Annotated in this window: 92 protein-coding genes and 1 tRNA gene (1 of these 93 only partly in view); 56 read left to right on the forward strand and 37 right to left on the reverse strand. The window is 36.6% G+C overall.

Annotated elements, in window-relative coordinates; translation table 11 throughout:
* The 9 genes from M0P98_00250 to hydE all read left to right on the forward strand — a co-directional run.
* On the forward strand, positions 1-187 hold the end of the coding sequence (locus tag M0P98_00250) for a hypothetical protein (GenBank protein MCK9265312.1). Its footprint begins 779 nt before the window's first position; only the last 187 of its 966 coding nucleotides appear in the window; its start codon lies beyond the left edge, outside the window; the stop codon is at positions 185-187.
* Between the two features lie 90 nt (positions 188-277).
* Complete coding sequence (locus M0P98_00255) at positions 278-1,450, forward strand: HEAT repeat domain-containing protein (GenBank protein ID MCK9265313.1); 1,173 nt, start codon at positions 278-280, stop codon at positions 1,448-1,450.
* 716 nt (positions 1,451-2,166) lie between these two features.
* The gene (locus M0P98_00260; protein MCK9265314.1) at positions 2,167-2,655 is read left to right on the forward strand and encodes an NAD(P)H-dependent oxidoreductase subunit E; all 489 of its coding nucleotides are present in this window, start codon (positions 2,167-2,169) and stop codon (positions 2,653-2,655) included.
* Positions 2,633-3,001, forward strand: coding sequence for a (2Fe-2S) ferredoxin domain-containing protein (locus M0P98_00265; protein ID MCK9265315.1), 369 nt, complete (start codon positions 2,633-2,635; stop codon positions 2,999-3,001). The genes M0P98_00260 and M0P98_00265 overlap by 23 nt, the downstream gene beginning before the upstream one ends.
* On the forward strand, positions 2,998-4,728 hold the full coding sequence (locus tag M0P98_00270) for a 4Fe-4S binding protein (GenBank protein MCK9265316.1): 1,731 nt from the start codon (positions 2,998-3,000) through the stop codon (positions 4,726-4,728). The genes M0P98_00265 and M0P98_00270 overlap by 4 nt, the downstream gene beginning before the upstream one ends.
* A gap of 1 nt (position 4,729) precedes the next feature.
* Positions 4,730-6,475 carry an NADH-dependent [FeFe] hydrogenase, group A6 gene (locus M0P98_00275; protein ID MCK9265317.1) on the forward strand — a complete coding sequence of 582 codons (1,746 nt, stop codon included), beginning with the start codon at positions 4,730-4,732 and terminating at the stop codon, positions 6,473-6,475.
* A gap of 26 nt (positions 6,476-6,501) precedes the next feature.
* The gene (gene hydF, locus M0P98_00280) at positions 6,502-7,776 is read left to right on the forward strand and encodes a [FeFe] hydrogenase H-cluster maturation GTPase HydF (protein MCK9265318.1); all 1,275 of its coding nucleotides are present in this window, start codon (positions 6,502-6,504) and stop codon (positions 7,774-7,776) included.
* Positions 7,776-9,257: a [FeFe] hydrogenase H-cluster radical SAM maturase HydG gene (hydG, locus tag M0P98_00285; protein ID MCK9265319.1), complete on the forward strand. Its 1,482-nt coding sequence runs from the start codon at positions 7,776-7,778 to the stop codon at positions 9,255-9,257. The genes hydF and hydG overlap by 1 nt, the downstream gene beginning before the upstream one ends.
* A 12-nt stretch (positions 9,258-9,269) precedes the next feature.
* Positions 9,270-10,253, forward strand: coding sequence for a [FeFe] hydrogenase H-cluster radical SAM maturase HydE (gene hydE, locus M0P98_00290; GenBank protein ID MCK9265320.1), 984 nt, complete (start codon positions 9,270-9,272; stop codon positions 10,251-10,253).
* A gap of 150 nt (positions 10,254-10,403) precedes the next feature.
* Here hydE and M0P98_00295 read toward each other — a convergent pair whose 3' ends face one another.
* Both M0P98_00295 and M0P98_00300 read right to left on the reverse strand, forming a co-directional pair.
* Positions 10,404-11,186, reverse strand: a complete 783-nt coding sequence (locus M0P98_00295; protein MCK9265321.1) for a hypothetical protein — start codon at positions 11,184-11,186, stop codon at positions 10,404-10,406.
* A complete protein-coding gene (locus M0P98_00300) occupies positions 11,183-11,953 on the reverse strand; it encodes an amidohydrolase family protein (protein ID MCK9265322.1) in 771 nt (256 codons plus the stop codon). The genes M0P98_00295 and M0P98_00300 overlap by 4 nt, the downstream gene beginning before the upstream one ends.
* A gap of 315 nt (positions 11,954-12,268) precedes the next feature.
* On the opposite strand from M0P98_00300, the gene M0P98_00305 reads away from it, so the two are divergent.
* From M0P98_00305 to hypF, 22 genes are all read left to right on the forward strand, one after another.
* Positions 12,269-13,393, forward strand: coding sequence for a 4Fe-4S dicluster domain-containing protein (locus M0P98_00305; GenBank protein MCK9265323.1), 1,125 nt, complete (start codon positions 12,269-12,271; stop codon positions 13,391-13,393).
* Positions 13,393-14,223 carry an FAD/NAD(P)-binding protein gene (locus tag M0P98_00310; protein ID MCK9265324.1) on the forward strand — a complete coding sequence of 277 codons (831 nt, stop codon included), beginning with the start codon at positions 13,393-13,395 and terminating at the stop codon, positions 14,221-14,223. Before M0P98_00305 ends, M0P98_00310 begins: the two co-directional genes overlap by 1 nt.
* Positions 14,224-14,228: 5 nt before the next feature.
* On the forward strand, positions 14,229-14,717 hold the full coding sequence (locus tag M0P98_00315) for a hypothetical protein (protein ID MCK9265325.1): 489 nt from the start codon (positions 14,229-14,231) through the stop codon (positions 14,715-14,717).
* On the forward strand, positions 14,714-15,643 hold the full coding sequence (locus M0P98_00320) for an NADH-quinone oxidoreductase subunit H (protein ID MCK9265326.1): 930 nt from the start codon (positions 14,714-14,716) through the stop codon (positions 15,641-15,643). The genes M0P98_00315 and M0P98_00320 overlap by 4 nt, the downstream gene beginning before the upstream one ends.
* Positions 15,643-16,059: an NADH-quinone oxidoreductase subunit NuoB gene (nuoB, locus tag M0P98_00325; protein MCK9265327.1), complete on the forward strand. Its 417-nt coding sequence runs from the start codon at positions 15,643-15,645 to the stop codon at positions 16,057-16,059. Before M0P98_00320 ends, nuoB begins: the two co-directional genes overlap by 1 nt.
* On the forward strand, positions 16,056-16,502 hold the full coding sequence (locus M0P98_00330) for an NADH-quinone oxidoreductase subunit C (GenBank protein ID MCK9265328.1): 447 nt from the start codon (positions 16,056-16,058) through the stop codon (positions 16,500-16,502). The genes nuoB and M0P98_00330 overlap by 4 nt, the downstream gene beginning before the upstream one ends.
* Before the next feature lie 3 nt (positions 16,503-16,505).
* Entirely contained in the window at positions 16,506-17,705 is a 1,200-nt protein-coding gene (locus tag M0P98_00335; protein MCK9265329.1) for a nickel-dependent hydrogenase large subunit, read from the forward strand.
* 7 nt (positions 17,706-17,712) lie between these two features.
* Positions 17,713-18,330, forward strand: coding sequence for a 4Fe-4S dicluster domain-containing protein (locus M0P98_00340; protein MCK9265330.1), 618 nt, complete (start codon positions 17,713-17,715; stop codon positions 18,328-18,330).
* A gap of 6 nt (positions 18,331-18,336) precedes the next feature.
* Positions 18,337-19,758, forward strand: a complete 1,422-nt coding sequence (locus M0P98_00345) for an NADH-quinone oxidoreductase subunit L (GenBank protein ID MCK9265331.1) — start codon at positions 18,337-18,339, stop codon at positions 19,756-19,758.
* 75 nt (positions 19,759-19,833) lie between these two features.
* A complete protein-coding gene (locus tag M0P98_00350) occupies positions 19,834-21,669 on the forward strand; it encodes a hypothetical protein (protein MCK9265332.1) in 1,836 nt (611 codons plus the stop codon).
* Positions 21,666-22,196 carry a DUF4040 domain-containing protein gene (locus M0P98_00355; GenBank protein ID MCK9265333.1) on the forward strand — a complete coding sequence of 177 codons (531 nt, stop codon included), beginning with the start codon at positions 21,666-21,668 and terminating at the stop codon, positions 22,194-22,196. The genes M0P98_00350 and M0P98_00355 overlap by 4 nt, the downstream gene beginning before the upstream one ends.
* A gap of 778 nt (positions 22,197-22,974) precedes the next feature.
* Complete coding sequence (locus M0P98_00360; protein MCK9265334.1) at positions 22,975-23,442, forward strand: sodium:proton antiporter; 468 nt, start codon at positions 22,975-22,977, stop codon at positions 23,440-23,442.
* On the forward strand, positions 23,442-23,792 hold the full coding sequence (locus tag M0P98_00365) for a sodium:proton antiporter (protein ID MCK9265335.1): 351 nt from the start codon (positions 23,442-23,444) through the stop codon (positions 23,790-23,792). Before M0P98_00360 ends, M0P98_00365 begins: the two co-directional genes overlap by 1 nt.
* A complete protein-coding gene (locus tag M0P98_00370) occupies positions 23,789-25,294 on the forward strand; it encodes an NADH/ubiquinone/plastoquinone (complex I) (protein MCK9265336.1) in 1,506 nt (501 codons plus the stop codon). Before M0P98_00365 ends, M0P98_00370 begins: the two co-directional genes overlap by 4 nt.
* 12 nt (positions 25,295-25,306) lie before the next feature.
* A complete protein-coding gene (locus M0P98_00375; GenBank protein ID MCK9265337.1) occupies positions 25,307-25,792 on the forward strand; it encodes a Na+/H+ antiporter subunit E in 486 nt (161 codons plus the stop codon).
* Positions 25,789-26,043, forward strand: a complete 255-nt coding sequence (locus tag M0P98_00380) for a monovalent cation/H+ antiporter complex subunit F (GenBank protein MCK9265338.1) — start codon at positions 25,789-25,791, stop codon at positions 26,041-26,043. Before M0P98_00375 ends, M0P98_00380 begins: the two co-directional genes overlap by 4 nt.
* Entirely contained in the window at positions 26,036-26,356 is a 321-nt protein-coding gene (gene mnhG / locus M0P98_00385) for a monovalent cation/H(+) antiporter subunit G (protein MCK9265339.1), read from the forward strand. The genes M0P98_00380 and mnhG overlap by 8 nt, the downstream gene beginning before the upstream one ends.
* 43 nt (positions 26,357-26,399) lie before the next feature.
* Entirely contained in the window at positions 26,400-26,669 is a 270-nt protein-coding gene (locus tag M0P98_00390) for a hypothetical protein (GenBank protein MCK9265340.1), read from the forward strand.
* Positions 26,659-27,777, forward strand: coding sequence for a hydrogenase nickel incorporation protein HypB (gene hypB / locus M0P98_00395; protein MCK9265341.1), 1,119 nt, complete (start codon positions 26,659-26,661; stop codon positions 27,775-27,777). Before M0P98_00390 ends, hypB begins: the two co-directional genes overlap by 11 nt.
* The gene (locus M0P98_00400) at positions 27,762-28,127 is read left to right on the forward strand and encodes a cyclophilin-like fold protein (protein ID MCK9265342.1); all 366 of its coding nucleotides are present in this window, start codon (positions 27,762-27,764) and stop codon (positions 28,125-28,127) included. Before hypB ends, M0P98_00400 begins: the two co-directional genes overlap by 16 nt.
* A gap of 258 nt (positions 28,128-28,385) precedes the next feature.
* On the forward strand, positions 28,386-29,642 hold the full coding sequence (locus tag M0P98_00405) for an ATP-binding protein (protein MCK9265343.1): 1,257 nt from the start codon (positions 28,386-28,388) through the stop codon (positions 29,640-29,642).
* A 398-nt stretch (positions 29,643-30,040) separates the two neighbouring features.
* Positions 30,041-32,119, forward strand: coding sequence for a carbamoyltransferase HypF (gene hypF / locus M0P98_00410; GenBank protein MCK9265344.1), 2,079 nt, complete (start codon positions 30,041-30,043; stop codon positions 32,117-32,119).
* Here hypF and M0P98_00415 read toward each other — a convergent pair.
* Positions 32,097-33,857 carry a V-type ATP synthase subunit A gene (locus tag M0P98_00415; protein MCK9265345.1) on the reverse strand — a complete coding sequence of 587 codons (1,761 nt, stop codon included), beginning with the start codon at positions 33,855-33,857 and terminating at the stop codon, positions 32,097-32,099. The two genes, hypF and M0P98_00415, sit on opposite strands and share 23 nt — an antisense overlap.
* Before the next feature lie 28 nt (positions 33,858-33,885).
* The gene (locus tag M0P98_00420; protein ID MCK9265346.1) at positions 33,886-34,188 is read right to left on the reverse strand and encodes a hypothetical protein; all 303 of its coding nucleotides are present in this window, start codon (positions 34,186-34,188) and stop codon (positions 33,886-33,888) included.
* Positions 34,189-34,292: 104 nt separating this feature from the next.
* On the opposite strand from M0P98_00420, the gene M0P98_00425 reads away from it, so the two are divergent.
* Positions 34,293-34,640 carry a 4'-phosphopantetheinyl transferase superfamily protein gene (locus tag M0P98_00425; GenBank protein ID MCK9265347.1) on the forward strand — a complete coding sequence of 116 codons (348 nt, stop codon included), beginning with the start codon at positions 34,293-34,295 and terminating at the stop codon, positions 34,638-34,640.
* Between the two features lie 249 nt (positions 34,641-34,889).
* Here the strand turns inward: M0P98_00425 and M0P98_00430 are convergent, their stop codons facing one another.
* From M0P98_00430 to M0P98_00485, 12 genes are all read right to left on the reverse strand, one after another.
* The gene (locus tag M0P98_00430) at positions 34,890-35,429 is read right to left on the reverse strand and encodes a hypothetical protein (protein ID MCK9265348.1); all 540 of its coding nucleotides are present in this window, start codon (positions 35,427-35,429) and stop codon (positions 34,890-34,892) included.
* Positions 35,430-35,504: 75 nt separating this feature from the next.
* The gene (locus tag M0P98_00435) at positions 35,505-38,711 is read right to left on the reverse strand and encodes a type I restriction endonuclease subunit R (protein ID MCK9265349.1); all 3,207 of its coding nucleotides are present in this window, start codon (positions 38,709-38,711) and stop codon (positions 35,505-35,507) included.
* Positions 38,712-38,742: 31 nt separating this feature from the next.
* Complete coding sequence (locus M0P98_00440; protein ID MCK9265350.1) at positions 38,743-39,042, reverse strand: hypothetical protein; 300 nt, start codon at positions 39,040-39,042, stop codon at positions 38,743-38,745.
* On the reverse strand, positions 39,043-40,344 hold the full coding sequence (locus M0P98_00445) for a restriction endonuclease subunit S (protein MCK9265351.1): 1,302 nt from the start codon (positions 40,342-40,344) through the stop codon (positions 39,043-39,045). It lies immediately after the preceding gene.
* On the reverse strand, positions 40,262-42,358 hold the full coding sequence (locus M0P98_00450) for a type I restriction-modification system subunit M (GenBank protein ID MCK9265352.1): 2,097 nt from the start codon (positions 42,356-42,358) through the stop codon (positions 40,262-40,264). The genes M0P98_00445 and M0P98_00450 overlap by 83 nt, the downstream gene beginning before the upstream one ends.
* Positions 42,359-42,607: 249 nt before the next feature.
* Positions 42,608-43,402 carry a glucosamine-6-phosphate deaminase gene (gene nagB / locus M0P98_00455; GenBank protein ID MCK9265353.1) on the reverse strand — a complete coding sequence of 265 codons (795 nt, stop codon included), beginning with the start codon at positions 43,400-43,402 and terminating at the stop codon, positions 42,608-42,610.
* Positions 43,386-44,783: a S1 RNA-binding domain-containing protein gene (locus M0P98_00460; protein MCK9265354.1), complete on the reverse strand. Its 1,398-nt coding sequence runs from the start codon at positions 44,781-44,783 to the stop codon at positions 43,386-43,388. Before M0P98_00460 ends, nagB begins: the two co-directional genes overlap by 17 nt.
* Positions 44,731-45,639: a 4-hydroxy-3-methylbut-2-enyl diphosphate reductase gene (gene ispH / locus M0P98_00465; protein ID MCK9265355.1), complete on the reverse strand. Its 909-nt coding sequence runs from the start codon at positions 45,637-45,639 to the stop codon at positions 44,731-44,733. Before ispH ends, M0P98_00460 begins: the two co-directional genes overlap by 53 nt.
* On the reverse strand, positions 45,636-46,232 hold the full coding sequence (locus M0P98_00470) for a 1-acyl-sn-glycerol-3-phosphate acyltransferase (protein MCK9265356.1): 597 nt from the start codon (positions 46,230-46,232) through the stop codon (positions 45,636-45,638). The genes ispH and M0P98_00470 overlap by 4 nt, the downstream gene beginning before the upstream one ends.
* Positions 46,232-46,504, reverse strand: a complete 273-nt coding sequence (locus M0P98_00475; protein MCK9265357.1) for a hypothetical protein — start codon at positions 46,502-46,504, stop codon at positions 46,232-46,234. Before M0P98_00475 ends, M0P98_00470 begins: the two co-directional genes overlap by 1 nt.
* A 7-nt stretch (positions 46,505-46,511) precedes the next feature.
* Positions 46,512-46,955 (reverse strand): D-aminoacyl-tRNA deacylase, encoded by a 444-nt coding sequence (dtd, locus tag M0P98_00480; GenBank protein ID MCK9265358.1) that lies wholly within the window; start codon positions 46,953-46,955, stop codon positions 46,512-46,514.
* Positions 46,956-47,011: 56 nt separating this feature from the next.
* The gene (locus M0P98_00485; GenBank protein MCK9265359.1) at positions 47,012-47,803 is read right to left on the reverse strand and encodes a creatininase family protein; all 792 of its coding nucleotides are present in this window, start codon (positions 47,801-47,803) and stop codon (positions 47,012-47,014) included.
* A 185-nt stretch (positions 47,804-47,988) separates the two neighbouring features.
* On the opposite strand from M0P98_00485, the gene M0P98_00490 reads away from it, so the two are divergent.
* The 9 genes from M0P98_00490 (at position 47,989) to M0P98_00530 (ending at position 54,936) form a co-directional block, all read left to right on the forward strand.
* Positions 47,989-49,089, forward strand: coding sequence for a succinylglutamate desuccinylase/aspartoacylase family protein (locus tag M0P98_00490; GenBank protein ID MCK9265360.1), 1,101 nt, complete (start codon positions 47,989-47,991; stop codon positions 49,087-49,089).
* Positions 49,082-50,113, forward strand: a complete 1,032-nt coding sequence (locus tag M0P98_00495; GenBank protein MCK9265361.1) for a succinylglutamate desuccinylase/aspartoacylase family protein — start codon at positions 49,082-49,084, stop codon at positions 50,111-50,113. The genes M0P98_00490 and M0P98_00495 overlap by 8 nt, the downstream gene beginning before the upstream one ends.
* Before the next feature lie 39 nt (positions 50,114-50,152).
* On the forward strand, positions 50,153-50,641 hold the full coding sequence (locus tag M0P98_00500; GenBank protein ID MCK9265362.1) for a hypothetical protein: 489 nt from the start codon (positions 50,153-50,155) through the stop codon (positions 50,639-50,641).
* 37 nt (positions 50,642-50,678) lie between these two features.
* Positions 50,679-50,752 (forward strand) — tRNA-Asp (locus tag M0P98_00505).
* Between the two features lie 87 nt (positions 50,753-50,839).
* The gene (gene thrS, locus M0P98_00510; protein MCK9265363.1) at positions 50,840-52,561 is read left to right on the forward strand and encodes a threonine--tRNA ligase; all 1,722 of its coding nucleotides are present in this window, start codon (positions 50,840-50,842) and stop codon (positions 52,559-52,561) included.
* A 129-nt stretch (positions 52,562-52,690) separates the two neighbouring features.
* The gene (infC, locus tag M0P98_00515; protein ID MCK9265364.1) at positions 52,691-53,161 is read left to right on the forward strand and encodes a translation initiation factor IF-3; all 471 of its coding nucleotides are present in this window, start codon (positions 52,691-52,693) and stop codon (positions 53,159-53,161) included.
* Positions 53,162-53,170: 9 nt separating this feature from the next.
* Positions 53,171-53,371, forward strand: coding sequence for a 50S ribosomal protein L35 (gene rpmI / locus M0P98_00520; protein ID MCK9265365.1), 201 nt, complete (start codon positions 53,171-53,173; stop codon positions 53,369-53,371).
* A 16-nt stretch (positions 53,372-53,387) separates the two neighbouring features.
* Positions 53,388-53,759 (forward strand): 50S ribosomal protein L20, encoded by a 372-nt coding sequence (gene rplT / locus M0P98_00525; GenBank protein ID MCK9265366.1) that lies wholly within the window; start codon positions 53,388-53,390, stop codon positions 53,757-53,759.
* Positions 53,746-54,936: a GGDEF domain-containing protein gene (locus M0P98_00530; protein ID MCK9265367.1), complete on the forward strand. Its 1,191-nt coding sequence runs from the start codon at positions 53,746-53,748 to the stop codon at positions 54,934-54,936. The genes rplT and M0P98_00530 overlap by 14 nt, the downstream gene beginning before the upstream one ends.
* On the opposite strand, the gene M0P98_00535 is transcribed toward M0P98_00530, so the two are convergent.
* A complete protein-coding gene (locus M0P98_00535) occupies positions 54,929-55,252 on the reverse strand; it encodes a hypothetical protein (GenBank protein ID MCK9265368.1) in 324 nt (107 codons plus the stop codon). The two genes, M0P98_00530 and M0P98_00535, sit on opposite strands and share 8 nt — an antisense overlap.
* A 240-nt stretch (positions 55,253-55,492) precedes the next feature.
* Positions 55,493-56,860, reverse strand: a complete 1,368-nt coding sequence (locus tag M0P98_00540) for a flavin oxidoreductase/NADH oxidase (protein MCK9265369.1) — start codon at positions 56,858-56,860, stop codon at positions 55,493-55,495.
* Positions 56,861-57,007: 147 nt separating this feature from the next.
* Here M0P98_00540 and M0P98_00545 point away from each other — a divergent pair, with 147 nt between their 5' ends.
* Together M0P98_00545 and M0P98_00550 are read left to right on the forward strand one after the other, a co-directional pair.
* Positions 57,008-57,613 carry an MBL fold metallo-hydrolase gene (locus M0P98_00545; protein MCK9265370.1) on the forward strand — a complete coding sequence of 202 codons (606 nt, stop codon included), beginning with the start codon at positions 57,008-57,010 and terminating at the stop codon, positions 57,611-57,613.
* 20 nt (positions 57,614-57,633) lie between these two features.
* On the forward strand, positions 57,634-58,404 hold the full coding sequence (locus tag M0P98_00550) for an MBL fold metallo-hydrolase (GenBank protein MCK9265371.1): 771 nt from the start codon (positions 57,634-57,636) through the stop codon (positions 58,402-58,404).
* 88 nt (positions 58,405-58,492) lie between these two features.
* On the opposite strand, the gene M0P98_00555 is transcribed toward M0P98_00550, so the two are convergent.
* The 6 genes from M0P98_00555 to lepA all read right to left on the reverse strand — a co-directional run bounded on the left by M0P98_00555 (position 58,493) and on the right by lepA (position 68,569).
* Positions 58,493-59,233, reverse strand: a complete 741-nt coding sequence (locus M0P98_00555) for a creatininase family protein (protein MCK9265372.1) — start codon at positions 59,231-59,233, stop codon at positions 58,493-58,495.
* Positions 59,233-60,402: a Xaa-Pro peptidase family protein gene (locus M0P98_00560; GenBank protein MCK9265373.1), complete on the reverse strand. Its 1,170-nt coding sequence runs from the start codon at positions 60,400-60,402 to the stop codon at positions 59,233-59,235. The genes M0P98_00555 and M0P98_00560 overlap by 1 nt, the downstream gene beginning before the upstream one ends.
* A gap of 72 nt (positions 60,403-60,474) precedes the next feature.
* Positions 60,475-62,436 (reverse strand): alpha-L-fucosidase, encoded by a 1,962-nt coding sequence (locus M0P98_00565; GenBank protein MCK9265374.1) that lies wholly within the window; start codon positions 62,434-62,436, stop codon positions 60,475-60,477.
* A gap of 156 nt (positions 62,437-62,592) precedes the next feature.
* Positions 62,593-65,658, reverse strand: coding sequence for a hypothetical protein (locus tag M0P98_00570; protein ID MCK9265375.1), 3,066 nt, complete (start codon positions 65,656-65,658; stop codon positions 62,593-62,595).
* Between the two features lie 24 nt (positions 65,659-65,682).
* On the reverse strand, positions 65,683-66,777 hold the full coding sequence (hemW, locus tag M0P98_00575; protein MCK9265376.1) for a radical SAM family heme chaperone HemW: 1,095 nt from the start codon (positions 66,775-66,777) through the stop codon (positions 65,683-65,685).
* Between the two features lie 10 nt (positions 66,778-66,787).
* Positions 66,788-68,569, reverse strand: a complete 1,782-nt coding sequence (lepA, locus tag M0P98_00580) for a translation elongation factor 4 (protein ID MCK9265377.1) — start codon at positions 68,567-68,569, stop codon at positions 66,788-66,790.
* Between the two features lie 414 nt (positions 68,570-68,983).
* Between lepA and proS the strand changes: the two genes are divergently transcribed.
* From proS to M0P98_00630, 10 genes are all read left to right on the forward strand, one after another.
* On the forward strand, positions 68,984-70,138 hold the full coding sequence (proS, locus tag M0P98_00585; protein MCK9265378.1) for a proline--tRNA ligase: 1,155 nt from the start codon (positions 68,984-68,986) through the stop codon (positions 70,136-70,138).
* Positions 70,131-70,835: a hypothetical protein gene (locus M0P98_00590; GenBank protein ID MCK9265379.1), complete on the forward strand. Its 705-nt coding sequence runs from the start codon at positions 70,131-70,133 to the stop codon at positions 70,833-70,835. The genes proS and M0P98_00590 overlap by 8 nt, the downstream gene beginning before the upstream one ends.
* A 66-nt stretch (positions 70,836-70,901) precedes the next feature.
* Entirely contained in the window at positions 70,902-71,480 is a 579-nt protein-coding gene (locus M0P98_00595; protein MCK9265380.1) for a 2-oxoacid:acceptor oxidoreductase family protein, read from the forward strand.
* Between the two features lies 1 nt (position 71,481).
* Positions 71,482-71,781, forward strand: coding sequence for a 4Fe-4S binding protein (locus tag M0P98_00600; protein MCK9265381.1), 300 nt, complete (start codon positions 71,482-71,484; stop codon positions 71,779-71,781).
* Positions 71,778-72,068, forward strand: a complete 291-nt coding sequence (locus tag M0P98_00605; protein MCK9265382.1) for a hypothetical protein — start codon at positions 71,778-71,780, stop codon at positions 72,066-72,068. The genes M0P98_00600 and M0P98_00605 overlap by 4 nt, the downstream gene beginning before the upstream one ends.
* Positions 72,043-73,227, forward strand: a complete 1,185-nt coding sequence (gene porA, locus M0P98_00610; protein MCK9265383.1) for a pyruvate ferredoxin oxidoreductase — start codon at positions 72,043-72,045, stop codon at positions 73,225-73,227. The genes M0P98_00605 and porA overlap by 26 nt, the downstream gene beginning before the upstream one ends.
* Positions 73,228-73,249: 22 nt before the next feature.
* Positions 73,250-74,137, forward strand: a complete 888-nt coding sequence (locus tag M0P98_00615) for a M55 family metallopeptidase (protein MCK9265384.1) — start codon at positions 73,250-73,252, stop codon at positions 74,135-74,137.
* Between the two features lie 90 nt (positions 74,138-74,227).
* Positions 74,228-75,145 (forward strand): thiamine pyrophosphate-dependent enzyme, encoded by a 918-nt coding sequence (locus tag M0P98_00620; protein MCK9265385.1) that lies wholly within the window; start codon positions 74,228-74,230, stop codon positions 75,143-75,145.
* A gap of 8 nt (positions 75,146-75,153) precedes the next feature.
* Positions 75,154-76,782: a carbon starvation protein A gene (locus tag M0P98_00625; protein MCK9265386.1), complete on the forward strand. Its 1,629-nt coding sequence runs from the start codon at positions 75,154-75,156 to the stop codon at positions 76,780-76,782.
* 91 nt (positions 76,783-76,873) lie between these two features.
* On the forward strand, positions 76,874-78,784 hold the full coding sequence (locus M0P98_00630) for a transketolase (GenBank protein ID MCK9265387.1): 1,911 nt from the start codon (positions 76,874-76,876) through the stop codon (positions 78,782-78,784).
* Between the two features lie 73 nt (positions 78,785-78,857).
* On the opposite strand, the gene M0P98_00635 is transcribed toward M0P98_00630, so the two are convergent.
* The 3 genes from M0P98_00635 to tdh form a co-directional block, all read right to left on the reverse strand.
* A complete protein-coding gene (locus M0P98_00635; protein MCK9265388.1) occupies positions 78,858-80,948 on the reverse strand; it encodes a phospholipase D family protein in 2,091 nt (696 codons plus the stop codon).
* Between the two features lie 657 nt (positions 80,949-81,605).
* Positions 81,606-82,790 (reverse strand): glycine C-acetyltransferase, encoded by a 1,185-nt coding sequence (gene kbl, locus M0P98_00640; protein ID MCK9265389.1) that lies wholly within the window; start codon positions 82,788-82,790, stop codon positions 81,606-81,608.
* 512 nt (positions 82,791-83,302) lie between these two features.
* Entirely contained in the window at positions 83,303-84,328 is a 1,026-nt protein-coding gene (gene tdh / locus M0P98_00645) for an L-threonine 3-dehydrogenase (protein MCK9265390.1), read from the reverse strand.
* A 466-nt stretch (positions 84,329-84,794) separates the two neighbouring features.
* On the opposite strand from tdh, the gene M0P98_00650 reads away from it, so the two are divergent.
* Positions 84,795-85,013: a DUF6485 family protein gene (locus M0P98_00650; protein ID MCK9265391.1), complete on the forward strand. Its 219-nt coding sequence runs from the start codon at positions 84,795-84,797 to the stop codon at positions 85,011-85,013.
* Positions 85,010-85,726, forward strand: a complete 717-nt coding sequence (pyrF, locus tag M0P98_00655) for an orotidine-5'-phosphate decarboxylase (GenBank protein MCK9265392.1) — start codon at positions 85,010-85,012, stop codon at positions 85,724-85,726. Before M0P98_00650 ends, pyrF begins: the two co-directional genes overlap by 4 nt.
* Here pyrF and M0P98_00660 read toward each other — a convergent pair.
* From M0P98_00660 to M0P98_00685, 6 genes are all read right to left on the reverse strand, one after another.
* On the reverse strand, positions 85,709-86,704 hold the full coding sequence (locus M0P98_00660) for a type II secretion system F family protein (protein ID MCK9265393.1): 996 nt from the start codon (positions 86,702-86,704) through the stop codon (positions 85,709-85,711). The two genes, pyrF and M0P98_00660, sit on opposite strands and share 18 nt — an antisense overlap.
* The gene (locus M0P98_00665) at positions 86,705-89,830 is read right to left on the reverse strand and encodes an efflux RND transporter permease subunit (protein MCK9265394.1); all 3,126 of its coding nucleotides are present in this window, start codon (positions 89,828-89,830) and stop codon (positions 86,705-86,707) included. It lies immediately after the preceding gene.
* Between the two features lie 29 nt (positions 89,831-89,859).
* Positions 89,860-90,984, reverse strand: coding sequence for an efflux RND transporter periplasmic adaptor subunit (locus tag M0P98_00670; GenBank protein MCK9265395.1), 1,125 nt, complete (start codon positions 90,982-90,984; stop codon positions 89,860-89,862).
* Positions 90,985-91,097: 113 nt separating this feature from the next.
* On the reverse strand, positions 91,098-92,402 hold the full coding sequence (locus M0P98_00675) for a TolC family protein (GenBank protein MCK9265396.1): 1,305 nt from the start codon (positions 92,400-92,402) through the stop codon (positions 91,098-91,100).
* Between the two features lie 65 nt (positions 92,403-92,467).
* Positions 92,468-93,067: a TetR/AcrR family transcriptional regulator gene (locus M0P98_00680; protein MCK9265397.1), complete on the reverse strand. Its 600-nt coding sequence runs from the start codon at positions 93,065-93,067 to the stop codon at positions 92,468-92,470.
* Between the two features lie 139 nt (positions 93,068-93,206).
* A complete protein-coding gene (locus M0P98_00685) occupies positions 93,207-95,552 on the reverse strand; it encodes a glucosamine-6-phosphate deaminase (GenBank protein MCK9265398.1) in 2,346 nt (781 codons plus the stop codon).
* Between the two features lie 569 nt (positions 95,553-96,121).
* On the opposite strand from M0P98_00685, the gene M0P98_00690 reads away from it, so the two are divergent.
* Positions 96,122-96,976 (forward strand): hypothetical protein, encoded by an 855-nt coding sequence (locus M0P98_00690; protein ID MCK9265399.1) that lies wholly within the window; start codon positions 96,122-96,124, stop codon positions 96,974-96,976.
* A gap of 50 nt (positions 96,977-97,026) precedes the next feature.
* Here the strand turns inward: M0P98_00690 and M0P98_00695 are convergent, their stop codons facing one another.
* The 4 genes from M0P98_00695 to M0P98_00710 all read right to left on the reverse strand — a co-directional run.
* Positions 97,027-98,160, reverse strand: a complete 1,134-nt coding sequence (locus M0P98_00695; protein ID MCK9265400.1) for a Fic family protein — start codon at positions 98,158-98,160, stop codon at positions 97,027-97,029.
* Between the two features lie 152 nt (positions 98,161-98,312).
* Positions 98,313-99,221, reverse strand: a complete 909-nt coding sequence (locus M0P98_00700) for a tyrosine recombinase XerC (protein ID MCK9265401.1) — start codon at positions 99,219-99,221, stop codon at positions 98,313-98,315.
* Between the two features lie 7 nt (positions 99,222-99,228).
* Positions 99,229-99,813 carry an imidazoleglycerol-phosphate dehydratase HisB gene (hisB, locus tag M0P98_00705; GenBank protein MCK9265402.1) on the reverse strand — a complete coding sequence of 195 codons (585 nt, stop codon included), beginning with the start codon at positions 99,811-99,813 and terminating at the stop codon, positions 99,229-99,231.
* A gap of 443 nt (positions 99,814-100,256) precedes the next feature.
* Positions 100,257-100,475 (reverse strand): hypothetical protein (locus M0P98_00710; protein MCK9265403.1); only part of this gene is annotated, 219 nt, incomplete at its 5' end.

Genomic DNA, 100,475 nt, shown 5'->3' on the forward strand with positions numbered 1-100,475 from the left:
TTTCCACCAGCATTATTTTGATATGGACTGGTATAAGAAATCACAAGAGTTTAATCCTGATACCAGATTGTGCTGGATAGTTCGTCTTTTGTATCTTAATAAAAAGACAAAAGCAAGTGCAGCATTTGAAGTATGGATAGATGCCTATGACGGTTCTTTCGTTGGTGGCTATCGTCCCTGGGATTGATGAATTATGAAAACAATGAAGCTTAAAATCTTGTTCTGTTTTTCATTAATTGTTTTTATTCCTTTGTTGCAAGAATCTTCTCCTGAAGTATTGGATATAAAAACTAATAATAAAGAGGAAATTTTACGATTAATAAACGAATTTCAGGATGAAGAAAAAGCAGGCCAATCCTTAGGTGAAATAAGAAAACTTGGGACACTTGTTCTGCCTCATTTAGTAGAAGGATTGAAAAATAAAAATAGTGCCGTTAGGAGAAATTCTATTATTGCAGTAAGTGTAATTTTTCAAAGGAGAAGCCCGATAGGATTTAGATTAGGGGAAATCAGCTTCAAGGATTTTGAGTTTCTAACATCAGAGGAGAAAAACCTTTTTGAAGAAGCATTTAAAGTTTTGCTTACTATGGCTGATGATTCAATAGTAGAAATAAGAAGGACTGTTGCATGCCATTTGGGATTATTTGGAGATGAAAGAGCAGTTTCTGTTTTAGAAAAATTGTTAAAGGACCCAGACGATTGGGTAAAATTTGAAGCCTATCTTTCCCTCGGGAAGATGAATAGAAACTACAACTATTTCACAGTTATGACAGGAAAAACTCCCGAAAGATTAGAGGACTTCTTAGAATTTTTAGGAGATACTACTTCCTTCGGAATATATACATTGGCTCAACGAGAAATTGTTAAAAAATTTGGGCAAGAAGCAGTTTCTGCCTTATTGAAAGTGGCTTCTTCTGATAAAGAACCTGACAGACAAAGAGCAATAAGATTATTGGGGGAATTGAAAGCAGAAGAAGCAGTTCCAGTTCTTAGAGAACATTTTAAGAAAGACCCGAATGATACTACAACGTTATATGCACTTGCGCATATAGGAACAACGGAAGCAATAGAAATATTGGTACAGTACGGTCTTAAACATAAAGATGCGAATATCAAGATTAGTACTGCAAAGGCATTACTCCCTGAACACAGAAATACAGCTATCCCGTTTTTAAAGGAGTTAGCTAAACACAAGGATGGGAAAGTAAGGTTAGAATCAGGCATGATATTGGTTGAGCAAAAAGAGAAAGCAGGAATTCCTATTTTGATAGAATTGCTGAGAAATCCCATACAAGCAGGCAATGCAAGAATAATGTTGGAAGGAGTTACCAAACAGAACTTTAGAAGATTGCCGCCTGTTGTTTCAAAAAAGATGGTTGATGATTATGTAAACAAGTGGAAGAACTGGTGGGAAGAAAACAAAGATACTTTTAAGTTTCCAAAGGAATGAAATACGAAGGTCCGACCTTCGGGAAAGCGACGCTTGTTGTTACGAGGAGGGCTTGTTCCGAGTACCCCCGAGAGAATTGCTACGTTCCAAATTAGGTTGCAAGTCCATCCAGTTTGCTTTGTGTACCATTCAATAATTAACCACTCTTAATCAGAAATTATTGATATCTCAATTTGAAGTATTGACAATAGCCAAAGAAATGGTATAATAATGGAAATCGTTCCATTTTTTTTATTCCGCTTTGTGAAATAAATCACAAACTATGATGCTCTCCTGCATCAAGCAACCTAAGTAACCTAAAGAGGTAAAAGATGAAACATAAGATATTGATTATAGATAATGACAGAGAGTTTATAGCAAAAGCGCAACTTTTGTTGGGTGAATATAACTATTCAATTTTTACAATTGAAACCTATAAAGAAGGTTTTGAAGCAGTAAAAAAGATAGCTCCTGATATCATTATTTTAGGTTTAGAGATGTTGAAAGGTAGAAAAAGAGGTGATACTCTTAAATCAATTTTACAGTATGCTGGTATTAACGGTATTCCAGCTATTATTATTTTTCCTGATGATGGGGTTGAGCAACTACCTGAAGGTATTGAAATGTTTATCGACAAAGTACCGCTTAAAACAATTGTTTTAAGAAAAGAGATTGACGAGGTGCTTGCATCTAATATAAAACATCTTGCCGAACAAGCAGGTGAAAAACATAGACAGATTATATCAGAGGTAGCTCTGTTTGTGGAAAAGTGGCAAGATAAACCTGGTAATCTAATTATGATACTTCACGAGATACAGAATGAGTTTGGTTATGTGCCAAGAAGTGTTGCTTTTATTTTATCCCAAAAATTGCAAATTTCTCTTGCCAGGATATATGAGGTTATAACATTTTACAATTTTTTCAGGCTTGAAGCGCCAGGTAAACATATTATTTCTGTGTGCCTGGGGACTGCCTGCTACTTGAAAGGGGCTGGCAAAATACTTGAAGAGATACAAAGTATACTAAATATTGAAGAAGGGCACACTACCCACGATGGATTGTTTTACCTTCAGGTAGTAAGGTGTCTTGGTTGCTGTGGTCTGGCTCCTGTAATAACCATAGATGATAAAGTTTATGGACATATGACAAGAGATAATGTTGTCAATATCCTTTCAAAATACGCTAAAAAAGGAGAACTCAATAATGTCAAAACTCACAAAAGATAAGTTGAGCGAGTACGAAAAAAAGGAAACAAAAGCAAGAAAAAAGAATGTAATTAAGGTAGGTATGAGCACTTGTGGTGTTGCTGCTGGCGCTCAAGAGGTTTTTGAAGTTCTAAAAAACACAGTTAGACAAAGAAATCTTGATATAGATGTTCAAAAATGTGGATGTGGCGGTAAGTGTTACGCTGAACCTATGGTAGAGGTTTCAATAGAGAATTTTCCTGTTGTGGTGTACGGGAATGTAGATAAGAATTTTGCTGTTTCTATAATAGATAGACATATAATTAATAAAGAACTTTTAAACGACCATATATACGATATATTTGAAGAGAACGGAGATAAAATATGAAAGTTATTTTGCTTAAAGATACGGATGGCAAAGGGCAGGAAACCCTTTTTCAGAACGCAATTGTCGAAGAACTACATAAAAGACAATTATCTGAAGAATGGAAGGTTGTAAGAATGGCTGATATGGGAATCTATTATAAGGGTGTTGCTGTTAAAATTTTACCTTATGATTTTGTTTATACCAACCTTTCAGTTGATGATATTGGGATGATTATTGATAAGAGTGTTAAAGCAGGTGAACCGATTGAAGACAAACTCTATTCAGTTAAAGATAAACAATTTAAGATTGTGTTAAGAAATTGCGGGATTATTAATCCCGAGGATATCGAGAGTTATTTTGAGCAGGGTGGATATCAAGGGTTAAAGAAAGTGCTTTTTGATTATACACCAGAAGAATCATTGGCAGAACTTAAACTGAGCGGTCTTAGAGGAAGAGGTGGAGGAGGGTTTCCTGTTTGGATGAAATGGAGTTTCACAAGGAAAGAAACCTCAGATGAAAAATATGTTATTTGTAACGGAGATGAAGGAGACCCAGGAGCTTATATGGATAGAAGCGTGCTTGAGGGTGACCCTCATTCTGTTTTGGAAGGTATGCTGATTGCTGGGTTTCTTGCTGGCGCTAACAAAGGTTTCTTTTATATAAGAGCAGAGTATCCGCTTGCAATACAGAGGGTGCAGAAAGCTATTGATGATGCTACGAAATACGGTCTTCTTGGAGAAGATATTTTAGGTAGCGGTTTTTCGTTTTCTGTTGAGATAAGGCTTGGCGCTGGAGCGTTTGTGTGTGGAGAAGAGACTGCTCTTATTGCTTCTGTTGAAGGCAAAAGAGGTTCCCCTTCGCCTCGTCCGCCATACCCTTCAGTTAAAGGGTTGTGGGGCAAACCAACTGTAATAAATAATGTGGAAACTCTTGCTAATATACCTGTTATCTTTTCTAAAGGCGGTAAATGGTTTTCGCAGATAGGGAGCGCAGAATCTAAAGGAACAAAAGTGTTTGCGTTGACTGGTAAAATTAAAAACTCAGGGTTGGTTGAAGTACCTATGGGTATAACACTTAGAGAAATTATTTACGATATAGGTGGTGGGGTACTTAATGATAATAACATCAAAGCTGTCCAGACAGGCGGTCCTTCTGGTGGAGTTATTTCTAAGGAATATCTTGATACCCCAGTAGATTATGAAAATTTACAAAAACTCGGTTCTATAATGGGTTCCGGTGGAATGATAGTTATAGATGAGAACGACTGTATGGTTGATTTGGCTAAATTTTATATGAACTTTTGTGTTGATGAATCTTGTGGTAGATGTGCTCCCTGTAGAATAGGGACAACACAGATGTTTGAATATCTTGATAGTATATCAAAAGGTATTGCAACTGAAGAAGATATTTCGAAATTGAAAAACATTGCTGTTGCAGTAAAAAAGACGTCTTTATGTGGTCTTGGGCAGACAGCGCCAAATCCTGTTCTTTCAACTTTGAGATACTTTGAAGAAGAGTATATGGAGCATATAAAAGATAAGAAGTGTCGGGCAGGTAAATGTAAAGACCTTCTTGAATACTCTATTATACAGAATAAATGTAGAAAATGCGGTCTATGTTTTAGAAATTGTCCAGTATCTGCTATATCAGGTAACAATAAAGATGGATATGTGATAAACCCAGAGCTATGCATAAAGTGTGGCAACTGTTTTGAAGTATGTAAATTTGACGCTATTTTTAGGGGGTAAAATGATAACTGCTAATATAAATGGTATTCCTGTCCATGTAAGAAAAGGAACAACGATTCTTGAAGCTGCAAAAAAAATCAATATAAATATTCCTGTTTTATGTAAACATCCTGACCTTGATTCAACGGCTTCTTGTGGGATATGTGTTGTTAAGAATGGAGGTAGTAGTAAATTTTTAAGAGCGTGTTGTACACCTATCGAAGAAGGGATGAATATAATTACTCACGATAACGAACTACAAGAGGTGCGTAAGACAGTCATAGAACTTATATTGTCTAATCACCCAAACGACTGTCTCCAATGTGCAAGAAACAATAATTGTGAACTACAAAAACTTGCAGCTGATTTTGGTATAAGAGAATATCCTTTCCACCAGTTACAGAAAGGTTTAAAACCAGACCTTTCCACAAAAATACTTAAGATTGTGCCTGATAAATGTATTCTGTGTGGTAGATGTATTAATGTATGCCAAAATATACAAAATGTTTGGGCTCTCTCGTTTTTGGAGAGGGGTATTAATACAAGAATTTCAGCCGCTGGAGATATTGACCTTGCAGATAGCCCGTGTATAAAATGTGGGCAGTGTGCAGCCCATTGTCCAACAGGCGCTATCGCTGAATATGATGAAACCGAAAAAACCTGGCAAGCTCTTTATGACCCAGATAAATATTGTGTTGTACAGATAGCTCCTGCTGTTAGGGTAGCTATTGGTGAAGCGTTTGGTTACCCTGAAGGAGAAAACCTGACAGGCAAACTGTATGCCGCTTTAAGAAAACTTGGTTTTAAAGCTGTCTTTGATACCTCGTTTGGTGCAGACTTGACTGTTATGGAGGAAGCTACTGAGTTTATTGAGAGGTTTGTAAACAAAAAAGGACCACTTCCTCTTATTACTTCTTGTTGTCCGTCTTGGGTGGATTTTATGGAGAAATTTTATTCTGATATGATAGAACATTTCTCTACCGCCAAATCTCCTCAATCTATGGTTGGAGTGTTATCTAAAACATATTATGCTGAAAAACATAATATCGACCCTTCAAAAATATTTATGGTTTCTATTATGCCGTGCACAGCTAAAAAATATGAGATAACACGGAGCGAAGAGATGTTTGCTTCTGGGTATCAGGATATAGATGTTTCTTTGACTACAAGAGAACTTGCCCGTATGATAAAACAGGCAGGCGTGAATTTTGCTGGTCTACCTGATGAAGAGCCAGACCATATTCTGGGAGATTATACAGGAGCAGGAGTTATTTTTGGTACTACAGGTGGTGTTATGGAAGCTGCTTTAAGAACAGCACATTTTTTGGTTACTGGAAAGAATGCTGGTATTATGGATTTTGAAAGTGTTAGAGGTTTGAAAGGTGTAAAAGAAACCACTGTGGATATTGCTGGTAACAAAATAAGAGTAGCTATTGCTCACGGGATAGGTAATGTTGAATATGTTTTAAATAAAATACAGAAAGCTATTGCAGAAAAGAAAGAACCACCTTACCATTTTGTGGAAGTTATGGCTTGCCCTGGCGGGTGTGTAGGTGGTGGTGGGCAGCCTTATGGTGTTACCGATAAACTGCGTATGTCTCGTGCTCAGGGGCTATATTTAGATGATGAAAATCAAGATTATCATTATGCTCATGAGAATCCGTACATAAAAAAACTATACGACGAATTTCTTGGAAAACCCCTTAGTGAAAAGAGTCATAAACTTCTCCACACTTTTTATAATCCAAGACCTCTTTACCGTAAATAGGGCGCCATTTATGATAGGAAAACATTATGATGAGGAGAACACCCAAATCATTGAGGTTGCAGATAGGTATATTTGGAAGAACAAATGTGGGGAAATCTACTTTTCTCAATTATGTTACGCACCAAAATGTTGCTGTTACATCTTCTCTACCCGGTACAACAACAGATATAGTTGAAAAAAGTATAGAGTTGTTACCTATAGGACCTGTAGTTTTTCTTGATACTGCAGGTGTAGACGATATATCTCCTCTTGCCAAATTGCGTGCTGAGAAAACTCGAAATATTTTTAAGAGAGCAGACGTGTTTGTACTTGTTGTTGAACCTGATATATGGGGGCAGTATGAAGAAGAACTGGTTTTGACAGCAAAGAAGAATAGAGCGGCTCTCATTGTGGTTGTTAATAAGATAGATATAAAATCTCCTGGAGCGGATTTTATTTCAAAAATCAAAAAAATCACTCCATACTATCTCTACTGTTCTTGTTTAGATAGTGCAAATAGAGATAAGACTATCTCAGAGTTTAAACAAGCACTTTCTAAAGCTTGCCCTGACGGCGTACTTGCTGAAACTTTCCTTGTAGGAGATTTGGTTCCTAACAGAGGGGTTTTAATGCTGATTGTGCCTATAGATATTCAAGCTCCCAAGGGACGTTTGATATTGCCGCAAGTGCAGGTGTTAAGAGATGCTCTCGATAATAACATAATAACTATTGTTGTTAAAGACGATAATATAAAAGAAACAATCAGTAAATTGAAAGAGTTACCTTCGTTAGCGATTTGTGATTCTCAGGTTGTTGGTAAAATGGTAAGCCAGCTTCCATCCACAGTTAATTGTACAACATTCTCTATTCTTTTTACCAGATACAAGGGAAACCTTGCTGAAGCGGTTAAAGGGGCTATGGTAATAGATTCTATAGAGAAAGGCGATAGAATACTTATAGCAGAAAGTTGTTCTCACCACCCTATTGCCGATGATATTGGTAGGGTAAAGATTCCTAGCTGGATACAAGAATATAAAGGGTTTAAGGTTCCTTTTGATGTTTTCTCGGGTAGAGATTACCCACAAGATATGGAGAAATATAAGCTTGTTATACATTGTGGGGGTTGTATGCTAACGCAGAGAGAGATGTTGAATCGTATATATCAAGCAAAAGAACAAAATGTTCCAATTACAAACTATGGTGTAGTGATATCTTTTCTTGAAGGTGTTTTGGATAGAGCTTTATCGCCTTTTCCAGAAGAACTAACAATATATAAAAGAGAACTTATTAAGCAAAAAAGTTCTAATAGAGAGAAAAACTAATGAATATACAAGAATGGACAAAACAACGTATAAGAATGCCTGAAGTAGAACGGTTTATGACCAATGAAACACCTTTTATAAATGCTCAAGATATAGAAAGGCTCTTAAAAATAGAAACCGTATGCACACCTGAAAGGTTTAAGGATATACTCCAAAAATCTTTGTCAATAGAAACCTTGACTTTAGAAGAGACTGCCTGCTTGTTAAATGTAACAGATAAGGATATGTTGGAAGAGATGAAAGAGACAGCTTTAAAGATTAAAAAGAAGGTTTATGATAATAGAATCGTTACCTTTGCGCCTCTTTATATGGGTAACTATTGTGTGAACAACTGTGCATATTGCGGATTTAGGTCTTCTAATAGAGAGGTTACTCGCACAGTTTTAACCCTGGAAGAGGTTAAGCGAGAGACAGAAATTCTTGCTGGTAAAATTGGACACAAACGGCTGATAACAGTTTATGGAGAGCATCCTAAAAACGATGTTGATTATATTACAGATACTATACAAGCAGTTTACGGGGTTAAAGTAAAAGCAAGGTATGGTTATGGTCAGATTAGAAGGACAAATGTTAATGCGCCACCTTTTGGTATTGAAGACCTAAAAAAACTTCATAATGCAGGGATAGGGACATACCAGGTTTTTCAAGAGACGTACCATCCTAAAACATATAGCCAAGTACACCCTCCAGCAACCATAAAAGGGAATTACTTATGGCGTCTTTATACAATGCACAGAGCAATGGAAGCAGGTATAGATGATGTTGGATTGGGGGTCTTGTTTGGTCTTTATGACTGGAAGTTTGAAGTTATGGGGCTTGTTGCTCACAACAGAGAACTTGAGAAATCTTTTGGAGTGGGAACCCATACCATCTCTTTTCCCAGGATAGACCCTGCGTTAGGTACTCCATATAGTGATAACCCTCCTTATAGAGTGTCTGATGAAGATTTTATAAAACTTATGACAGTTATACGGCTGGCAGTTCCTCATACAGGTATGATAATCACTGCAAGAGAAACTGCAGATATGAGAAGAACTTCTCTCTCTTTGGGTATTACCCAAACGGATGCTTCAACAAGGATAGGAGTAGGCGGATATAGCCATAAAAAAGATAGCGATACAGCAGATAAGCAACAGTTTATTCTTGGAGATACCCGCAGTCTTGAAGAAGTAATAAAAGAGTTTACCAGTTTAGGGTATATAACTTCTTTTTGTACAGCTGGGTATAGATGTAGCCGTACAGGTAAGTCGATTATGGAACTTTTAAAAACAGGGCAGGAAGGCAGATTTTGTAAACTTAACGCTGTTTTAACTTTTAGAGAGTGGTTAGACGATTTTGCTTCTGAAGAGACTCGCCAAGAGGCAGAAATTCTTATCCAGAAAGAAATTTCAGAAATAAAACAGATGATGCCTTCTGTTTATCCTATGTTTATAGAATATTATAATAGAACCAAAAAAGGCGATAGAGATATATACTTTTAATAAGAGGGTTTTATGACAGATATTCTTGTATGTAACAAAATAGATACACCAAACGTTGCCCAACTATTTCAACAGGCAGACTCTATACGCAAAAAACATTGCGGTGATGATGTTCATTTAAGAGGGATTATAGAGTTTTCTAACTATTGTGAAAAGAACTGTTTTTACTGCGGACTAAGGCGAGATAACAAAAAACTTACCCGTTACAGGATGTTACCTGATGAAATATTAGAGACTGCCAGACAGGTTGTAGCTAATGGAGTTAAAACCATTGTTCTTCAATCAGGTGAAGAAAGACGGGATATAAAAGAGATATGTAATATTGTTGAAAAAATAAAAAGAGAACTTGATTGTGCTGTTACTTTATCTCTTGGTGAAAAAACGGTTGATGAATATAGAGCTTTAAAAAATTCTGGTGCTGATAGATATTTACTTAAATTTGAAACATCAAACGAGAAGTTGTTCAAAAAACTTAAACCTGATTCTTCATATATGGCAAGATTAAAATGTCTTGATATTCTTGAACAATTAAGTTTTCAAACAGGTGCAGGCAATATTGTGGGTTTACCTGAACAGACAATAAAGATTCTTGAAGAAGATATTCTTTTATTAAAACAACTCAATCCTGCTATGATAAGTATTACACCTTTCTTACCTCATCCAGATACTCCGCTTGGCAAATGCCGTCCAGGAGATTTAAACCTTACCCTTAAAACACTTGCTCTCGCACGGATAACTGTTCCTACATCACATATGCCTGCAACAACAGCTATAAGAACTTTGCATAAACAAGGTGCAGAGAAAGCTCTTTTGTGTGGCGCAAATGTTATTATGCCAAATTTCACTCCACCTCAATATAAAAACCTTTATCTTATATATCCTGATAAGGTATGCCTAAAAGAGGATGCAGAACAATCTATTGAAGAGATTAAAGGGTTGCTTACAAAACTTGGAAGAAAGATTTCAACAGGGTACGGGCATAGTTTGAAACGGTAGCAACTTAACAGGTGAATGTTCAGTTAACCTCATTTTACCATCCTGAACTTGTTTTAGGATCTCTAATGCACTCCACATTTATAATAGGCACTACGTAAAAAACTAGATTCCGGATCAAGTCTGGAATGACATACAGAGGGGTGTCTTCTTTTATAAGTTTGCCAGATTTGATATATCGTTTATTTGCAAAAAAGATAAGATGTTTGCTGAACAGATTTTGTTCCTAACATTATTAGGTATTTCTTTATAGAGCGTCTTCATTTTTGCAGATTCAATATATAAGAAAGGTGAGTGAGAACCAAAGAGAATTCTATCTTCAGAAGTCTTCTCTATTAAATTTGGCAGGCAGTTCAAACCATCAATATAAGATATATCAACAAAAACATTTTTTGTTTCATTTAATATTGTTATTGCTTCAGAACTGTTTAAACATAAACATTCAATATTGTTTTCTGGGTAAGCAAGCGAAAATTCAATAATTTCGTTTAAACCAATTGCAGGTACCTGCATAGCTGGAAACTGTGTTCTATCATCTTCTATTCTAACCTGAACCATAAGAGACATATTAAGAGTTTTTAACTCCAACATTAATGGCTCCATATACTTTGAAGATAGAGAGTAACTATGGAAAGCGGGATAAATCTTTACAGCGTTAGTTTTAGTTAATTGAGTATATTCTATAAGATTTTCTTTCCAATTAGCCAACACTGGATTTATAACCATAACAGGTACTAAAGACGGGTATTCTTCTACCTGTTTTATCAATTGTTTGTTACAAAAATCTATATCTCTGTTCAAGATAGCATCTATTGAAGAGACGATAGCCAAAGAAATTCCTTCCTTTTTAAGGTGAGCGTTCAATTTGGACGGCGTACCTAACAATAAACTCTGGAACGGCCAACAACCCAATGAAACATTTGTATCTATTATCATTTTATATCAAGTAGTTTTTTAGCATTTTCTGCTAAAATCATTTTTTTTGATTTGTCACTTATATCAGCACCGTAAATACGACCAAGCTGAGATGGAAAACTTCTGCAAGGTGTATCTGAACCAAACAAAACTCTTTCAGGACCTATTGTTCTGACTGCAAACTCTAAAATACCAGTAGCAGGTTGGCTACCACCTGTTTCAACATAAACATTACTGAATTTTTCTATATCAAGAACCCCTCTCATCCCACAACCTCCAAGGTGTCCCATAATAATTTTAATATTAGGGTACCTTGAAGCAAGGTAAGCAATATCAGAAGGGCTCGATTCCCCTTGTCTATTTCCTATAGATTTATACCACGTATGTTGTAACACAGGGATACCGAACTTTGATGCTACTTCCATAATATTAGATAACTTTTTATCATTAGCTTTTACTGATACCCACAGTTTTATACCTCTAAACCCTGCTTGCGCAATACACCTTTCGGCCTCTTCAAAAATAAATGTTTTATCATGCTTGGGGTTGAGAAAACAGAAACCGATAAAATTGTCAGGATGTTTTTTTACTACTTGTATACTATTATCATTGATTATTTGTACTTCTTTTTCGGTTGGGTCTTCTCCAAAGGTAGAAACATTACCCATAACACAGAGTTTTTTCACATTAAACTGGAAAGCTGCTTTCAAACATTTATCAGCAGCGTCGTCTGCAAATTTTCCTAAAACAGGGTGTGCGTGTGTATCTATTATTGATATTTTATCCATACAACTTATATTATATTACTATAATATATAAGTCAAATTTTCCTTGTTGCTTTTTTTACTACCCCCCATTCCGTCTTTGCGAGCCGTTTTTTGGCGTGGCAATCTCGCCGAAGGCGGAAAAGGAATGCACCTCTCTTTGCCTTCTCCCCTTGAGGGAGAAGGATCAAGGATGAGGGGTGCAGTTAGCAACTTAACCAAAAACGAAAGACGTAATGATAAAAAATTAGACTCCCCCTTATATGTCATTCCGGATTTATTCGGAATCTCGTTTTTATTACTTCATAGATAACAAAATGAGGCGTTCAGGATGGAGTGGTGGGCAAGGATAAAGCCATCAAGGATGAAGGTGTAAGAAAAAAATATTTGACAAGAAAATCAAATAGTTATAACCTTAAGATTGTGAAACAAATCACAATGATAATGGAAACCTTATATATTACCAAGCAAGACTGGGAAGGTTTTATTAAGGGCAAAACTGTCGATAAAACAATCTTTGCTCCTTTTGATGATAGGGGGTCCTTATTTTACAAGAGAGTTTTTGCTACTAATTGTCAGGATATTGTTTATAATAGAGCAAGACCTATTGAGCCCTTAAAACTATTTTTGTTACCTTTCAAAGAAAGAGTTTTTCCTTCAATTGACGCCATATCCGAAATTATCGTTATGGGGGCTACCTCATGCGATATAAAGGGGTTACAAATTCTTGATAAAGTTTTTTTAGAAGAAGATTATAAAGACCCTAACTACTCATACCGCCGTGATAATACTCTAATAATAAGTTTTGATTGCCTATCTCCGTACTCGTCCTGTTTTTGTGAACTTGTAGGTGTACATCCCTACCCCGAGAATGGTTTTGATTTAAATCTTTCTCTTTGTCAGGATGGGTTTTTAATAGATGTAACTACAGATAAAGGGGCTGCGTTTATTGGGAATGACCAGAAGTTTTTTCAATCTTCAGGTGAACAGGTAGGAATGAGGAAAGAGCAGAGAAAAAGAGTAACAGAACAACTTAAAGAAAGCAATAGAAGGTTCGATTTTTCAAAATTAGATAACCTGAAAGGTGCATATCAGAGCGAAATCTGGCAAACTCCTAAAGATGTTGAGAATTGTGTTCAATGCGGTAGTTGTACCAACAATTGTCCAACCTGTGTATCTTTTTTGCTTGAAGATGTAGGTACCTCAGAAAATATAAAAAAAAATAAGGTTTGGGATAGTTGTCTTTTCCCCGGATACGCTAAAATGGCTGCAGGTGCTTCGCCTCGACCGTCTTTGTATGATAGGTATGCTAATAGATTGTTATGTAAATACTGGTATATGGTTGAAAATTTTGGGGTTAAGGGGTGCACTGGGTGTGGAAGATGTATATCAGGATGTATAGGGAAGATAGATAAAAGGTCGGTCATAACTGAGGTGTTAAGAAACGAAAAGGTAAATATTTGATGAAAAAAAATATTTATGCGCCAATAAAATGTAATGTTATTGAAGTAGTGACTGAATCTCCTAACATTGTGACAGTTAAACTAAAACCCTTAGAAGAGTTTTCTTTTCTTGCAGGACAGTTTGCCTCTTTAACTGTTTTTGGAATTGGTGAAGCACCTTTTACTCCATCATCTTCTCCTTATGATAAAGACAAAATAGAGTTTACTGTAATGAAAACAGGAAGAGTGACAGACGCAATACATAATCTGCAAGTAGGAGATATTGTCGGAGTGAGAGGTCCTTATGGTAAACCTTACCCATTAGATTTTTACCAAGGTAAAGAGATTCTTCTTGTTGGAGGCGGTGTTGGGTTGGCACCTTTAAGGGCTCTCTTTTTTGCGTTAATGGAGACGGTTGACAACTATAAGAAGATTATCTTTTGTTGTGGTGCGAAGACTCCAGAGGACTATATTTATAAAGATAAAATTCTGGACGAGTGGCACAATTTTTGTGATAGGTTTCCTTTAAGTTTCAGGATAACGGTTGATAGGAAATGCCCTGGTTGGAAGTATGGTGAAGGGGTGGTAACAGAAACTCTTGATGGGTTGGCTCTTGATATTTCTAACTCTGTTGCGGTTGTTTGTGGACCTCCTATAATGATGAAATTTACTACATTGAAACTTCTTGAGATAGGTTATACAGATGCTCAGATATATCTTTCTATGGAAAGGAAGATGTATTGTGGGGTAGGTCAATGTCGACATTGCCTTATTGGTGACCTTTTTGTGTGTAAAGATGGACCGGTGTTTACTTATGCTCAGTTGAAAGATAAACCTAATATATGGGTCTAAAAAGAATGAAAAAACTTTATATAGATTATGATATATTGTTGCAAACAGAAGAGGTTTTCCAATGTAGTTATAAGTTACACCCTTATAACGATGGAATAACTACTTTAAGAGAAGAGATTGCTTTTATGTTTGCGTGCCGTAGATGTGAAGATTATCCTTGTGTTAACTCTTGCCCTAACGGTGCCTTAAAAAGAGAGGCAGGACTAATTAAACGTTCAAATTTAGTATGTATAGCTTGTAAGACCTGTTCAATTGCTTGTCCTTTTGGGACTATATTGGTAGAATTACTCCCTTACCTTGTGGGTAGATGTGATGAGTGTATTGGGCGCCTTAAAAAAGACGAGGTGCCTTTATGTGTTGCCAGATGTGAAAGTGGAGCGATACAGTATCTAAAAGAAGATGATATTACCGACAAAACTAACCTTTATAAGATGGGAGAAAAGATTATTGTAAGAGTATTTAACTGGCTTAATTTTTATGGAATTAAAAAATGAGTATAGGTAACTATCTAATATTTATCATTAGAAGTTTCTTTCTTTTAAACGTATTAGGTCTGGTGGCTATGTGGATAGATAGAAAATTGACAGCGCGCCTACAATTTCGTGTGGGACCGCCGTGGTATCAGAATTTTGTAGATTTTTTTAAACTGGTAGGTAAGGAAGTACTAATTCCAGAGAAATCTAACGTTTTTATGTTTGTTTTTGCTCCACTGCTTGCTCTTCTCTCGGCATCAATGGCTGGAACGATAATGTTGTTTGCTATGAAGTTAGGCCTATCTTTTGCTGGGGATATAATTCTTATTGTATACCTGTTGACCATTCCTTCTTTCGCTATAATATTGGGCGGTAGCGCTTCTGGGAATGTTCTTGCAGCTGTTGGTATTAGTAGAGAAATAAAACTTCTTTTGGGGTATGAGTTACCTTTTGTTTGCGCTATTATTATCCCTGCCTTAAAGAGCGGCTCAACAACCTCTTTTTTTACAATTATCCAACACCAACAGACAAACGGTATGTTTATAGGTTCTATCTCTGGTATTATAGGGTTTGTTATAGGGTTACTTTCTTTACAAGGTAAACTTGGGCTTGTGCCGTTCGACCTTGCAGAAGCTGAAGGTGAACTTGCAGCTGGTGCTTTTATGGAATATTCTGGGATTCTGTACGGTTTTTTTAAATTAACAAAAGCAGTTCTGTTTATATCAGGACCATTGTTTCTTGTATCTCTATATTTTGGAGGGGTATCTACCTCCTCGGTGGGTGGCACAATAACTGGTATTTTAAAGTACCTTTTAGTATTAGTTTTAATAACCCTTATTAGAAACACTAACCCAAGGTTAAGGATAGACCAAGCTTTAAAATTGTTTTGGGGTTGGCTAACTCTTTTAGGGTTGGTAGGTATACTTTTAGCATTTATGGGGAGATAATGAACTTAAAGTTAAAAGCATTAAAAAAATCTTTGTGGGTCTACCATTTATCGGGAGGTTCTTGTAATAACTGTGATATAGAGATACTTGATTGTCTTACACCAAGGTTTGATATTGAACGTTTTGGTATGGTGCTTGTTGGTAGCCCAAGACACGCTGATGCTCTTTTATGTACAGGTATTGTAAATAAAAAATGTGTAGAAAGGATAAAAGAGGTATACCATCAGACAGCTAAACCGTGTGTTGTTGTAGCGATAGGCGCCTGTGCTTGTTCAGGCGGAATTTTTAGGGACGGGTACCAGATGGGAGGACCGTTAAATCAAATTATACCGGTAGATATTTATATACCTGGCTGTCCACCTAAACCTGAAGCAATGATTGCTGGTATAGTTAAACTTCTGGAGAAACTCAAATGAAGTTATTGAAAACCTTAAAAGCAACACTTAAAAATTATATAAAAGATGTAAAAGTTCATAATGAACGAAGAATATATATAACAATTGATAGTAAATTTCTTAAAGAGTGCGTTAATATTCTTTTTCGCCAACTTAATGGAAGGTATATTATTATTTCCGGAGTTGACAATTTTGATTCTTTTGAATTGATATACCATTTTGGGTTTGACTTGTTTGGTGCAATAGTATCGTTACGGGTTTTTCTTGAACGTAACAATCCTGAAGTTGTATCTCTTGTAGACACTATTCCGGGCGTTTTTTATATTGAAAGAGAGATTTGGGAACTTTTAGGGATAAATTTTGTAGGTCACCCTAACCTTAAACATTTCTTGTTAAGAGACGATTGGCCTAAAGAAGATTATCCTTTACGTAAAAACAGTAACAATATAACTGGTGACAAATAAATAATGAAAAACAAAAAGAAGAAAGTTGTTGTGCCAATAGGTCCTTACCACCCTCTACTTGAAGAACCAGAGTTTTTTGCTCTATATTGTGAAGGAGAAAAGGTTGTTGATGTGGAATGGCAAGCAGGTTACAACCATAGAGCAATAGAAAAGTTGTCTGAAGGTAAACATTGGGACCAGGTAACGTTTCTTGTGGAAAGGATATGTGGGATATGTTCTACCTCGCACCCTTTTGCGTATTGTAACGCTGTGGAAGACCTGTTGGGTATATCTATACCAGACAAAGCCAAATATATTAGGTGCGTAATTGGAGAGATGGAGAGAATACATAGCCACCTTTTATGGGTAGGGCTTGCTGGTCATTTTCTTGGGTATAACACAATTTTTATGTGGGCGTGGAAATATAGAGAATCTATTCTTGAGATGTTTGAGATAATAACAGGTAATAGAAACCATTATGCTATGTTTAAGATAGGTGGTGTTAGACGAAATATTGAAGATGAAGATATCCCTACTTTAAGAAAAGTGTTGACCAACCTTGCCGGGAAACTTAAGATGCTTACTAATGCGGTTCTTGATGACCCTGTTTTAGGTGTTCGTTTGAAAGGTGTGGGTGTTTTAACAGAAGAGCATATTAAAGATTTTGGTGCGATAGGTCCTGTTGCAAGGGCAAGCGGTGTTTCAGTAGATGTAAGAAAAGATGACCCGTACTCTGCATACCCTTTTTTAGATTGGAAGGTTATAAAGACACAAAACGGGGATGTTTTTGATAAAGCTGTAGTAAGATTGCTTGAATGTATGGAGTCGGTACAAATTATTGAGCAAGCATTAAATTTTATTGAAGGCAACGATGGAGAAATACTAAATGAGGTTAGAGAAATACCTCCAGGCGAGGGGATAGGTCACCACGAAGCTCCTCGTGGCGAGTGTTTCCATTATGTAAAAAGCGATGGAGCCAACAGCCCAGTTAGACATAAAATACGGGCTCCCAGTTCTAACAATATACCTACCTTTAAAGCAAGTTGTATAGGACAAATGATATCAGATGTTGCAATTATCCTTGCCGCTGTTGACCCGTGTTACTGTTGCACAGAAAGGGTTGCAGTATACGATATTGAAAAGAAGAATAAGAAGAGGTACGATTTTTCTGATTTGGTTGAACTCTCAAGAAAAAGAACTGAAGAATTGAGAAGAGAGGTATAAAAAAGGAATGAGAAAACCTAAACTAAGGGAACTTAAAGAAGCTATATCAAGTATTTTTTCAAAACCTTTTACAACAGAATTCCCTTTTAAAACTCATACTCCAGCAGAAAGGTTTAGAGGAAAACCTGAATATAATCAAGATACCTGTGTAGGTTGTGGGGCTTGTTTTCAAGTCTGTCCTTCTAACGCTATTGAGATGATAGATACAGTTGTTGAAGGTAAAGGCAAACGTGTACTTGTTCAACATCCTAAGGATTGCCTGTTTTGTGGAGAATGCGAAAGAAACTGTATCACTGAAACAGGTATACAGCTTACTAAAGTTTTTGATGTATCTTACTTTGACGAGAAAAAAGTTCAAAGTAGTATAGAGCATAACCTTGTTGTTTGTAAGCATTGTAAAGAGGTTATAGGGGCAGAAAAACATATCCTCTGGACCTTAAGGAAACTTGGTAACCTTGCATATTCTCAACCTGTGATGATATCTGGATTGATGTCAGATTTGGAGCTAAAGGTTGAGGTAGAAGAGACCGTGGTAGCCCCTATACAGAGAACAGATATCCTTAAGGTTGTATGCCCTAAATGTAGGCGTCTTGCTTTTATAACAGATGAGAAGAGGGAGAGGTAGTCATAAATGTATATTGACCAAAAAATGTTGATGTCAGTTTTGCTGTTGCCTTTTGCTGGCGCACTTATAGTACTGCTGTTACCAGCAAGGAGATCCATTATAACAGGTTTTTTCGTTCTTTTAACACAATTAGTTTGCTCTTTTCCTATTATTAACACTATGGTTGGGTGTGGTCCTGTACAAGTACAAGAGCGTTTTAGGGAAAACACAGTTGAGGTGAGTATTCTTAATGTCTTTTTTAGATGTACTTCATTAAGTTACATCTTTGCTTTGACTTCTATTTTTGTGGGAGTAGTTATATACCTCTTTTCTCTGGGTTATTTTAAGGAAGAGAAGGTTGAAGAACAAAAGAAATTTTCTTTCTGGGGGTTGCTCTTTATAGGGAGTATGATGGGGGTGATATTTTCTGATAACCTTATCTCTCTATACCTTTTTTGGGAACTGGCAGGGTTATGTTCTTGGAAACTTATAGGTTTTTACAGAAAAGACGAGCACCTCTTAAAAGCAGATAAGGCCTTTCTTATTACTAGCGCTGGTGCCGGGTTGATGATGTTAAGTTTTGCGTGTATATATGCGCAGACGGGAACCTTAAGTTTATCTCAGTTATCTTGTCAGCAAGTATCTCCTTTGGTGTTTACTCTTTTTTTTATAGGGGTATTAACAAAGTCAGCCAGTTTCCCTTTTCATACGTGGTTACCCGACGCATCTGTTGCCCCTACTCCCGTAACGGCCTTTCTTCATGCTGCTGTCCTTGTGAAGATAGGTGTCTATGGGCTTTTTAAGATTTTTGTTAGAACACTTTTGGTTTCAGGGTGGACATTATGGGCGGGGTGGCTGGCTCTCTTTAGTAGTATTGTTGCTGGTATTATTGCTTTAAGAGAAGAAGATATAAAGAAGATACTTGCTTTTTCTACTGTTAGCCAACTTGGTTTAATGATAGCCGGGCTGATGGTATTTAATATGACGGCAGCTGAGGGTGTGTTAATATTTTATTTTGCTCACGCTCTGGGTAAAGGAGGGCTTTTTCTTTGTGCCGGTGTTATTGAGAGGGTATTTGGTACAAAAAATATTAAAGAGATGGGTGGTTTAATAAAAGAGATGCCAGCACTAACTTTTGCTTTTTTTATAGGGATGCTCTCTGTAATAGGGATACCACCTTTACCGGGTTTTTTTGGTAAATTAGAGATTATAATAGGAATGGTTCAAAGTAAACAGATTATTTATGCTCTCTCTGCTATTCTTTCATCGGTTTTAACTCTTTTATATATGTTCAGGTTTTTCTTTTATGTGTTTATGGGGGAAAAAAGAGAGGTTTTGAGAGAAAATAGAGTTGGGTTTAAACCTATGCTTACTTCTGTCCTGTTACTTGCAATAGTTTCTCTTGTTTTGGTTATAATTATGACAGGGCACTATTTTAAATTTCTTTAGTTTTTATGTAATTATGTTATATCAAACGGATATGATTAGTTGTAGAGAATTATATATACCAATGGAGGGAAAAAGTTGAATCTTAATGTGTGGTTTCTACCTGTAATAATAAGTTTTGGAATATCTTTACTTCATCTTGTTTCTCCCAGGATGGGCAGAAAGTATAGAAGATGGGTCTCGCTATTTGGAGGGTTCGCTATTCTTGTGAGTTGCTTATACTCTCTTTATATTAACAATGATTATCTTTACTCTTGGCAAAACTTTGGTCTTCTTTTTGGTATACTTATCTCAGCTATCTCTCTTTCAAGTATCTCTTTTTCTCAGTGGTACAATCCTGACGACGGTTACGCCTATGACTCCCTGCTCTTTCTATTTATTGGTGCAATGAACGGGGTGGTCTTATCTCACTCTTTTATTGCCCTATTCGTATATTGGGAAATAATGACCATTGCAAGTTTCTTTCTTGTTCTTTTTAATGATACCATCGAAGCAAGGCAGGCATCAGTTAAATACATAATTATGACAGGAGCGGGGAGTATGATGCTTCTTTTTGGAATTATTGGTATCTTAGTTGGCACTACCATTATCGGTGACAATATTGTATGGGAACATATCTTTTTTGCTTCTATACTTATTGGCACAGGCATTAAAGCTGGCATTATTCCTTTACATACTTGGCTTCCTGATGCCCATCCTGCAGCTCCAACACCTGTCTCCTCTATGTTATCAGGGATAATGATTAAGACAGGTGTTTATGCTTTTATAAAACTATATTTTGGAATATTTAACCCTTCGTGGTCATTATCTTGGGATGTAATCCTAACTATAATAGGTGTTTTGACTCTTGTAGGCGGGGTGTTCCTTGCTCTTATCCAGAGTGATATAAAAAGACTTCTTGCTTACCATAGTATCAGCCAGATAGGGTATATCTTTCTTGGTATATCTTGCGGTACAAGTATAGGTCTTGTTGGTGCTATCTACCACACAATTAACCACGCCATATTCAAAAGTTTACTCTTTCTTGGCGCAGGAGTCTTGATAAAAACAACAGGTTCTCGATACCTACAAGATTACGGAGGGCTTGCTAAAAAATTACCCTTCACTTTTGCTGTTATGACTGTTGCTTCAATGTCTATATCAGGGATACCTCCGTTTAATGGTTTTATTTCAAAATGGATAATCTATCAAGCGCTCCTAACTAAAGGAAACAGTTTGTCTATTTTTGCTATGGTTGCTGCTCTATTGGGTAGCGTTTTAACACTTGCTTCTTTTATAAAAGTTTTGAACGATTCGTTTATGGGGGTAAGAGAGAAAGAACTAAAAGGAGAAAGATTGGAAAGTTCTCCCTTTATGAATATACCTATGTTTATTTTAGCACTGGGCTGTTTTATTTTTGGAGTTTTTCCAGGGTTGGTATTAGAGAGAATTGTTTTTCCCTCTATTGGAGAGTATGTGAACCTTAACATTTCGCATATAAAATTGGTTGGTATGTATGGGTGGTTGGTCATAGTTTTATTTATATTTGTACTTGTGTTTACCAAGTTTTTTAAAAAAGTAAGGATAGTGAAAAACTTTGTAGGTGGAGAACTTTTATCTTCTCAAGATACATCTTTTGATGGTACCCATTTTTATGGCACAATAAAAGATATTCCTTTAATTAAGATATTCTATTTGGCAGAAGAGAGGGGTGCCCTTGATATTTACCAGAGAGCTCTACAATCTCTTCCCAAAACAGGTAGATTCTTTAAAGTTATAGGGGTTAGAATGGTAGACAACGTGTACCATAGAGGAAACCATATCTTAAACAGGTGGGTATCTAAACTTAAAGTGATACAGAACGGGCTGCTTGCAAAGTATATTATATGGATTTTTGCAGGGATTATACTATTAATGGAGGTTATAAGAAGATGATACTAAATATACCTCTCTTATCTTCTCTGTTGGTTCTTATGGCTGTTGGTTCTGTTATTGCAATATCAGCAAAAAGTCTTACCTCTTCTGTTGTGGCAATGGGTACAGCAGGCCTTATTCTGAGTATCCTCTTTCTTATTCTTGGAGCGCCTGATATTGCTATAGTACAGGTCTTTGTGGAGATTGTAGCGTTAATCGTTCTATTATCAATTATTTCACGAGAATCTTCTGCGGATATGTCTTCGTCGGGTATGTACGCAGGGTTTGTGCTACTTATTTTTAGTATATTTCTTTTTACTTTTATGCTTAACTCTAAACTGTTTTTAAGACCTTTTGGGGAACCGCTTATGACTATGGGCTCGGGGTACCTAAAATCTTCGGTAGAAACATTAAAAGGAGCGGATGTTGTCAACTCTATAGTACTTGATTTAAGAGGTTATGATACACTTGGTGAAGCTACAATTATTTTTACTGCTATATTGGGGGTATTGGCGATGTTGCGGCTAAAAGGGAGGATTGATGGATAAAGGGACAAAAAAGTATGTGGTGTCTACTCACTCTGGAACTACGGTGCATACACCTTCTACACAACAATCGGGCACTCTGAGAACTTACCCTTCTGCATAAAAGGCATCTCCGAAGGGTTTAACAGGCTCAGTGTAGTAGAACAAAAGGCTTGAACCTTTTGTTAACAGCCCGATTCTTGCTTGAGTTGTAGTAGCACCTCGTAATTCGTTCATAGACACATACTTTTTTAACGAAAAGAAAAACAAAGGCAATGATAAAAGCATAAAAGAAAAGCGTATGGGGTGTTTACTCACTCTGGTACTACGGTGCATACACCTTTCCTTTTTTGCCTTCTACCCTTAGGGGATGTTTGGGGTAGTAAGTCCCCAAGAGTTTGCAAAGAGGTTAATGGGATGAGGTTTATCCGCCGAAGCTTGCATTTTAGCGCAGGTGGAGGGGTAGTTAGCAACTTAACCAAAAACGAAAGACGTAATGATAAAAGATGAGATTGCCCCCTGCATGTCATTCCGGACTTGATCCGGAATCTCGTTTTTACCGCTTCTGTTAAGTGGGTTAGGTTAGAGATCCTGAAACAAGTTCAGGATAACAAAATGTGGGAGTAGGGGAACAAAAGGCTTGAACCTTTTGTTAACAGCCCCCCATTCCGCCTTTTGTAGTTAGTCTTGCGAGTTTTACCCGCCGAAGCCTTGGCGTAGGAGGGGCTTCGTAACGTGGCAATCTCGCCGAAGGCGGAAAAGGAATGGGAAGGAATAATAGTATGGTTAAAAGGGAGGATTGATGGATAAAGGGATGAGCGAGATAGTTAAGGGTATTTCAAAAATAGTGTTCCCATTTATTATACTTTTTGGCATTGCTCTTGTTTTATATGGGCATATTAATCCAGGGGGCGGATTTTCAGGTGGGGCTGTTTTGGCTGGAGGGTTTGTACTGCTTCTGCTTGCTTTTGGGAAAGATTATGTGTTTAAAGTTTTCCCTCCAAAAATTGCTCGGCTGATTGATAGTTTAGGGGCTTTAGGGTTTTTGTGTATTGCTGTTTTAGGGTTTACAGGAGGCCACTTCTTTTATAATTTCCTCAATAAAGGCCGGCTCTTCCATTTATGGAGTGGTGGTACGATGGTATTTGCTAATATTGCTATAGGTATGAAAATTTGTTCAGCTCTTTTTGTTGGCATTTCTGTTCTGTCTATGGCTCGCCTTGAAAAGAAAGAGAATGGGCCTATATATAGGCAGAGCGGGGAGGAATAATGGTTATATATCTTCTGGTTGCTCTTATTTTCTTTATAGGGTTATATGGTATTGTTGCTAAAAAGAATATCATAAAAATTATTATAGGGGCTAACATTGTGGGTTATGCAGTTAATCTGTTGTTTATAGTGATGGGGTATCAATGGGGCGGGATGGCTCCGGTGTTAACTGAAAAGACCAAACCAGATGAATTCTATAAGTTAGCCGTTGACCCTTTACCTCAGGCACTTGTTTTAACATCAATAGTTATTGACCTTGCTTTCCTTGCTTTTTTGTCTGCACTTGCTATCCGTCTTTATGAAAAGTATGAAACCTTTGATATAGAAAAGATGCGGAGGTTAAAAGGATGAACCTTATTGTTATGCCGGTGGTTATTTATTTAGGTTCTGCTTTTGTTATACCGTTGTTATTTAGGAAGAACGAGGAGTTGGCAGGGAAATTTACCTGTATATGCACGTTTCTTGCGTTTGTTATATCTATCCTTATAGGAATCAATGTTTTTTCTCAAGGTAGATTTATATCTTTTGCAGGCGGTTGGGAAAATCCCGTAGGTATAGCTTTAATGGTTGACCCTTTATCTGCGTTATTTCTTATAGTATGCAATTTTATAACATTCTTCATACTACTATATTCAGATACCTATATGAAAAAATATACAGGTAGAATATATTTTAACTCTCTCTTTATGTTAATGCTTGCAGGTATGAACGGTGTACTTATAAGTATGGATATATGGAACATTTTTGTCTTTTTTGAAATAGCTTCAATATCGTCTTTTATACTTGTTGCTTTTGGTTTGAAGGCAGAAGAGTTGGAAGCATCATTAAAATATACTATTATGGGGTTCTTGGCATCAACTATGATACTTTTTGGCATGGCTATGATATACGGGCTTACTGGGACCTTAAACCTGCCTGATATTGCATTTGCTTTATCTAAATTACCTCCTTCTCATTTATGGTTCACTGTTGCTCTGCTTTTGTCTGGGTATATATTAAAGATGGCTCTTGTACCTTTCCATACTTGGCTACCAGACGCTCATTCTATGGCACCTGCACCAGTGTCGGCTATATTGTCGAGCCTTTTTATAAAAATTATAGGGTTTTACCTTGTGATACGTGTTTCTTTGAACCTTTTTGGGGATATATACCAGATAAAGACAGCGCTTATTGTGTTGGGAGTGGTGTCTATGATACTTGGCGGTATTATGGCTTATGGACAACAAAATATCAAACGGTTGTTTGCCTATTCTACTATCAGTCAGATAGGGTATTGTGCGATTGGAATAGGTATTGGAGGTTACTTGGGATACCTTGGGGCTATTATGCATTTTATTGGGCACGCTTTTTCTAAATCACTACTATTTTTAGATATAGGCGCAATTGAATATATGACAGGCACCACTGATTCTAATGATTTGGAAGGAATCAATGAGCAGATGCCTTTTACAACCTTATTTTCAAATATGGGAATGTTCGGAATATCAGGTATTCCTCCTTTAGGTAATTTTTGGAGTAAACTGATTATTATACTTGCAGCTGTAAAAGCAGGATACTTTGGGGTTGCTCTTTTATCAGTTTTTGTTGCTGTCTTAACTCTCGGGTATTTTCTTAAACTATTAAGGAACGTCTACTACAACAAACCTAAAACCAAAGAAGAAAAAAAAGAAGCTCCTTTGGGGTTGTTGGTGCCAATGGCAACCTTATCGTTTATGGTGCTATTTACAGGGGTTTTTCTGATACCTTCTATAAGAAAAACTGTTTTAGATAAAACCGTTGGAGTGATGGAAAACTTTTCGTATAAAAGTTTACATATTTCGGAAACCGATGAAAGTATATTGTTAGAAGAGTAAAAGGAAAAAGAAATGAGATACTTTTTTATGTTTATAGTTTTGTATATTATCTGGCTAATGGTAACTTGCAATATGGAGGTTGCCAATTTTTATGCTGGGGCAATCGTTGCTTTAATTGTTACAGCGTTATTTGGGAAAGAATTTCCTTACCACCCTAAACATACTTTTCAAATAAAGAGATACTTTGCATTTATTAAATTTTTAGGTGTCTTTTTTGTGCAGGTTGTACATGCTAACTTCATAATGGCTTATAGGGTTTTAAGTCCAAACTTACCAATTAAACCGGGGATAGTAGAGATACCTCTCTATCTTAAATCCCCTCTGGGTAGAGTAATTCTTGCTAACGCTATCACTCTTGCGCCGGGCACTTTTACTATGGACATCACAAGTGATACACTTATATTACACTGGATATACGTACAGACAGAAGACCCACATAAAGCAGAAGAAATTATATGCGGTAGGTTACAAAGAATTCTTAAGGAGGTATTTGAATGATTGCCTTATTAGTTTTTTTAACAGTGTGTGTTGCTTTGTGTGTCTACAGAATTTTTGTTGGACCTACTTCTGCAGACAGGATGGTAGGGATAGATATTCTTGGTATAATAGTTGTGATATTTTGTGTTCTATTGGCGTTATACACAGGTTTTGATTATTATATGAATATAGGTATCGCTTGGTCAATTATTGGTTTTGTTAGTACAATCACTTTTGCAAAGTTTCTTGAAGGGAGGCATTTAGATGAGTGAAGTTATTGGGCAAATATTTCTTGTTGTAGGGTTATGTTTTACATTTTTTGGATGTGTAGGGTTGGTAAGAATGCCTGACGTATACTGCAGGTTGCAGGCGGCAACAAAATGTGTTACTCTGGGAACAGGTAGTGTTTTGATAGGGGCTCTTATAATAACAGGGTTTACTGGTATAGGAATAAAATCTTTGGTATGTTTTATATTTCTTTTTTTAAACTCACCAACGGCTGCACACGCTCTTGCTAAATCAGCTAAAGCTGCTGGAGTGCCTGTCTGGAAAAAAACTGAACCTGATAAAAACAAAAATCTCTAACAACCTTTCTTAAAGGTCTTTAGCAACATTGTAAAAAAATAAAATGCATGAACTTGTATTGATTTCAAATCTTTTAAAAATTCTTAACAAAATAAAAGAAGACGATAGGAATATATATTCTTTTCTGGCAATACATATTACTGTAAACCCATATAGTTGTATAGATGAGGAAAATCTTAATTTTATGTTTCGCTCTGTAGTCGGAAAAGAAGAGATATATAAAGATGCTAAAATATGTGTAACAAGAGGGGCTAACCCTGCTGATAGAGAGTTTATACTTGATAATGTGGAGGTAGAGGTTTATGAAGAATAAGGTTAAAACAATTAAGGTAGGAGCAAGCATATTGAAAGAAAATGATAAAATATCTGAAGAGAATAGGTTATTATTTGAAAAAAACAATGTGTGCTGTATAAATGTTATGGGGTCTCCCGGTTCGGGTAAAACATCTCTACTTGAGAAGACAATACCTAAACTTAAATTAAAAAATATAAAACCTGGGGTTATAGAGGGAGATATAGAAGGAACGTTAGATGGTGAACGGCTTTTAAAATATGGTATACCTGTGGTGCAGATAAACACAGGGGGAGCGTGTCATCTGGATGCCAATATGGTAAAGAAAGGCCTTGAGAACCTCAATTTGAATGAGATAGATATCCTATTTATTGAAAATGTTGGCAATCTTGTATGCCCTGCTGCGTTTACTCTCGGCGAAAGTTACAACGTTATTATTTCAAGTTGCCCAGAAGGAGAGGAAAAACCTTTAAAATATCCTTTGATGTTTAATATTTCTAATATATGCCTCCTTAATAAAATGGACTTGTCTGAACATTTGGATTTTAATACCAAACAATTTAAAGAGTACCTATTTAAGGTTGCGCCAGATACTAAACTTATACCGCTATCTTCAAAAACAGGAGATGGTTTTGAAGAATGGTTAGATTTTCTTTACTTGTCTGCCCCTGAAAATAAAAAAGAACGTATAGTGGTGGTAGGTTTGGGGGATAGGATGAAAGGGGACGATGCAGCAGGATGCGAAATAGCTGAACAACTTCATAAAGAGGATATCTCAGAGAATGTAAAAATAATTAATGCTGAAAACGCTATAGAAAACTATATTGGCGTGATAAAAGGATTTAAGCCAGATAGAATATATTTTGTTGACGCTGTTGACTTTAGTGGAACTCCAGGAGAAGTAAGACTTATGGAGGCAGGTTCTCTGGTAAGCAACACCTCTTCAACACATACTTTAGCTTTGCCGTTGATAATAGAAAATATTAAAGCAGAAACTTCTGCAAAATGTACTATCGTTGGAGTTCAACCTAAAAAGATATTGTTTTCACAGAAGATTTCAAATGAGGTTAGGGAAGGTATTATGAATGCAGTTAAAATGTTGAGGGAAATATTATGGAAAAAGAGATAGTTATGAAGTATGCAAATAAAGAAATCAAAATTTTAATGAAAGATAGCCGTTTAGCAAAAGCAATATGTGAGAAATTACCGTTTAAGGTGAATGTAAATGTTTGGGGTAGAGAAATCTATTTTGAGATACCTGTAAAGTCCAGTATAACAGACTCTGTAATAGAACTTGAAGAAGGAGATGTGGCTTACTGGCCAGATGGAAGGTGTCTATGCTTTTTTTTCGGACCCACCCCAGCAAGCACAGGAACAAAACCAAAAGCTGCCGGTTATGTTGAGGTGGTTGGAAGGGTTACTTCTGATTTGAAAGAACTTGAAAAGGTGAAATCAGGAGAAGAGGTGGTAATTGAATGAAGACGTAAAAAACATAAAAGACCCCCTCACCTTGCATCCTCTCCCCCAAAAGGAGAGGCAAATAAGGAAAGATTGTCATTCTGGGGTTTATCCCGAGTACCCTCGAGGGGCTTAACAGGCTCATAGTAGTAGAACAAAAGGCTTAAACCTTTTGTTAACAGCCTCCCCATTCCGTCTTTTTTAGTTGACTTTCTACTTATTTGGTAGTATAATACAAAAAAGTTGATACTTTTATGCAATATAATGGAAGAATATAAAATGATTAGAGATATTTTGATTATTCAAAAGCGAGAACTGGAACAAAAACAGAAAGAAAGGTTTATTGAGAGGCAGGTTGATTATACAACACCTATGAAAAACGATTTAGTAAAGGTGATTATTGGTCCTCGCCGGGCGGGAAAATCTTCACTTGCTTTCAATATGCTTAAATCATTAAAAGAAAAATTTGGTTATGTCAATTTTGATGATGAAAGACTTGTTGGGATTAAAAATTATGATGATATCATTAATGCTATTGAGTCTGTTTACGACAACCCAAAATTTATTTTGTTTGATGAAATACAGAACCTTACCAAATGGGAACTGTTTGTAAACCGTTTACAAAGGCAAGGGTACAACCTTGTTATTACTGGTAGTAACTCAAATCTTTTAAGCAAAGAACTTGCTTCTCATCTTACCGGTAGACATATCTTGATAAATATTTTGCCTTTTTCGTTTGCGGAGTTTTTAACAGCAGGGGCAGAACATCTAATCCTAACAGAAAGCGAAAAGAGAGCAAAACTTTCAGACTATATTTACTGTGGTGGATACCCTGAACCTCTTTTTAAACAACTGGATGAAAAAGAATATCTTGCTACTCTTTATAACTCAATTATTTATAAAGATATCATTAGCCGATTTAAAATTCGTATTGTGCCAGCAATAGAAAACCTTGCGGGATATCTTTTATCTAATACAGGTAGAGAGTTTTCTTATAATACATTGTGTAAAATTTCTGGTTGTGGAAGTGTCCATACAGTAGACAAGTATCTACAATACCTTGAAGAGTCTTTTCTATTTTTTAAAATACATAGGTTCTCTCCTAACTTTGAAGGGCAACTAAGTTCTAATAAGAAAGTCTACTGTATTGATAATGGTTTTATTCAAAGCAGATCTTTTAAGACAGAAGACTATATTTCAACCCTATACGAAAATGTTGTAGCGGTTAAACTCAAGAAAGACGAGATGAACGGAGGGGCAAAGGTATTTTACTGGAAACACCCTCTTCAACAGGAGGTTGATTTTGTCCTTAAAGATGGTGTAGAAGTAAAGAAATTGATACAGGTATGTTGGAATATTGAAGATGTACAAAAAAGAGAGAAAAAAGAAAAATCTTTGATGAAAGCAGGTAATCAAGTAAAATGCGATAACTTGTTTGTTCTTAATGATAATTATGAAGGGGAAGAAGAATTTACATGGTTTGGGGTAACCAGAACAATTAAATATATTTCTTTATGGAAATGGTTACTTGAGTAAAAATGTACCTCTTTTGTGAAGGGATTCCCCCTTATATGTCATTCCGGATTTATCCCTCGGGGATACTTGGAACAAGCCGCCGAAAGCGGAAAAGGAATGTACCTTCTTTGCCCTCTAACCCTTGGGGGAGAGGGATCAAGGGTGAGGGGGTCTTTTGCTTTACGCTTTTGTTTTTATACGTTACTCCCCCCATTCCGTCTTTTGTAGTTAATCTTGCGAGTTTTACCCGCCGAAGGCGGAAAAGGAATGCACCTTCTCTTTGCCTTCTACCCTTGGAGTGTTTGGAGTAGTAGTCCCCAAAGGGTTGCAGAGAGTTTAATGGGATGAGGTTTATCCCTCGAGGTACTCGGTAGACAAGCCTTTACAATGACAAACAAGGCGCAAGGAATGAAACGTTAATGATGAGAAAAAAACTGAAAATATGTAAAAACGGTCTTCCTAACAATACACCAAGCAAGATTAAACTGCCTCCAGACATCTCTATATGCAATGAGTGCCTTGAAGAACTCTTTTCACCACACAACAGAAGGTATCTATACCCTTTTATAAATTGTTCTAACTGCGGACCTAAATTTTCTATCGTTAAAGATATCTCCTACAATAGAGATAAAACCTCTATGTATAAGTTTTCGATGTGTCCTGATTGTTATAACGAATATACCAACCCATCAGATAGACGGTTTCACACACAATCTGTATGTTGTCCTGTATGTGGTCCAAAATATCTATTGTTTGATAAAAAAGGTACACAGGTAGGAACCTCCTTAGATGCAATAAAAAAAGCGGTCTCTTTTGTAGAAGAAGGGCATATAGTTGCAATGAAAGGGATAGGCGGGTACCACCTTGTTTGTGATGCTACAAAAGTGGAGACGGTAAAAACTCTTAGAGTAAGAAAAAAAAGAGGAGATAAACCGTTTGCGCTTATGTCAAAGGATATAAATACAATAAAACAATATTGTATTGTAAATAAAGAAGAAAAAGAAACTCTTCTTTCAAAGAGAGCGCCTGTGGTTATTTTAAGGAGAAAAAAAAATTGTTGTTTGCCCAGCGATATTGCTCCTAACAATAAATATTTAGGTTTTTTTCTACCATACACTCCTGCCCATTATATCTTATTCTATTTTGGTAGGTTTGACACAATCATTGCAACCAGTGCAAATATATCTGATGAACCTACTTTTTATCAAGATGCAGATGTTTGTGATAATCTTTCTGTTGTTGCAGACTACATTCTTACCAATAACAGAAAAATAGAGATAGGTTGTGATGATTCTGTTGTAAAAATTGAGAAATTTAACAAAAAAACACATATACTGAGAAGGTCTCGAGGGTTTGTACCAGAACCTATAAGAACACCTTTTTCTGTTTCGCAACCAGTCTTTGCAACAGGTGCTGATATGAAAAATACCTTTTCTTTTGGGGTAGGGAACAATATTTTTACAAGCCAACATATTGGAAATCTTGAAAACCTAAAATCTTTTTTATTCTATAAAAACAGTTACCAACATTGGAAAAAGATTACTGGGTTTACACCAAAATTAGTGGCTTGCGACCTTCATCCTGATTATATGTCCAGTAGTTTTGCTAAAGAAGTGGCACAGAAAGAAGGTGTTCCTTATGTTGGAGTTCAGCATCACCACTCCCATATTGCTGCTTGTATGCTTGAAAATATGCTTCCAAATAAAGACGTTATAGGTATTGCTTTAGACGGAACAGGGTTTGGAGAAGCAGAGGATATTAGGGGGTGTGAGGTTATGATTGCCTCTTATAGCGGATATAAAAGGTATGCTTGGCTCGATTACATAGGGTTACCTGGGGGGGACATCTCTGTTAAAGAAGTATGGAGAACAGGGTTGTCATATCTTTATAACTCTTTTGGTAAAGATGTTTCTGGTATGAATATATCTTTATTTAAAGATGTTCCTTTTAAAAAGATGTATGGGGTTTATGAGATGCTAAAAAAAGATATTAACTGTACTCTTGCCTCCAGTATGGGGCGGTTGTTTGACGGTGTTGCTTCAATAATAGGGTTACAAAATGAGGTATCTTTTGATGCCCAAGCAGCCATTGCACTTGAAATGGTTGCAAATAAATCTTCTTCTACATTTTATTCGTTTGATATAAAACAAGCGAAAGACAAAGGTTCTTTTGTTATAGATTATACGCCTGTAATAAGAGATATTGTTAAAGATATCCTCAAAAATAAAGATGTTGGTCTTATCTCTTGCAAGTTTCACAAAGGAGTGGTTGAAATAATTACAGAAATATGTAAAGCCATAAAACAAGAAAAGAATATATCTGCAACAGTCCTTACTGGCGGGGTTTTCCAAAACTCGTTTCTTATGAAAATGATGAGCGAAAAACTTACCAACGAAGGTTTTCAAGTATACACCCATAGTCTGTTACCTTCCAATGATGGCGGTATATCTGCAGGGCAAGTTGCTGTTGCTTCTTTTAGTCAGTTGGCTGAATTTTAAACTCAAACGCCTTGTGAATATCCTGCTCCAGTGCATCAAATTCTGTTAGACGTGTAGGTGGTATATATCTTGCTTTTACAATTGCTTCTCTTATATCCATTTTCATAATTTCGTCTAAATCTGCACCTTCTGAGATTTTTTTACTTGCCAGACGATGAAAAAGTAGTATAGAGTTGAGCATTTTATACTGCTTTTGAAGTGTAGTATAAGAATCTCTTTCATCAAAAGCACTCTGGTGGAGAAAGTCTTCTCTAATAGAGCGGGCTGTTTCCAGCACAAGTCTATCTTGTGCAGATAAAGTTTCCATTCCTACAAGACGGACAATCTCATTTAAGTCTGCCTCTTTTTCCAGTATAACTATTGTATCATTCTTGTTTTTAATAAAATCTTCACCAACATCTTTAGTAAGAAAATCTTTGATATTGTCTTCATATAAAGAGTAACTTGTAAGCCAGTTTATGGCAGGGAAATGCCTCTGATAAGCAAGTTTATCGTCAAGACCCCAGAATACCTTGACAACTCTAAGAGTCATCTGTACAACAGGGTCTGTTAGGTCGCCACCGGGAGGGCTTACAGCGCCTATAACAGATAGAGAACCTGTCTTTTCTGCCTGTCCAAGGCAAGAGACTTTTCCTGCTCTTTCATAAAATGATGCTACACTTGTTCCCAAGTAAGCAGGGTATCCTTCTTCGCCGGGCATTTCTTCCATTCTACCTGACATTTCTCTTAAAGCCTCTGCCCATCTACTGGTTGAATCTGCCATTAATGCTACAGAATATCCCATATCTCTAAAATATTCTCCAAGAGTTATTCCAGTATAGATAGAAGCTTCCCTTGCAGCCACAGGCATATTAGATGTATTGGCTATAAGAATGGTACGCTCCATCAAAGGTCTGTCAGAAGCAGGGTCTTTAAGTTCAGGGAACTCTATCAGAACATCAGCCATCTCATTGCCTCTCTCGCCACAACCTATATAAACTATTATTTGTGCGTCTGCCCATTTTGCTACCTGGTGCATAACTACTGTTTTTCCGCTACCAAACGGACCTGGAATACAAGCAGTACCACCTTTCATAACAGGGAAAAGTGTATCTATAATTCGTTGCCCAGTAACAAGAGGTTGGTCGGGAGAGAGTTTGTTTTTTACAGGTCTTCTTTGGCGTACAGGCCATTTTTGCATAAGGTAGAAAGGTGTCTCACCTTTGTTTGTCTTGATTTTGCCTATAACATCTTCAACCGTAAAATCTCCTGCTTTTATTTCTATTAATTCACCTTCCAAATAAGGTGGTAACATTATTTTATGCATAAGTAACGGGGTTTCCTGCACTTCGCCAACAATATCTCCGCCTTTAAGGTGGTCTCCTTTACTTACAAAAGGAGTAAATTTCCACTTCTTTTCCCTGTCTAACGGAGGCATTTCTAACCCTCTGAGTATAAAATCTCCTCCTGCTTCAAGTTTAGACAAAGGTCTTTGTATCCCGTCAAATATATTTGTTAGAAGTCCAGGACCAAGTTCTACTTCAAGAGGTACACCTGTTTCATAGACAGGGTCGCCGACTTTAAGGCTTTCTGTCTCTTCATATACTTGAATAGAGGCGATATTATCTTCAATACGTATTACTTCTCCAACAAGCCGTACATCGCCAACCCTCACAACATCATACATTTTTGCTCCGCTCATTCCTTCTGCTTGAACAAGAGGTCCGCTTACCTTAATTATTCTACCTTGTTGAGCCATTATGTGCTTCTCCTTAACTATTATAAAATTATTCTTTCATACCTGTTGCCGTTCTTATCAGGTCTTCTACTATCTGGTATCCTTTACCTATATTAGATGTAAGACTTGGTAAAGGAAGTAGTTGTTTACGCATAACATATTTAGAAAGAAGGTCTCTGTCAAAGACTTCTTCAGTTATAAAAATTATAGAATAGTCTGAAAAACTAATATTTTTAATAATTTTGACAGCTTCTTCAACTGTTGTTGCAGGGAAAATTTCTGCACCAAAAATTTTAAAAAAACCTACCGATGTTTTATCGCCTATAAATCCTATTTTTTTATTTTCTTCCATTTTTTTCTAATTATAATGTAAATTGTTTATAAACTAAAATTTGATTGCAAAGATACGTTATTAAATATACAATAAAATCGAATAACTTACAAGGGGAAAAGCAGGTGGATATATATGTTGGTATAGATATTCTTGAATTTAATAGGTTTCAAAAGGTTCTTAAAAAACGTAGAGATAGGTTTTTAGATAGGGTTTATACAGATAAAGAGGTTGCCAATACACCTAAACTAAAAGAAGAGTTATTTTTATGTTTTACTTTCTCTTTTAAGGAATCTATATGGAAAGCCTTACCAGATTATTTACAGAAAGAGGTTGGCTTTAAGGATATAGAAATTATATGGAGAAGAAGAAAACCTCAAATATTTATTAAGGGCAAGCACTATTTCAAAACAGTATCCCACTTTTTTGAAATGGATGGAAATGTTGTCACTCTGGTTATAATAACAGTATAAGGCTTTTTTAAAATCAGTTACTTTTTGGAAGGTCTGTTTACAACCCGTTCATCAGAGGTTCTCGGGATAAACCTTGCCGTTAGATGGGCAAAGAATTGGACAATACGCAGTTCCTTTAGATGAGTGGGCTTGAGGCAAACTTCTCTATAAAATGAACGGTGTTTACTAATGATTTATTGTAGAGAATAGGACATTAAAAGGCGAAAGGGAATAATTTGTTATAAATATTTATGAGACGAAATACTTTCATTAAAGAATATTCTTTCCGTTGTTTACTTTTGTATGACTTTCAGAGAATATTTTATAATTACGACGGTTGTAACCAAAAAGTTCTTGGTCTTGTAACCCCTTACGTTCTAATAACTTAGCCATACAATCGGGTTCAATAACTATAATATTAACATTAAATATAAGCCATCTGAAGTAACTGAAATCTTTATCGAAGATTTGTTGTATCGTAGAACCTTTATACTTGCCAAATTGTATTATTGTTGATTCATAATATATCTTTGTTTTCTTGGATACTCGCACTTTCTTCTTCATCATTTTATCTTTGACATATGTTCCGTTAACCAGTTTAACATTCACATGTTTCCAGCGATATACCCCAGCATTGTGGATAATACGTTCGGAGTTCCACTCTGGATAGTAGGTGTATATATCAGAAGGTGTTCCGTTGATTGTAGGATAACCACGTGCAACTCCATATGGCCAACGTCTGATTTTTATCTCTTCAACAATAGTATATCTATTTTCATTCCAACTATCCAACCATGCAGCAAGTGGCAATAATTCTCCATTATATTTCCAAATTTGAAAGAGGTTTAGTTTGTTGTGTATACACATACGATTTTTCCAATGTAATTAATTCTCATAATAAGGAGATGGCACTGAAGGATAAGCTCGATATATATGATAGAAAACATCTTGTGCTTTTTTAACAACTTCAGTATGAGCATAACATTGCAGGGGTAATCCTGTTTTTTCATCCCATAAGAAATCTCTAATCAAGCTTCTTACTGCATCCCTTGTGGGTTCTCTGTTCTGCCAGTTATAGAGTCCTTGTAATTTTTCTTTTAGTTTTACCAGCAACGCTTCAGCAACTCTTTTTATTTTTTTAATCTCTGAAGGCGTTAATTGCGGTTTTGCAAGAAGGTCATATATTGCAAGCGTTTCTTCGTCCATACCCTCTTTCAATGCTCTTTTTTCTTCGTTATCCAAATCCTCATAAAATTTCAAAAGGGCTTCAAATGTAGCTTCAATACTTTTTCTGTCTTTTTCTTTGTTGTACTCATCAATGATTCTTTCATAATGTTCCTGGAAGTTTGTCCGAAGGGGATTCTTCATAATAAGCTGCTGCAATTTTTTCTCAATAACAGTTTTTAATTCTTGCACCACAGTATTTTTAGCTCTGGTTTTTTCAAATTCAGTTCGAAGTAGGTTAAAATCAATTTTACTTACATCATAAGGTGCGCTTTTGTCTTCTAAAGGTGTGCCTGTAACAACCGCTTCATCTACTATTTTATGCAACTTCTTGATAATATTGCTTATATCTGCAGATTCCCTGTCTTCCTGCAAGCTTTTATATATAATGTTGATAGCGCTGTAATAACCTCGGTATTCATTTACTTCCGGTATAGTGAGGCATGCCTTAAACTTAATAAAAACTTCTCTGCATATTACTTCAAATTTTTTTCTGGTTTCATCATTGACATTTACAGCTTCTTTGATCAGAACAATATTGCTGTTTCTCTCAAATCCACTCGAATTTATGATGTCGGTCAGCGACACTTTTTCATCTGACAGAAATTCTTTCACCATCTTAATGGTTTCTCTCAATTCTCCCAGAAGTTGTTCTTTGGTTCTTGTGGGGTCTACCTTTTCCAATCCAGGGCTACCTTGCCTGCCTTTATCGGTTGTTCCAGCAAATGTGGCAAGTGCCTTTCTTAAATTCTTGAGGATGCCACAATAATCTATAATAAGCCCATTGTTTTTATCCTTGTTAACACGATTAGCTCTTGCTATCGCTTGCATTAGAGTGTGAGCTTTAAGTGGTTTATCAAGGTAAAGGTTTGCAAGGCTTGGCACATCAAAACCTGTAAGCCACATAGCACAAACAATGGCTATGCGGAAAGGATGCTCCTCTTTTTTGAATGCGGAATCAACATCAATCCGTGTTCCGTCTGAAAGTTCAAACCCGTTTTTCATCAATCTGCGGTGAGGAGTGATATCAAACCCACATTTTCTAAACTTGTCTACTTCTCCCTGTTCTTCGCTGACAATTACTGCCATTTTTGTCTCTTGCATCCATTTAAGTTGATTTGATAGTTCTTCTCTGGTTTCATCTGAGGCAGACTTTAATAAGTTTGACAATTCTTCCTCTTTATTCTTCCAGTATAGATTTATGAGCTTGTGCATTTTGACACAAGTGAGTTTATCAATACATATAAACATCGCCTTGCCTGCTTCCCATGAAGTTGTGTAATGCTCGACAAAATCTTGGGCTATATCTTTAAGCCTTCTCTTTGCCGTGATTATGTGATAATCTCTTCTGAGTTCTTTTTCAAGGCGTGCCCTCAAATTGATATCTTCTGTATCTACCTGCTCCAGTTTTTCTGCAAGCCGTTCATTAATATCCGAAGTAGACACCCCGAGTGTATCGCCCCGGGAATCGTAATAAAGAGGAACCGTGGATTTGTCTTCCACTGCTCTTTGGAAATCGTATGTGGAAACATAGTTACCGAAAACTTGTGAAGTGATTTCCTCATCTTTAAACAAAGGTGTGCCTGTAAATCCTATAAAGTTGGCGTTTGGCAGGGCTTTACGCATATTGAGTGCAAGATTGCCGTATTGCGTACGGTGTGCCTCGTCTGTAATAACAATTATATCGTCTCTCTTGGTATAACCCTCATCGGTGTTAACGTCTTGATTGAATTTTTGAATTGTGGTAAATACATAAGCCTTGTGTTGCCTCATTAGTTTGGCAAGGTGCTTGCCGCTTTCGGGTCGACACGGATTTCTATCGTTATCCACTATGCCACACCCTGCAAAAGTCTGGTAAATCTGTTTATCGAGGTCGTCGCGGTCAGTACATATAAGAAACGTATAGTTACCTGCTATCTTTCTATGTACCTTGGTGGTAAAAAATACCATAGAGTAACTTTTACCTGCACCCTGGGTATGCCAAAATACTCCAAGTTTGCCTTTTGCTCTGGAAGGATTTTTTAGGGCTTTGATTACTTTGTTCACGCCAAGATACTGGTGGTTCTTTGCAAGTATCTTTATTCTTTTGCCTTTAGAATCGTCATAAAGAATAAAATTCTCAAAAATATCCAAGAAATTGTTTTTATCACAAACCCCTTTAAGAAGTGTTTCCATATCTATAATACCCGGGTCGGATTCAGATAATCGTTTCCAATCGTGGAAGTGTTCGTAACCTGCGGTTATGCTTCCTATTTTTGCTTTTTCGCCGTTGGCAAGCATAATGATAGCGTTATGATGGAAAAAATGGGGGATAGTATCTTTGTAATCGGCAAGGTTTTTTCTGTATGCGTTTTCAAGGTTTCTATGGATATTTTTGCACTCTACAAATAAAAGGGGTATGCCGTTGACAAACCCTGCGATATCAACTCTCCTGCGATAAAGACTGCCCTGTACCCACAGTTCACGTACAGCCATAAAGTGATTATTTGTAGCATCATCAAAATCAAAGACCTTGAGCCGTTCTTTTTTTATCTCCCCGTTGCTGCCCTGAAAAGAAACAAGCACGCCGTCTTTGAATAATTTGTATTTATCGAAATTGTTGGCAAGTAGTGATTGGCTCTGGGAATAGTCCATAACCTGCCTCACCGCCTCTTCATATACGGTTTCAGGCAGTTGGGGATTAAGTTTTTCAAGTGCTTGTCGTAGATAACGTTTAAGTACAACCTCCCTGTCGGAATCTCTTCCCAGAAGCCCGTCAACGTCAAAAGTTTCACGATTATAAGCATAAACAGATTCCCATCCGAGATTATCTTTGAGGTAATCTACGGTTGGTTTCTGTACCAGAGTATCTTCGTTAAAGTTAGTCATGGTTTTTTCTTTGCGGATTTAAGAATTTTTTTTATATGTCTGTCAAAAGGTTATAGAATTTTGTCTGATAAGTTTTTCCGTCATTTGCAGTATGTGCAAATTTTGCACATACTGAATTTTCTTTTAACTCTCCGCTCTTAAAGATGTTTTTAAGATGTTTGGTAATCACGCTTCTGTCAACCTTGAACAGTTCAGCAATTTTTGCCTGAGTCAACCATATTGTCTCGTTGCGTAAAAATATCTCCACCTTCACCTTGCCGCCAGGGGTAGTATAGAGCAGGAATTTCGTAAATTCGTTTTGCTGGATAATCTGCTTGTTTTTTTTAATCATTTATACCTCTATCTTACCGTTCATCAGACGAGGCAGAAGCAAATCTCTCGCCTGTGTGAGTTTCTGGTTTTGGTTTCTTAAATAAGAACATTGTTCCAAAAGTGAATTGACGATTTTTGAATATTGTTCAATTAAGTCTATTTTAGGTAAAAGCACTTTTATTTTTTTTAAGCTACTGTCGTTGAGAGATACCTGTGTTGCTCCAGTAGCATAATTATTCTTATATTGCACAAACTCATAGGAAGTTAAAAGCCCAAACAAGAAGCCTAAATACTTTTCCTCTGTTGTGAAACCAACCATTCCTGTTGAAAGTATTATTTTGGAAAGTAAAAAAGAATTCCCTTTATTAAAATACAACACCTTTTCTGTATCTTTCATTTTGGCAAAATATATAGTATTAATTTTGGGCAGGACATCTGCTCGGCTCGGTCTATTTTCATAATCTACTTCTTCTCCATATCCTGTTATATTTGTTCCGTCAATTTCTGAGGTCTGATAATATTGACGTATATCAGTAAAAACGGGCATTCCCAAAGGAGCCTTTTTAAATATTTTTATTTTTGTAATCGGTAAATAATCCCACTCGGCAGGCATCTTTTTGCCTTTACCATCAACTATTTTTATTTTTTCATATCCTGGGAAACGAAAATATACAAACCATTCTCTGAAGAGAAGGCGTGCCGATTCTTCCAACAATTCTATCCGCCTTTGATTAGTTTCAATAAGGTCGTCATAGGTAGAGAGTATATTTGCGATTTTTTTTTGATCTCCAATATGTGGAAGTAATAATGAAATATCTCCAAGCATGGCAAGATTAATGTTAGGTTGTGCTGCTTGGGCATTAATACTTTGCAAGTATTTAAATGTCAATGGGTTTTTAAACCAATAATAAATATATTGGCTATTGGCTAATTCTGGTTTGATTCGCACTATACCAACAGCTTGATTTGTATTTGCAGGCAAATGTTTTCGTTTTATAATTCCAACTTTGCCAATATTAATTCCTGCTATTGTAACTAAAATATCGTTTTCTTGAAGAATAGACCGCTTTAATTTATTTTGAGCAGATTCGTTTATATAAGCAAACCCTTGAGTATCGAGTTCGCTATCCCCATTTAAAGCTTCTGCTTTAATAAAATTTATGCCAGAATCAGTAAAATCAAAACCAACTGTTGTTGGAGTTGTTCCCTTTGTTATCCTGTCAGTGATACATTTTAACTTAACGATTTGCTTCATATCCCAACCTCTTAAAGTTTTCGCTGATTTTCTTTGCAAGTTCGCCTGCTGTTTTATTAAGTTCATCCAATTCCGTGTGTATTGCAAGCATTGTTCCGCTAAAGTCAAAATCAGGGTCTTCTTCTTCAGGTGTTACACCTACATATCTTCCAGGAGTTAAACTCCAGTCATTTTCTTCAATCTCTTTTTTGTCAACCAGTTTAACAAGCCCTTCTACATCTCTTAGTTTTTCTTCGGGAAACCGTTCGAGAAGCCATTCTGCCTGATGAAAAAAATATCTAACAAGTTTTAACTGCTTAACCAATATATCCCGCGTTTCTTCTGCCTGCTTTTTAAGGTTGGTTATCTCGCGGTTATTTTCTTTGCTGTTTCCATTGTTGTTCGTATTAATAAAATCCTCTGTCAGCCGGTTTGCAAGCCGATACATAAGTTCTGCTTCTTTTATAAGTTTATTATTTTCTTCTGCTAGAGGTTTAAGTTTCTCCAAAATCTTTAGCGAATTCAACTTCTCTTTGTTTTTCCGCAAATGCATTTCCTCAGGCATTTCTGCAAGAATCTTTGTGTAGTTTTTGCTAATGTTTTTATAAGTTCTCGTGCTTACCGTAAGTTTACCGGCAATTTCGTATTGTTTACTGTTAACAGGAAGCTGCTCAATAAACGATTTAAGCTTTTTGTACAACTCTTCAAAATCTTGCTCGTATTGGCATGTGAGCAATTGTATATGTGCAGATTCATCAAGGAACCTTAACATATAATTTAGCACCAGTTTATGGAATCGGTCTGTTTCTCCCCTGTATAGCCATACTATAGAGAGGATGTTTTGAAGTTGTTCTGGACTGAAATCATAAATTTTGCGGGTCACTTTTCTGTAGATGTTTCGCGCATCTATCATCAAGACCTTATCTTTCTGCGCTTTAGATTTACCTTTGTTGAAAAACCAGAGTTCACAGGGAACAGTGCGGGTATAGAAGAAATTTGAGCGGATGGCTATCATAACATCAACATCACCTGTTTCTACAATTTTCTGTCTAACCTTTGATTCGCTCTTTCCTGCGCTTGATGCCTGCGAAGACATTACAAAACCTGCTCTGCCTTTTTCTGTAAGATAACTGTAAAAATAGCTTATCCAGATATAGTTGCCATTGCTTACCTTTCCTTTTTTATTGACACCCGGCAAACCGAAAGGTAATCGAGGATCGTTTTTTATTTTATCTGCATCTATTTCATCCACATTAAAGGGAGGATTTGCCATAACAAAACCTGCCTTTTTATACAAGTCATGGGGGTCTTCATAGTAGGTAATCGCCTTTTTTATATCTCCTACCAGACCGTGCACAGCAAGGTTCATTTTAGCTAGATTGATGGTTGTTGCATTTTTTTCCAGACCATAAAAAGATAAGGCGTCCGTAGGATTTTTATGAAGATTTTCCACAAAACGAGCGCTCTGAACAAACATCCCTCCGCTTCCGCAGGCAGGGTCAAGTACTGTACCTCTTTTGGGTTCAAGGACATTGGCAATAAGAGAGACAAGTGATACGGGCGTGAAAAATTCTCCCCCATCGTGAGCTTTTAAGTCGGCAAACTGAGTAAGAAAATATTCGTAAATTCTGCCGAAGACGTCCCCGTCAACTTTTTTAAGTTCTTCCGGATTCAGTACTCGGAGCAGATGCCCGAGTATTTCATTGTCCAGTTCTCTGTATTCTCTTTTAGGTAGAACGCCACGCAAAGTTTCATAATCCGCTTCAATAGATTCCATAGCGTCAATAATAGCCTTTGCCCGGTCGTCGCTGTCTTTCAGTGTGACGAGATAGTCAAATTGGGCTTTCTGTTGCAAGAAAATAGCTGATTTTTTGCTGAAATCTTCTTTGGTTATAGGCCGTTTTATTCCGCCTCTCGTAGGAAGAGTCTCTTCAATCGTATCTTTTACCGCTAAATAACGGCTATAGGCATGCCGTAAAAAGACTAGCCCCATAACTGGCATAAAGTATTCGTTGCTGGCATAATTGGAATTGGCTCGTAGTGTGTCTGCCGCGCTCCAGAGCCTTTTTTCGATTGCTTCGATATTTGCAAGTTGTGCCATAATATACTCGTAGAGAAATATCTGTTTCAAAACTGCTTTCTATAAGGATTTTACAGTTATTGTTGCAGGGAAAATTTCTGCACCAAAAATTTTAAAAACTATCATGCTTCATCACCCTACGCCAAGGTTTATCTGCCAAGTTTGTAGTTTAATGTAGGTTGGATTGGAGGAAAGTCGTGGAGGATTGCCCATTTCCCTACAAACTGGACGGTGTTCACTGAAGATTTATCTTTTTTAAATAATATTTGGTTAAAAAAGTGGTGTGCCGATCTCCTGTTCAGCTTCTTGGATGAATTGATAATGAGAGTACCTCTTTAAACAAGAAGCCGCTTGGTGGTCTATAAGAATAGTAATTTTCGGGTGTAATTGCAGAATAGACGCTGGTACTATACTTGTTATTGGACCTTCAAGAGCCTTAGCAACAATTTCAGCTTTATTTTTACCTGTTGCAAGAAAGAGTATTTCTTTAGCTTCAAGAATCGTGCCTATACCCATTGAAATAGCAAACCTGGGAACCTCTTTTATATCAGTAAAAAACCTTGAATTATCTTGTATCGTCTGTTTATCGAGAGCAACAAGGCGTGTTCTTGATTTAAAAGAGGAACCCGGTTCATTAAAAGCAATATGTCCGTCGCCTCCTATACCGAGAATTTGTAAGTCTATACCACCTGCTTCAATGATTGTTTTCTCGTATAGTTGGCAGTATTGAGCCACTTCTTTGACGTTTAGGTCACCTTTTGGGATAAAGGTATTATTCTGGTTGATATCAATATGGTCAAAGAGGTTGGTCTTCATATAATATCTGTAACTTTGAGGATGAGATGAATTGATACCATAATATTCATCAAGATTAAAGGTTTTCACATTACAAAAAGATATTTCTTTATCTTTATTTAACCTAACCAACTCTTTATATAGTTCGAGTGGAGTACTTCCTGTTGCCAGTCCAAGAGTGGTGTCAGATTTTTTGTTGACAAGATTTTTTATGATTCTGCTTGCTTCTTGTGAAATTTCTTTATAATCTTTTTTAATTATCACTCTCATTGCTATCTTCTGTCTCTGTATCTGGTTCAGTCTCTACGTTTTCGGTCTCTTCGTCATCGTCTTCTGGTATAGGAATATCCCCAAGTTGTTTCAATCCAAGTGAAATCCGTTTGTTGTCTGGGTCTATTTCAAGTATCATTACCTCAAGTTTTTGTCCTTTGTGTAAGACATCTGACGGGTGTTTAATCTGTTCAGTAGAGATGTTGGAGATATGTAAAAGTCCATCAATATCTTTTTCTATCTCTACAAACGCTCCGAAATCAGTTATATTGTAAACCTTCCCCTTTACAATGCTTCCTACAGGAAATTTTTCTGCGATTTCTGGCCAAGGGTTAGATTCGAGTTCTCTTAGACTGAAAGATATTTTCTGTTCAGCTTTTTTGATATCAATAACCTTAACTGTGACAGGGTCGCCCATAGCTACTATTTCTGAAGGTCTTCTAACTCTACCTGTCCAGGAAAGTTCTGATATATGTAGCAGTCCTTCTACACCTTCTTCTATTTTGACAAACGCTCCGTAATCTGTGATGTTTACTATTTTACCTTCAATAGTAGAGCCAATGGGGTATTTTTCTTCAATGTTTTCCCATGGGTTAGGAGTTTTCTGTTTTAACCCAAAAGAAGCTATCTGTTTTTCAAGGTCAACATCAAGAATAACAACCTCAACTTTCTGTCCTAAACTTAGTAATTGAGACGGGTAACTTACCTTCCCCCAACTCATATCGTTAAGGTGGAGTAACCCAACAAGCCCGTATTCTATCTCTATGAACGCTCCATAATCAACAATGTTTCTAACGACTCCTGTAACAAGTTGATTTTTTTGGAGTTCTGAAAGATACTCTTTCTTCTGAACCGCCTGTTCTTCTTCAATAAATTTTCTTCTTGATACAACAACATTTTTTCTTAAAGCATCAAGTTTAATAATCTTAAAAGTTGCTTGCGAGTTGATAAGTTTTGCAGGGTTAGAAAGAGGCGCTATATCTGCCTGTGATGTAGGTAGAAAAGCAAGAACCCCTATATCTACTCTAAAACCTCCCTTGATTGATTTAAAAATCGTGCCTTCTATTGGTGTATCTGCTTCGTAAGCTTTTTCGATGTTTTCCCAATGTAATAATATGTCTGCTTTTTCTTTAGACAAAGGAATCAAACCAGTCTTGTCAGGGTCCAAAGATTCTACAATAACAGTAACTTCTGTTCCTTCAAGTTCTTCTCCAGAATCGTTTTTAAATTCTTCTCTTGGTGCTACCCCTTCAGACTTGTACTCGATGTCTATTATTACGTCATCGTTGAGTACCCGTAAAATCTTCCCTTTAATTAGTGAACCAGGTTTAAAGCTTGCAATTTTTTCTTCCAGAAGTCTGCTTACTTCTTCTCTTGCCATGTATACCTACCTCCTTATATCCTTTATTTTTTAATTTTTCTTTAACCGCCAGTATGAAGTTTTCAGGAGTAGATGTTCCTGACACTAAGCCGACGGAAGAAATTTCTTCTAATGATACTTCTTCTAACTCTTCAAGTTTTTCTACATAATGAACATTTGCGTTGAAACTTTTGCATGTCTGGTAAAGTTTGCCTGTATTGGAACTGGTTTTGCCGCCCAACACTATTACCATATCGCTCTTTTTACTTATAAGGACAGATTCTGCTTGACGTTCTTCTGTCACTTTACATATTGTATTATAAATTATAACTTTTTTAAAACGGAGATTTTCAAGTATATAATTTGCTGTAGAAAGATAATCTTTAAAAGATAAGGTTGTCTGCCCTATCACAGCAAGTTGTTCAAACTGTCTTCTATTTTTAAACTCGCTTTTTTCTTGAACAACAAGTGTGTTCTTCCCGTAATCTCTTAACGCTTCAACTTCAGGGTGTTTTCTATTCCCTATTATTATAACAAAATATTTTTTATTGTCTAATTTTTTTATTAACGAGTGAAGTTTTTTTACCGATGGACACGTTGCGTCGTATATATCAACTTTCTGTTTTTTTAGTCTTTCAAGTTTAGGAAGCCCTATTCCGTGAGACCTGACAATAAAAGGGCAATTATGTATTTCATTTAAATTCTCTGTTACTTTTAACCCTTCTGATTTAAGTTGAGCCATAACAACAGGGTTATGAACTATATCTCCAATACTATATAGGGTTTTATGTTCTCGTAGAAGGTTTTCAGCCATTTTAACAGTTCTGTTTACACCAAAACAGAAGCCGATGTTTTTTGCTACAATAAGTTTTTTCATAGTGCCTCAAGTTTTGCTATCTCATCCATAGCCAGTTGTGAAATGGCCGCATAATCTGTTTCTTCAGTCTTTATGGGAGGTCCATAAATTACTGTAATTGTTGTGCTAGGTCTTATAAATCTTGCGCCAACAGGCATTGCTTTGTTGGTACCTTTGATTAAAACGGGTATTAAAGGGGCTCCACTTTTTATATGCAGAAAACCTATACCTGGTTTTGGATCAAGCATCTTGCCTGTTTTGCTTCTTGTGCCCTCAGGGAAGACAACAAGTGCTCTCTTTTTTTTTAAAGCTTTTATTCCCGCTCTTAAAGATGTTGAAGAAGGTTTATCTCTTTCTAATGGGATAGCACCAAGGTACGCAAGTATGCGGGATATAATAAATATATGGAGAAGGTTATCTTTAGCGAAATAGTTGACAGGCATAGGTAATGAGTGGCCAACAACTATTGCGTCGAGAAAACTTATATGGTTTGCTACTATAATGCACGGACCTTCTTTAACTATATTTTCTCTGCCTTCCACCTTTATACGAAAAACAAATTTAAATGTTATAAAAGCAAGAAATTTTGCAGAAAAGTAAAGAAATGTTTCCATTATTTATCCAATATGTTTGACAGAAGAGTGATTCCAATAATTTTGTTTTTTAATATATCTACTTCTTTTCTATTGGGAGCGATACCATCTTGTTTGACTAAAATAGCGTATTCGTGTTTGCTAAGAGAAACTTCTGCGTGATCAAAAGCATCTACCTGTTTTAGGGTGATACATAAAGGGCTTTCTGTATCAAATGTTCCTATATATACCCACCTAGAATCTGTATCTATTATTACCTGTTTACCTCTATATTTTTCATTGAATGAACACATTTTTAGTCTATTTTTTACTGTTGAGAAGTATTGTTACAGGACCATCGTTATGTATCTCAACAAGCATATATTTACCGAATTCTCCTGAAACAACCTTTAAGCCAGAAAGGTTGAGCATTTCAAGAAAATTGTTGTATAAGAGAAGCGCTTTATTTGGGGGAGCAGCTTCTGTAAAGTCAGGGCGGTTACCTCTCTTGCAGTTACCACAGAGGGTAAACTGAGAGATTATCATCAGAGCTCCGTTTATATCAGAAACAGAGTTGTCCATTTTGCCGTGCAGGTTTTCAAATATTCTCATAGAAAGGATTTTTCCTACAAGGTATTCACAATCCTTTTCTGTATCGTCCTGTTCAACGGCAACAAGTACCACTAAACCAGTATCTATCTCGCCTCTTTTTTCGTTCTCTACATACAGAACACCTTTCTTAACTCGTTGAATAACTGTTTTCATAATTTAAGTTTACTCCTAAACATATTTCCTTGCAAATTTGGGTACCAATCTGGTTATTAAAACGGAAATGTTTCTGATTCAGGTGCTTTGGAGAGTTGTAAGAACAATTCTGACCACACCTTTACGCCTACCTGAAATATTTTATCTGCTTTGTCTGCTGAAGATTTACGAGCGTCGCCTCCAGCTGAAGTTGGAAGATGTAAATGCCATGGTTTAACAAAGTGGACATGACAATCTTCTAATATGCTCAGTTTTGGATCAACCATAGGGTTGACACCTATTTTATCTTTTTTTACAAGGTTAGGTTTTAGAAACAACATATTGGAAGTCTCCCATTCTCCTGCGTGCGGGCTGTAATGTTCTATTAAGTTTTCTACGTCAGCATAGTATTGAGGAAGTCCAGGACCGAGAGGTAGAAGTCCTACAAAAAGCCCTTTTATTCCAGCAACATCTCTTTGGACGGCTTTTAAAACATCAATGTTACCACCGTGCCCGTTGGTAATAATTATTCTGTTAATATTTTCTCCCTTCAAAAAGAGTATCAAGTCTTTTACCATAGCCATAAACACTGGTACACTCATACGGCAAGCAAACGGTAATGCATAAAAATTATTGTTAAGAGAAATTTTTTGTACAGGTAAACATATAACTCTTGCGCCATTCTTGTTTGCCTGTCTGGTTGCTTCATAAGTTTTTGCTCCTACTGCAAAACTATCTGTTCCGTATGGTAGAGCAGGTCCGTGAGGTTCTGTTGAACCTATAGGTATAACTCCAACATTAGGGTTAAGTTCTTTAACATCTTCAGTTGTCATCTCTTCAAGAATACCTGAAAGGTTTAATTTACTCATATTAAAAAACCTCCTTTTTGTGTTGATAATCCTTGTTTTTACTTAAATTAATTATACCATATATGGGGTATATCGGCTAATTTGACAATAAACATCTTGAAGGCCTTTTTGTTTGACATAAACGGCTATTGTAGATATAATGAAGGTTACCTGTTTTATTTTAAGGAACAACCCAGGGGGAGAAAATGGTTGAAGCTAAAGTGAAATATATTAATTTTAAAACAAAAACGCTTCCAGAATATAAGATGCCGTATTGGGATATAGATTCTGGGAAAGAAGGTCCGTGTTTTTTGGTAACAGCGGCGATTCACGGTAACGAAGTTCAAGGTAGCGAAGCTATCAGAAGGTTCTGCCCTATTGCAGAAAAGAGTCTTCTTAAAGGACGGATTGTTCTGGTTCCTTTTGTTAACCCTCTTGCTTTATGGAATCGACGACCTCATATTGTATCTACTTTAGGTGAACCTTTTGGAGTATATGCAGGTAAACTGGAAAAAGATAACCTTAACCGTGCGTGGCCTGGCGACCCTGACGGTAACGAGAGTGACCAGGTCGCTTATATTTTCTTTAATGATTTTTTCAAAAAAATTGCTCCAACCCATTATGTTGACCTACACTGTTATAACAGGTTTATCGCTGCCTGTTCTATAGCAGAGAAAGGTAACCCTAAAAGTATAGAGTTTGCAAAACAATCTACTTTCCCGATATTTAGACTTTTTACATTTGGTTCCTTACTAAATACAGAAGATGTTCCTGAGGAACTGAAAAAAAGAGAACGGTTTTCGCTTATGCAATGGGTTAGTAAAAACGGTGGGGCTGCTTTTGCAGTCGAATTTTCTGGTCAATACACCCTTATAGAGAAAGAGGTTGAAAGAGGTGTAAGAATGTTGAGTAATAGCGCAAAATATATAGGTGTTTTTGAAGGACAACTTGAAGGTATGGATGAACTTGTGATTCATAAGGAAGAAGAGAATGTGGAGATGGTTGCCGTAAGGGTGCCACACCAGGGGTTGTTTATAGAAAACGGGTTGTCTATTGGCGATTATGTAAAAAAAGGTGATGTTTTGGGACATCTTTTTAATGATGCTACATTAAAGACCATACCTATTGAAGCGCCTATCTCTGGTTACCTATATTATTACGGTAGTGCCAGGAGGCGGTGTGATGTGGATTTAGCTTCAATGCATCCTTTTGTAGATAAAGATGGAAATATAGCAACAATCATAAGAGAAAAACCAAGTTCTGAACAAGAAGAAGCAGAGCAAAGGGAGGGTAAAAACAATGGTTAAAGCTAAGGTAAGGCACCTACCTGTTAAGATTAAAGATAGACCAGAATTTAATTTGGCGTACTGGGAAATAGATTCAGGCAACGAAGGTCCTTGTCTTCTTGTAACAGCGGCTCTGCACGGTAACGAGGTCCAAGGAAGCGAAGTTATAAGAAGGTTCTGCCCTATTGCAGAAAAAGAGATTGTTAAAGGTAAGATGGTTCTTGTTCCTTTTGCTAACCCTCTTGCTGTGTGGAATAGACGACCTCACATTGTATCTACCCTTGCTGAACCTAAAGGAAGGATGGTCGAGAGAGTTATCGGCGAGAAAAAGATGGTTGTTCCTGATAGAAGAGATAATTTGAACTGTACTTGGCCCGGTAATCCAGAAGGAAATGAATCTGAACAGATGTCTTATATTTTATTTAATGGGCTTGTTCAGCAGGCAACCCATAATATAGATTTACATTGTTGGAACAAGTTTTGGGCAACATCTGCTCTACCAATAAAGACAGAAGAGAGTTTAGAATTTGCAAAAGCAGGGGCTTACCCTTTTGTTATACCATCAGCGCCTCTACCTAAAGATTTTCAGGGTCCGTATACTCTTACCGGATGGTTCAATTCTCATGGGAGAGTTGCTTTTGCGGTTGAGTTTTCTGGTCAATATATTCTGTTTGAAAAAGAGATTAATATAGGGGTTAGGTCATTGGTGAATTGTTCAAAATATTTGAAAATGTTTAAGGGAGACCTGCAAGGGTTGGATGAAACACTTGTTGTTAAAGATGATTCTACCAAAGTGTTTAAAGTAACGGCTCCTATTGAAGGGCTATTTATAGAGACAGATTTGAAGATTAGAGATTTTGTTAAACAAGGTACTCTGCTTGGGTATCTGTTTAGCGATAAAAACCTTGAAACAATAGAGATAAAAGCTCCTGCTGATGGGTATCTTTACTCTTACGGAAGCCATAGGGCTTTATGTGATGTTGACCTTGCAGGGATGCATCCTTACTCTGATAAAGGGGACACTCTTGCAATAATCAAGAGTTAAGAAGAAGTGTTTGACATATATAGATATAAGAGTTAAAATATGTTTGTTGTAAATCTAAACTATATTATGAACAGAATAAATGTTTTTCTGGTTTCTACTATATTGGTTTTATTTAGTGGATGTGCTTGGTATAATAAGAAGGGTGTTTCCTCTGAAGTTTCAAAGATAGAAGAACAAGAGGTTGTTGTGCAACAACAAGTAGAAGGCAAAGATGTTATACCTCCTCCTGTATCTGAAAAAACTAATATTGATACAGTTAAAACAGAAGAAACGCCTCAAACAACTGAAGATATTAAAGCAAAATTTTTGTCGGGAGAATCTTTAGCAGGTTTTAATAAAAAAGATGTTTTAAAGTTATTCGGAGAACCGTATACCGTCTATTTATCTGATACAGATACAATGGAAATATGGTTCTATAAAGACTTTTATGTAGGGTTTAATGTTAAAGATATTGCTGTAAAAGTTTCTTCAGATAAAAGAGAATATAGGCAAATACTTCAACAATATATTGACAAGCAAGAGACTTAACGGGTAGAATTACTACTTCAAGACCGAAAATAATTTAGGGGCGGTAGTTCAGTGGCCTAGAATGCCAGACTGTCGATCTGGATGTCGCGGGTTCAAATCCCGTCCGCCCCGCTTATTCTTGGTTAAGGTTAGGTTGTCTTGCAGATTCATCAATCTGGTAAATAACCCACCTATGAAAATCTATAAGAGAAAATAAAAATGGAACAAAAATTTGATAATAAAGAAGAATATTGGCATAGTTCTGCTCATATTCTTGCTCAGGCTGTTAAAAGACTTTTTCCTGAAGTAAAACTTGGAACTGGTCCGGCTATAGAGAATGGTTTTTATTATGATTTTTTTAGAGAAACACCGTTTACTCCTGAAGACCTTTCAATGGTTGAGGCTGAAATGAAAAAAATCATTAAAGAGAACCATAAAATTGAGAAGTTCTCTCTATCAAGGGAAGAGTCTCAAAAATTGTTGGCACAGGAACCTTTTAAACTTGAGATACTTCAAGAGTTAAAAGATGAAGAGATTACTTTTTATAAGAACGGAGAATTTTCAGATTTATGTGAAGGTCCCCACCTTCTTTGTACGGGTGATATTAAGCATTTTAAACTGTTAAGTATAGCGGCTTCTTATTGGAGAGGTGACGAAAAAAGAGAAAATATGCAAAGAATTTATGGTATATCTTTTCCCAGTAAAAAGGAACTTGCTGAATACTTAACATTTTTAGAGGAAGCCAAAGCAAGAGACCATAGAGTGCTTGGACCAAAACTTGACTTATTTAGCATACATCCTGAATTTGGTTCAGGTTTAATTTTTTGGCATCCAAAAGGTAGTTTGATAAGAAAAATTATAGAAGATTTTTGGAAAGAGACTCATCTGAAGAGTGGTTATGAACTTGTTAACACTCCTCATATTGCTGATATTTCTCTTTGGCATAAGTCTGGACATACAGAATATTATAAAGAGAATATGTTTCCGCCGATGTTTTTTGAGTCGAGAGAAAAAGAATATCAGTTGAAACCAATGAACTGTCCGTTTCATATCTTGATATACAACAATAGGTTAAGAAGTTATAGAGAACTACCTATAAGATGGGCTGAACTTGGTACTGTGTATAGGTATGAGAAACAGGGTGTTTTGCACGGGCTTTTACGAGTGAGAGGGTTTACACAGGACGATGCGCACATCTTTTGTACTGAAGACCAGGTTGAAGAAGAGGTTAAAAAAGTAATAGAACTTACAGCATTTTTTCTTGGAAGGTTTGGGTTTAAAGATTATAAGGTGTTCTTATCTACCCGTCCGGAAAAATATGTGGGGACTTCTGAGAATTGGGACAAGGCAACATCTGCTCTTAGTAATGCGTTAAAGAGCCAGAATATAGATTTCGAAACAGACCCAGGTGAAGGTGTTTTTTATGGACCTAAGATAGATATAAAGATTAGGGACAGTTTGAATAGAGAATGGCAATGTACCACAATACAGGTAGATTTTAATAATCCTGAAAAGTTTAATGTTAAGTATATTGATAGGGAAGGTGATTTTAAAGTGCCAATTCTTATTCACAGAGCTATTTTTGGGTCTCTCGAAAGGTTTTTTGGAATATTGATAGAGCAGTATAAAGGTAATTTTCCTTTTTGGCTTGCACCTGAACAGATGAGAATTTTACCTATAGGCGATAGACATATAGAGTTTGCCAGAGAGGTAAAAGAGAAAATAGATAAGAAGTTTAGGGTGAATATTGATGAAAGGAATGAAAAAATCAATAAGAAGATAAGGGACGCTGAGGATGAAAAAATCCCTTATATGGCCATAGTCGGTGATAAAGAAATATCTACTGGACAGGTGGCTCTAAGGCAACACCAGAAGGGTATGTTAGGTAATTTTGATATTAAAGATTTAGAGAACCTTTTTAATGAAGAGCTCTTTAAATAGTTGTATATAGACAAAGATAAAATAAAATGTTATAATCATTAATGAAAAAGGAGAGAAACTATCGACAATCGAAACAGAGGTTTTAAAGGTGGAAGAAGCGTAAGGAATAGAATCAATTTTCAGATAAGGGTGCCTAATGTAAGATTAATAGGTGATGACGGAACCCAGTATGGTGTAGTAAATAAAAATGAAGCTTTACAGATGGCAAAAGATAAGGATTTGGACCTTGTAGAAATAGTTGCCACTTCTACCCCCCCTGTTTGTCGCATAATGGATTACAAGAAGTTTCTTTACGAACAGAAGAAGAAAGAGAAAGAAAGGAAGAAAAAACAGAAGATTTCTCAGATAAAAGAGATTAGGTTTACTCCAGAAACGAGTGAACACGATTATAAATTCAAAAAACAACATATAGAAGATTTTTTGAAAGCAGGATATAGAGTTAAAGTAACAATTTTCTACAAAGGTAGAGAAATATTGCACAAGGAAAGAGGTTACCAGATGCTTGAAAAACTTACAAAAGAACTAGCAACTTATGGGAAGATAGAACTTCGACCTAAATTGGAAGGTCCTCGATTGACGGTAACGTTTATTCCTGTTTGAGAGGGAAAAATGCCTAAATTAAAGACAAATAAAGCTATTAAAAAAAGATTTAAAATTACGGGAACAGGTAAAGTACTCCGTTACGGTTCTGGCGGGGCTCATCTGCTTTCCAAAAAGAGCTCAAAACGAAAAAGACGCGCTAAGCAAGCTTCAAGTGTAACAACAAAGGGTGAAGTTAAGATGGTGAAGAACCTTTTACCCTATAAATAAATTCAGGAGATATATAATGCCAAAAACAAGAAATGCGCCGGCTTCCAGACAGAGAAGAAAAAAAGTTCTGGAGAGAGCTAAGGGGTACCGCCAAGGGCGTTCTAAACTTTACAGGAAAGCAAGAGAGTTTGTTGAGAAAGGGATGACCTACGCTTATAGAGATAGAAGAAGTAAGAAGAGAGTTTTTAGAAAACTGTGGATAACAAGGATTTCTGCAGCCTGTAAACTGAACGATATTTCTTATAGTGTTTTTATGAACGCTCTCAAAAAAAATAATATTAACATCAATAGAAAAATGCTTGCGGATATAGCTTTTAACGAGCCGGGTAAATTCTCCGAACTTGTGGATAAGGTAAAAGGGGAACAAGGCTTGAATGAGAAAATTTAGAAACACTTTTTTTCTTTTAGTTATCGCATATATAGCTGTTCTAACAATTACTTTTTCTCGTGGCATACAGTTTAGCGTTAATCTCTATTTTTTTACTCTAACAACAGTATTATCTTCTATAATAGTTATTGAGATAATATATACATTTTATGTAACGGAAGATATTAGGCAATTTCAGAGAGAAAAAGAGAAGATGATGCTCAATATTCTTGATAATGAGCAAGAAACGATGCTTCTCTCTACCTTGACCGATATTATTGAAACTTTTAATGAAGATATAACTCTTGATGAAATTCTTAATACAGTGAGTGAATCGCTCTATAATATTTTTAAAAAAGAGACTATCGTTTTACAACTTTTAGGTAATAACTTTAAAAAAACTCTTAAAGGTAAAAACATAGATTTCTCGGAAGATATTCTTAGACAGGTTTCAGATAAAGCTTTCCCTATTTTAGTTAATAACACAAGGTCATTCGCTCAATATAGCGATTTAGTTAAACAAGGCGTAACCTCGTTTATTATCTCTCCTTTTCACCAAAAAAGAAATGTAATAGGAATTATAGGTATATTCTCTTTTGATAAGAAACAGTTTAGTATCAAAGAACTGAATCTTATGCGTAAAGTTTCAGCCCCTACTTCTTTGTTGATAGAGAACGCAATGCTGTTTGATAAAACAAAAATACTTTCCATAACCGATAGCCTTACCCTGCTTTACAATAGACGACATTTTGAACAAAAACTTGAAGAAGTTATTGAAAATTCTGAAAGAAGAAAAACAGAGGTTTCATTATGTATCGCTGACGTTGATTTTTTTAAACATTATAATGATGTGAACGGACACCAAGCAGGCGATTTTGCTTTGAAAAAGATTGCAGAAATCTTTAAAAGCGGGGTGAAAGGGTCAGATATTGTGGGGAGGTACGGCGGTGAGGAGTTTATAATTATTTTCCCTGATACAGACAAAGAGTCTGTAGTAAAGATTTGTGAAACAATGAGAAAGAAGATCAAGTCTTATGAATTTCCAAATGAACAGGCTCAACCTAACAAAGATTTGACTGTCAGTTTTGGTGTGGCAACCTACCCTGAAGACGCACAAACACCAGAAGAACTTATTAAAAAGGCAGATTTTGCTTTATATAGAGCAAAAGAAATGGGTAAAGATATGGTGGTCACTTAAAAAATTCTTCTTGAAGTTCCTTCCAGATGGTTTCAATAGAAACATTTTTCTTATCTTCAGTTCTTTTCTTGAATTTTTTTAGTTGTTCTTCGAATTCTGTCTGTATATTTGAAATTAATTTTGCTGTATCAGTTGTTTTAGTTTTTGAGTATTCAGTTATAGATTTTTTTAAAAAATCTTCCTGAAGTGTAATAAATTCTTCTAATTTTTCATTTAATGAGTTTGTAATAACTGAAGCTTTATTTTTTCCTTCTTGGATAATTTTTTCTGCCTGCTCTTCTACTTCTTTAATTATTTTGATCTGTTCTTTAAGCATCTTCTTCTCCTTCTTTTCGTATACAGTATGTTGTAGTTAGTATTATGAACTTACCCCGAATGCTTTCCGAGGGTATTAGGGATAAATCCAGAATGACATAAAAGGGGCAACCTCATCCCATTAACCTCTCTCAAACCCGTAAAAGCAGATTACACGCCCTGGACGGTGTTCGCTGCGGGCTCACCAATAATAATGGTTTTATATATTGTACCAGCCGATTGAATGTTTTGAAACAGTTTTTTATTTTGACTGACCTTTTTTATAAATATCCCTATATACCTCTTTATCTCTAACAACACAGCCGGTTTTACCGCCATCTCTCATAATTTGTGAGCAACAAGAACAAGCAATACATAATTGGTTACGTGTAAGTTGTTTATCTTTTAAAAATTCATTTGGAAGGTTGGGGTAAGCAAAAGCTAGTCTACCCAAACCGAAAGCGCCAACTTTTGCATCTTTTTTCATTTTTGCACCAACAAGGACAGAATATTGACGTAACCAAGAGAAACCTGTGTTGATTATAAAAAGGGAGGGAAATTTCTCTGAGAGTTGGTATGTTAAATCAATGATTCTGGAGATAGATATCAAAGGGTGCTCAGCCGGAATGTAACCACCTTTGACAGGAACATCGTAAGGTCTGCTTATATGAGGATTATAATACGGGTTGCCAGCAGTAAGATTTAACATATTAACCCCTAAATTTTGCAATTGTTCTACTAAGGCGATGGGTTCTGTCATATCGGGTAACAAAGTGTTGTCTTGTTTCATTCCCCAACCGTAAGGGTAGGGTGTGCCATCATAAAAACTTAACCTTGTGGTTACGTCAATGGAACAGATATGTTTTTTTATTTCTTGAATCGTCTCTCTTAAAAACCTTGTTCTATTTTCAAAAGAACCTCCATACCTACTATTTTCTCTTGTATATGCTGATAAAAGTTCATATAAGAGGTATCCGTGACAAGATTTTATGTCTATTGCGTCAACCCCACATTCTTGTGCCATTTGAGATGCTACAACAAATTTCTCTTTCAATTTATCCAGTTGGTTATCGGTAATAATTCTTGTAACACTATTTTCTTGATGTTTTAAAACAGGCGAGCGGTAAGCTATAATTGGAGTAGAAACGCCTAACGGTTTACAATACCTTCCCGAATGAGTAAGTTGAAGGACTAAATAAGGTTTATGATTTTCTCCTTTATGGTTTAAGGCGTTCTCTTTAATAATCTCTATAAGGTTTTTAAATTTTGGTAGAGAATCTTCGTTTATCCAAAATTGGCGTGGGTTAGCTCTACCTTCAGAGGTTACGGCTGTTGCTTCTATCCAGATGATACCAGCACCTCCTGCTGCAAAACGTTTATACCGCCTTATTGAGAGTTCCCCTGGACTTCCATTTTTTTCTCCATCGCAACCTTCCATAGGCTGAATACAGAAAGAGTTTGGTACATCTCTTTTGTTAAAAAAAGATTTTTGAGCAAGTATTTTAGCGCTCTCCTCAAAAGTTTCTTCAATAGGAATATTGACTTTTAAGGAAGCAATTTCTCTTTTTAACTCTTTTAAATTAGGGTAATTAAAAGTTTTAAACGTTTTATCGGTATTTTTGCAAGGCATTAAGGTCTCCTGTGCCCATTTTATTGTAAAATTTGAGTTTGTTTTTTATAGTGGGTTATACCGCTTTATTGTAACCAATAACCAGTTTTTAATCAAATCCTGTGTAGGATGGTTGGATATACAGGTATATTATAGTATAATATATAGATGGATATAAAAATTGAAAAGGTTGTTGTTGGAGAAATAGAGGCTAACTGTTATATTGTTACCTGTAAAAAGACCGGCCAACTTCTTGTGATAGACCCTGGTGATGATTATGAACAAATATCAAGAGTTCTTGCTGGTAGAAAACCAGAGTTTGTGCTTAATACTCATGGACATATAGACCATATAAAAGAGGATGCACGGTTTGGGGTGGATGTATATATACATTCAAAAGATAAATCTTGTCTTATCGATCCAGAAAAAAATCTTTCATCTTTTTTAGGAACGCCTATAAGCATTGATGCCAATATAATAACTTTTGAAGATAACGAGGTAATTAAACTTGGAGAACTCGCTCTTAAGGTTGTCCATACACCTGGTCATACACCAGGTAGCGTATGTTTTAAAGTGGGCAACATTCTTTTTTCTGGAGATACATTGTTTTGTGGTGGCTATGGTAGAACCGACCTGCCTGGCGGCTCTGAAAGCCAACTGTTTGTTTCTATTAAAGATGTGTTGTTTGCCCTGCCTGTAAACACTATAGTTTACCCAGGACACGGCCCAGAAACAAGCATTGCAACCGAACAGGCATACTGGAGCAACCCTTAATTTTTTACAACAATATTAAAATGGAATATATAAAGTTTCTTGGTACTGCTGGAGCTCGGTTTGTAATGATACGCCAACTGAGAGCGTCAGGAGGAATGTGGTTTTCTGTCTGCAATACAAATTTTATTGTTGACCCTGGACCAGGGTGTCTTGTAAATATTGTTAAAAGTAGACCGAAACTTGACCCTGCAAAACTCGATTTTATATTTCTTTCTCATAAACATCTTGACCATTCGTGTGATATAAATCTTATGATTGAAGCAATGAGTAATGGTGGATATAATAAGAGAGGCGTTGTTTTGGCTCCAGAAGACGCTTTAACTGTTGACCCAGTTATTTTTAAATATATTTTGAATTACCTTGAAAGAATAGAAACAATTGTTGCAGGTAACACCTACAAAATAGATAATATTAGATTGGAAATCCCTATCAAACTACGTCATAGTGTAGAGACTTATGGATTTAAGATGAAATGTCAAGGGTTACCTGTTATCTCGTACCTACCTGATACAGGTTTTTTTGAAGAACTTATTGAAGCGTACGCTGGTAGCGATATTCTTATAATCAATACTGTAATGTATGAAAGAAGATGTGGGGTGTCCCATTTGTCTCTCCCTGAAACTGAAGAGATAATTAAAGGTGTTAAACCCAAGAAAGCAATTTTGACACATTTTGGTATGCAGATGTTGCAAAACAAGATATGGCAGAAGGGTGCTGAAATCTCTGAAAGAACAGGGACTGAAGTTATTATTGCAGATGATGGTATGAGTATTGACCTTAAAGATATATAAAATAAAATATTTTCAGGGTGTGCTTTTTTAAAGTTTCTCAACAAAACACACCCCGAAAAAGTGTTACCGTTTTAACCTGACAAAAGTGTTATCCTTTAAGAATTTTGCGAAGGTTCGCTAATATCATTTCTTTGGCATTATTCCCATACTCGAGCGAAGCGTTTTTTGCTTCTAAACTATACCAGTTTTTCTCAGAAAACTTGCTCATATCTACCCCTTCAGGGCAGAAAGCAAACATAAGAGAAGTCTCCTGAATACCTGCATGGTCTACAGGGAATTTTTTCTGGGTTTCTGAGTCCATAAAAGGATGCACTTTTATCCAGTTAAAAGGATCTGAACCAGCATCGTGCATCTTGTAATAATCTTTCATTTCTTCATTGCCCCACCATCCTTCGCCTTTTTCTTTCTCAAGGTGTTCAAAAATTACTTCTCTTGCGCCCAACCTAAAAGCTAAATCTGTTGGCATGCCAGCAAAAAAGTTTTCACTCTGATGATGAATAAAGATATGTATATTTCTGAACCCTACCCTGAGCATACTTTTAAAAATATCTTTTGCAAGGAAATATAATGTTTGGCTAGATACTTGTATGGTTCCTTTGTTTTCTGGTCCTTCTACAGCGTAACTTGCTGCACCATAATAGAAGGACGGGAAGAGAACCAAAGGTATTTCGTTTTCAAGTATTCTGAAAGCCTCTTCTACCACAATTGTATCTACGCCAAATACAGAATGTTCCGAATGATACTCAAGAACTCCTACTGGCAGTACAACAGGGTAATTGTTTTTAATTGCCTGTTGTAACTGGTCAGGGAACATCTTTTCATATCTCATTATACCTCCAGTTCTATTATCTCATTCATAGTGCTTGAGAGAGGGATGGTTTCTGTTTTGCCTATAAGTACACCGTTTTCCCATCTTAAACCGTAATCTTCGCAATATAGGAAAGTATCTACCTGGAAAGTCATATTTTCTTCAAGCAGATATTCAGAACGAGATTCCATCCAGGGTTTTTCTACTTCAAGCATACCAAGTCCGTGACAAGGTCCATACAGGATGTTTTTGGTTACTCCCAATTTTTCGCCGTACTCGTAGAATTTTCTTACAACTTCTTTAGCTTTTATTCCTGGTTTTATCCATTCTATAGTTTTTAAATGCATATCCAACCCTGCCTGTACAAGTTTTTTTGCATCAGGAGTCATTGGTCCAATAGATACTGGTCTACCAACGCTTGATGAGTACCCTGCAACTCTGGCTCCAACATTAAGTTGTATAAGGTTGTTCGTACCAAGTTTTGCATATCCAGGTCTACCTATAGCGTGGTTTGAGTTCTTTCCAGCAAGAACGTACTGAGGATGCCCTTCATATTCTGCTCCTTCTGCGTAAAGTTCTTTCTGAATAAGCCCGACAACCTGCAATTCTGTCATTTCAGGTCTCATTTGAGGAAGAGTCCTTTCAAAAGCCACCTCAGAGATTCTGAAAGCTTCTTTAAGTATTTCTATCTCTACCTCACTCTTTATCATTCTTAAGTTGACCAGAATGTCGCCACTATTGGTTATTGTAGCGTTGGGTGCTGCTGCTTTGATGCTCTCGTATACGGGTAAGGGGAAAATCTGATACCCTGCTAAACCTATCTTCTGAGGGATACCTCCACATACTTCCTGAAAAACCTGTGGGAAGGTATCAACTTCTATATCTGGATATTCTGGTTCTGCACTTTCTCTATACTCTATCATCTTGTATATCTTTTTAATTTTGCTCTTATCTTCTGCATAAGTTCCGCTTTCAGGACCAATTAGAAGAACTGGTGCTCCTGTTTTAGGAATAACTACCCCAGCACACTCAAATAAAGGCCAATAGTTAGAAAGGTATCTGACATGGGTAAAATCTGCTTCATTGGAATGTGCAATTAGTACATCCAGACCCGCTTTATTTACTCCTTCTTGTACAGCTTTCCACCGTTGTTCAAACTCTATATCAGGCACTTGAAACACTTTATTCATTACTACCTCCTTATTGTTGAGGAGAGGGTTTTAATATAAAACCTCTCCAAAATGAAAAGGTTAATCTTTCTTTCATTCAAAAATAGTTAAACTATACCCTTCTACTTCAGGTATCTTTATCCAAATATAGTCTTGGTCATCCTTAAAATCTATTGGCTTACGTGAAGGTGCTAAATATACTTGTTTTATATCTTTTCCGTCTTTACGCAAACCAAGTGTTAAGTTTTTTAAACATATAGGTTCTTCTATCATCTGAGTTGTTTCTCCACGTTTTTCTGGTAGATAAGACAATATATGTACTGCTTGGAATTTATCTTTTTTTGTTGCTGTAACTTGGGCGAATGAAGGGAGATTTTTTACTTTAATTAAAGGTTTAGGTAAGACCATCTTTATACAGTTGTCGAGCAGTTGTTTGTAAGCCACCACAGCGTGGTTGTTGTATGCAAAAAATATAGGAAAACTAAAATGGAATATATTGCCACATCTAACAAGAGCTGGTCTTTTGGTATCTTTTTCTGGGGGAGTGTATCTATGCCAGTGTTTCATATCCCAAGAATCAACATTAAAATAAGGTTGGAACAATTTACAGAGAACCTCTGCACCTTTTTCTGCTTTTATAGCAACCCCTTTATCATATATTGTAATCAACATATCAGGTAGCCCGTGAGAAATTTTCTTTTCGGCCTTAAAGAAAGAAGGGTTATGTTCTTCTTCACCAAGGTAAGAGAGTTTATATTCTTCGAGAGCAAATTTTTCTCTGTTTTCATCTAACCCTCCTGAACCTGCGCTAATAATATAACCTCCTTGAGATAAATACTCCTTCAATTTTTTCTTTAAACTTTTATTGATTAGCACATCTTCAGGTATAAAAATAATCTTATATTTTGAAGAGATTTTTGTCTCGTTATCAATAATATCAAACTGGTATTTTAATTCCATCAACATTCTTGTTGCTCCTGCAATTGATTTACGAGCATTAAAAGATAAGAATGCAGGGAATTGTTCTGCCTCAGGTAATAGGATTGCCATCTCAGAGGTAGGAGTAGCCCCGTATGTCCACGGTTCCAGTTCTTCTATTTTGGAATATACGTTACCTATAACCCGATATACTTCTGGGTCAAGTCTTCCTCTCGGGTGCATATGGTCGCCAATAGAACAGGTACCGCCGTTGGCTATAGCGTTATAACAGTCAAAAAGAAGAGACTCTTCTGGTCTTAACCCTCCAAAATCTCCCCAAGATTTATGGAACCTGCCTGTCATTTTAATAAAAGGTTTATTGAGGGTTCTGGCATACCTGCCTGCCCAAGGGAAATAGTCGTAACCCCAGGCAGGTGGCAGAACTTCTATCTCTGTGTGGGTGGGTTGACTGGAGTAAGGTAGCCCGTTAAAACAGAAGAATATGTCGCCCCTCTTTTTCTTTGCTAAAGATACAACTTCTTCTTGAAATTTCATAGTTTGCATAAAAGTATAGTCTGTTACTTGTGTTTCATCTGATATATCCATCCCCAGTTTTTCCATACTTTCAAGGCATTCTACACCATAACACGGAGCCTTTGAAAAACAGTCCAGAAACAGTCCGTCTACGGGGTATTTAGTTAAAACCTCTTCTATCATTGAAAGAAGGTGTTGCCTGTATCCGGAATTAAGGCACATTCTCCTGAAAAAAGAACCGCCCAACTTTATATCATAAACTAAACCATCTTTGCTTACCTGGCACCATTCTCTATGCAATAAAGCGTGCTGATGGTCAAGCCCGGCGTTTATATAGGCAGCAACCTTAATACCTTCTTTATGGCAAGCTTTCACCATACCACCTAACATATCTTTTGTCTGCATACCTGGGTGAATAATACCAACTTTTGTGGGGTAATAAGTAAAACCAAGATTACAACGAGCAAAAACAGTTATATAATCAATATGTGCATTTTTGAGGGTTGTAGCAAATTCTTTTGGGTCAAATTCTGCTCCTACATCATATATTTTAGGCATTGTGTGGAAATCAAGATGGATAGCTCTTTTAACAAAGTTTTTCATAATTCTCCCTATATTATAAGTGTAGAATTGTTTTATAACATTGTATTATATTGGTAGTTAAATTGCAAATAAAAAGGATAACGAGCCCTTACAAAAATAAGGTGTAACTAAAACAAGGTGTATATAACTACTTATTTATTTTAGGGTACTTATTTGTTACTGTATAAGGACTGTAAGTTCAGGAGAATCAGAAGACCGATTGTCCCAATTATCAACAGCAACAACTCTGTAGTAGTAGGTATTGCCTGCCTCAAGCACAGAATCTAAAAATTCTTGTGTGGAGGTACTTCCAACAAGAGTTGCTGAAGTAGTTTTTAAATTAGGTGTTTTAGAACGGTAAACATTGTAGTACCTTACACCTTGCGGTACCTTTACTTCATTCCATACAAGTTTAACATAAGGTGGTCTTACTCTATACCCTCCTTGTTGTAATGGTTCTCCCTGCACAAGAGTTGTTACTGCTTTCAATCCTGACGGTGCCCCGTTGAGAAGTGAAGGTGAGTTGCTCTTGCTGGTTGGCGTAAATCTTAGGTCATTGGTGACCATTATGTTATCCAGGGCAATGCTTGAGTCTGACGTTTCAAAACTCACCTCATATTCACCTTTTGCAAGATTAATGTTACCAGTATCAATACCTACCCACTTCCACCTAAATTCAGAAACATCTATTTTACCTACCTGTTTCCCGTTCACCTTAACTGTAAAACTTCCTTTGCCAATTTCCTCTTTTTCTGGCCAACCTGTAGTAGAACTTTCACATTCAAACCTGCTCATACCTCGCACCCGTGCCATCAGTTTTGTAGCCCCTTTGTAAGGAATTTGTATTTTTAGAGATACGCTACCTTTTAACAACCTTTCGCTTAATCGTTCTTTATACAGTAGGCTTGGGTCTGTTATAGCAACTCCATAAGAATTGCTTGCTTCTTTAGGTTCAAAAAAAGGTACCATAGGTTTTACTATTTTACCGGTTTCTGCTTCATAAAAATGTCTGTAACGATTATTCTTTCCAAGTTGAACCTCATTAGAAAACATTCTGCTCTCCAAACCAGAGTATTCCACAGATGTCATCACATAAAACCCCTTCTTTGATAGATTGTAGTTGTTCTCAGTAATTATCTGGTTGTTAACTTTCTTGTAGTTTTTACCACTTTCATTTGAACGGTAAAGGTTATATCCTTCTATTTCTGCGTGAAAACGAGGTTGTTCCCATAAGAGTTTGCCTTTGACGATTTTAAGATTTGATGGTGGCATAGGGTATCTTACAACAGCTATATACGTGTCTCCTATTTCGTATTCTGGTCGTTCAGCGGTAAGCATAGAAGATGCGTACCCTACTTTTGTGTAATCAGGGCTTGGGTTTGGCATAGACCATATTGTTTTTGCTTGCAACCTGCTATCACCAGTAGGGGTTCCTGATTTGCGTAGATTGGCTGCTCTTTTTGCTCGTTCTTCGCGGTCATAGTAGTTTGACATTGCTACTGCCCAGAAAGTTTCGTGTTCAAGATCTATCATAACAATTGGGACTGTTGGAACATTTTTTGACCATATAAGAGCAAATTCTATATCTCTCCTAAATTCGTGAGGCCAAGATATGTGGTCAAGGCCAGGGTAGTTGCCAAGAAATTTTACTTCACCGTTATAAGGGTTGTTTACAGTAATTGTGCCAAAAAAGTTGCTATGCATACCTAAAGCGTTCATATGTACCAGAGTGTTGTCTTCAAGCAGAAGAGGAGTATTATCTCCTGAACGGGGAAGACCCCCTGCAAGGTTCCACCAGGTATCGCCTTTCCATATAGGTTTATCTCCTGTCAAGGGTATATGTGTAATATTAGGTGTGGGAATTACTTGTATAAGTCCTCGTTTATCAGTAAGAGAAAGAGGTAGAGCCCATACTTGATAAGGGTTATCGTCTGTAAGAAATTTGTTACGGTTAATCTCAAAAAGAAAGTATCTTATACCGTTTTTATCAACCGCATTTGCCCAGTTATTCCCTGATTTACCCCAAACGGAATTCATTGCTAAATAATCACGGTTTTTTTCTCCTGCCGGATAAACAATGTCTTGTTCAGGGTTTTTGGAGATACTTTTGACTTTGAAAGAACGGAAATTATTACCTTCAATATCAGATAAAGCAAACTCTTTTCTATCTTCTGATTGCCATACAAGAATTTCGTGCGTAATATATTTTAGACGAGGTCCTCTACCTCCGTCTTCTGAAGGTCGTTTGATAATTTGCCAACCTTCTTTTTGGGGTAGATTTATAATATGGGTCTTGCCTGTCTCAAGGTTCAAAAATGTTTGAGTAGAAAAACTTCTTGATACATTTATCCATTCAGAAGGGTCGCTTCCTTCGGGAAGCCGTTTTTCTTCCCATGGAAATAGCCACGGAATCCTGTTTGCCCAACTTTTTGGTTTAGCAGACCTATGGCGGAAAGTGCCGTCGGTTCTTATGATATCGCCAGGGGTTCTTTTGCCTGCAAAAAAATATTTACCTTCATTACTGAAATCTTGAGAACCTGAGTATGAAAGATTGACTTCCCCACCTTGAGTCATAAGCCATAACTCTGTACCAATAAAAGAGTCTTTAAAAATAACCTTTCCAGGTCTATCTGGGTGGGATATTTTTTTTAGAGTATCAAGACCGTGGATTATGCTGGTTGATGTTTTTGAAGTCCAATCATCAGGTAACACAGTATTTCCGAGTCGTACTATTTCTATTTCTTTAACTTGAACTACAGCTCTATGTTTAGCAGGGTCTCCATAAGCCCGTGCAATACCTGTGTAATACTTTTTCTTCTCTGTTCCTTCTACATAAAAAGGAAGAATAATTTCTCGAAATTCCTCAGATATCCCTATCGGCATAACAAATATATCACCAGTAGCAACAGGTTGTTTGTCTACAAAAAGTTTTGCGGAATGAGAATTTGTTTTTGCTACTGCTCGCAAAATGTAATGGCCGGGAGTTAGTTCTACCTGTTTTGTGATGCCTTGCCAACTACAAAGTAAAGCAAAAGATGCTATACCTGTCTGGTCGTTATATGAAAAATCGGTATACACACCTCCTCTCGACCCTCCCCAACCGGTTTTGGATGTTATGTCAAACTTTATTCGAAATGCTTCATTCTTTCCGTTAGTTGAACTGTCAGCAGAAAGGTTCTGACATAAAACACAGAAGATTGTAAATAAGGTTAGCATATAAATAAACTTGTGAAAAAGTCTCATATTGTCCCCCTTTTTAGTAAAATATTAAATAAACTCGCTAAGAACTCTGTTTGCCAGTAAAATTCCTTGAGAAGTTAATCTATACCTTGTGCCTGTCTCTTCTAAAAGATGGTTTTGAATAAGTTTATTCACCTGTTTTTCATATCCTATAAAATTTTTTTTATCAACCCCTTTTGACATACGAAGCCCTAAAAATATGGTCTCTTCTTTAATTGAAAGGGTAGAACCTTCTGTATATTCAACAATAGATTTTGAAGGGGTTGCAAGATAATCTTTAAGAGAAGTGGTGTTTGCCCATCTTTTACCGTTAAAATGGGAATGGGCAGCAACCCCTACACCTATATAGTTGCCGTTTTCCCAATAGTTTACATTATGTTTACATTCCATTCCTATGGTTGCGAAATTAGAAATTTCGTATCTGTAAAACTTCTGTTTTAAGAGGAATTCAACTGCATAAATATACATATCAGCATCTTGGTCTTCTGAAGGTAGATTGAGGTTCCCTTTTTCTTTTTCTTCCCAGAATGGTGTTCCTTCTTCTATCTGTAAATTATAAATGGAATAATGCTGTAATTCCATAGATATGGCTTTCTGTAAATCTTGTTTCCATAACTCTATTGTTTGTCCTGGTAGAGCAAACATAAGGTCTATACTGATATTTTTAAAGTCGGCTTGCCTACATTCTTTATAAGTTTTCAAGGTATCTTCACTTGAATGAATTCTTCCAAGTTTAGTTAAAATATTATTATTAAAAGTTTGAACTCCCAATGATATACGGTTTATACCCAACTGTTTGAAGTCTTTCAATTTTGTGATATCTGCAGTTGCAGGGTTCACCTCTATACTTATTTCTATATTAGGTGAAAGTAGGGGGGATATTTTGTTTATAGATGAAAAAATTTTTTCAATATGTAAAGGAGAAAGTAGGCTTGGAGTGCCTCCACCGATGTATATGGTAGAAATACCTTTTGAAAGAATATCTTCTCTTATTTTTAGTTCTGTGCAGAGAGCCTCTGAGTATTGGTTAAAAACTTGGTTTTCATACCCCGTGTATGATACAAAATCGCAGTAGGCACACTTTTTTACACAAAAAGGTATGTGTATATAAAGGCCTGTCATAGTTTTTTTATTATCTATTTATTTTAAGAACGGCAAGAAACACCTCTTGAGGAATATCTACGCTACCAATTCTTTTCATTCTGCTTTTACCTTCTTTTTGTCTTTCGAGCAGTTTTCTTTTTCTTGAAATGTCTCCACCATAACATTTTTGTAGAACATCTTTACGGACAGGCGGTATGGTTTCTCTTGCTACAACTTTACTTCCTATAACTGCTTGAATAGGGATTTCAAACTGGTGGCGCGGGATTAAAGTGCGTAGTTTGGCAGCAAGGGCTCGCCCTACATACTGGGCTTGCTCTCTTGATACAATAGAACTTAAAGCATCCACTTGCTCATAATTTAAAAGTATATCCATCCTAACAGCGTTAGATACTCTGTAACCTATAATTTCGTAATCCATCGAAGCATAGCCTCTTGTGCAAGCTTTTAGCATATCGTGAAAATCAACAATAATTCGAGATAGAGCCATTTCAACAACAAGCATTACCCTTGTAGGGTCAAGATATTCTGTAGAAATAAAATCACCATTCTTCTCATTTACAAGTTGCATTATTGCTCCAGTATATTCGGATGGAGAAAGAATAGTTAAACGGCAGTAAGGTTCTTCAATGGTCTCTATTTCTGTTGTAGGAGGTAGCGATGATGGGTTATCAACCATTTTAATGCTCTTATTTTTTAATGTAACTCTGTATACCACACTTGGAGCTGTGGCAATAATGTTTAGATTAAACTCTGTTTCCATCCGTTCTTGAACAATTTCAAGGTGTAAAAGTCCAAGAAAACCGCAACGGAAACCAAAACCAAGAGCAGAAGATGTTTCCTGTTCGTAGTGGAAAGAAGCGTCATTTAATTGTAATTTACCCATAGCGTCTTTAAGCATATCAAAGTCTTGCCCATCTATAGGGTAGAACCCACAAAACACCATAGGTTTCATACGTTTATATCCAGGCAAAGCTTCTTTTGCAGGGTGCACATCATCAGTAATAGTATCTCCCACCCTACAATCTCTAACATCTTTAATCCCTGCAATGACATACCCTACCTCTCCAGAAGATATTGTTTGGGAGGGGATAGGTCCTAACCTTAGATACCCTGCTTCTTGAACCTCAAATTTTCTACCTGTGCTCATCATCCTTATAAACATACCTTTCTTTATTTCCCCATTAAAAACTCTTACTCGAGCAATAACGCCTCTAAAAGAATCATAATGAGAATCAAAGATGAGGGCTTGCAAACAAGAATCTTTTTCTATGGTAGGAGATGGAACCCGATCTATGATAGCACTAAGAATCTCCTCCACTCCTTCGCCTGTTTTAGCTGATACAAGCAGAACCTCTTCAGACGGTATCCCAAAAACCTTTTTGAACTCTTCTTTTATTCTATCTGGGTCGGCAGCTGGTAGGTCTATCTTGTTTATGACAGGAATAATAACAAGGTTGTTTTCTACTGCTAAATAAGCGTTAGCAAGCGTTTGAGCTTCGATACCTTGGGTTGCGTCCACAAGCAAAATTGCACCTTCACAGGCAGCAAGAGAACGAGAAACTTCGTAAGCAAAGTCAACATGACCAGGAGTATCTATAAGGTTTAGTATATAACCTTTATACTCCATCCTAACGGCTTGTGCCTTGATAGTGATACCTCTCTCTCTTTCAATATCCATTGTATCCAGAACCTGTTCTTTCATCTTCCTCTGCTCAACGGTTCCGGTGTAGGTTAGAAGCCTATCTGCAAGTGTTGATTTGCCGTGGTCTATATGGGCTATAATAGAAAAATTTTTAATTTGTTTACTCATAACTTACTATTATACCATAAAAAGTAAGTATTCGGTAAATATAGTTATATTTTTACTTAGAATTAGTGTAAAAAAGTATGTGATGTCTATTCTCTCTCTTTGCCCTCTACCCATAGGGGAGAGGGACCAAGGGTGAGGGGGGCTTTTACGTTTTGTCTTTATTGTTCCGTCTCCCGTTTTTTGTTAGGGTGCCCCTTTTTGTCATTCCGGACTTGAGCCGGAATCTCGTTTTTACTACCGCTGTATAGAGGATGACAAAATGGGGCGTAAAGCAAAAGAACAGGTGAAGCAATTCCCTCGGAGGTACTCGGGATAAACCTCCAATAAGAACAATAAATAATACACATAAATTTGAAATAAAAGGGGAATGATTGTATCATAATTGAAATATTTATAAAAAAAGAGGAGAGCAAAATGAGATGGACAGGGTACTTTATGCCAACATCAAAAGAAGCCCCAAAAGACGCTGAAACAATAAGCCATAAACTTATGTCGAGGGCAGGACTTATAGATAAAACATCGTCAGGGGTTTACTCGTATCTACCGGCAGGATATAAGGTGTTGAGGAATGTGGAAGGAATTGTAAGAAGAGAGATGAATAAAGCAGGAGCGGTGGAGTTGCTTATGCCAGCACTTCAACCAGCAACCCTTTGGAAAGAGAGCGGTAGGTTAGATTTGATGGGTGAAGAAATGATAAGGTTTACCGATAGGCATAACAGGGTTATGCTTTTTGGACCTACCCACGAAGAGGTGATAACAGATATTGTTAGAAAAAACATCAAGTCTTGGAAACAGTTACCTGTCACTTTATACCAAATACAAACAAAATTTCGTGATGAGATGCGACCTCGCTTTGGGATAGTTCGTTCAAGAGAGTTTTTGATGAAAGACGCTTATAGTTTTGATATAAATACTAATGGTTTAGATGAAACTTACTCTAAAATGAAAGTAGCTTACCAGAATATTTTTTCGGCATGCGGACTAAAGTTTACTATACAGCAAGCAGATTCAGGTGTTATAGGTGGTAAGTTTTCAGAGGAATTTTTTGCACAAGGGGAATGTCCTGAACTTGAGGTAGGTCATATATTTAAACTTGGTACTCAGTATAGTGAATCAATGAAAGCGTTTTTTGTTGATAAAGACGGGACCCAAAAACCTATGGTTATGGGATGTTATGGAATAGGGGTTAGTAGAATTGTTGCTGCAACAATTGAGGGGAATTTTGATGAGAAAGGTATTGTCTGGCCCTTAAATATAGCTCCTTTTAAGGTTCTGGTGCTTCCTGTGAATGTGGAAAACACTGATATAATGGAAATATCAGAGAATCTCTACTCTTCTTTAGTATCTGAAGGTATAGAGGTGCTTTTAGATGATAGAGCCGAGAGTACAGGTGCTAAATTTGCTGATGCCGACCTTACTGGAATACCTTTATGGGTGGTTGTAGGTAAAAAGATTTCAGAAGGTAAGGTAGAAATTAAAATAAGGAGAGAAAATAGGTTGATACCAATTGATGTCAACAATGTGTTACCCTGGGTTGTTGACTATATAAAACAGCAAGAAAATGGCTAATTGGTTAAGGTTGTTAAAAACAGGTTTTTTGGTTAGAAAAAATGAACTCCTGCTTGCGCTTATTGTTCTGCTTTATCTAATATTGTTTCGGTTTATCTTATCCATTCCACTTAGAGAAGAGCATATCTTTATTTTTCAGGTATTCTTTCTTTTTATGGAAAATTACATAACTATCTGCGCATATAATGGTTTGAAAGAATCTTTATTAAAGGGTACCTTAAATATTGGGCAGTTGTTTAAAAACAGTATACTTTTTTTTGGAAGGATGTTGCTCTACAAAATGTTTGTAGGTCTGGTTGCTATCATTATAATGAGTTTTGGATTTGGAATGATAGAGGTTGTAAAAAATGCGTCTCTTGTAAAATCTACTCTTGTTATGCTTATAACAATTGTATGGCTTTCATTTCCAGTATATCTTGTTCTATTAACTTTTCTTACCCCTTTCGTAATAGTTGTTGATGATGTTCCAGTCTTGTCTGCTATGAAAAAAAGTGTCAAAGTTTTAAGAAAAAATCTTACCACATCTATTATACTGATATTTTCGGTATTACCTTTATGGGTATTTGCTTTTTTTCTACTTAAATTGTATAATGAGAAGGGGTTGTTATTTCAGTTGTTCTTGTTATGCCTGATTGCTATATTGGAAATTATCACCATAAAAATCTGGATGCTTTTTTACCAGAAAACTTCTACCTAATCTTTATATAAACTACTAATTATTAGTTATTAACAAATATTAACATAACACAGATGGAGAGATAATATGAAAGAAATGTTTGAGGTTAGATGGCATGGCAGAGGAGGGCAAGGAGCCAAAACAGCTGCTCTGTTGTTTGGAGATGCGGCTTTGTCCACAGGTAAATATATACAGGCATTCCCTGAATATGGACCTGAAAGAATGGGTGCTCCTGTTCAGTCTTTTAATAGAATTAGCGAAAAACCGATAAGAATACATTCTGGGATTGAAGAACCAGATGTGGTTCTTGTCCTTGATGTAACTCTGGTTGGGCAGGTTGATGTAACAAAGGGGCTTGACAAAGAAAAGGGGATACTTATTATTAACACTCCTTTATCTCCTGAAGAGATGAAAAAGAAGCTCGGTTATGAAGGGAAAGTATATACAGTAAACGCTTCTGTTATATCAACAGAAACCATAGGTAGAAACATCCCTAACACACCTATGATAGGCGCTCTTACAAAGATAACAGGTATGTTAGAGATAGGTGCCCTACTTGAAGATACAAAAAAGAAATTGTCAGCAAAGTTTAGAAACAGACCAGAGATTGTAGATGGTAATCTTAAAGCAATAGAAAGAGCTTATAACGAGGTTAAAGGAGCTTAAAATGGAAGAAAAAAAAGCAACGTGGAAAGAACTTCCAGAAGGTGATGTACTTGAAGGAAGTTCATCATTAAAGTTTAAAACTGGTAATTGGAGAACCCTTAAACCTATTCATATACCTGAAAAATGTATACATTGTCTTTTCTGTTGGGTTTCTTGCCCTGATGGAGCGGTTGTTGTTGATAAAGAGACAAGCAAATTTGTAAGGTTTGATTATGATTACTGTAAAGGGTGCGGTATATGTGCTTATGAATGTCCTAAAGATGCAATAGATATGGTTGATGACCAGGGAGAAGATAAATGAAAAGTGCTGTTAAATGGATAGCTTTGGTTTTAATATTGTCAGGTTGGGTAGCGTTTATAGCTCGACACGCAACTGCTGGCAAAGAAAAAGCTCTACTAAACAGTAAAATCTCTCAACTTGAATCAGAGTTGGATTCTTACCAGTTTCTTGTTAAGGATGTGGAGACAAGCGCAAAAAAAATAGATGATATGATATCTATTCTTGAAAATCTTAAAACGAATTTAGATAAATTAAAATCAAAAATGGATAAGGGAGTGAAAAATGAAAGTAGCCAAAACGGGGAATGAAGCTTTTGCAGAGGCTATGCGTCAGATAAACCCTGATGTAGTAGCAGCATATCCTATTACTCCGGCAACAGAAATAGTACAGATTTTTTCACAATTTGTTGCCGATGGATTGGTTAAGACAGAATTTGTAGCAGTAGAAAGTGAACATAGCGCTATGAGCGCTTGTATTGGAGCCAGTACTGCTGGTATAAGAACAATGACAGGCACCTCTTCCCAGGGACTTGCTCTTATGTGGGAGATGTTATATATTGCTTCTGGATTACGGCTTCCAATAATTATGTCGGTTGTTAACAGGGCGTTATCTGCCCCTATCAATATACATTGTGACCATTCAGATGGTATGGGTGCAAGGGATAGCGGTTGGATACAACTTTTTTCTGAAAATGTACAGGAAGCTTATGACAACCTGATTCAAGCAGTAAGAATAGCAGAACATCCTGATGTTAAGTTACCAGTAATGGCAACCACCGATGGTTTTATATTAAGCCATTGTCTTGAAACTCTTGAGATGCTCTCTGATGAAGATGTTCAGAAATTTGTTAAAGAGCCACCAGAAAGAGAGAACCTTATAAAGAGTTTAAAAGAAAAAAAACCTATAACTATAGGGGCATTGGATTTGCAGGACTACTATTTTGAACATAAAAGACAGTCAGCTGAAGGGATGTTTAATGCTCTAAAAGTTATTCCAGAAATAGGAAAAGAATTTGGTCAAACTTTTGGTAGAGAGTACGGTTTTTTTGAAGAGTATAAACTTGATGATGCACAGGTCGCTATCCTGGTTCTTGGTTCAACGGCCGGAACAGCAAAAGAGGTTGTTGATAAACTTAGAGCTGAAGGGAAAAAAGTAGGACTATTAAAACTGAGAGTGTATAGACCTTTCCCAGCAGAACAGTTAGCTAAGGCTCTTTCAAAGGTGAAGGCTCTTGGAGTAATGGATAGGGCTGAAGGAATGAGCGGTGTTTCAGGTCCTTTATATCCAGAAGTGTGTGCAGCTCTTTATGATTCAGAAGAAAAACCTATAATAACAGACTATATTTATGGTCTTGGTGGAAGAGATATAACAATGGAAGATATTGAGTATATTTACACTGAACTTTTAAAAATAGCGGAAGCAGGTAAAAAAGAGTATACCCTTAAATATATTGGTTTAAGAGAATAGAAAAACTATATAGGAGAGAGAAATGAAGGTTTTCATAATGACTGATTTGGAAGGAGTCGCAGGAGTGTTGGATTCAAACAACTGGTGTTTGCCTGGGGGTGCTCATTACCTTAAGGCAAGAGAACTTCTTACTATGGAAATCAACTCCGCTATAGAAGGGTTTCTTGAAGGAGGCGCTACTGAGATACTTGTTTCTGATGGGCACGGTGGCGGCGGAACAATTGATAGAAGTTTGTTACATCCTAAAGCAGAATTTTCCTGTTTTTGGCCTGAAGGGCGTAGAGGTACTTTTAGTATGGACGATAAAAAGTTTGATTATATGGCTTTTATAGGTCAACACCCTATGGCTGGTACTATCGGAGGGCATCTGTGCCATACAGGTAATATGGGGGTTGTGGTGCAGACGTTTAATGGTATTCCTGTAGGTGAATATGGAGACCTTGTTTTTACTGCAAATGAACTTGGTATTAGGGTTATATTTGCATCAGGATGTAAAGCATTCTGTCTTGAAGCAGAAAACCTTGTGCCTGGTATAGAAACAGTAGCAGTTAAAAGAGGAACTCAGACTACCTCTGGTAATCATCTACCTGGTGATGTGTATAGGCAACATAATAAATCAGCAATACATTTACACCCACAAGAAGCCCGCAGAAGAATAAAAGAGGGAACTAAAAGAGCAATAGAGAGAGCTCAAAAAGAGGATTTTGGTTTTACAAAAGAAAAACTTACGCCTCCTTTTACCAGAATTAGGATACAGAGAGGAAATGGCGAGTTTCCTCCAAGAATATATAAGCAGACCCATCCGACAAGCTTGTTTGATATGCACTACGAGCAGTGGGAAGGCTATGAGTTAGAAATCAACCCAGCAGATTCTGAGTTACAGAAATTGTTAGGTAGACGGATTGTATAAAGAAACGGGAACAGGCAATATTTAATATTCCTGCCCTTAATATAAAGTTGAAAATTACTCCTTGTTGCTTAGGAGTAAAGGAGAAGAATAATGCCAAGTATAAAAGAACTTGCTCAAAGAGAAGAAAAATTTGTTTCAGGTCATAGGTTATGTGCTGGTTGTGGTGAAGGGATAGTGGCAAGGTTGGTTACTCTTGCTATAGATAAACCTTTTATAGCTTGTAATGCTACTGGATGTATGGAGGTAGCAAGTACAATTTTCCCTTACTCTTCATGGAATGTGCCTTGGGTACATTCAGCGTTTGAGAACGCTGCTGCTACAATTAGCGGAGTAGAGGCAGCTTACCAATCACTAAAAAAACAAGGCAAGATAGACGAAGATGTTGTTTTTCTTACTTTCGGTGGAGATGGCGGAACGTATGATATAGGGCTACAGGCACTTTCAGGCGCAGCAGAAAGAGGTCATAAAGTGTTATATGTGTGTTGTAACAACCAAGCTTATATGAACACTGGTATACAACGTTCTTCTGCTACCCCTAAAGCTGCAAGCACAACAACTACTCCTTCTGGGAAAGTTATTCCTGGAAAGATACAGTTTCAGAAAGACCTTCCATCTATAATGGTGGCTCACAATATCCCTTACGTAGCAACTTCAATTCCTGGTAGATGGAGGGATTTAACAAATAAGGTTGAAAAAGCAATAACTTTTGATGGGTTTACCTATATAGATGTTCTAACACCTTGTAGATTGGGCTGGCCTCATGACCCAGCGCTAACAATGGAAATATCAAGGTTGGCTGCTGAAACCTGTATATGGCCCCTATATGAAGTGGTAGAAGGAAAATATAAAATCAATTATAAACCAAGAGAAAAGAAACCCATTGCTGACTGGTTTAAACTCCAGAGAAGGTTTGACCATCTTTTGAAACCATCTAACGAACAACTTCTTGCAGAACTACAGGCTGAAGTAGATAAACGTTGGGAGATTTTGCTTAATAAAGAAGGATAATAACAACTATGAATTCCCTTTTTTTGGCGGGGTTTTCGCTTCTGTTTTTTCTGCTTTCGTACCGTTTTATGGGCAGAAAACTTGAACGGTTGTGGGATGTTTCACCTGAAAGAAAAACTCCCGCTATTGAATGCCCTGATGGAGTTGACTGTGTTCCTGTTAAACACTGGTCAATCCTTTTCGGACACCATTTTGCTTCGATAGCAGGTGCAGGTCCAATACTGGGTCCTGTGATTGCCTGTATGTTATGGGGTTGGCTACCGGCTGCTCTGTGGCTATTACTTGGTTCAGTTTTTTTAGGGGGAGTTCACGATTTTTCTTCTCTTATTTTAAGTTTGAGACATAAAGGTGGGTCTTTTGGAGAGATAACTGAATCGGTGATGGGCAGAAAAAGTAAGATTATATTTCTTATCTTTCTCTGGTTGACTCTGGTGTTGGTAGTTGCGGTTTTTGCTTCTGTTACAGCCAATACTCTTGTAGAAGAACCGTCCATTGTTATACCAACCTTTGGGCTTATACTGATAGCAGTCATCTTTGGAGTATTTGTATATAAATTCAAATATTCTTATATAAATGCAACAGTTTTGTCTGTACTGCTATTGTTAATTACCTTTGTGCTTGGGAGTAAATTCCCTGTATCTATTCCGTTTTACTCCCCTGTCAAAACCTGGATACTTATACTTCTCTTATACTCTTTTGTTGCAAGTATTATTCCTGTAAATCTCCTTCTTCAACCGCGTGACTATCTGTCTTCCTTTATCCTTCTTTTTGGGCTATTGTTTGGATATGCGGGGCTACTTCTTTCTCGTCCCAATATAACAGCGCCAGCATATATCTCTTTTTCTTCACCTAAAGACGGTTACCTATGGCCTATGATGTTTGTAATGATTGCTTGTGGCGCTATTAGCGGTTTCCACAGTCTTGTAGCAAGCGGAACTACATCAAAACAGATTACTAGCGAAACTGATGCAAAAAAAATAAGTTATGGAGGTATGCTAACGGAAGGATTTTTATCTATACTTGCTCTTTTGTGTGTATGTGCGGGGCTACATTGGAACAAGAGCGGTTCTTTACTTAATTACCCTGAACTGATGAAGTCTGGTAATTGGATAGGTACTTTTGCTACTGGGTATGGGCAGATAACTTCTAAAATATTGAACCCTGCTATTGGTAAAATTATAGCTGTTGTTATGATAAACGCTTTTGTGCTTACAACTCTTGATACAGCAACAAGGATAACCAGATATATCTCTCACGAACTTATGGGTGAAAGTTGGAATATTAAAATTTTTAAGAATAGGTACCTTGCTACTTTGGTTATTGTTATTGTAGCCGGTACTCTTGCTTTTGGTAACTGGCAGAAACTCTGGCCTGTTTTTGGAGCGGCAAACCAACTTGTTGCAGCAATAGCCCTATTTGTTGCTGGAATGTTTCTTTTAGGTAGAAAGAAATTTTCTCTAATAACCTTTGTGCCTGCAATATTTATGTTTATTACAACGGTAGTAGCACTACTTTACCAGATGCAGGGGTTTTACAGGCATAAGAGTTTTCTTCTTGCTAATGTCTCTCTTTTACTTGTTGTGCTTGCTGTTTTTGTAATAATAGAAAGTTTCCATAAACTTCTAAAACGTTGTTAACTCACCAAAATTGGTATTATAAAAGAAAATGGCTTATAATAATGGAAATATTGTTGTAAAAAATATAGTAATAAAATCAGGAGGGAGTTTAATGAAAAGATTTAAAAATGAAAGATTGACAGATGTTGAAATATCAAAACTTAACGAACTTAGCAGGTTATGTGCAGGGGATATCCTTACTATGACAACCCTTTCTAATTCAGGACACCCTGGTGGGTCTATGTCGTCGTTAGATATATTCCTTACCGTCTTTTCTTACGCAAACATTTCACCAGACAGGGTGGATGACCCTTGTAGAGATAAAATTGTTGTTAGCCACGGGCATACCTCCCCTGGCGTTTATTCTGCTCTCGGAAGGTTGGGTTTTTTTGATATAGATATGGCTGTGGCAACCTTTCGGCTTTCAGGAAGCATCTTTGAAGGTCACGTAGTAAGAAAGGTTCCCGGCGTAGAGTGGGGGACAGGTAATTTAGGGCAGGGATTATCTGCTATTTGTGGGTTTGCTCTGGGAGATAGAGTCCATAATAGAGATACCCATACCTTTGCTTTAATGAGCGATGGAGAACATACCAAAGGGCAGATATCTGAAGCTCGCAGGTTTGCTGTCAAGTATGGGCTAAACAATATTACAGTTATTGTTGACTATAACAATATACAGATAAGCGGGAAAACAGATGTTGTTATGCCTTGCCAGATAGCCGAGAATTACAAATCGGACGGCTGGGAAGTTCTTGAAGCAGACGGACACGATTTCCAGGATTTATATACATCAGTAAAAAAATCTTTAGATATACCTAAACCGGTCTGTATAATTGCCAATACTGTTTTAGGTAAAAACGTATCTTTTATGGAACATAAATACCAGTATCACGGTAAAACTTTGGATGAAGAAACCTATAAACAAGCTATGTCAGAATTGGGGTTAACTCCAACTTTAGATAAATATAAAGAATTAAGAAATAAAAAATGGGAATATCCCGAAATGAAATTTTCATATAACCCTGCATTAGAGGAAGGAACCCCTGTTGTATATAAGGCAGATGAAAAAAACGATAACCGTAGCGCTTACGGTAAAGCCCTTCTTGATGTAGCAAAAGCAAACGTAAATAACACAAATTACCCTATTACTGTTTTTGATTGCGACTTGGCAACGTCTGTAAAGACAGATTTATTTGAAAAAGAGTTCCCCGAAAGGTTCTTTCAGGTAGGTGTACAAGAACACCATACAGCAACAATGGCAGGCGCTATATCTGTTGATAATGTTATAAGTTTCTTCTCTGATTTTGGTGTTTTTGGAGTAGATGAAACATTTAACCAAGCACGTCTTAACGACCAGAACGGAACAAACCTAAAACTTGTATGTACTCATATAGGTCTTGATGTAGGGGAAGATGGTAAGACTCACCAATGTATCAATTATGTTGGGCTTTTAAGAAATCTTTATGGGTTTAAAATAGTTATTCCAGCCGACCCTAACCAGACAGATAGAGTAATAAGAAATATATCAGGTCAACCTGGCAACTGGTTTGTTGGGATGGGGCGTTCTAAGGTGTCAACTGTTACCAAAGGTGATGGAGCAATATACTTTGACGAAAAATATAAGTTTGAGTATGGTAAAGCAGATATTCTTAAAGAAGGGGCGAAAGGATATATAATCACTATGGGGTGCATGGTCCCAAGAGCGTTAGAAGCCGCAAAAATTTTATCAGAAAAGGGGGTAGATATTGGAGTTATAAATATGAGTTGCCCTCTTGTTGTAGATAAAGAAGTGATTGATAAAGCAATTTCAAGCGGGTTAATACTAACAATGGAAGACCATCATATAGACACAGGGCTGGGCGCAACGGTTGCTTCATACCTTCTTGAGAAAAAATATACAGGTACTTTCAAAAAACTTGGTGTTAAAGAATACGGAAGTTCAGGTGCACCAGATTACCTGTTCAAAAAAGAAGGAATGGACCCAAATTCAGTATCAGAATTGATAGTGTCTCTACTTAAATAAGTAATCTACTCACTTTCTCCTCTCCCAAATGGAGAGGAGAAAAGGAATGACAGGAACGATATGAAGGGGGGTCTTATCCTTGATCATTCCGTCTTTCGTTTTTGGTTAAGTTGCTAACTCCCCCCCTCATCCTTGATGCTTCTCTCCCAAGGGTAGAGGACAAAGAGAGTGCATTACGTAAAAAACGAGATTCCGGACTTGATCCGGAATGACAATAAAAAGCGCCTTCCGAAGGTCCGACCTTTGGGGTTTTATAACGCCAGAACCTCAATCTTTTTTTAGTTGGCGGACACCATAAATCAAATTCTGCAGGCGTTTCAATAATGATTGTTTGTCCTTCTTGACGAGCTTTTACGGTTGGCGGGAGGTACCCTTCAAAACGGCGTATCTCCCAAAACTGCATATCGCCTGTAAATTTCACAAGTATTCTCTCTTCTTCTCTTGTTAGTTTTGCTTGTCGTCTATTATAGAGAAGGTCTGCCCACCGTTTTTTACCTAAGTCATAACGTTTCTCAACCGGTTTATCAAGAAAAAATTTTGGTCTTTTACGTCCTGCAAATTCGTATAATTTAAGCATTACAGCCCGAGATAAATATAACTCATCGTCAGAAAACTCTAATTTTTTGTATAGTTCAATATAAATATAAGAAAACCATCGAAATAGCCTGTTTTCATACTCAAGAATTTCTTTAAGGTTTCTTTTTTCTTCTTCGCTTGATATGAATTGAACATCAAAATCTACTCTTTTGACACGTGACCTTGCCCAATCTTTCATTCGTGGCTCGTTTGAGGAGAACATTATCTGCGGTTGTTCTGTTTTTTCTGTCCACCACGTTTCCCAATAAGATTTCATTATATCAGGTACCCAAGGTTTACCAGAAAACTCAACATCATCAAATATAAGTGGAAATAATGTGCCTATAGAAGAGACCCCTTTTATACGATTTTTTGTGAACTCTTCTCTCCGTAACGTTTCTATATCGTGTCCTGTTATCATTTTTAGAGCGAAACGGAAAAAAGTAGTCTTACCGTTCTGTGAAGGTCCGTAGATATAAAGAAAACGTGGTCCTTTTGGGTCTGCTTGCCCGTATGTTTGACGTTTCATTCTCATATATTCGCTTGCAAAAGGAGCAAAAAAAGTATAAAGCAATGCTTCAAACATACTTGTTTTAGCAAACATTGGGTCAAAACTTTTAGCAATATCAACTGTTCCGATATATTTTTCAATATGTTCAAGAGCACTATTTACATCAGATTTATTTTGAGGAGGTTCAGAGATAGAATGGATAGCGCCTTTTAATCCAAGTTTAACACATTTGTTTTCATAATCGGTGCGCATCAGTGGAATTCCATAAGAAGAATGAACCCTATCTATATAAGTAGATGCTGGTAAGGTGGCTGTCTTCTCTGTAAAAGAAGGAGATAACGGTTTAAGAAAATCTTCAGTTTTTTTTCTTGCAGTAGGAGTGTCTGGAAGATGTATAGTTAAAATATTTGCTTCAGTTGGAGCTGGAGAAAGTATAGCGTCTGCAGATAACTCGTTCAATATTTTTGCTACTTCTGCTTCAGGAGGAGGTAAAGCAGTACCTTTTAACCAGAGTTCAAGGATCTCTTTTTTGGGCTCTGAACTTCTTTCTTTAATAAGGTAAGCGAGGTCTTCCATAAATAACGTGCAATTTTTTTTATGGATATTATAGTCTACAAAGATTTTCTTAATAAATTGGTGGTTGGGTGGAAGGTTAGCGTACCAAGCATAGTTGATTTGTATACCTTTGCGCGCAGTTGCTGTGAGGTTTGCACTGGTCTGTATTATTCTAAAATTGTTGGCTCCTTCAAGAATATAAAGTTTAGTGTGGATAGAACGTTTTGGTATTAGTATACGTAAAGCCCCTTTTATTACCAATTCAGAGAGAGATTCAAGGATTTCAGCCGGTTTGTTCTGGAGTTCTTGTCGTAGAAATGGTTCAGTCATATTTTCGCCAACAACAATTTCTATTTCATCATAACCCCTTTTATTGAAAAAGTCGTTTAGTAGATCAGATGATACCACATAAGATACGGCGTACATTTTTTTGAATCCGTCAAACAATAATTCAAAATCTTTTCTTCGTGATATAACCTGTGTTTGTATATCTTCTTCATTAGCAAAAAGAGACCTACCCATAACTGCCTCCTAAAACTTTGTATGTTCTGCTATTTTTAGTTTTTTTCTTAGCCCATTTCTTTTCCGCCTTCGGCGAGATTATCCCGAGTACTCCCGAGAGGGCTTTAAACAGACTTCCTAAAATCAAATGATTTAAAAGCAAAAGACCCCCTCACCTTTTATTCCTCTCCCCCAGAGGAGAGGCAAATTAGTGCAAGCCTAATTTATAAATCTGCTTCCTATACGTCTAAACTTATTTCTTGAACTCGTATTTATCCTTATTATTTTTTTGTCTTTCCTTTCGTTAAAAAAGTATGTGTTTAGGAACGAATTACGAGGTGCTACTACACCTCAAGCAAGAATCGGGCTGTTAACAAAAGGTTCAAGCCTTTTGTTCCCCTACTCGCCAATTTTATGCCCAAACGCCCAATTTTACCATCCTGAACTTGTTTCAGGACCTCTCACCTAACATACGTAACAGAAGTAATAAAAGCGAGATTCCGGATCAAGTCCGGAATGACATATAAGGGGGAGTCTTATCCTTGATCATTCCGTCTTTCGTTTTTGGTTAAGTTGCTAACTCCCCCCCCATTCCTTTCCGCCTTTGGAGGTTTATCCCGACAGAATTTGTGAGGGAATTGCTTCGTATTCACTCGCAAAAACGGAATGGGAGATAAATTAGATATTAAGTTCTCTCTTTACTTCAGAAAACATCTTAATAGCAAAATCAAGGTCTTCTTTTTTATGTGCAGCAGATATTTGTACCCGTATTCTTGCTGTATTATGAGGCACAACAGGGTAGAAGAAACCTATTACATAGATACCCCTTTCAAGAAGTTTTTCTGACATTTTTTGGGCCACTACTGCCTCTCCCAGCATAACAGGTACTATTGGGTGAACGCCTTCTTTTATGTCAAACCCGGCGGTAGATAACCCTTCTCTAAAATATTTAGTGTTCTCCATAAGTTTGTCACGAAGAATAGAGGAAGAAGATATAATATTTATGGATTTAAGGGAAGTTTCTACAATTACAGGTGCCAGAGAGTTAGAAAAGAGGTAAGGTCTTGAACGTTGTCTCAAAATATCTATTACTTCTTTTCTACCGCTGGTATATCCTCCACTTGCTCCACCGAGAGCTTTGCCGAGGGTGCCTGTGATTATATCAATTTTTTTTATAACATCCATATATTCGTGCGAACCTCTCCCCTCTTTACCGAGAACACCTATCCCATGAGAATCGTCTACCATTATCATAGAGTTATATTTATTAGCAAGAAAAGATATATCTTTTAATTTAGCAATACTCCCGTCCATAGAGAATACTCCGTCGGTAGCTATAAGCCGAAATCTTTCATTTTTTGCTTCTTTAAGTTTTTCTTCCAGGTGGTTCATATCAGAGTTGTTAAACCTATACCTTTTGGCTTTGCAAAGCCGTACTCCGTCTATGATACTGGCGTGGTTGAGTTGGTCACTTATAATTGCGTCTTCTTCAGACAGAATAGTTTCAAAAAGTCCTGTGTTTGCGTCAAAACAAGAAGAGTAGAGAATAGTGTCTTCTGTCTTAAGAAATTCTGATAATGTTAACTCAAGTTCTTTATGGATTTCTTGTGTTCCGCATATAAACCTAACAGAAGATAGCCCGTATCCCCATTTATTTAGCCCGTTATGGGCTGCCTCTATTATATCAGGGTGGGAAGAAAGCCCAAGATAATTGTTGGCACACATATTTAAGACTTCTTTGTTTTCCCCGACTTTTATTTTTGCGCCTTGAGGGGTTTTTAAAATACGTTCTGATTTATAGAGTCCGCTTTCTTTTATTGAGTCAAGTTGGTTAGTTAAATATTTTTTTATATTGTTTTCCATTTTGTTATCCGCCGCTTTCTGGCGTTGCGAGGAATGCTTCTTAATGACGTGGCAACCCTCGTAGTTATCATTATTTTTATTGTTACGTCTTTAGTTTTTGGTTAAGTTGTTAACAGCCTCCCTCCGAAAAACTGTCGGGATAAACCCCTCACTCTTTCTTGCCCTACGGGCTTCAGTCAGCGAGGGCAGTTCACCGACTCTCTGCCTTGCCAAACGATGCTCATTATTCTTCGCACCAACACTCTTCTCCTACCTCGGGGGTACTCGGGACAAGACCCAAGGGTAGAGGGCAAAAAAGTGTCATTCCTTTTCCGCCTTCGGCGAGATTGCCACGCTAAGAAACCCCTCCTACGCCAAGGCTTCGGCGGGTAAAGCTCGCAAGATAAACTACAAAAGACGGAATGGGGGGTGTTTTCTTTGCACTACACTTAATTAAAACGAAGGTCTGACCTTCGTAAAAGATACTGAGGTTACAACCTTCATAATATTCACCTACAAGAGGGAATGGGCTTTTACGACCAGTCAAGAATTACTTTACCTGAGTTACCAGAACCCATCACCTCAAACCCTTTAAGATATTCAGTATAATGGAATCTGTGGGTGATTACAGAAGATATATCAAGCCCTGTCTGAAGCATAGCAGTCATCTTGTACCAAGTTTCATACATTTCTCTGCCATATATACCTTTTAAGGTTAACCCGTTAAAAACAACAGTATTCCAGTCAATTTTAGTGTCAGGTTCAAGTATTCCTAAAAGAGCTATCTTGCCTCCGTGGCACATATTGGGTAGCATTTCTTGGAGAGCAGAAGCACTGCCTGACATCTCCAGTCCAACATCAAACCCTTCTTTCATACCAAGGGTTTTCTGTGTATTTTTTATGCTGTCGTTTCTTACATCAAGAGCAATAGATACTCCCATTTTACGTGCAAGTTCAAGCCGATAAGGGTTAATATCTGTAATCACGACATATCTTGCTCCTGCGTGTTTTACAATAGACGCAGCCATAATACCAATAGGACCGGCTCCAGTGATAAGAACATCTTCGCCAAGAACATCAAAAGATAGAGCTGAGTGTGTAGCATTTCCAAAAGGGTCAAATATAGATAAAATTTCAAGAGGGATAGAAGGGTCTGCGTGCCAGACATTGGTGACAGGAATAGAAAGATACTCAGCAAAAGCGCCATCTCTATTTACTCCAATACCCGAAGTATCTTTACATAAATGTCTACGCCCTGCAAGACAGTTACGACATCTACCACAAACTATATGACCTTCTCCGCTAACTATATCACCCGGTTTAAAGTCTTTGACATTACTTCCAACTGCTTCTATCGCTCCAGAAAACTCGTGCCCAGTAATTGTAGGTATTGGTACATTTTTTTGAGACCAAGAGTCCCAATTGTAGATATGTATATCTGTTCCGCATATAGCGGTTTTTTTTATTTTTATAAGGACATCGTTTATACCTACTTGAGGTATAGGAACCTCTTTGAGCCATAATCCTGGTTCTGCTTTTGTTTTGACGAGAGCTTTCATTTTTTTTGTGGTATTGTTGTAAAACTTCTTTCTGTTTTGATATATTAAGTATAGAATAATGACCTTGTAAAATCAAAAAAAGTTTTAAAAAGCAGTAATAAAGGTTATAATAAACTAAGAACTATAAAGGTTTTTTATGGTTATGTTTTAAAAAAGAAATGCGTAAAGACAAAAGACCCCCTCACCTTTTATTCCTATCTCCCAGAGGAGAGGAGGGGTGGGGGAAATACTATGTTTTTGCCTTATACCCTTAGGAGATGTTTGGGGTAGTAAGTCCCCAAGAGTTTGCAAAGAGGTTAATGGGATGAGGTTTATCCGCCGAAGCTTGCATTGTAGCGCAGGTGGAGAGGCTGTTAGCAACTTAAGAAAAAACGGAAGACGTAACAATAATGGCAAAATGTAAATAACCCCCTCTGTGAGAGATTCCAACTCAAGTCCAGAATGATATGTAAACAAAGGAGAAAGAGTGGCAGAATGTGTTAATAAGGAGAAAAACCTAAAGAATTGTAGTTGCACCTACTTATCTTGTAGTAAAAGGGGTGTATGTTGCGAATGTATATCTTCTCATTGGAGGAATAGAGAGTTGCCAGGCTGCCTTTTTCCCTCTGAAGCAGAAAAAACTTATGATAGGTCGTTAGAGTATTTTATAAAAGTTTGGAGCGAAAAACTTAAGGAAGAAAAATGAACAACAAGGTTAACCCGTCAGATAGATTGATTTTTGCACTCGATTTTACTGATAGAAATAAAGCTGAAACTTTTGTTAATGAACTTGATGGTTTAGTCAATTTTTTTAAAGTAGGTATAATTCTTCATACATCAGCAGGTCCTGATTTTGTTCAATGGTTACTTAAAAAAGGTAAAAAAGTTTTTCTTGACTTAAAATTTTTTGATATAAAAGCAACTGTCAGAGACGCTGTAAAACAGGTATCTGATATGGGAGTAGATTTTTTAACAGTCCACGCTAATAGAGAGGTTATGCTTGGAGCAGTTGAAGGGAAAGGTGCAAACCCCTTAAAAATTCTTGCTGTAACCCTCTTAACCAACCTTGGTGCTTTGGACCCATTAGAAACAAGAGTTGGTCTTAAAACAGAGGAATTGGTGCTTCATAGAGCTAAAATGGCTGCTGAAACAGGTTGTGATGGAGTTATTACCTCTGGCAAAGAGATAAGAGCAATAAAAGAAAAAGAAGGTAACAAGTTATTGGTAGTTACACCGGGAGTTAGACCTGCAGGAGCGTTACAAGATGAACATCAGAGAATAACTACACCTTTTGACGCTATTGAAGCTGGGGCAGATTATTTGGTTGTAGGTAGACCTATAAAAAATGCCTCAGAACCAAGGCTGGTTGCTACCAAAATTATCTCAGAGATAGAGGCGGGGTTACATAAAAGAGTTTAACATACGAAAATAGTTCGCATAAAAAGAGATAACAATATAACCAATATATATTGCAACAAGAAGGTAGACAGCAACAGGCATAAGTTTTACAAATTGTTCTACAATAATATCGGTTTCTTCCTTAAGATAATCAGAGACCTTATCTAATGTTTCGTCCATATTACCGCTTAACTCTCCTGTTTTGAGCATATCTTTCACAATAGGAGGAATCCATTCTTTTTCAGCAAAAACCTCTGATAATTTAGCACCTTGTCGTATAATTGGCACACTTTTTTTAATATTCTCTCTTAAGTAAAGGTTTCCTATGGTGTCACCTGCAAGGGCTACGCTTCTTGAAAGTTCTACTCCTGAGACATATAGAGGAATAAAAGATTTAAGAAACCTTATTACCTCAATTGTTTTTATAAATTTACCTAAAGCAGGTATTTCAAGAAATATTTTATCCCTCGTTTTAGCAATAGAGGGAGAGCGGTTTGAATATCTATATAAAAATAGAATACCAAAAAAAACAATATATAAACCTAATAAAGAAGGCACAACTTTTATTAAAAAAGCTCCAATGCCACATAAAAATAGTGATGGGACAGCAGGTATAAGAATTGCTAAATGCAGTAAAATAACAGGATATGTTAGACCTGATATAAGTTTATTTTGCACATTAGAAACAAACTCAAAATATTCTGCCAATTTAGAAAAACTTTCAGGAAGGTTACCACTCACTTCTCCTGCTTCTATTACCCCAACTTCAAAAGGTAAGAAAAAGTCTAACTTCAAAAGAGAGATTGCTTCGGTAAGAGAACTGCCTTCAGAAACCTCTCTTTTTAGATAAAGAATAACGGTCTTTAAGTTATGCGAATATGTGTTGTTAGCAAGATGTTCAAAAGCAACAAGAATGCTAAACCCTGAAGTAAGCAGTGTTGCAAGTTCTCTATAAAACATCTTTTTTTCTGCTGATTGAAAAGTAAAAAACATTTTCATTTACTCAGTTTCTTGGATAACTGTCTCTTCTGTTTTAGGTTTTTCTCTATTTAAGAGAGAATATATTAGAGGAACAAGTATAAGGGTAACAAGAGAAGCCAACAACATACCGCCCATAGCTGTAATACCAAAAGGTTTCCACATTTCTCCTCCAGAACCTTTTCCGATAGCAAGAGGTAGAAGGCCAAACGCTGTAGTTAAAGAAGTAATAAGTACAGGTCTAAGTCGTCTGCTTCCTGCGTTAACTATGGCATCGTGGATATTCATACCTCTTGAACGTAAAAGGTCGGTATAATCAACAAGCACAATGGCGTTGTTGACAACTACCCCTATAAGCATAATCATAGCCATAAAAGACATAATAGAAAATACTGAGCCAGTAAGAAGAGTTGCCCATATAACCCCTATAAAAGAGAAAGGAATTGAAAACGAAATAATAAAAGGGGTTTTGAGTGACTCAAACTGGGCTGCCATAACCATATATACCAGAAGTACACCAAGTAAAAGTAAGATTGTAAGTTCCTGAAAAGATTCTCTCTGTTCTTTTACGTCTCCACCTACCTCCATTGTGACATCACTTGGAATCTGAAGCGTCTTAAGCCCTTTTTCTATATCTGTCTGCACTTCGCTGATTGAACGTTTGTAGGTGTCACAACCAACGGTGATAATCCGTTGCCTATTTTTTCTATCTATCTGGACAGGTCCTAGCCCAAAATCTATTTTAGCCACATCTTTAAGGGTAATGGTAGTTCCTTGTCCTGTAGGGATAGGCATCTGAGAAATTTTTGATATATTATGCCTATCTTTTTCTGATAATTGAACAAAAATATCAAAATTATCGTCTCCATCTTTATATTGGCTTGCTTCATAACCATAAAAATAGGTTCTTAAGGTCTGACCTATCATCCCTGTATTTATTCCAAGATGTTTTGCTTTCTCTTTGTCAATATCTATATGTAATTCTATACGAAGATCTTTGAATGAAACCTGAGTATTTACAGCACCTTTTGTATCAGATACGATTTTCTGTACCTGAGTTGCCGTAGCAAAGAGAGTGTCAAGTTCAAGTCCTGTTAATTCAATTTCAATCTGCTGTTTTTGTTGTAATCCGCCACCCATTCCTCCAGAAACAGCAACAGAAAGTTTTTCTAACCCTGGAAGTTTTTCTATTCGTTCTCTTAAAGAGCGAGCAATATCATTAATATCTTTTTCTCGGGCATCCTTATCAGGATATTTGAGTCGCAACTGCCCTGTATTTGGTCCGTCATCTCCTCCCATTAACGCTCCTAAACCGCTTGAAGATTCGCCTGCAGAGCCATACCAGAATATACGATCAGGGGTAACTTCATCTACTATTTTACCTGATTCTATAAGGATTTTGTGTGATTCTTCAAATCGAGCAGATTCATTGAGAGCGAAATTTACTTCAATTTCACCTGTATCAGAAGCAGGGAAAAACTCGTTAGGAATAAATCTGCTCATATAAACGCTTATCGCGAAGAAAGTAAGTAATGGTATTAATATCAAAGCTCTGTTGGCTAAACAGAATTGCAGAATGTTTTTATACCAATTTTCAAGTCGAGTTAAAATAATTTCGCCAACTGTATAAAATTTAGAATCTTTTGGTTTCTCTTTTCCTTTTTCTTCAGGTTTAAATAGTATAGATGTAAGCATAGGTGTTAGAGTAAGGGCAACAAAAAGAGAAGCAAAAATCGTAATAGCTACAATAGAGCCAAGTTGTTTAAATAGAATTCCAGTAATACCGGAAGAAAATACAAGAGGAAGGAAGACAATGACTGTGGTCAAAGTTGAAGCAGTTACAGCGCCTCCGACCTCCTTTGTTGCTTCTATACTTGCGTTAAACGGGGTTAACCCTTCTTCTATATGTCTGGAGATGTTTTCAATAATAACAACAGCATTATCAACAACCATACCTATTGCTATTGCCAAACTCATCAACGAGATAACATTTATGGTTAGTCCTTTTGCAAAAAGAAATATGAAGGCGGCAATAAGAGAAAACGGTATAGTTAGAGCTATAATTAAACTTGTTTTCCATCTTCTTAAAAAGAGAAAAGCGATTAATATTACTATCCATCCTGCTGTCAAAGTTGTAGATTTTAGGTTGTCAATAGTGTCCACAATAAAATCGGAGGAATCAAACGGGATATCGACGCTAACATCAGGAGGGAGTGTTTTTTTAATTTTTTCTAAGTTTGCTCTTATAGCTTTGGAGACAGCAATAACGTTTTCCCCTGATTGCCTTTGAACTATCAACATTATCGTTTCTTTACCCAAAAAATACGATTTATCTGTCTCTTCTGCAAAAGCATCTTTTACCTCTGCCACATCCCCAAGAAAGATAGGGTTACCTTCAAAAGTGGTTAGGAGTATATCTTGGAGGGCCCTTGTATGTTGAAAACGGCCTTTCATACTAAGAGAATAGTTTCTTCTACCTTCTTTGATTTTACCTAATGGAATATCTATATTTTCTTCTGCAAGCCGTTGAATTACCAAAGCAGGAGGGATGTTGTATGCCTTTATTTTATCCCAATCAAGGATAACGTTTATTTGTCTTTTTAGCCCTCCTATTGCAGAGATATTACCAACTCCTTTGGTTCTCTGTAAAGGGTTAGTTATATTTCTATCTACGATACGTTCAAGGTCAACCCAAGATTCGGAAGCAGAAACAGAGATAGCCAAAACAGGTATTTTTTCTGTTGACATTTTAAAGAGGATAGGTTCTTCACTATCGGGCGCATTCTCTTTGATTTTTCCTTTTGCAAGGTCAAGATTGTTTCTTATATCTGAAGTTGCAGCGTCAAGATTTGCTCCCCAATTAAATGTGCAGGTTACCATTGAGAGATTATCTTTAGATACAGAGTTTAGTTCATCAAGGTTGGGCACGGTAGAGAGGGTGTTTTCCAGTTCTTTGGTTATAGCGTCTTCCACGTCGCTTGCACTTGCGCCTGGATAAGGAACAATTATTGTTATAGCAGGCAACTCTATTTTAGGCAACAATTCTATGGGTAGTTTAAATGTAGCAAGAATGCCAAGAAGAAAGACACCTATGAAGATCATTAATGTTGCGTAAGGTCTTTTTACAGATAATTCAGATATATTCATTGTCAATCCTTTAGTGTAAGAGAAACAATTTAGAGAGTAGAAACAGCAACTTTTTTACCAGTTTCAAGAATACTTTGAGAAGACACAATCACAGTATCACCTTCTTTTAATCCGCTCTTTACTTCTGCCATTCCTTCCCATAAATCGCCTATATCAAGATATACTTTTTCAACAGTATCATCATTGTTAATAATAAAACAATAATAGCTACCACTCCCTTGAAGTCGTAGTAATGCATCGAGAGGAATAGCAAGGGTGTTTCTACTTCCTGTTGATATACTAACTCTTGTAAAAAGTCCAGGTTTTAAAATATAAGACGGGTTATCAACAAGTATTTGGACTTTTGTTGTTCTTGTTACAAAATCAGTAATAGGCATAATTTCATCTATTTTACCGGGGAAACGTCTCTTGTCATACATATCTGTTTCAACAGAGACATTTTGTCCTTTCTTAATTTTTTTTAGGTCTGTCTCTCCAATAGGAACAGTTACTTTCACTTTTGATGTATCAATTATTGCTACGAGAGGCGAAGATTTAGTCATACTGCTTTCTGTGACAAGTTCGCCTTCATCAATAAATTTTTGTGCAACAATACCAGAAATAGGAGCATAAATAGATGTATCTCTAAACCTTCTTTTGGCTATTTCCAGTTGTTTTTCTAATCCTTTCAGTCGTTCCTCTGAAGCTTTATAGAGGGTTTCTACATCTTCAAATCTCTTTGCTGCGATAGCGCCTTCTTTGGTTAGACGTTGGAACCTATCATAGTCTTGCTTAATATTTTCCAGTTGGTACTTTTGGGCTTTTATTTCAATCTCTACCTGTTCTACATTTAGTTGTCTCTGCTGGTTTTCAATAACAGCTATAAGAGTACCTTTTTTAACATAATCTCCTTCTTTAACTGTAAGTTTTTCCAAGACACCTGTTGCTTCTGGGTAAATGACTACTGTTTTGAAAGGTTCTATATTACCTACTGCAATAATATTTTCTGCCATTGTAATATTTGTTGCCTTTTCAGCCATTACCTGAATAATCTCTTCTTGAGTTGTTGTTTCAAGAGTTGCTCCTGCTTCTTGTCTATTCTTAACTGTTACTTTAAATAATATAAGTATAACAACTACCACTGAAACAGAAATAATGTATTTTCCTTTTTTCATTTGAGCTCCCTAACTTTGTTTTGTTCTGCTAAGTTTGGCTATATTTTAAGTAGTATTTCTCTATCTATTGCAATGCTTTTATCATTAAACTCACAACGACGGAATGTAGGAATTTATGGCATCCCAACTGTTTTTTCAAGGATACCGTATGCTGTCTGATAATCATATAAAGCTTGGTAATAATTGTTTTGAGCAGAAGCCAATTCTGTTTGAGCGTCAAGCACATCCGTTGTTGTTGCCATACCCTCTTTATATAAGAGGTTGGTTATTCTTAGATTCTCTTTTGACGTGTCTTGGGCTATCTTTACAGTCTCTATCTCTTTTATTATGGATGACAGGTTTGTATAAGCGTTTTTAACTTCAAGCATTATAGCTTTTATTTGGAGTTCTTGCTGTTTTCTATTTTCCTCTTTTTTGCTTTCAGCTTTCCGAATTTTATACTTTGTTTCTCCTTTATTCCATATATTAAATTCAGCCGCGATACCTAAGTTCCATGAATCTTGCCATTTATCTATAGCACCTGCTGAACCCCTATCAAAATTGTAGTTAGAAAAAAAAGCAATATTTGGTTTGAGTTCGCTCTTTGCAATATTTATATCTTGTTGGTACATCTCTGAAAGAGATTCCATCTTTTTTATTTCAGGCCTCTGTTGAAACGCCAATTGTAACCAGTGCTCAAGAGATATTAGTTCTTTCTGGAGTTCCAACACATCTTTAACTTTAAAACCCTCAGGTAATGGGCTATTAAGCAAGAACTCAAAATTTGATTTTAGTAATATAACAGCATTCTGTGCCTGCAAAATTTGCTGTTCGGTATTTGTAAGAAAAATTTCTGTTTTCAATATATCTATTTTTGTAACAAGTCCTTCATTAAAAAATGCTTCAGCTATTCTTCTATGTTCAGAGGCAGATGTTTTTAGAGATACTGCTGTTTGAAGCATCTTTTCAGCTTTTAAAATGTTAAAATAACCTTTTTTTATTTCAAGTATAAGGTCTTGGCAAGTGATATCTTTGTCAAACCCTATTCTTTGGATATTTTCAATAGATTTTTTATAGTAAGATTGAATTTTATTACCTGTATAAATTGGTTGTGTAAGCGTAAAACCAAGATTATAAAGGTTGGCATCAGTTAGTTTAAAAGATATTGGAGGAATTCCAAAATCTGGAAGACCAAAAGTCATCTTTCCTGCTTCATCTAAACGAGTGTATGTAAAACTTGAAGAAATTTTTGGGAAAAAATAGGTGTGTGCTTCTTCTTTTTCCATTTTAGCTTGAATGAGTTTCTCATCTTCTACCTGTATCACAAGATTATTCTTAAGACCAATCTCAATGCTTTCTTCAAGAGATAAGGTATCTCCTGAGTGGCTTAATCCACACATTGTAAAGCAAAACATAAGTGTTAAAAATGTTTTTTTCATAAAAAAACTCCTTTGTTTCCTACCATTTATGTCAAATTCTGTTTTTTACGCTTTCGTCTTTCACTCTACCTTTTCAATAAACCGTAAAATAATGTATCAAGCATATTGCTAAGAGCTTCATTTAGCTTAACTTGGTTTTTTTCTTGTAGCCAAAAATATTCCAGACCTTTTAAGATGTTTAAAAGGTTATATGCTGTCAACTCAATAGAATCAACTCTAAATTCTCCCTGTTTGACTCCTATCTCTAAGATACCTTTAATTGTCTCAAACTCTTCACGGTCAAGTTTAGCTCTGGCTTTTTCTGCGAGGGTATGATTTTCTATATACTCCTCAGCAAGAAAATGATAAAAATTAGATAAAGATTGAATTACAGACATCCTCAACTTTATATAAGCGACCAACTTCTTGTTTGCAGAAGACTCTTTTTTTATAACTTCAATTAATTCGTTCTTCCATTTTTCTATTTCAGAACTTCCAACTGCAAGAAAAATTTCTTCCTTACTTTTGAAATAATAGTATATAGAACTTTTTGCTTTCTCTAATGCTTTTGCAATATCGTCCATTGTAGTTTTTTTAAAACTATATCTGGCAAAAAGGTCTTTTGCAACCTCTATAATTTTCTCTTTAGATTCTAAATGCGTTGAAGGTGTTTTATCTGTTTTCATAAGTTCGTCTAATCGACTAAAATAGTTTAATGGTCTAATTATACCTTTTGAATAATAGTATGTCAATAAAGATACTGATAAATTTTAAAAATAAAGAAGCCAAGGTATGATGTTATAAGAAAAAGGGTATGTTAAACCGCTATTCTATTGCTTTACGAAGGTTTTGGGCTTCGTATAAAAATTCTTCAATATCCATCTCTTTTATAAAATTTATTCCTCTGCTTGCTCTAATACGGGCAAACTTACTTGTTTCAAAAAAATCTCTTCCTAAAATCTTTTTTACGGCTAACCCCTGTTCTATAAAAATTTTTTGAGATAACTCAGCAAAAGAACCATCGTATTCATAACTGGGGAAGGAAGCGTTTTTTTGAGAAGTAAAACATATATCAAAGGCACTCTTCATAATTGCCAAGGAGTTCATTGATACTGGTACGTATATATTTGATTCCGAAGGATGGAATCTATGCCAAACATTTCTATAACCCCAAATTTTCAATCGTTTTTTTGTTTTAGTTACATACTTTTGTAACCCGTCTGATATTATTTGTAACACTTTGTAATGGGTATCAGGTCCTGTACCTTCAGGGTCAAAAGCAACTGTAACAATATCTGGTTGTAATTTTTCTAATAGAGAAAAGAAAGGTTTTATATCTCTCTGCCATTGAAGTGTAGGGGTAAAGATATCTCCAGTATAAAAACCGAGCCGTAAATGGTATATATTATCACAGTTGAACCCAAGATGTGCCCATAACAACTCCTCTTCCCATTCTCTTATCGTCCCTTTTAGTTTTTGAACCTCCGAGGTGTCTTTTCTGCCTGGATAAGAGTCTATAAAATACTTTTTAAGGGTTTCGGTCTTTTTTAGAATACTTGTTTTGTTATATATTTCACAAACCTCAACTATATTTCTATACATTCTACGTGCAGACCCTTCTTGTTTCATCTCTTCGTTGCTTGCAGCAACACCGTCAAGGTATTGGTATACATCTCTATTTTTAGCAACAATATTATTAGGGCTGAAATAGTCTTCTTCTGATAAAATTTTGTTTAACCTACCAGTTTTAATGAAATCTTCAAGATTGAGTAGCATTGACAGAGTATAAGTATTGCTTATTGAGGTGAACCCGCTTGTAAGGGTCACAAACCGATGAGCGTTTGTAGGTTGCCTAACTAAATGTAGTATATATGGAAGATATCCAAGCATAATATCATCGTGGTGGGGAGCAGTATGTAAAAATGTTGCGTTTTTAACTTCTTGAACACCTCTTTCTATCCTTTCGCCATAGTTGTCAACTATAGATTTTGTAAAATCTGAAAAGTTAAAATCTGTCTCTTTTTTAAGAAGTATAGAACCGTAAGTGTCTTGTTGTACATCTTTTATAGAGATGTCCTGAATACCTGTATTTAGTTTGGCAGTGATATCTGTAATAATTCTTTCTTTTTCAGAGGAAGGTATATTATTATATTGTTGTAATCTTTCAATCCTTCTACCTGTTAACATTGAGGCAGCCCCAGATGTTATATAAAACCTTGCTCCTTCTATCTGTTGCAACGAGGATGCAGGGTGTAAAATAGACGGTTTTTCTTCTATACTATTTTTTATAACTGAAGATTTACTTTCTCCTGCTGCCATAATGATAGAGGTAACAGTAGGATTTTTTGTGATTGTAGATAACCCTATTGTAACAACAGCTTTGTTTCTTGATAACTCTATTCCCCCCATATCTACGGCAGAGGCTGCTGCTGTTTCATAGTTTATATTTAACACTCTTGTGGTGGAGTTATGGTCAGAACCTTTTATATTAAATGCGATATGACCGTCTGGACCTATGCCTCCAAGAAAAAAACCTATACCTCCGAGAGCTTCGATTTTTTTTTCATATTCCATTGCAAAACGATCTATACAGAAAATTGCTGCTTGCTGTTGAGTTTCTAATTGGTTTTTAGGGCTTCTATGCCTTAAGGATAGGTCGGCTTTTCCGTCTGGGAATATATCACCAAGATTTTTTCCTTTTGGAACACCTTGTGTCCAAGTGTCCATTAGGAGACATTTTTTGGGGTCAAACCCGAAAAGTTTAATATAAAAATTTTTTATGTAATGGTTAAAACTATTCTCTTTTTGAGGGTCCATTGGATAAAATTCATCTATTTGGACAAGCCAGAAAGATTTTATATCAGGTTTTTTTGAAGTATCAATGTGCCATTCTTCTAATTCTTTTGCAACTTCTCTTTTTTGCCATCCCGACAGAAAATATTTGGTCCACTTGATAAAATGTTCAGGCGTTTTGCCTGTTGGTAGAGAAATAATCCCTCCTTGGTTTATCTGTAGCCATTCAATAAATCTTAATGCTGTAATTTTACCTAAGGTGGGAATATTAGGTATTTCAAGGGTTTTGATTCTTTCGTAAGGTGGATAGACGAGTTGTTTACCAAATTTGGTAATAGCAATATTTTCAATTTTAGATAAGTTGTTATATTGTTTCATAATTTGTTATTATAACATACCAATCTATTTTTTTAAAAATTGAAGTGTTATTAACAAATTGTATGTTACAATTATGAGAGATACGCATACAAATATAAAAGAGGAGACTCCCCCTTATATGTCATTCCAGACTTGATCCGGAATCTTGTTTTTGCTACTACTCCATAGTGGGTTAGGTTGGAAATCCTGAAACCCTGCCAGGGTAAACAAGTTTAGGATGACAGAACGGGGCGTTCAGGATAGCAAGACGGGGCGGGTTTTGTCCCGAGTATCCCCGAGGGATAGAAGGCAAAAGAGTGATATTTCCACCCAACTCTCCTCTCCCATTGGGGGAGAGGAATAAAAGGTGAAGGGGTCTTTTACATTTTATTTTTATCGTTACGTTTTGCGTTTTTGTTAGGTTGCTAACAGCCCCTCCACCTGCGCTGCAATGCAAGCTTCGGCGGATAAACCTCATCCCATTAACCTCTTTGCAAACTCTTGGGGACTTACTACCCCAAACATCCCCTAAGGGTAGAAGGCACAAAACAGTAGATAAATGAGGAGGTTGGAAAAGAAAAGGAGGAAATATGAAAGAATATATTTTAGGAAATTATATGTTAGGCATTAGGCAAGATATTGGTCCTCGTATTTTGAAATTTACCCGAAAAGATTATCCTGAAAAAAATGTTATGGGAATATTGCCAGATTTTGGTATTAAAACAGAAGAAGGGTTGTGGCATATTCAAGGTGGGCATAGACTCTGGTCTGCTCCAGAAGCAACCCCTCGTTCATATTCTCTTGACGATAAGCCAGTCAAGGTTGAAGCACTACAGGAAGCAATAAAGATTTATGGTAATCCAGAAATACAGAATTCTGTACAAAAAGAGATTCTAATAAAAAAATCAGGTGAAGATTCTATTGAAATAACCCATAAAATAAAAAATATTGGTAGATGGAAGATAGAGTTTGCTTGCTGGGCTTTAACCGTTATGAAAACAGGGGGTTTTGCGATACTTCCAATAAAAAGAGGTATGGAAGGTCTGTTGCCAGATAGAAATATTGTTTTGTGGCCATACACAATACTTTCTGATAAGAGGATTATAATAAATAAGGATATTATTTTTCTTAAACAAGACGAAAATATTTCTGCCCCGTGCAAGATTGGTGTTTCAGCTAACCCTGCTTGGACAGGATACTGGGTTGATGGGATGCTTTTTGTTAAAAAGTTTTTCAAACAGAAAGGTGTTTATCCTGATAATGGGTGCAGTGTGGAAGTCTACACTAACGCAGATATGCTTGAATTGGAAACATTAAGTGTTTTACAACAACTTGAACCAGGCGAAACAGCAGAACATAAAGAGGTATGGAGCATCAATATGGTTCCCGACCTTTCTGCGGAACAGAAAGATTTTGAAAAGAAGGCGCCGGGCCTTCTTACTTAATCACATTTTAATTGCTGACGTTGTTCCCTTGAACGCCCATTTTGTTACTCTTAGCTATTTTCTGTTAGCGTAAACTCGCTCCAATTTAAGTCATAACGAGTGCTTCGCCCTTTAGCGGGCAATTTAACTAAAATTTTATTGTTTAGCATATCCGAAATTTCTCTAAATGCTGTCGCTCGGCTAACCTTAACCATAGCAACATATTTACGGGTTGTTAATCCACCAATAAAATTGTTAGGACCTGCTTCCAGCAAGCGATTTATCACTTTTTTTTGTCGTTCATTAAGAGTTGTTTGAGAAAATTTAGTCCAGAAATCAACCTTTGCAAATACATTGTTAATAGTACTCTGTGAATCTTTTATTGAAGCAGTAATACATTCAATAAACCATAAATACCATTGAGTAGTATCTAACCGACATTTTTGCACGCTCTCAAGAATTTCATAATATTCTTCCTTCCTTCTCATAATCTCGGAAGATATGCTATAAAATCTCACTTTTAATTTTTCATCTTGTGCCAATGCCATATCTGTTAATGCTCTTGCTAAACGTCCGTTTCCATCTTCATAAGGATGTATTGTCAAAAATCGCAGATGGGCTGTGGCTGCCCGTAATATACCGTCCATATCTTTTAGAGAAGAGTGCCACCACTCCAAAAAAAGTTCCATCTCTCTTGCAAGACGTTTTTCCGGTAACGCCTCAAAATGTATCTGCTCCTTAGAGATGGGACCTGATACCACCTGCATAGGTTCAAGCCCTCTCATTTCCCCTGTCCGTATTTTTCTTAAACCCGAATAGCCGGTAGGAAAGAGAGAAGCGTGCCAACCATTTAACCGTTCAATAGTCAATTTTCTATCGTGAAAATAGACAGCGTCCAACAGTATATCAACCAACCCGTCAACTCTTTTGTCCTGTGTCCCTATTCCACGTGGTAAACCTAATCTTACAGATATAGATGAACGGACAGCATCTCTATTAAACTTTTCCCCTTCTATCTCTGATGTTCTCAGGATCTCTTCAACAAGAATTGTGCTCTGAGCTTCGGTTTCAAGTTTTATATCAAGGGAAGCAATCCTTCCTAACAATTTCCCCTGTAAAACCCTTAGTTGACTTAAAGGTTTGATTAAAACGTTGTTATCATACTTAAAATCGAACCAATCTGCTTTTTCCCATATATATTTCATCTTTACACCTTTTGAAGCGATTAGAGGAGGTAATCGCTTTGTTTTATGAAGCGATTATACCATATAAATGCCTTAAATGTAAATAGTTAGTCTTTTATAATACAAGATGAGCCCGAAAATTTAAAGTGAGATTTACGCCTTCCCCTGTTGGTTTACTGTGAACTTTCTCCGAAGGTTCGACCTTCGTTTTTGGAGCGGGGGTGGCTCTTATTGTAAAAATCTTTAAGTCTTTCTACTGTTATGTGTGTATATATCTGGGTTGTTGTAATCTGTTCGTGTCCAAGAAGTTCCTGAACTGTTCTTAAATCTGCTCCTCTATCCAGAAGGTGTGACGCAAAAGTGTGTCTAAATGTGTGAGGGCTTATTTTACCACTAACGCCTGCCATAACTGCATATTTATTTACTATCCTTTCAACTCCTCTGTCGGAGAGAGGTTTTCGATATTTATTTAAAAAAAGCGTTTCTTCTGCTACTTTTGGACGCTTTTCCATATATGTTAAAACGGCTTCCATTGCAGGAGTTCCAATAGGTACGATTCTCTCCTTTTTACCTTTACCTTTTACCTTTACCAATTCTTCTATGATGTTAATATCTCTTATCTGTAAAGATGTAAGTTCACCAACTCTTATACCTGTTGAGTATAAGACTTCAAGGATGGCTTTATCTCTAAAAATCTGCCATGTTCGACCATAAGGCGCCTCTAATATTTTAATTACTTCGTCAAAAGAGAGGAATTGTGGCAGTTTCTCTTTTGTTCTGGGAGTATAGAGGATTAAAGCAGGATTTGAATTTATCAGTTTTCTGTTGAATAGATATTTGAAAAAAATTTTAAGGCTTGCAACTTTTCTTGCCATAGTGGTATCTGCAAGATTTTTTTCTTTCAAAGAAGAGAGAAACCCCATAAAAACTTGATAATCAACCTCTTTCAAAGAAGATATATGTTGCTTAGTGAGATACCTAATAAACTCATAAAGGTCTCTCTGGTACGCTTCTGTGGTATTTATAGAATAATTTTTTTGGTGTGTAAGATAATCTATAAATTTTTTTAAGGTATCTTTCATTGGGCGGTCAATCTATCATACCTTTGGTTGAGGGTAAAGATTCCCCTTCTTTTTTTATTGCTTGCTTTAAAGCAAGACCGAGGGATTTAAAGATTGCCTCGTTTATATGATGAAGGTTTTCTCCATATAAAAGGTTTATGTGAAGAGTAATACTGCTATGTATAATAAACCCGCGTAAAAATTCGTTGGTATCTTCTGTCTCAAAACTTCCTTCTCTACCTTTTATGAATGGAACATTAAATACAAGAAGCGGTCTACCTGAAATATCAAGGGAGGTGTTTACAAGTGTTTCATCCATAGGCATTGAAGCAAAGCCAAATCTTGTAATACCTATCTTATCTCCAAGGGCTTGTTTTAACGCTTGCCCAAGACATATTCCTGTATCTTCAACAAGATGGTGGGTATCAACATGGGTATCTCCTGTTGCTTTTATGTTAAGGTCTATACCTGAAAATTTTGAGAATAATTCTAACATATGGTCAAGGAATCCAACGCTTGTAGAGATACTGCTGTTTCCGTTACCGTCAAGTGCCATAGATACCTGAATCTGGGTTTCTTTACTATTTCTTTCTATTTGTGATTTTCTTTTCATAGATATATTGTAGCATATTATGATATAATATCAAAAAAGTATGTGGTGTCTACTCACTCTGGAACTACGGTGCATACACCTTCTACACAACAATCGGGCACTCTGAGAACTTACCCTTCTGCATATAAAGCATCTCCGAAGGGCTTAACAGGCTCAGAGTAGAAGAACAAAAGGCTTGAACCTTTTGTTAACAGCCCGATTCTTGCTTGAGTTGTAGTAGCACCTCGTAATTCGTTCCTAAACACATACTTTTTTAACGAAGAAAAGACAAAAAAATAATAAGGATAAATACGAGGGCTGCCACGTCATTAGAAGGCATTCCTCGCAATGCCACAAAACGGCAGTTAAATGCATAAAAGAAAAGCGTATGTGGTGTCTACTCACTCTGGTACTACGGCGCATACACCTTCTCGCTTTTGCCTTCTACCCTTGGGGGAGAAGGATCAAGGATGAGGGGGGCTTTGCGCTTTTCCCCCATTCCGTCTTTTGTAGTTAGTCTTGCGAGCTTTACCCGCCGAAGCCTTGGCGTAGGAGGGGTCTCTTAGCGTGGCAATCTCGCCGTAGGCGGAAAAGGAATGGGAATAAACAATAGTGGGGATAAAAGCGAGGATTGCCGCAGTCACACAAAGCGTTCCTTCGCAACGACAAAAAGCGTCGGTTAG

Source organism: bacterium (genome assembly GCA_023230585.1).
Lineage (GTDB): Bacteria > Ratteibacteria > UBA8468 > B48-G9 > JAFGKM01 > JALNXB01.

Coding starts and splice junctions, on each gene's coding strand:
- hydE (MCK9265320.1), top strand. CDS start 9,270: ATGACAGATATTCTTGTATGTAACAAAATAGATACACCAAACGTTGCC.
- M0P98_00435 (MCK9265349.1), bottom strand. CDS start 38,711: ATGACTAACTTTAACGAAGATACTCTGGTACAGAAACCAACCGTAGAT.
- M0P98_00535 (MCK9265368.1), bottom strand. CDS start 55,252: ATGCTTAAAGAACAGATCAAAATAATTAAAGAAGTAGAAGAGCAGGCA.
- M0P98_00620 (MCK9265385.1), top strand. CDS start 74,228: ATGCCAAGTATAAAAGAACTTGCTCAAAGAGAAGAAAAATTTGTTTCA.
- M0P98_00675 (MCK9265396.1), bottom strand. CDS start 92,402: ATGAAAAAAACATTTTTAACACTTATGTTTTGCTTTACAATGTGTGGA.
- hydG (MCK9265319.1), top strand. CDS start 7,776: ATGAATATACAAGAATGGACAAAACAACGTATAAGAATGCCTGAAGTA.
- M0P98_00355 (MCK9265333.1), top strand. CDS start 21,666: ATGATACTAAATATACCTCTCTTATCTTCTCTGTTGGTTCTTATGGCT.
- hisB (MCK9265402.1), bottom strand. CDS start 99,813: ATGAAAAGAAAATCACAAATAGAAAGAAATAGTAAAGAAACCCAGATT.
- M0P98_00340 (MCK9265330.1), top strand. CDS start 17,713: ATGAGAAAACCTAAACTAAGGGAACTTAAAGAAGCTATATCAAGTATT.
- M0P98_00400 (MCK9265342.1), top strand. CDS start 27,762: ATGGAAAAAGAGATAGTTATGAAGTATGCAAATAAAGAAATCAAAATT.
- M0P98_00635 (MCK9265388.1), bottom strand. CDS start 80,948: ATGGGTAGGTCTCTTTTTGCTAATGAAGAAGATATACAAACACAGGTT.
- M0P98_00365 (MCK9265335.1), top strand. CDS start 23,442: ATGGTTATATATCTTCTGGTTGCTCTTATTTTCTTTATAGGGTTATAT.
- M0P98_00685 (MCK9265398.1), bottom strand. CDS start 95,552: ATGAAACAATATAACAACTTATCTAAAATTGAAAATATTGCTATTACC.
- hypF (MCK9265344.1), top strand. CDS start 30,041: ATGATGAGAAAAAAACTGAAAATATGTAAAAACGGTCTTCCTAACAAT.
- M0P98_00265 (MCK9265315.1), top strand. CDS start 2,633: ATGTCAAAACTCACAAAAGATAAGTTGAGCGAGTACGAAAAAAAGGAA.
- M0P98_00310 (MCK9265324.1), top strand. CDS start 13,393: ATGAAAAAAAATATTTATGCGCCAATAAAATGTAATGTTATTGAAGTA.
- M0P98_00445 (MCK9265351.1), bottom strand. CDS start 40,344: ATGAACTTAATAAAACAGCAGGCGAACTTGCAAAGAAAATCAGCGAAA.
- M0P98_00570 (MCK9265375.1), bottom strand. CDS start 65,658: ATGAGACTTTTTCACAAGTTTATTTATATGCTAACCTTATTTACAATC.
- rplT (MCK9265366.1), top strand. CDS start 53,388: ATGCCAAAAACAAGAAATGCGCCGGCTTCCAGACAGAGAAGAAAAAAA.
- M0P98_00475 (MCK9265357.1), bottom strand. CDS start 46,504: ATGTGTTCATTCAATGAAAAATATAGAGGTAAACAGGTAATAATAGAT.
- pyrF (MCK9265392.1), top strand. CDS start 85,010: ATGAACAACAAGGTTAACCCGTCAGATAGATTGATTTTTGCACTCGAT.
- proS (MCK9265378.1), top strand. CDS start 68,984: ATGAGATGGACAGGGTACTTTATGCCAACATCAAAAGAAGCCCCAAAA.
- lepA (MCK9265377.1), bottom strand. CDS start 68,569: ATGAGTAAACAAATTAAAAATTTTTCTATTATAGCCCATATAGACCAC.
- mnhG (MCK9265339.1), top strand. CDS start 26,036: ATGAGTGAAGTTATTGGGCAAATATTTCTTGTTGTAGGGTTATGTTTT.
- M0P98_00495 (MCK9265361.1), top strand. CDS start 49,082: ATGGTTAAAGCTAAGGTAAGGCACCTACCTGTTAAGATTAAAGATAGA.
- M0P98_00660 (MCK9265393.1), bottom strand. CDS start 86,704: ATGAAAATGTTTTTTACTTTTCAATCAGCAGAAAAAAAGATGTTTTAT.
- M0P98_00485 (MCK9265359.1), bottom strand. CDS start 47,803: ATGAGTAAATTAAACCTTTCAGGTATTCTTGAAGAGATGACAACTGAA.
- M0P98_00415 (MCK9265345.1), bottom strand. CDS start 33,857: ATGGCTCAACAAGGTAGAATAATTAAGGTAAGCGGACCTCTTGTTCAA.
- M0P98_00555 (MCK9265372.1), bottom strand. CDS start 59,233: ATGAGATATGAAAAGATGTTCCCTGACCAGTTACAACAGGCAATTAAA.
- nuoB (MCK9265327.1), top strand. CDS start 15,643: ATGAACTTAAAGTTAAAAGCATTAAAAAAATCTTTGTGGGTCTACCAT.
- M0P98_00700 (MCK9265401.1), bottom strand. CDS start 99,221: ATGAAAGATACCTTAAAAAAATTTATAGATTATCTTACACACCAAAAA.
- M0P98_00565 (MCK9265374.1), bottom strand. CDS start 62,436: ATGAAAAACTTTGTTAAAAGAGCTATCCATCTTGATTTCCACACAATG.
- M0P98_00330 (MCK9265328.1), top strand. CDS start 16,056: ATGAAGTTATTGAAAACCTTAAAAGCAACACTTAAAAATTATATAAAA.
- nagB (MCK9265353.1), bottom strand. CDS start 43,402: ATGAGAGTGATAATTAAAAAAGATTATAAAGAAATTTCACAAGAAGCA.
- M0P98_00500 (MCK9265362.1), top strand. CDS start 50,153: ATGTTTGTTGTAAATCTAAACTATATTATGAACAGAATAAATGTTTTT.
- dtd (MCK9265358.1), bottom strand. CDS start 46,955: ATGAAAACAGTTATTCAACGAGTTAAGAAAGGTGTTCTGTATGTAGAG.
- kbl (MCK9265389.1), bottom strand. CDS start 82,790: ATGGAAAACAATATAAAAAAATATTTAACTAACCAACTTGACTCAATA.
- M0P98_00615 (MCK9265384.1), top strand. CDS start 73,250: ATGAAGGTTTTCATAATGACTGATTTGGAAGGAGTCGCAGGAGTGTTG.
- M0P98_00695 (MCK9265400.1), bottom strand. CDS start 98,160: ATGAAATATATATGGGAAAAAGCAGATTGGTTCGATTTTAAGTATGAT.
- M0P98_00560 (MCK9265373.1), bottom strand. CDS start 60,402: ATGAATAAAGTGTTTCAAGTGCCTGATATAGAGTTTGAACAACGGTGG.
- M0P98_00530 (MCK9265367.1), top strand. CDS start 53,746: ATGAGAAAATTTAGAAACACTTTTTTTCTTTTAGTTATCGCATATATA.
- thrS (MCK9265363.1), top strand. CDS start 50,840: ATGGAACAAAAATTTGATAATAAAGAAGAATATTGGCATAGTTCTGCT.
- hemW (MCK9265376.1), bottom strand. CDS start 66,777: ATGACAGGCCTTTATATACACATACCTTTTTGTGTAAAAAAGTGTGCC.
- M0P98_00300 (MCK9265322.1), bottom strand. CDS start 11,953: ATGGATAAAATATCAATAATAGATACACACGCACACCCTGTTTTAGGA.
- M0P98_00335 (MCK9265329.1), top strand. CDS start 16,506: ATGAAAAACAAAAAGAAGAAAGTTGTTGTGCCAATAGGTCCTTACCAC.
- M0P98_00450 (MCK9265352.1), bottom strand. CDS start 42,358: ATGGCACAACTTGCAAATATCGAAGCAATCGAAAAAAGGCTCTGGAGC.
- M0P98_00470 (MCK9265356.1), bottom strand. CDS start 46,232: ATGGAAACATTTCTTTACTTTTCTGCAAAATTTCTTGCTTTTATAACA.
- M0P98_00665 (MCK9265394.1), bottom strand. CDS start 89,830: ATGAATATATCTGAATTATCTGTAAAAAGACCTTACGCAACATTAATG.
- M0P98_00375 (MCK9265337.1), top strand. CDS start 25,307: ATGAGATACTTTTTTATGTTTATAGTTTTGTATATTATCTGGCTAATG.
- hydF (MCK9265318.1), top strand. CDS start 6,502: ATGATGAGGAGAACACCCAAATCATTGAGGTTGCAGATAGGTATATTT.
- M0P98_00605 (MCK9265382.1), top strand. CDS start 71,778: ATGAAAAGTGCTGTTAAATGGATAGCTTTGGTTTTAATATTGTCAGGT.
- M0P98_00630 (MCK9265387.1), top strand. CDS start 76,874: ATGAAAAGATTTAAAAATGAAAGATTGACAGATGTTGAAATATCAAAA.
- M0P98_00360 (MCK9265334.1), top strand. CDS start 22,975: ATGGATAAAGGGATGAGCGAGATAGTTAAGGGTATTTCAAAAATAGTG.
- M0P98_00540 (MCK9265369.1), bottom strand. CDS start 56,860: ATGCCTTGCAAAAATACCGATAAAACGTTTAAAACTTTTAATTACCCT.
- M0P98_00420 (MCK9265346.1), bottom strand. CDS start 34,188: ATGGAAGAAAATAAAAAAATAGGATTTATAGGCGATAAAACATCGGTA.
- M0P98_00405 (MCK9265343.1), top strand. CDS start 28,386: ATGATTAGAGATATTTTGATTATTCAAAAGCGAGAACTGGAACAAAAA.
- M0P98_00625 (MCK9265386.1), top strand. CDS start 75,154: ATGAATTCCCTTTTTTTGGCGGGGTTTTCGCTTCTGTTTTTTCTGCTT.
- M0P98_00380 (MCK9265338.1), top strand. CDS start 25,789: ATGATTGCCTTATTAGTTTTTTTAACAGTGTGTGTTGCTTTGTGTGTC.
- M0P98_00315 (MCK9265325.1), top strand. CDS start 14,229: ATGAAAAAACTTTATATAGATTATGATATATTGTTGCAAACAGAAGAG.
- M0P98_00275 (MCK9265317.1), top strand. CDS start 4,730: ATGATAACTGCTAATATAAATGGTATTCCTGTCCATGTAAGAAAAGGA.
- M0P98_00490 (MCK9265360.1), top strand. CDS start 47,989: ATGGTTGAAGCTAAAGTGAAATATATTAATTTTAAAACAAAAACGCTT.
- M0P98_00295 (MCK9265321.1), bottom strand. CDS start 11,186: ATGATAATAGATACAAATGTTTCATTGGGTTGTTGGCCGTTCCAGAGT.
- hypB (MCK9265341.1), top strand. CDS start 26,659: ATGAAGAATAAGGTTAAAACAATTAAGGTAGGAGCAAGCATATTGAAA.
- ispH (MCK9265355.1), bottom strand. CDS start 45,639: ATGAAAAAACTTATTGTAGCAAAAAACATCGGCTTCTGTTTTGGTGTA.
- M0P98_00370 (MCK9265336.1), top strand. CDS start 23,789: ATGAACCTTATTGTTATGCCGGTGGTTATTTATTTAGGTTCTGCTTTT.
- M0P98_00460 (MCK9265354.1), bottom strand. CDS start 44,783: ATGGCAAGAGAAGAAGTAAGCAGACTTCTGGAAGAAAAAATTGCAAGC.
- M0P98_00680 (MCK9265397.1), bottom strand. CDS start 93,067: ATGAAAACAGATAAAACACCTTCAACGCATTTAGAATCTAAAGAGAAA.
- M0P98_00600 (MCK9265381.1), top strand. CDS start 71,482: ATGGAAGAAAAAAAAGCAACGTGGAAAGAACTTCCAGAAGGTGATGTA.
- M0P98_00270 (MCK9265316.1), top strand. CDS start 2,998: ATGAAAGTTATTTTGCTTAAAGATACGGATGGCAAAGGGCAGGAAACC.
- porA (MCK9265383.1), top strand. CDS start 72,043: ATGAAAGTAGCCAAAACGGGGAATGAAGCTTTTGCAGAGGCTATGCGT.
- M0P98_00670 (MCK9265395.1), bottom strand. CDS start 90,984: ATGAAAAAAGGAAAATACATTATTTCTGTTTCAGTGGTAGTTGTTATA.
- M0P98_00390 (MCK9265340.1), top strand. CDS start 26,400: ATGCATGAACTTGTATTGATTTCAAATCTTTTAAAAATTCTTAACAAA.
- M0P98_00595 (MCK9265380.1), top strand. CDS start 70,902: ATGAAAGAAATGTTTGAGGTTAGATGGCATGGCAGAGGAGGGCAAGGA.
- rpmI (MCK9265365.1), top strand. CDS start 53,171: ATGCCTAAATTAAAGACAAATAAAGCTATTAAAAAAAGATTTAAAATT.
- M0P98_00345 (MCK9265331.1), top strand. CDS start 18,337: ATGTATATTGACCAAAAAATGTTGATGTCAGTTTTGCTGTTGCCTTTT.
- M0P98_00320 (MCK9265326.1), top strand. CDS start 14,714: ATGAGTATAGGTAACTATCTAATATTTATCATTAGAAGTTTCTTTCTT.
- tdh (MCK9265390.1), bottom strand. CDS start 84,328: ATGAAAGCTCTCGTCAAAACAAAAGCAGAACCAGGATTATGGCTCAAA.
- M0P98_00545 (MCK9265370.1), top strand. CDS start 57,008: ATGGATATAAAAATTGAAAAGGTTGTTGTTGGAGAAATAGAGGCTAAC.
- M0P98_00690 (MCK9265399.1), top strand. CDS start 96,122: ATGAAAGAATATATTTTAGGAAATTATATGTTAGGCATTAGGCAAGAT.
- M0P98_00550 (MCK9265371.1), top strand. CDS start 57,634: ATGGAATATATAAAGTTTCTTGGTACTGCTGGAGCTCGGTTTGTAATG.
- M0P98_00440 (MCK9265350.1), bottom strand. CDS start 39,042: ATGATTAAAAAAAACAAGCAGATTATCCAGCAAAACGAATTTACGAAA.
- M0P98_00590 (MCK9265379.1), top strand. CDS start 70,131: ATGGCTAATTGGTTAAGGTTGTTAAAAACAGGTTTTTTGGTTAGAAAA.